The sequence below is a fragment of the Brevundimonas intermedia genome (assembly GCF_027922165.1).
GTDB lineage: Bacteria > Pseudomonadota > Alphaproteobacteria > Caulobacterales > Caulobacteraceae > Brevundimonas > Brevundimonas intermedia.
Genome location: NZ_BSFD01000002.1, coordinates 168874 through 277961 on the forward strand (window position 1 = coordinate 168874; position 109088 = coordinate 277961).

Below are 109088 nucleotides of genomic sequence, written 5' to 3' on the forward strand. Positions count from 1 at the left end.
CAACTATTCCCCGGCGCGCTCCGCTTCTCCGGCGTGCTGGCTTCGAGAACATCGATGCTGCCGTCCGCTCCCAAAGTTGCGATCCCCATGGCCGCCTGCCTTCCCACCGGGACGAGTGGCACGTCGGGGCCTCGGTGACCACTCCTGCCACCACAGCGAAGCGCAAAGCCAGCTTCGCGCCATGAGCGGACATGACAGTCACCGCGCAAAGGCGACATTCACCTGAGTTACCACGCCGAGCCGCCGCCATTTTATCGCGATCGCAATCGCGCGAAACCGGTGGAGGTGCAGACTGCGTCAGTCATGGTCAGAGACGTCGAACCCGTCTCCGGGCGCCATCGGCCGGTGCAGTTTGATCCCGGCCTTGTCCAGATAGGGCTCGTAGACGTCGTAACGCTGCCTGAGGAAATAGTCGCGAGCGTAGCCGTCATGGACCGGGACGACCGATTTTGGCTTCATCCGTTTGGCGAACGCATGGACAGTGAGCTCGGTCAGGTAAGGCGCCATCACCGGAAGGGCCAGCACCTCCACGCCCGCGAACCGATCCAGACGGCTGTCGAAACTGTCGCCCGGGTTGAGGAAAACGTCGTTGACGAGGAAGGCTGTCAGTTGCGGGCTCTCGTCCGACAGGATGGGCTCATGCGCGACCGGCTGAGCCTGCAGCCGGAACGCGCCGAAGGTCCGTTCGCCCTCCTCGAACACCGTGACCGACAGCCCCTTCTCGCCGAGCTTGTCGGCGACCTCGCCGTTGCCGACGAGTGTCGCGCCACTCGCCTGCACGATCCTGGCCAGAGCGTCAGGGTCGATGTGGTCGGGATGGCCGTGCGTCAGGACGATCGTCGAGACATCCGAAAAGACAGCAGGATCGACCCGTCCGTCGACGAACGAAAACTTGCCCGGATCGAAGAGCAGTCGATCTGCACCGATCGTCAGGCGCAGGCAGCTATGGACGAACTTGTCGATCCGCATGGCGGCCGGTCCTATTCCGACTGTCTCTGGACGACCGCGCCGATCGCCTCGGGCGTGCCCGAGGCGATGACCAGCCAACGGCGGGGTGCGCCGGCGTCGGCGGCGACCACCTGACGGATCGGGCCCACGGCGTTGACGACCGCAGACCCAGCCGGATTGGTCATGAACTTCGTCAGAGGCTCGAGCGTCCCCGATCCGTCCGCCGCATTGGCGAAGGCGAGGACATAGGGCTTGCCGGGTTGGAGGCCTGCGGCGGCGATCTGCAGCATCTGGACCTGCCCCTGCTCGAACAAGGTCGCCTGGGACCGGGTGTCGCCCTCGCCCGTCAGAACGAGTTGATGCGAGGCGCGAGCTGCGCCCAGGGGCGTGAGGTTGGCCCTGCCGTCACCCTGAGTGACCGCACGCGGCACATAGGTGACCCCTTGCGGTCCCTGACCGATCGGCACGGTGGCGATCACGCGGTTGGCCAGGGTGTCGATGACCGCCACGCCGTCGCCATTCTCCAGCCCGACGTAAATCCGCGAGCCGTCGCCGGAGGGCCACAGACCGTGCGGCAGCGACCCCACCTCGATCTCCGTCACGAGCGTGAAGGTGTCGGTGCGATAGACCTTGACCCGGTTCTCGGTCCCGACGGTCACATAGGCGAACTGGCCCGCCGCGTTGCGCACGATGTTGACGTGGTTGGTCAAGGGGCCGGTGTCGAGCGTCTGTAGGACAGCGAACGGCGGACGGGCGTTGAAAACCATGGTCTTGCCCACGTCCTTCAGCGTCATCCAGACCTGGCTTCCATCGGGCGTGGCGGCGATGTCGGGGCAGAACGGACTGGCCTGGGCCACCCGACCGACGATCTGACGGGTCGCGGTCTCGACTACCACCGTCTCGGGACTGAAGCTGGAGCAGATGTAGGCGTAGCGGCCGTCCGGCGAGAAGATGGTCATGCCCGGCCCGTTGGGCGTCTCGACCCGGGCGGTCTCCTGATAGGTCGCGGCGTCCAGCACCGAAACATAGGCCTCGCCCCGCACCGTGACCCAGACCTCGCGGCCGTCCGGCGTGAAGAAGGCCTCGTGCGGAGAGCGCCCGACATAGGTGGTATGTTTGACGGTGTTGCTGGCCGTGTCGATGAAGCTGACCGAGTTGGACCCGATCGAGACCACGGCGATCGTCTTGCCGTCCGGCGCCGCGCCGATGCCGTGGACCAGCAACTGGCCCTTGTAGAGCGGGCTGAGGTTGGCCGGAGTCGGTTCGCCGAGGGAAATCACCCCCAGCAGGCCGTTGGTCGAGGGATCGACCACCGAGACGGTGTTGGAGAACTGGTCGGCCGAATAGAACCGATCCTGGCTGCTGATCGGGATGGCGGGCGCCGCCGCCGCGCCCGGAACCTGATCGGCCAAGGCGTGTCCGGCGGACAGGCTGAGAACAAGGGCGGCGATGGCGCGGGCTGTCAGGGTCATGATCCGTGTCCGTGATGGGTCGAGGTCGCGCCGCCGGTCGGCGTCGGCGCATCAGAATGGCGGGTCAGGTAGTCGCGCATCAGGGCGATTTCCTGGGTCTGTTCAATGATGATCCCCTGGGCCAGACGCTTCATGGTCTCGTCCTGCCCGTACAGAAGCTCGACGCGCGCCATGTCGATGGCGCCCTGATGATGCGGGATCATCATGGCGGCGAAGTCCACGTCTGGGTCGCCGGTGGATTCTACCGCCATGTCGCGGTGCATCCGCTCCATCGCCTCGGCCATCGCCGCATCGAAGTCCGAGCCGGGCATCTGTGCGAAGGCCATAACTGCGGCACCGGCAGTCGCCGAGCCAAGCGCCAGGACGCCGGTTCTGATCCATCGGGAGGGTGGGGCGTGGGTCATGATCCGATCCTGCAGGCGATCGTCCCGGACGACCAACGCGATGTTCCGCTCGGAACGTTCGCCGTCGCCGAACGTTCCCTGTCGAAGTCGCCGCTTCGTGGGTTAGGATTGTCCCATGACCCTGGACCAGCTCCGCATCTTCGTCGCCGTCGCCGAGCGCCAGCACGTAACCCGCGCCGCCGAGGCCCTGAACCTGACCCAGTCGGCGGTCAGCTCGGCGGTGACGACGCTGGAGGGCCGCCACGGCGTCGCCCTGTTCGACCGCGTTGGCCGCAACATCGTCCTGAACGAGGCGGGCGCAACCTTCCTCGTCGAGGCCAAGGCGATCCTCGCCCGTGTCGAGGCGGCGCAGGACGCGCTCGACGACCTGGGCGGCCTGAAACGCGGACGACTGTCGATCCACGCCAGCCAGACCATCGCCGGCTGGTGGCTTCCCGCCCGACTGACCCGGTTTCATCAGGCTCATCCCGGCATCCGCATCGAGGTCTCGATCGGCAATACGCGCGAGGTGGCCGACGCTGTCCTGGAGGGCTGCGCTGAACTGGGTCTGGTCGAGGGCGAACTGAACGAGCCGGCGTTGAGCCGTTCGGTTCTGGATCACGACGAACTGGTGCTGGTCGTGGCGGCCGACCACCCCGCCGCCCAGGACGGCGCCGGGCCGCCGGACCTGAAGCAAATGACCTGGGTGTTGCGCGAGCCCGGCTCCGGCACCCGGTCGGCTTTTGAGACGGCCCTCAATCAGCGCGGGCTGGCCATCGACGCTCTGGACGTGGCCATGACCTTGCCCGGGAATGAGGCGGTCGCCGCCGCCGTCGAGGCCGGTGCGGGAGCGACGGTCGTGTCGCGCAATGTCGTCGCCGCGCGCCTGCGCGCCGGCATCCTCGCCGCCCTGCCCCTGACCTTGCCCGACCGCCCGTTCTGGCTCCTGCGGCACAAGCAGCGCTATCGCTCAAAGGCGGGCGAGGTGTTCCTGGCGTCCCTGACGGCGTCACGCCATTGAGCGCGTCGGCTCGTCAAGGCGGTGTCTGGCCTTCACTGGTGAATGACCGCGCGCCGCCTCACACGCATCTCGAGGGACTGAACGGATTCCTGAGAGCTCTGGATAGGGGCGTGGGCGCTCAACAAGGTACGCCGAAGTTCGACCCCCTCGACGGTGGAGACGAGGCGGAAATCCTTGTGCTTCTGGAGACACCGGCCCCGGGACCGCAAGCGGATCGCCTCGTCTCCATCGACAATCCCACGGGCACCGCGCGCAACCTGAAGCGCGCGATGGAAGCAGCGGGGCTCGACCGCCGCCGCATCGTCCTTTGGAACACGGTCCCCTGGCTTCGCTCGGGGTCCGCGCGACCGCTGACAAGACAGGAGATCGCCTCCGGCCTGGCCACGCTAGAGGGACTGGTCACCCCGCTTCATCGCCTCAGGGCCGCGGTATTGTGCGGCCGCGTCCGCGATGGCGGCTCCGACGCTGACCCGCCTGCGGCCTGAAGTGGAGCTGTGTCTCGCGCCACACCCGAGCCCGACGTTCATCAACACCGCCCCCGAGCATCGTCTTGGCCTGCAGGCCGCCTTTGCGTGGGCAGCCGCGCTGATCACCCCCTAGGGCGTTCATTCGATCAAAGCGAACAAACCTATCTAAAACATCCGTTGGAGCTGATGATCCAAGAGGCGCATCCCGGATGTCGAGGAGCGCGCCGAAGACTGGCCTCCACTCCGAAAGGAGAGCCGCCATGACCACCCTTCTCGCCGCTCCGGCCATGCGCCAAGGCCGCAGGTCCGTCGCCAGGCGCCAGGCCATCGGTCCTGAGAATGTAAAACCGCAGACGCCTTTCATTCCGCCTTCTCCCATCGCCGCGACTCAATCCGGCGAGACCTTGCACCGGGTCCAGCCTGGCGTCGGCCTTACCGGCGTTCACCCCGCAATGGTCAAGGCGGTCGCGGGTCTCTACGCCGCCATGGTGGCCGTGTTCTGGCTGGTGTTCGGTCACGGCGAGGCGATGCTCGCCCTGGGCTTCATCACCGTTCTCGGCCTGATGTTCTTCGGCCTTCTCACCGGGATGAGCCTGCTGGCCGATACGCCTGCGCCGGGCGAGCGCATCCGCTCCTTGAACGATTGCCTCGCCGGTCGCGTGATCATCGACACGGGCTGGATCAGCGGCCGCGAAGCCGCGTTGCAGATGCTGACCCTGCCCGCCTGCCTTCTGGTCACCGCCGTCGTGCTCGGCGCCGTCTATCGCTTCACCGCGGGCTGACCGCTCGTCTGGATAACCTCTCATGGCTCATGACATTCACGTTCGCGACGTCGCCTTCGGCCTTCGCCCGTTGGCGAGTCTGCAATCGCCCAGGGAGATCGTGCGGCAGTTCACGCCGAACTGGTTCGCCGCCACCATGGGAACCGGCATCCTCGCCCTGGCGCTGAACCAGCTTCCGGTCCCCATACCCGGCGTAAAAATCGTCGCCGAAGCCCTGTGGGATTTCAACATCGGCCTGTTCGCCCTGTTCACCGTTCTCTACGCGGCGCGCTGGATCTTCTTCTTCGACGGCGCGCGACGAATCTTCGGCCATTCGGTCGTGTCGATGTTCTTCGGCTGCATCCCGATGGGGCTGGCGACCATCATCAACGGCCTGATGGCCTTCGGCCTGGCGCGCTGGGGCGAAGGCGTCGTGCCGGTCGCCGAAGCCCTGTGGTGGATCGACGTGGCCCTTGCCGTCGCCTGCGGCATCGGCATCCCCTTCATGATGTTCACCCGCCAGGAGCACGCCATCGACCAGATGACGGCCGTCTGGCTGCTGCCGGTCGTGGCGGCCGAGGTCGCGGCCGTCACCGGCGGCCTGATCGCGCCGCACCTCGCGGACCCGAACGCCGCCCTGTCGGTGCTGGTAGTCAGCTATGGCCTGTGGGCCCTGTCCGTGCCGCTGGCGATGAGCATCCTGGTCATCCTCGTGCTCCGCATGGCGATCCACAAACTGCCGCACGCCGGTATGGCGGCCTCCAGCTGGCTGTCGCTGGGCCCGATCGGCACGGGCGCGCTCGGCATGCTGGTGCTCGGCCAGGCCGCGCCCGCCATCTTCACCGCCGCCGGTCTGGGCCAGTACGGCGACGCCGCGCGCGGGATCGGCCTGATCGGCGGCCTGCTGCTGTGGGCCTACGGCCTGTGGTGGGCCGCGATGGCCGTGCTGATCACCCTGCGCTACTTGCGTCAGGGCCTGCCGTTCAATCTGGGCTGGTGGGGCTACACCTTCCCACTCGGCGTCTTCTCTGTCGCGACGCTGAAGCTGGGAACCCTGCTCCCCATCCCGGCCTTCAACCTGTTCGGCATGGCCCTGGTCGCCGCACTGCTGGTGCTGTGGCTGATCGTCGGCGCCCGTACGGTGCGCGGCGCCTGGCGCGGAGACCTGTTCGTCGCCCCCTGCCTCGCCGAGGCGGCCAAGCGCGACATCCCTTGCGCACGCTGATCCGCCTCCACTCCGTCCTTTCTGGAATCACCAATGCCTCATGACCTTTTCACGCCGTCACGCCGCGTCCTCATGGCGGGCGGCGTCGGCGCCTTGATCACCGCCTGTGCGCCGCGCGCGGCCGAAGCCGACGACATGGTGCTGGGCCAGGCTGACGCGCCCGTGACCCTGATCGAATACGCCTCGACCACCTGCGGCCCCTGCGCCCGCTTCGCCATCGAGGTGCTGCCCGAACTCCGGCGGCGCTACATCGACGCCGGGCGGGTCCGGCTGATCTATCGCGAATTCATCACCGGCCCCGCCAACCTCTCCGCCGCCGGCGTTCTGCTGGCGCGGTGCGCAGGCGAAGATCGCTATTTCGAGGTCATCGACGCCCTGATGCACGGCCAGTCCGAATGGGCGAACGGCGGCGGCCCGCGCGACGCCCTCCTGAGGATCGCGGCGCGGTTCGGCATCAGCGAGGCGCGGCTTCAATCCTGCATCACCGATCCCGAGGCCATCGCGGCCCTGGAGCGCCGTGTCGCCCGTGCCCGCGACGCCGGGGTGAATGGAACGCCGACGCTCTTCGTCCAGCACCGACGTCTGGACACCGCCCTGACCCTCGAAGCCGTCTCCGCCTCGATCGACCAAGCCCTTTCTCAAACCCCGCAATCCTGAGGTTCCGATGCCCAACGCCCCCGTCAAGGTCGCCGTCTCCGGCGCCGCCGGCCAGATCGCCTACGCCCTGCTGTTCCGCCTGGCCCAGGGCGATGTGTTCGGGCCCGACACCCCGATCGATCTTCGCCTCCTCGACCTGCCTCAGGCTCAGGCGGCGCTCCAGGGCGTGGTCATGGAGCTGGACGATTGCGCCTTTCCGCTACTAACCTCCATCCAGACCACCGACGACCCCATTATCGCCTTCGACGACATCGACGCCGCCTTTCTGGTCGGGTCGCGCCCCCGCGCCAAGGGCATGGAGCGCCGCGACCTGCTGGCGGCCAACGCCGCCATCTTCAAGACCCAGGGCGCGGCCCTGAACGCGGTCGCCAAACGCTCCGTCAAGGTTCTGGTGGTTGGCAATCCGGCGAACACCAATGCCTGGGTGGCGATCCAGTCCGCGCCGGATCTGCCGCCCGGCGCCATCACCTCGATGATCCGCCTCGACCACAACCGCGCCGCCGCCCAGTTCGCGCGCCGCGCGGGCGTCCCCGTCGATGCCGTGGAGAAGCTCGCGGTCTGGGGCAATCACTCCCCGACCATGTTCGCCGACTGGAGCCATGCGACCGTGGAGGGCCAGTCTCTGGCCGGGCTCATCAACGACGAGACCTGGTATCGCGACACCCTCATCCCTGAGGTGGCCCGTCGCGGCACGGCCGTGCTGGAAGCCCGCGGCGCCTCCTCGGCGGCCTCGGCCGCCAACGCCGCCATCAACCATATGCGCGACTGGGTGCAGGGCTCGAACGGCCGTTGGGTTTCGATGGGCGTCGCCTCGATCGGCCAGTACGACATTCCCGAAGGGCTGGTCTGCGGTGTGCCGACGACCTGCCGCGACGGCGTCTATGCGCCCGTCACGGGTCTGGAGCTCGACGCCTTCACGCGCGCCGGTCTGGCCGCTTCGGTGCAGGAGTTGATCGAGGAGCGCGACGCCGCGCTCGCGGTCCTGGCGGACGCCTGATCATCCGACGCCGTCGAACATGCTCATGTAGTCGCCGTCGCCAAGGCAGGCGACGGCGTCCCTGTTTTCCAAACTTCGCCGAAGGATTCCCATGACCGACGCAGCTTCCCGGCCCTCGATCGCGACCGACGCCGGTCTCGGCGGCCTACAACTGACGATCACCGCGGGCCCCGCCCGCTTCGTGGTCGACGAACCCGTCGCCCTGGGCGGGCTGGATCTCGGTCCGACCCCTCACGAGCTGGTGCAGGCGGCGCTCGCCTCCTGTACGGCCCAGACCCTGCGCCTGTACGCCAACCGGAAAGGCTGGACCTTGGGCGCCATGTCCGTCGAGGTCTTGTTGACCCGGGACTTGGGGGCGACACCGTCGGATCAGTTCACCCGAACAATCACTCTGCCGACTGGGCTACCGGAGGAACAGAGGATCCGGTTGCTGGAGATCGCCGACAAGTGCCCAATTCATCGGATGCTCGTAGGTACAGTTTCGATCGAAACGATCTGGTGCAAGGCGACCATCTAGCTGCGAGGCGAAGGCCATCGCCACGTCCCGCCCATCCCCCTCTTTCTCAGTGTTGGTCGGGACACGAAAAGTGTGGTCCCACTAGACACAAACTTCCATTCCGCCGGAAGCGGACCTTCGGAAGGTCAGCAATGAGTCAGAAGCGGACCCCAAATACCCACGAGAGATCGAGCATCTCCGGCACCCTTCACCACCGTAGATCTACGGGTTCGCGCTATCCCAACCCGACCGCTAATGTCGCCCTGGCGTCAACCAAATCGCCAGAGGCCGCACCCGCATGCCCGCCGCCCCTCACTCCCACTCGATTGCTCTAAGCTGGGTAAAATCATGAATCAGTTGGTTTTTTCGCGGCCCACCTACTTTAACACCGGCTCGCCGCCCGACCGTTCGGCTTGGTTCTGAAAACATTAGATAAATAGACCGATGTAAAAACCGCGTGATTGCGCAATCTTTCGAGACGTATTGACAATCTCAAACTCGAATTAACAATCGATTCTTGCGCGTTCACTTGCCTCCGCTAGACTAGCATGAACAGAACCTACATCGCCATCGCTGACGCCGGCAGAGCGTAGTGCATAACCAGCATCCAGATCGCCATGGCGATCATCATCAGGTTCTCGGTCAGGGATAGGAAGCCAAGCGGCACATTGCTGTCTCCACCGACGCAGGCGCATTTCAGTTCGCGCTTGTCGATGTAGACAGCCTTGAAGACCGAGGCCGCGCCAATGCCGCCGATGAACAGGGCCACCGGGACCGACAACCAGGTCAGGACGCCCGCGACCATCAACGCGCCTGCCCCGAACTCGGCGAACGGATAGACCTTGCCGTATGGCACCCACCGCTTGGCCAGCAGGTCGTAGTTCAGGAACATGGATGAGAAGCTCTCGATGTTCTGGAGCTTCAGCATGGCGAGGGCCATCATAGACAGGGCGATAAACCACTCCCCTGCCCGCACGGTGAACGGCGTGCCAAAAATCGTCAGGCTGAGCATCGTCGCCATCACGGCGGTGGTCAGGAAGACGACGAGGACCGGCGTGTAGGTGGTCGCCTTGGGATCGCGGACCTTGAGACCGAGATAGCGGCGCAGATCGTCGTGGCCGCCGACGCGCTGGCCGTCGATGAAGACCTGAGGCGTCGTCTTGACGCCGTGCTCGGCCTTGAAGGCGTCGGTCTGCTCGCGGGTCGTGAGCCAGTGGTCCTCGACCTTGTAGCCCCGGCTCTTGAGAAGATGCCGGGCCTTGAGCCCCCACGGACAGGTGTGGTCGGGCATCACCATCCGATAGATGACAGCGGTCTTGGTCATTGCAGGCTCCTTGATCTTCAAATCTGAGCTGCAGGTCTTAAGTTCCGTACCGTGATACGGAGTCAAGCATGAACGTTCGGACTATCGCAGGGTTGGCGAGAGACGGCGGCGTCGGGGTGGAGACTGTTCGCTTTTATCAGCGTCGCGGATTGCTTCCGACGCCCGATAGGTGGTCTCGCGATGGCGCCGGCGCGGGGGTTCGACGTTATGGCGAGGAGGACGTGCGCCGGCTGAGGTTCATCCGCTCCGCACAGACGGCGGGCTTTACCCTGGAGCAGATCAAAGAGCTGTTGTCGCTCGACGCTGGCGAAGACCGCACGCGCGCCCGTGTGCTGGCGGCGGAGAGGCTGGAAGCGCTCGATCGAACCATCTCCGATCTTGAGACGGCGAGAGCGGCGTTGCGCCGACTGGCGAGCGCCTGCGCGGCGAACGACAGCGGACCGTGTCCGATCATTTCAGCCTTTCAGGGTGAAAAGGTTTGAAATCGTGCCCTGTCTTGGCGAACGGGTGGGATGGCCGGCATCCGTCCCGCCTGGAAAAACGCAATCCGACTGCGTAGCCGCGCAAGCGTGAGGACCGGAACGTCCCATAGCCAGAACTGTTCGTTGATCATCACTTTCGGAGAACGAAGATGTCGATCAAGCTGAACGCCGGTCTGGCGACCGCCGCCCTGTCCGTGCTCCTGACCGCGTGCAGTCCTGCGGGTCAGGCCGATAGAACCGAGACGGCCGATGCGGGCTCGGCGACTGAACAAAGCGCTCCGGCGGCCCAGCCGATGGCGGGGCCTGAGACGCCCTATTCCGCGTCCGAACAGCAGATGCATCAGGCCATGATGCAGGCGCACGGCGCAGACCCGCAGGAGACCTATGCCCTGAAGATGATCGAGCACCACCGGGGCGCCATCGCTATGTCGGAGGTCCTGATGCGGGAAAACCCCGATGCCGCGCTCCGCCAGATGGCCGAAAAGACGATTACCATGCAGCGCCAGGAGATCACGGAGCTGGAGCAGTGGGTCGCGCAACATCGATCCAGCGCAACAGCCCCCGCTGCGGGTTCGGTGCAGCCCGGAGCCTGATGCGGGACGATTACGCGCGGGAAATGGTCTGCCCGCGCGTATGTGCTTTTGGACGGCGTCGATCGTCGGCGTCGGTTCGCCGGCGGGAGGTCCCTCATGCACGACAAGAGCTATCGCAACCTGGCGATTGAACTCATCGTCCACTTCATCATCATGTATTTGGTGATGTTTACGATGATCGCGACGCTCGATCACTTCGACTTCAATCTCAACAACGTCTACATGACGCTGATGATGGTCGCACCAATGGCCGTCCTTATGCTGGTTCTGATGCGCGAGATGTATCCGAACAATCGTCTCAACCTCGCCATCGGGCTGACCGCGATGATCACCTTCGCGGGCAGCTTCTACGCCATGCGCACCCAGGCGGCGATCGGCGACAAGGAACTCATTCGCGGAATGATCCCCCATCACTCCGGCGCGATCCTGATGTGCGGCAAGGCCAAGTTGAGCGACCCGGAATTGGTCGCGCTTTGCGGAGAGATCGTCGAGGCTCAGAAGCGTGAAATCCGCCAGATGCAGGCCATTCAGGAGCGGCTCTGACCGCGTTCAGACGAGACTTTCCGCAGGTCGCCGAGCGGCTATTGCTCTTCGAGGCGACGTCAGGCGGATTGGCCCGCCCCCGCGAGGTTTGTCGACGGCTCCACGGAATTAGGCCGTCCAGCGTCGGTCGCCGTTGGCGAGGGGAATGTCGACGCGACGCGTAGACTAGTCGAAGGCCGGACCGGCCAAATCGTCAGGAGACACAGTATGCGTGCATTCAACCCCGTTCCCTATGTCGCCTTGGCGGCTGCGGTCGTCCTCGCCGCTGGACCAGCTGCGGCTCACGCCCGTCTCGTGAGCGCCACGCCCGCGCCGAACGCCACGGTGGGTGCGACCCGCACGTTGACTTTGACCTTCAGCGAGCGGTCTGTGCCGGCGTTCTCTGGTTTCGACGTCGTCAACTCGGCCGGCGAAAAGCTCGCGGTACGCACCTCGATCGCTGAAGACGGCAAGACCCTCACGGGGACACTGGCGCGACCGCTGACTGCTGGCGCCTATCGCATCGACTGGCGCATCGCCTCGAGCGACGGTCACCGCATGACAGGCTCGTACACCTTCACCGTGCGCTGACGCCGTGCTCGAGCTCGCGGTCGTCGCGCTACGGTGGCTCCAGTACGCCGGGGCCGTCGTCCTTCTCGGGACGCCGCTATTCCTGCTGTACACCTTCAGGCGCGGCGATGGCGTGGATCTCACCTGGTCGCGCGCGATCCTGATAGGGTCAGGTTTGGTGGTCTTCGCCAGCGCGCTCCTGGCTCTCCTCGCCCAGACGGCGGTCATGGCCGGCTCGCTGGCGGAAGCCATCAAGCCTGCGTCTCTGTCCTTCATGATCACCGGCACGGCCTTGGGTAAGGCCATGGTCGCCCGGGCCGCCCTCGCCCTCGCAGCCGTCGTCGCGGTCCTCGCCATAAAGCCGGGCAAGACGGCTTGGAGCGTCTCGCTAGGCCTTGGGCTCTTCGTGGTCGCGAGCTTCGCCTGGACAGGACACGGCGCGGCGACAGAAGGCTCCGGGGGCCTGGTCCACCTCGCCTCTGACATCGTCCATTCCGTCGGGGCAGCCCTCTGGCTTGGCGCGCTGGTGGCGCTGACGATCCTGCTGCGACGCCGCGCCGGGGTCGACGATGGGGTCCTCCACCGCGCCTTGCATGGGTTCTCGGGCCTTGGCACTCTCGCCGTAGCCCTGCTCGTGGCCACCGGTCTTGCGAACAGCTGGTTCCTCGTCGGACCGGAGCGTTTCGTGAACCTTGGCGACAGCCTTTACGCACAGCTGCTGATCGCCAAGCTGGCGCTCTTCGTGCTGATGCTGAGTCTGGCGGCGGACAACCGTTTCCGCCTCACACCCTCCCTGCGCCGGGAGCTGGAGCACACGGGACAGTCGATCTCGGCGGTTCGACGGCTGCGGCGCAGCATCGTCACGGAGACGACCCTCGGGCTCGTCGTCCTTGCCGTCGTTGCGCTTATGGGCACCCTCCCCCCGCCGGTCGCGACGTGATCCGGGCGAGCAAATGGCCCGCGGAGCCGAGCGCCGCTGCGGTCGCGGCTCCGTTCTTCGAGGCCGGAAGGTTGTCACGTCCGTCCCTCGGGGCGTCCGGGATTCCCGGCAAGCGGACAAATACGGTCTGAACGCCACGCGCTTGCGCACGGAGCCGTTCAGACCCGAGACGCGAACTACCGCGGAGCGCGCGACGACCAGTGAATGTGATGGATGCGCCAGCCGTCGGCATGGCGCTTCAGCACCATGGTTTCCGTTGTCAGACGGTCAACGGCGCGCCCGTTAAACTGACCGGTGGTGCGGCCTTCGCTGGTGATCCACGCCACATCACCGTCCGCCCAGCCCGATCTGCGGCTCACGGTAGCGTCCGAGGCGGCCGCGAAGGCGGCGTCCGACGCAAGATGGTGGGAGGCGTATTCCTCGCGCGAGCGCTCCGCTCCGCCCTCTTCAAAGATCATGACGTCGGGGGCCAGAAGCGACAGGGCGGCAGAGGTGTCGCCGGCCTTGAGCGCGGCATGGAAGGCATCGACGGTCGCGGCCGCGTCCGTCGCTTCCGCGCTGATCGACCCGGCGGTCTGGGCGTGGCCGTGGGAATGGTCCTGCGCGACGGCTGGCGTCACCGTCGAGACGGCGAGAGAGAGGGCGAGAACGAGAGGTTTGGGGGACATGATGGGCTCCGGTTTATAAATCAGGTGAGACAGGGTCAGGTCAGGTCGGCGGATTGTGACGGGCGAACACCCGGGTCGCGCCGGAGCGAAGCACCAGCAGCGTGTCGTAGGGATCCTTGTCTCCCTGCGGTGTGTCCATGCCGGGCGAACCGAGAGGCATGGCCGGCACCGCGAGGCCGAGCGCCGTCGGCCGCTCGGCAAGCAGCCTTATCAAGTCCCCCGCCGGGACATGGCCCTCTACGAAATAGCCATCGATCAATCCGGTGTGGCAGGAGCCCAGGTTGTCCGGAAGTCCCCGACTGCTGCGGACGGACTGCAGGCTCGGCAGAACGGTGATGGTGGTGGTGAAGCCGGCCTGCCGCATGTGCGTGATCCAGGCGTCGCAGCACGCACAGGTCGGCGTCTTGAAGACCGTGAGGTTTCTCGTCGACCGGCTCTGGGCGCAGGCCGTTCCGGTCAGGGCGACGCTGACGGCGGCGCCGAGAAAAAGCCTTCGGTGGAGCTGGGAGGTGGTCAAAAGGGCTCTCCTTGATCGCTGTGAATGGTGCGTCTGGCTTCGGCATCCGGCGTCCGGCCGACGGTCCGCCGTCTCAGCCAACTCCGGCTCGGTCGCTCGACCAGACCATAGATGGCGGCCGCCGCGGCGAGGGTGACCGCCAGCATGGCCGCCAGTTCAAGAAGACCCATCCGATAGTCGCCCGGCCAGCCCCCGAGAGTCTGGGCGGCATTGCGCCACACCATCAGGATCGGAATATGGACGAGGTAGAGGGCGAACGAGGCCTCACCGGCGAAGATTGTGATCGGGTGCGACAGGAAGGTCCTGACACCTGCCTTGGCGAGCAGCGCCAGGGCGAGAACGAAGGGTCCCGCCGCAGCGACGATAAGGCGATCGTCGGCGCCGATCTGCATGGCGAGCAAGAGCGCCACGGTGGCTCCGACGGCGCCCGCGATGGCTGTCCGCGGGGACGGCGCCCAGCGCGCTCCGAGATAGTAGAGGCCAATCCCGAGCAGGAACTCCGGAACAATGCGCAAGACGCCCATATTGTCTTCCGCGCGGGGCAGTACCGAGCCGAACCACTGCCGGTAGATCGCGTCCAGCAGGATGAACAGGCCAGTCGCCGCCGCCACGAGCATCCATGGCCTGTGTCGAAATCGCAGGGCGACCGCAGCGTAGGCCGGAAAGGCGAGATAGACGGCCCACTCGGCCGACAGCGACCAGGCGGGACCGTTCCACAGAACCATCCCGTCTCGCGGGAACCACGCCTGAATCAGAAAGAAGGTGGTCAGGAAATCCGCAGCGTTGAACCGCCCGGGCTCCAGGCCGACGTCCAGAAGCGGCGCGACGAGCACGAGCGCCAGCATCGCCACCAGAATGAACAGGTGCGCCGGGTAGATGCGGGCGAACCGCGCCGCGAGGAACCGCCTGTAGTTCACCGGCCGATCACCCTGCAGGTAAACATGGGTGAGGATGAAGCCCGACAGGATGAAGAAGATGTCGACCGCGAGACGAGCCCGGTTCAACAGTCCGGCCGCGCCCTCGGGCAGCGTCCATTGCAACTGGTAGTGAAACAGGACCACGCCGAGCGCGAGGAAGAACCGCACCCCCGTCAGCGGATCGAGCCGGTCCGGGAACGGACCCGCGGCCGGATCTGACCTCTCGCTCACATCGCCTCCCCCGACACGAGCGGGTCCTCCCGGTCGTTCTCTGGTATCTACGCGGCGGGCCGCTCTCCCCCTCGTGAGGGGCTGGGCGGTTCGGCGCGTATGGCAAAGGGGGCGTGACGCAGGTGCGTAATGACTGAAGAGATCGAGCGACTGATCGGGGCTGCGGCGCCTGGCGATACGGGGCGGTTGGAGGGTCTGGAAGAGGCTGTCTGGGCACGGATCGCCGTGCGCAGGGATTCGGCGTCGATGGGCCAGGTTCGGGTCGCCGCCGTAGGGCTCGCCCTCGTGCTCGGCGTGGCCAACGGTGGATTGCTGCTCCTGGCGTCGCCCAGGCCAGAGCCCTCTGAGTTGCGCATCTTTACAGTCTCCGCGGGCCTGTCGCCTCTCGATCCCCTGGATGTCCGGGGATGAGAGCGCGCTGGAAATCCGTCACCCTGACAGCCGTGCTGGCGGCGCTCGCCAGCGGTGCGGCGACCTGGGCGAGCGCGACCTTGGTCATGCGAGAGCGTCAGCCACCGAGTCTGCATAGCGTCGTTCACGAGCAGTTGGACCTGAGCGCCGAACAGGATCGTCGTCTGGACGCGATCGAAGCGCGCTTCGCCGCGCGTCGCCCCGCGCTGGAAGCAGAGGTGCGGACCGCCAACCGCGAGCTCGCCGCCGCCATCGCCGCGAGCGATGGAAACACGCCCCAGGTGCAGGCGGCGGTGGATCACTTCCACGCGGCCATGGGCGATCTGCAGAAAGCGACCATCGCACACGTCTTCGAGATGCGGTCGGTGCTCACCCCGGCGCAGGCTGAGGTCTTCGACGCCGCGGTGGTGGACGCCCTGCGTGCCGACGCCGGCTAGGCGCGGCGCGTGGAGGGCGACAGCATTGAAGCGCGTGCAGCTGGCGGGGACAGGGGCGCCTTCAGCGCCTTGATGGCGGCGACCAAGGGCGATCTCTACAGGTTCGTTCGGCGCTATGTCGGCGATGAGGCGGAAGCGCACGACCTGCTCCAGGAAACCTACACGGCCGCGTGGCTCGCGCTGCGGCGGTATGATGCGGCGCGGCCCTTCGATGTCTGGCTCCGGTCGATCGCCCTCAACAAATGCCGGGACTGGAGCCGTCGGCGTGCGGTGCGTCGGGTAGTGCGCGGCGTGATGGGCCTCGACGCCCCTGAAGCGTCGGCGGTTCGGATCGAGACGCCGTCTCCAGAAACCCAACTGGACGATCGCCGCCGGGCCGAGGCGCTTCATCGCGCACTGACCCGCCTGCCTGACGGCCTCAAGGCCCCTCTTCTGCTGGCCACGCTCGAAGGTCGCTCGCACGGCGAGATCGCGGCGATCATGGGCGTCACGACCAAGGCCGTTGAGACGCGGATCGCCCGCGCCCGCAAGCGGCTTGCCGAGGACATGGCCGTTCCCGGGGGCGCTTGACCTCATCGTGTCGCCGGACGGCGAAGGGCGGTTTATTTCGAGGTGTGGCGACCTGCCGCAAGGGCGTTGTCGCCGACGTGCGTATGTCTACCAGAAGCCGACACGCGTCCGAGGAACCCCCCGCCTATGCCCATGCCAAGTCTCGATCGCCGAATGCTTCTCAGGGGCGCCGCCGTAAGCGGCGGGCTGCTTGGCCTGCAGGGCCTTCTGCCGGCCTGGGCGCAGACCGGATCGGCGGGGCTGAGAGCGGACCTGCCGACGCTGAGCGGGCCCAACATCGACCTGATGGTCGGCCACTCGCCTTTCACGGTCGGAGGCCGGACCGGCCATGCCGTGACGATCAACGGGGTGCTTCCGGCGCCCTTGCTGCGCCTGCGCGAGGGACAGAACGTGCGACTGTCCGTGACCAACGGCCTGGATGAGGACACCTCGATCCACTGGCACGGCCTGTTGCTGCCATTCCAGATGGACGGCGTCCCGGGCATCAGCTTCCCGGGCATCAAGCCGCGGGAAACCTTCGTCTATGAGTTCCCGATCAAGCAGTCAGGCACCTTCTGGTACCACAGCCACTCCAATCTCCAGGAGGCGATGGGCCACTACGGTCCGATCGTCATCGATCCGGCGGGCGCCGATCCGGTCGGCTACGACCGCGAGCATGTGCTGGTCCTGTCGGACTGGAGCTTCATGCACCCGCACGAGATCCTGGAGAAGCTGAAGAAGAGCCCCGGCTATTTCAACCAGCAGCGCACCACCCTGGCCGGCCTCATGGACGGCAGCGACCGCATGAGCCTGGAAGAGCGGCGCATGTGGGGTGAGATGCGGATGGACCCGCGCGACATCCTGGACGTCAACGGCTCGACCTACACCTATCTGATCAACGGCCACGGCCCGCAGGAGAATTGGACCGGCCTGTTCCGACCCGGCGAGCGGGTGCGGCTGCGCATCATCAACGCCTCCGCCATGTCGATCTTCAACGTCCGCATCCCTGGCTTGCCGATGACCGTGGTGCAGGCCGACGGCGAGAACGTCCGCCCGGTCGAGACCGACGAGTTCCAGATTTCGGTCGCCGAAACCTACGACGTTATCGTCCGGCCGACCGAAGACCGGGCCTACACCATCGTGTCCGAAGCGATCGACCGGTCAGGCATGGGCCGGGCGACCCTGGCCCCGCGCCTTGGAATGACGGCCGAAGTCCCGCCGCTGCGGGAGGTGCCGAACCTTACCATGCGCGACATGGGCATGGGCGGAATGGACCATGGCGCCATGGGCGGCATGGACCACGGTAGCATGGCCGGGATGGATCATGGTGCGATGGCAGGCATGGACCATGGCGCCCCGGCGCAAGGCGCGACACCGGCGCATGACATGGGCGAAATGTCCATGTCGGGCATGAACATGCGCGATCCCGAGAACGCGCCTCCGGACATGGCGGTCGGCGTCGGCGTCGATGCGATCGCCATGGATCCGGCCAATCGCCTGGGCGAGCGGCCGATCGGTCTCAACAACGTCGACCACCGCGTTCTAGTCTACACCGACCTGGTGTCGCTGCAGCCGAACAAGGACCAGCGCCCGCCGTCGCGGACAATGGAAATACACCTGACCGGCAATATGGAGCGGTTCATGTGGGGCTTCGACGGTCGCAAGTTCAGCGAGCTGGTCGAGCCGATCCGCTTCGAGCGCGACGAGCGGGTGCGCGTGACCTTGGTCAACGACACCATGATGGCCCACCCCATTCACCTGCACGGCCACTTCTTCGAGCTGGTCACCGGTGGCCCCGCCGGACATCAACCCCTGAAGCACACGGTGAACGTCGCGCCCGGCGGCAAGGTGACGTTCGACCTGACCGCCGACGCGCCCGGCGACTGGGCCTTCCACTGCCATATGCTGATGCACATGCACGCGGGCATGTTCAACGTCGTCACGGTCCGCCCCCTGGACGGAGTCGCGTCATGAACCGTTTCGCCGTCGCCCTCGCGCCGCTGATCCTCGCCGCCAGCGCCTTTAGCGCCCAGGCGCAGGACCCACACGCGGGCCATGTCATGCCGGCGACCCCGGCGCCGCGACCCGCGCCTGAACCGGTCGTCCGGCCTCAGACGCCCCCTCCCTCGCCCGCTCAGGACCCGCATGCCGGTCATGTCATGCAGCCCGCGCCAACGCCGCCGGCGCCGGACCCTCATGCCGGTCATCCGATGCCGGCTGATCCCCAGAGCGTCGATCCGCACGCGGGTCACGACATGTCGACCATGGCGCCAACGACGCAGCCCGATCCGCACGCGGGCCACGACATGTCCGCCATGCCCTCCGCTCAAGCCGATCCCCATGCCGGTCACGACATGTCGACCATGAGCAAGGGGCCGCCGGACGTGCCGACCAGCGCCGACAATCCCGGCCGGCCTCCGGAGGATCCGCTCCCCGCCGCCGCCCTCAGCGGTCCCGCGCACGCCGCCGATCTGGTTTTCGGCGCCGAGGCGATGGCCGCCGCCCGTGAGACCTTGGTTCGCGAAAACGGGGACGTCCGCACCACGGCCGTCATCATCGACCGTCTGGAAGCCGGCTTCGGCGATGACGGCGAGTCGTATCTCTGGGACGTCCAGGGCTGGAGCGGCGGAGACATCAATCGCTTCTGGTGGAAGTCCGAAGGCGAAGGCGACTTTGGCGGCGAGCTGGGGCAGGCCGAGGTCCAGGCGCTGTACAGCCGCGCGATCTCGCCGTTCTGGGATATGCAGGCCGGCGTGCGCCAGGATTTCCGGCCCGACGGCGAGGATACGACGCACCTTGTTCTCGGCCTGCAGGGCCTCGCGCCCTACTGGTGGGAGATCGACGCGGCCGCCTTCCTCTCCACCGAAGGCGACCTGACCGCCCGCGTCGAGGCCGAATACGACCAGCGCATCACCCAGCGCCTGATCCTCCAGCCGCGCCTCGAAATCGACGCTTCGGCGAGCGACATTCCGGAGCTGGAGATCGGCTCCGGCTTGTCGTCGATCGAGGCGGGCCTGCGTCTGCGCTACGAGTTCCGCAAGGAGTTCGCCCCCTATGTCGGCGTTGAGTGGAGCCGAGCGCTCGGCGACACCGCCGACTACATCGAAGCCCGAGGCGGCGAGGCTGACGACACCCGTCTCGTCGTCGGCCTCAAGGCCTGGTTCTGACCGAAGGAGACCCCCCATGATCCGCACTCTCGTCCTCACGGCCGCCCTGGCCTTCGCCGGCGCCGCCGCCGCTCAGGATCCTCACGCCGGGCACACGATGCCGGCGCAGGCCGCTGCGCCGCAATCGGGCGTCACCACGGTTCCGGCGAACGGGGCGATGACCCATGGGTCGCCCGAACGCTTCAGCGTCACCTTCCCGCACGCGATGGTCCTGAAGACAGTGACCCTGACCGCCGAGGGACAGGCCCCGGTGGTCGTGAACGCCCCCGCCGCGCCGGCCGCCGCGACCGTCAGCGTGGCTCTTCCCCGGCTCGCCGCGGGAACCTACACGGCCGCCTGGACCGCTGAAGGTCCGGACGGCCACAAGATGTCCGGCTCTGTCAGCTTCATGGTTCACTAGGAGAACGACGATGCGAGTTTCCAACCTGCTGGCCGCCGCCGGCGCGATCCTGGCCCTGAGCGCTGGAGCGGCCCTGGCCGCCGAAGGCTGCGACTGTTGCGAGGACATGGCCGCTGACGCCGCCATGAGCTGCTGCGACAAGATGAAGTCTGACGCTTCGCCGCCCGCCGAACCCGCGCCGCCCGCGCCGGCGCCCTCGGATGCTCCGGCTCCCCAAGGTCACGCCGACCATAACTGACCGGCCGATCTGAACCGCTCCGGCAGGCGCTCCGACTGATCGGAGGTCTGCCCGGAGCGGACAGGCGTCAACTCTCGGTCTTCGCCGCGCTGAGCCGCGCCTCGCTCCCTGGGGCGCCGCCTGCCGCAATCCGGATGAAACGGACGGTCTCGGCCCGCGTCCGCGGTTCAGCGACGAAACCCGCCTCGGCGAAGGCGAGATGCTGGGGCATCGGCGCCCTCGCCGTATCCACGCGCCACCAAACCTCCAGCGACGCCGCCTTGGGCAAAATGCCCCCGGCGATCCGCTCGATGTCCCGAAAGGACAGGTCCACCTCGGCGCTCTTCTGACGTCGGAGAAAGGCTGCGAGCGGCGCGTATTTAGCCATCTGGGTGTCTTGCTCCACTGCTGCCGGGGGTCAAGCCCGGCTGGCGCGCTTGGGCTGGCCGATCTAGACTCGCCGGCGGCGGGTTCCGGGAACGATAGGCGCCGATCAAGAGCCAGGGGACGTGCAAACGTCGGCGGCGATCGGCGGCGAAACGCCGGGCTTCATCACAGAAGTTCCTGGCCCGCCCCCTCCCCTCATCCCGGGTCGATCAGACCTTGCCGGACCGCCGAGGCGACCGCTTCGATCCGGGTCCGGACCCGGAGTTTGGAGCAGGCCTTCTCAAGATAGCTGTCCACGGTGCGGGGCGACAGCGACAGAATGATTCCGATGTCGGAAGAGCTTTTCCCGCGACAGACCCATTGCAGACATTCCTGTTCGCGCGGGCTCAGGGTGACCGCGTGCGATCCACGGCCCGGATCTTCGGATACAGCTTCCATATTACACCACCGGTTGTCCGACTCCCTCCGTACACGGCGGGTTCGCGCCCGGGCAACGTCGATGAATTGCGGGTCGCCCGCAGGTTTCTTGCGGGACGGAAGCCTCCCCGCCGGTTGAACCGCAGACAGGTCGCGACTACAGCGGGGCCGTCGGGCGCCGCGAGATAGGCGCACAGCCGGAGCCGGGGTTCGTCGCTGACGGAGGCGGCGCTGCGCGCTGAAGTAACGGGCCTCGTTCGCAGAGGATTCCAACGCCCGACCCCTCCCGCTTGCGTCGGGATTCCGTTTGATTCATGCTCGCCAGGCCGACCTACGCGTCGGCAGGGGCTTGGAATCCCCTGTGCGATATCTTCTTCGACGACCCACGCGCGGCGTGGCTGTCGCTGACCGGATCACCGTGTCAGGCGTGTGAGCGCCTGCGCCCGGCTGTCCGTTCGCGCCCCGGATTCCAGCCGTCTGAATTGCGGTCGGAGAGGCAGGGTGAGCGAAGCGAAGCCATTGCAAGCGGAGGTCGGCGGCGGCCTGGACGGCCTGTACCGCCGCTACGCTGCGTGGTTGAACCGTCGCCTCCGGGCTCGGATCGGTCCGGACGATGCGGCCGACGTCGTGCAGGAAACCTATATCCGCATCGCGCCCTTCGCCGACGGCGGGATCGCCCATCCCCGCGCCTTCCTGCTCCGGGTCGCCCTCAATCTGGTGCGCGATGACGCCAAACATAGGCGCCGTCGGCCAAGCGACGCCGACCTCCAATCCCCCGAATCCGAAGGCGCGCCCCAGTTCGATCAGGTTCTGCTCGCCCAGATCATACGATCCATGCCGCAACTCTACCGCGACGTCTTCGTCTTGAGCCGCTTTGACGGTATGACGTATCCCGAGATCGCCAAGGAGCTCGAGATCAGCGTCAAGACGGTGGAGTGGCGGATGTCCAAGGCGCTCGACTACTGCGCGCTGCGGCTGGACCTTTAGGCGAAGACTGATGACGACCGAGGCTGACGCCGACATCAGACGCAAGGAGACCGCCGACTGGTTCGCGCGGCTCAACCAGCGCAAGGTCACCACGGCGGACGTGAAGGCGTTCAGCGCCTGGCGACGGGACTCCAGGAACGCCGAGAGTTTCGACCGCATGCAGGCGATGTGGGACGCGAGTCGCACCCTGGCCGACCAACCCGAGATGGCCGCGCTTTCGGCGGACGCCCGGACCCGCGCCGCCTCCCGCCGCAGGGCCCGCCCCCGCCTGCTCGGTGTTCTCGCCCCCGTCGGCGCCGTCGGCGCCGCGATCGCGGCCCTGTCCGTGGGCTGGTGGTTGTGGTCAGCGCAGCAGCCGACCCCCTATCTCACCCAGGTCGGCGAACGCCGCGTCGTTCAACTGGCCGACGGCTCGACGATCACGCTCGACACGGACTCCAGGATCGACGTTCGCCTGACCGGGGGCCGCCGGCTGGTCACCCTCGTCACGGGCCAGGCCCGGTTCGACGTTGAGGGCGACCCGGACCGGCCGTTCGTCGTCAAGGCCGGCGACACCGAGGTTACGGCCTTGGGCACGAGCTTCGACGTCCGGCGCTTCGGGACGGGCGCACGCGTGGTGCTTGTCGAGGGCCGGGTCGATGTGCGCGAGGGCGAACAGGCGGACCGGCGCTGGTCGATGCAGCCGGGACAGCAGCTGGTGACGTCCGTCCCCCGACCCCGGGTGGTCACGACCGATCTACCCGCGGCGACCAGCTGGGCGGCGGGCCGACTGACCTTCCACGAAACGCCGATCGGCGTCGCCGTGGCTGAGGTCAACCGCTACACCCGTCATCCGATCGAACTGCGCGCCGGGGACATTTCCTCCATCCGGGTGAGCGGGGTGTTCGACGCCGGCGACGTCGAGGGTTTCGTGGCGGCGCTGCGCGACCTCTATCCGCTCACCGCCGAACGGGCCGAGGACGGTCATGTGGTGCTTTCGGGCGCATCGAAAAATAATCTGACCCCGGACTTAGGGTAAGGCCCGCGACCGGTCGTCTCCTCCCGGTCCCGCATCAATGCGGATAAGAAACCGGGGGAGACACATGAGACAGGGCTTCACTTCAACGGCGCTCGCGGCGCTTCTGATGGCGTCGGCGACGCCGGTCTGCGCCCAGCAGGCCGAGTCCGCGCGTCGCTTCGACATCCCGGCAGGGCCGCTGGCGCGCACCCTCCCCGCCTTCGCTCGCCAGAGCGGTCAGCAGATCCTCTATCCGAGCGCCCTGGTGGCGGACCGGGCCTCGGCGTCACTTTCGGGCGACTATTCCGTCGAGACGGCGCTGGCGCTGCTCCTGCGCGACACCGGCCTGACCTATCGACGGAGCCGGCCCAATGTGTTCGTCCTCATCGACCCGTCGCAACGCGCCGAGGCCGAACAGCTGGAAGCCGTCCAGCTGGACGAGGTCGTCGTCACGGGCAGCCTGCTGCGCGGGGTGCTCGACGGCCCCTCGCCGGTGGTGGTCGTCAGCCGCGACCAGATTGATCGCGACGGCCACGCGACCGTCGCTCAAGCCCTGGCGGCGCTGCCGCAGAATTTCGCAGGCACCGCCAATGACGCCACCCTCAGCAACGGCGGCGACCGCAGCGGCACCAACGCCAACTACTCCAATGGGGTGAACCTGCGCGGCCTCGGCAGCGACGCGACCCTGGTGTTGGTCAACGGCCGGCGGATCGCCGGGACCGGCTCCAAGGGCGATTTCGCCGACGTCTCGTCGATTCCGACGGCCGCCGTTGAGCGGATCGACGTCCTGCTCGACGGAGCCTCGGCTCTCTACGGCGCCGACGCCGTGGGCGGGGTCATCAATGTGGTCCTGCGTGACGACTACGACGGCGCCGAGACCAGAGCGCGCTACGGCACGGCCGCCGACGGCGCCTTCTCCGATGTCCTGTTCGCCCAGACGATCGGGCGGCGATGGGGCAGCGGCAGTCTTATGGGCGTCTACGAATACCAGGACCGCGAAGCCCTGCCCGCGGCCGAACGCGATCGCGCGGGTGACGCCGATCTGCGCCGCTTCGGCGGATCGGATCGCCGACTGAACTACAGCAACCCCGGCAACATCATGGTGATCGACCCGGCGTCGGGCGCCTATGTCTCCGCCTTCGCCATCCCGGGCGGTCAGGACGGGACCAACCTGGCTCCGGGCGATTTCCTGCCGGGGCAGGAGAACCGCACCAATCAGCGGTTCGGCATGAACGTCTTTCCGCGGCAGACCCGCCATATCGCCTATCTGGCGGGACGGCAGGATCTCGGCGGCCGGCTGACCCTGTCCGGCGACGCGCGCTGGGCCCGGCGCGACTATGAGACCCGATCGTCGCCGATCGCCACGCTGCTGACCGTCAACCGCAATAACCCCTTCTTCGAATCCCCGACGGGCGCGAATTCGCACCTGATCGCCTATTCCTTCGCCGGTCAGACGCCCAACCCGGTGCAATCCGGGGAGGTCGAGACCCTGTCCGCGACGATCGGCGCCGATCTCGACCTGGGCGGCTCGTGGCGGTTGTCGAGCTATCTCGCCTACGGCGCGGAAGAAGCCGGCTTCGGGTCGTCGGGCACGCTGCAATCGACCTATCTGCGCGAGGCGCTGGGCGCCTTGGCGGACAATCCGGCCACGGGCTACAGCGCCGCCAGGGACGGCTTTCTCAATCCGTTCGGGGCGGGGAACGTCAATCCGCAGGCCGCGCTGGACTTCATCACGGGCGGCTGGACCCATCTGTGGAGCGAGAGCCGCATCACCACGGCGAACGTGATGCTGGACGGCGACCTGTTGGAGCTGCCCGGCGGCCCGTTGAAACTCGCGGTCGGGGCGGCGCTCCGGCGCGAGAATTTCGACCGCAAGGTGGACAGTTTCACCTCCGGCATCGCGCCCGTCCTGGGCGCGCTGAACGCCAGCGAGCGCGACGTGGCGGCGGTCTATGCGGAGGCGCGGATTCCCCTGTTCGGGGCCGGCAACAGCCGTCCGGGACTGGAACGGCTCGAACTGTCGCTGGCGGCCCGGTTCGAGGACTATGGCGATGTCGGTCAGACGACGAGCCCCAAGGTCGGTCTGGTCTGGGAACCCATGGCGGGCGTGCGCCTGCGGGCCAACTACGGCCGGTCCTTCCGGGCGCCGGCCCTGCGCGAGGTGAATGACGCGGCGACGGCCAGTCCCTCGATCCTGCCCCGCGGACCCAACCAGATCCTGACCATGATCCTGTATGGCGGCAATCCGGATCTGGAGCCCGAAACCGCCGACACCTGGACGGTTGGGGGCGATTTAGAGCCCGCCTCGGTTCAGGGTCTCCGGATCAGCGTCAACGCCTTCCGCACGGATTTCGAGAACCGGATCGGCCAACCGGCTCTGGAGAACATCCTCACCGCGCTGAGCGACACCACCCTGAGCCCGTTCGTTCGGATCATCGATCCGGCCACCAACGCCCAGGATCGCGCCGACATGCAGGCGATCCTCGATTTGCCGACCACCAACCTGCGTGACCTGTTCCCGGCCACCGATTACGGCGCCATCGTCGACGCCCGCTACGTCAACACCGCCAGCGTCCAGGTCCAGGGCGCCGACCTCACGGTCGCCTACGCCTTCGCGGTCGGCCCTGACGCCTTCGATCTGACCAGCAGCCTGACCTGGCTGGAGCGCTTCGACGCCCGGGCCACGCCCACCTCCCCCGTGGTCTCCCAGCTGGATCGACCGAACTATCCCGTGGGCCTGCGGGGTCGCACCCATCTCAGCTGGACGAGGGGCCCGCTCACCCTCGGCGGAGCGGTGGATCATGTCTCCGACTACGCCGACACCTCCGGGCGTCGCATCGGCTCCTGGACCACGGCCGATCTTCAGGTGCGCTATGCGCCGGAGACGGGTCCGATCGCCGGGACGGCCGTCGCCCTGACGATCCAGAACCTCTTTGACCGTGATCCGCCCTTCTACGACGCGCCCGAAGGCGTGGCCTATGACGCGGCGAACTCGGACGTCATCGGCCGCTACGTCTCGCTCCAGCTGACCCGGAGCTGGTGATGCACCGCACAGTTCTGATGCTCGGCCTTGCGGCCGGGCTCGCCTTCGCTTGTCCCGCGCTCGCCCAGTCCTCCGGCCCTTTCACCATCGACGCCCTGCTGCGTCAGGAGAGTCTCGGCGATGCGCGCGTCAGTCCGGACGGCCGCTGGATCGCGCTGGAACGCCGGGCGCGCTACGACCGCGCGCCCTCCTACAAGCTGTCCAGGGACACCGACCGCCTCCTCAGCGCCGTCCAGATCGTGGACGCGCGCTCTGGCGAGGTCGTCCGCACCCTGGAGACCCCGGACCATTCCGCCGGCTATACGGCTGGACGGTTCTCGCCCGACGGTCGCCGGCTGATCGTCTACGAGCTGACGCCGGACAGCTGGCGGCTGGGCGTCCTGTCGCTCGAGACCGGCGCGGTCCGTTGGACCGCGCTCGCGCCGGAAGACCCGCGGCTCGGGCTGACGGCGCTCTGGCGAACCGTCGACGAACTGCTCGTCGTCGTGCAGCCGGGCGGACAGCTGCCCGAGATCGCCCGCACCGGCTTCCAGGCCCAGGACCGTATCGCGACGCTCTGGGCGGCGACAGCGTCCGGCCGATCCGTCGGCGGCACCTTCATTCCGAGCGGCTCGGCCCGCGACACCCGCGAACATCGCCCACCGTTGTCGCTCCTCCGCCTGGATGTGCGTAGCGGCGCGCAGACGCCGCTCGCCGCGGGTGCGATCTTCGATCTCGCCCTGTCGCCGGACGGCGCCCGTATCGCCGTGCTGGAGGACCGCGAGGATCTGCAGCCCGATCCCGATCGCCCGGTCCTGGTCGGCGACCCGATCCGCCGACGCGCCCTGCGCCTGATCGACATCGACACCGGCGCCGAAACCCGGATCGACCCCGCTCTCGATTACGGCCCCTATCTGATGGCGTGGAGCCCCGACAGCCGTCGGCTTCTCGCCTTCGCGCGCCACGTGGGCCAAGCCGGCTTCGAGCGGTCCGGCGCCTATGTCGCGATCGGGCTGGACGGCTTGGTCTCCAGGTTCGCGGACAAGCCGGCGACGGAGCGAAGCCCGTGGGACGAACCGGTGGCGCTGGGCGGCTGGCTCGGCGACACGCCCGTGCTCCGGGTCCTGGATGACGCCGGCGTCGCCCAATGGCGCGTGCCGGGCGGTCTCGCGCCGATCCCGGCCCAGACGGGCGATCGGCTCGTCGACTGGAACGGCGAGACCCGTATCGAGCGCGGCGACCGGCTTCTGTCCCTGAACGGAGGCCCGGACGTCGCCGGCCGGATCAGCGACCTCGGCGAGGCTCGCGACGCCGGCTTCCGCGCCGCCTATGTGCGCGAGGCGACCCCCGGCCGCACCCTGATCAGCGACGGCTGCGCCAAGGCCGCGATCGACGCGGCGCCGGTCTGCGTCTCGCCGCTGGAACCGGATGAAACCCGCGTCGCCTCCAGCCCTGACGGCGCCTTCGTCGTCGCCCGTCAGGACTCCGCCGACGGATCCGCCCGTTTCCGGCTCCATCGCGCCGACGCCGGCCTGACCCTGGCGGAGATCAACCTCGATCGCGCGACCTTCGACTGGGGCGAAATCATCGAAGTTGCGCACACCGGTCCTGCCGGCCAGGCGCTGAAGAGCTGGCTGCTCCTGCCGCCGGGATTGGCGGAAGGGGTCAAGGCGCCGCTGGTCGTCGAGGTCTACCCCGGCCGCGTCTCGTCGCGTCCGCCGTCACCGCTCACGCGCCGCTCCGCCATGCTCCAGAACAATCCGGCGGTCATCGCCGGGGGCGGCTATGCGGTTCTCTATGTCAGCCTGCCGAACCCGCCGGATGGGCGCTGGTCCGGCGCGGCCCTTGCCGCGCAGATCGACGCCATCGCCGATGCGGCCGGCGCCACTGGCCGGGTCCGGGCCGACCGCTACGCCCTGCTCGGTCACAGCTACGGGGCCTTCAATGTGCTCAACGCGGCGCCCCACAGCGACCGGGTCGCGGCGTTGATCGCCTCCAACGGCTACGCCGACCTGATCAGCGCCTTCGAACTGCCGCCCTTCTTCCGCTCCGCACCCGACGAGGGCGTGCCCATCGGCCAGCTGTCCGGCTGGGCGGAGACAGGCCAGGCGGCGATCGGCGCCTTCCCGGCGGACGCCGCCCGCTATGTCGAGATGAGCCCGCTGTTCTCGGCGGCGGACCTGCGGGCGCCGGCCCTGCTGATCGAAAGCGATCTGGAGCGGCCGCGCATGGGCAAGTTGTTCGGCGTCCTCTACCGACTAAACCGGGACGCGGCTCTGCTGACCTACTATGGCGAGGGCCATGTGCTCGCCAGCCCCGGCAACCTGCGCGACCTACACGCCCACATCCTCGACTGGCTGGCGCGCTACCTCGGTCCGGCGACGCGCGATCCGACCCTCCCAGTGGCGCGCCCAGGCCTCCAGGACGGCGGCCAGCAACGGGGCGTTGGCGCCCTCGCGCCAGAGCAGGCGGGCCGGGTCGAGATCAACCTCGAGCGTCGCCCGGTCGAGGACGCCCTGGGCCGCTAGTCGTCCCTCCAGGAGGAAGGCGGCGAGCGCCGGCGCGCTGTCCCGTACGACCTGGCCGTAGAAGTGGCTCAGATCGCCCTTGTCCCGCCGTTCGGCGATCAAGGGCGGCAGGCGCTCCGAGAAGGCCAGGCGGGCCAGGCCCCGGTCCCGTTCGCCCAGGGTCAGCCGGTCGGACGGCACGCCGAGGCAGTGTTCGACGACCGGCTGACTGAGGAAGGGATTGAGCAGCGGGGCCTGGCGCGCCCTCAGACAGTCCGTCCAGAACAGCTGACAGTTCACGAACCGCTCCAGCTGCCCCCGCTTGGCGGGCGCAAGCTCGGCCGCGTCGTCGAGCCACCGGTGACGCGGCCCCGATCCGGTCTGCGTCCGGCCGCGCACCGCCAGTCGGCCGACGGTCCAGGCGGAGTGGCGGGTCCAGCGGCCCACCGCCGCCAGATAGGCCGGATTGAGGGCGCGCAAGCCCTGGCGGCGGAACCGGTCGGCGGCGACGAGGGGATCCGGGGCCTGGAAGAAGACGCTGTCGCCACCCTGTCCCGTCAACAGGCCGTCGGCGCCCAGCGCCGCCAGTCGGCCCGCGGCGTGCCGATCATAGGCCGGGTCCACCCCTTGGAGGGCGGGACGGAGTCCGGAGGCCAGAGTGGTGAAGTCCGCGTCGGAGATCGCCTCGACCGGCTTGCGAACGGTCTCGAGCGGAACGCCGCTCAGCGCCGCGGCCGCCTCCGCGTAACGACGCTCGTCGCCTTCGGCGTCGTCGCCATAGTAGTTGATGAAGACCGCGCGCTCGGCGTGCCCCGTCGCCCTCAGGCTTCCCGCCACGATGGCCGAGTCCAGTCCCCCGGAGAGTTCGGAGACCACCCGGCGACGCGAGCGCATGGTGCGGTCGATGGTGCGATCGACGACCCGCACGAGAGCGTCCGGGGCGTCGTCGGCGCCCCGACGGACGAAGTCGGCCGGCCGCCACAGGGGTTCGTCGGGAAGGTCTTGGTCCGGCCGGCTCCAGCAACCGGCGCCGACCGGCGTCAAACCTTGGAGGGGCAATCCGTCGGTCAGAAGCGAAGGCGTCGCCAGAAGGGCGCCCAGTTGTGGCCAGTCGATCGCGAGCGTGTCCGGCAAGACGGCGTCGAGCGCCGGCGGAGGACAGTCGGTCACCAAGGTGACGGGACCTCGCCGCCACCACACCACATCCACCGCTCCGGTCGGATCCCGCACCAGGTTCAGGTGGCCGTCGCGATCTCGCCAGACCATCAGATAGGCGCCCCAGCCTTCGCTCATGAGGCCCGCGCCGAGCGGGCGTCCTTCGGGGAAGCGGCCTGCGATCGCGGAAGGATGCGCGCCCTCCCCGCGCCATTCCCCGATCAGGGCATGGGCGCGATGAACCTGCGCGACGGGCCATGGGAAACGCGGTCCGGTCAGAATCCTCAGACCGAAGCCGTCGAGCCGCAGGGTCCAGCCGCTCCGCAGTAGCGCCGCCAGGGCCGCCTCGACGGCGGGATCGCGGGCGTCCGCGGCGTCGGCGACGAGGAGATAGCCGGCGTCGCCGCTCATCGCACCATGATCGGCGTGTAGGCCACGAGCCGCTCCACATCATCGTTGAGACAGACCTCGCCGACCTGCACCCAGCAATGGGCGGTGAACGGACACAGGCGCACGCCGAACACCCAGTCGGCCCGAAGCCCCTGACGCCGGAGAAAACGGACCAGCAGCGCCGACCGGACGAGGCATTCCCCCTCGATCGGCAAATAGGCCATCAGGGTCCAGAACCGCCGACCGGCCTCGATCGCGGCCATAGGGTCGTCACGAGGCTCGGCGCCGCCCAGACTGACATAAGGCGACAGGCCGGCCCCGCGCCGGGCGGCCCGCACCTCGTGCATCGCGCAGAGCCCCGGGATCAGGTCCCGCATCAGGTCCAGACGCCCTCCGGCGTGGATCACGGAACGCACCGGGCGAGCCGGCGGAACCCGGGGCTTCGGCGAAGGCTCCGCTCCGATCAACCCCGCCGCGATCAGGGCCGAGACGGGGCCGTTCATCCGGACGAGACCGCCTCCCGCGAGCCGCCGGCACAGGGCGGCGCCGTCCGGCAGGCAATGATAACCGTCGCCGCGCACGTCGAGCAGGACGGCGTCACCACCGACGCAGGCGTGGTGAACGTCCGGCGCGAAATACAGGCGCACGGCAGGGGCGGCGGCGTCGCCGCCGTCGCCCCCCGTCGGAGCCGTCGCGCTCAGGCGGTCCAACGCTCGACCGGGATCAGCTCGCGATTGCCGCTGGGCTGGTCCGCCCGCGTCTGCTCCGCGGCCCCGCCGATGCGGGCGACCGAGGGATCGACGTAGGTGTAGATCGGGTTGAGTTCCCGATTGTGCCCCGGGCCGTCGGCGCGGGTCTGCTCCATCGCGGAACCGAGCCCGACGATCTGGGTCGTGGACGCGTCGTCGTAGAAATAGAGCGGGATCAGCTCCATCTTTTCGACGCCGCCGCCGGCGCGGGTCAGTGCGCTGGCGCAGCCGAGCCCGATCAGGCCCGGAAGGGGATTGGTCTTCATGTCGTAGCCTCCTTGAACGGGGCCAAACGCCCCGCACCCTAAGCCAGCGCCCGCGAGGCTCTATATTCAAACTATATCTGTCCTATACTTTCGACAGATTGTCGCATGACTGCCACGACGGCGGTGGCGAGCGCCGATCTCTCTCGATGATGCAGATCGACCTCGCGCCGCAACGCGACGAGCGCGCCGTCCGCGACGTGGCGTTCGACACCGACGATCCAGGCCAGGTCCGGCGGCGCCAATTCGGCCGAGACGATCCGAATGGGTCGAAGCCGCAGCGTCAGGCGCCAATGGGTTTGCGCCAAGACCGCCCGCCCCGGCGACCGGACCAAGGCGGCGTAGAAGCGCTCCTCGCTCCTCTCGCCGACGCTCTGGAGCGCCACAGTCGTTCCGGCGGCGTCAAGAAGGTCGATCGCCAAATGCACCAGCCGCCGGTGGATTTCGTAGAGATCAACGATGTCGTCGGCGCTGGGACTGGGGGCGTAGTAGCCACGCCCGGGGCGATGTTCGATCAGACCTTCGCCGGCGAGCCGGGCCAGGGCCTCGCGCACGGGCGTCTGGGACAGTTCCAGTTCGGCGGCCAAGGCGGTGGCGACCAACGGCTCTCCCCAGCCGAAGCGGCCTGATCCGGCGAACGCCGCCAAGGCGGTCAGGGCGTCGTTATAGGGGTCTCGCGATCGCATCACGACCAACCCCCAGCGAGGGCGCTCAAGCCGCGACCCACGCCGAGTTCGGGTTGCGATGAGAATGCGACCATGTAATCGGCGACTTCCGCAAAGATTTCGCGTGCGACCCGCAGATATTTTGCGCAAATACACAAGGTTTATAAACCCGTTTGTTTCCCACCTTTCATTTGATGCACGGTTGCTTCATTTTTCAACCAGTAGGGGTGCGGTGCGCGCGAGTCGCGGTGCTCGGAAACGGAGTTAGAGCGACGTCATGGAGAGCGCCGACCGTCAGTCCCAGAGCGAGACCCTGTCCACCGCCCTTCGGCTGATCCGCACCCATCGTCGGCTGCGGGCGGCGGATGTCGCCAAGTCCATGAACATGGCGCTGCGCTCCTACGAGCATTTCGAGTCCGGCGGTGGACGCATCAACATCGAGCGCGTCCATCGTTTCGCCGAGGTCACGGACAGCGATCCCCACGCGATCCTCGCGGCGCTGGCGCTCGGGTCGCCCGCCTTCGCCTTGCGGTGCGCCGACAATAAGCTCGCCACCATTCTCGCGGTCGTGCTGCAGGAGTTCGACGAGGAGGCGGGCGACGCGATCGCGGAGCTGGAGTCCCTGACCATCATCAACACCTTCACCAAGGCCCTGCGCGAGCTGGCCGCGCAGTCCGTCCGCCGGGAGAGCGCGGCGGACGCCTGGCTTGAGGAACGGCGACATCGGCTCGTTTCCCCCACCGGAGACGACGGCGGCTCGGACAAGGGCGCACCGTAGATCCCGGGTGGCGGGCTTACGGACTGGTCCAAGGGTTCCATTCGGCGCCTCATGACCGGATGCGCCCGCTACCCGCCGACCCGCTTTCAGATTCCTCCACGCTCGACCGGCTTTCCGATCGGCAGAAGCAGTGCCTTGCCCTGGCCGCCGAGGGTCTGACATCGGCGGCGATCGGCGAAAGGGTCGGCCTGTCCGCCCGCACGGTCGATGAACATCTGATGGGCGCTTGCCGTGCGCTCGGGGTGCGGACGCGCGTCCAGGCCGTGGCGCGGCTCGCGGCCGCCCAGCGGCCGCCTGAACCCCGGACCTTCCTACCGTAAACGCCCGGCGGGAGGGTCGCGGGTCGCGGCGGCCGGGACTCATCGGCTTTGCTCGGGGCTCACGATGGAGCCTCCCTTGCTGGACCTCGCCCTCATCCTCAGCCTGTCCCAAGCCTGCGCCCCGCATGTGGCCCCCGAAACCCTGGCGGCCGTCGCCTATGCGGAAAGCCGCTTCAATCCGAACGCCATCGGGGTCAACCGCGGCCCCCGGCCGGCGCGGACGCCACGCGACGCCGCCGAGGCGGCGCGCGTGGCGCGCGACCTTCTGGCCCGAGGCGCGAACCTCGATCTCGGCGTCGCCCAGATCAACAGCGACAACCTCGACTGGCTCGGCCTGTCGGTCGAGGCGGCCTTCGATCCCTGCCGAAACCTCGCCGCCGCCGGTCAGGTGCTTCGCGCGGGCTATCGGCCGGCCGAGGGCGTCGATCCGCAGACGACGTTGAGGATCGCCCTCTCCCGCTACAACACCGGTCATCCCGAGCGCGGCTTCCGCAACGGCTATGTCGCCCGGGTCGAGGCGGCCGCCGTCCGCCTCGGCGTTCAGGCCTTGCGCCCCGTCCAGCCCCTTGCGACCGCGCCGCTGCCCGACCCGGTCCAGACCGCGCCAGCGGCGGACTGGGACGTCTTCGCGCGCGCCCGGACCAGCCTGGTCCTGACCTTCACCGCCACCCAGACCGGGAGTTCTGAATGACCGCCTCCATCTCCTCTCGCCGGTTCGGCGCCGTCGGCGCCATCGCCCTGGCGACCAGCCTGATTCTGGTCCAGCCGGCCTTCGCCTCCGCCAACGTCGAAGGCCTGCTTCAGAACGTCGTCGACATGCTGACCGGCAACACCGCGCGGCTGCTCGCCGTCCTGGCGGTCGTGGTCGTCGGCATTCTCTGGATGTTCGGCCTGTTCGACCTGCGGCGCGCGGCGATCGTGGTGCTCGGCATCGTGGTCGTCTTCGGCGCGGCCGAGATCGTCAATCTGATCACGGGCGGCGCCTGATGGACGACGCCCTCTCCTGGGTCGTGATCGGATCGGCCTCGGTGCTCCTGGCGCTGGTCCTGATGCTCGGCCTGAAGCTGATCTCGCCCAAGCGCTTCGCCCAGATCTTCGCCGGCCTCGCCTCCGGCGTCGCCATCGGCCTGGCCCTGTCGCGCCTGTCCGCCGGAGGCCCGCATGGCTGAAGAGCGCCTGACCGAAGACCCCTTGTTCCTGGCCTGCACCCGACCGGCCATGATCCTGGGCGTCCCCATGGAGGCCATGGGCGTGAATGTCATCCTTTCGGGCGTCGTCTTCCTGGTCGGCGGCAGCCTGCTCTATCTCCTCGTCGCGCCGGCCCTGCACCTGGTGTTCCGGGCGATCTGTCGGGCGGATCACAACGCCTTCCGGCTGCTGTTCGTCTATGTCGACACCAAGGGCCGGTCGCGCAACGCCGCCCTCTGGGGCGGCAGTTCGGCGACACCGTTGCCTCTCATCCGGCGCTACCGTCCGACGGAGCTGGCCCGTGGCTGAGGGCGGCGTCAGCGCGATGCGCCTGCGGCGCGAGGCCGACGCCCGGCCTCATCTGCCCTACGCGCGCCACGTCTCCGACGCCGTGGTGGCGCTCGACAACGGCGCCCTGATGATGGTTTTCCAGATCGACGGGGCCAGTTTCGAGACCGCGGATGCGCGCGATCTGAACGACTGGCATATCAAGCTGAACCAGGCCTGGCGCAATCTGGCCGACGATCGCCTGGCGATCTGGCACCATGTGGTGCGCCGCCCGGCCGAACTCGAGCGGTCCGCCGGCTTCCGCTCGGACTTCGCCGGCGAACTGGGCGCGCTCTACGACGATCGGGTCGCGGAGCGTCGGCTCTGGATCAATGAGCTCTTCGTCACCCTCGTCCTCCACCCCGGCCGCGAGGCGGGCGATCGCGCCGCGGCCCTGGCGCGTCGCCTGAAGGCGGCGCCGCGGGCGGACGCCGAGGTCGAGACCGCCCACCTCCAGCGGATCGAGGAAGCGGGCCGGGACCTGATCCAGTATCTCGACCGCTACGCGCCGCGCCGGCTCGGCCTGTATGAACGTGACGGTCTCTGGTTCTCCGAGCCGATGGAGGTGATGCGACTGGTTCTGACAGGTCGGCGCTCGGCGGTTCCGATCGTCTTCGGCCACCTCGGCGCGGCCGTTCATACGGTGCGTGTCATCTTCGGTCGCGAGACCCTGGAGCTGCGGGACGTCGCCGACGCTCGCTACGCCGGCGTCCTGGCGGTGAAGGAATATCCGGCGACGACCCGGCCGGGGCTGTGGGACGATCTGCTGAGCGTCCGCTTCGGCTTCGTGGCGAGCCAGTCCTTCGCGTTCCTGTCCAAGGCCGCCGCGCGGACGGTGATGGAGCGCAAGCAGAACCAGATGGTCTCCGCGCGCGACCGCGCGGCCTCTCAGATCACCGGCCTGTCGGACGCGCTCGACGACCTGGTCAGCAACCGCTTCGTGATGGGCGAGCACCAGGCTTCGATCCTCGTGCACGGCGATACGCCGGGGGCGCTGGCGGACCATTTATCCAAGGCGCGCGCCATTCTCGCCGATTCCGGTCTGGTCGTGGCCCGGGAGGATCTCGGACTGGAGGCGGCCTTCTGGTCCCAGTTCCCCGGCGCCTTCGCCCGCCGCACCCGGCCGGCCGCCATCACCTCGCGCAATTTCGCGGCCCTGGCGCCGTTCCACGCCCATCCGGTCGGCAAGGCGCGCGGCGCCCACTGGGGCGAGGCGGTCGCGGTGCTGCGCACCACGGCCGGCTCGCCGTTCTGGTTCAACTTCCACGTCGGCGATCTGGGCCACACCTTCATCTGCGGGCCGTCCGGATCGGGCAAGACGGTCGTCCAGAACTTCATGCTGGCCCAGCTCGAACGCTTCGGCGCCCAGCAGCTGTTCATCGACAAGGACCGGGGGGCCGAGATCTTCGTGCGCGCCTGCGGCGGGACCTATCTCGCCCTGCGCAACGGCGAGCCGACGGGCTTCGCCCCATTCAAGGCGCTCGACCCGACGCCGGCGAACCGCGCCTTCCTGGTTCGTCTCGTCCGCGCGCTGGTCGATCGCCCCCACGACCCCCTCACGGTTCCGGAGGCGCGCGCCATCGATCAGGGCGTCGCGGCGCTGGAGGCCCTGCCCCGCGAGCGACGCTCCATCGCCGCCCTGCGCAGCCTGCTCGGCCAGGGCGACGCCGGGGGCGTGGGCGCGCGCCTGGAGCGCTGGCAGCGCGGCGGTCCGCTGGGCTGGGTGCTCGACAATGAGGCGGACGCCCTGAGCCTGGAGGCGCGATTCGCCGGCTTCGACATCACCCAGATGCTGGACCACGACGAGGTTCGCACGCCCGCGATGTTGTATCTGTTTCATCGCATCGCCGAGCGTGTCGATGGCCGACGCCTCGTGCTCGACATCGACGAGTTCTGGAAGGTGCTGGACGATCCGGCCTTCACCGAGCTCGCCCGGGACGGTCTCAAGACCTGGCGCAAGCAGAACGCCCTGATGGTGTTCGGCACCCAGTCGCCGGCCGACGCGCTGCGCTCGCCCATCGCCCACGCCATCCTCGAGCAGTGCGCGACTAAGATCTTCCTGCCCAACGCCCACGGCCAGGCCCGGGACTACATCGACGGTTTCGGCCTGACCCGGGAGGAGTTCCGGCTCGTCCGCGAGGTGCTGACCCCGGAGTCGCACCGCTTCCTGGTCAAACAGGGTCACGACAGCGTCGTGGTCGAGCTCGACCTGCGCGGCATGGACGACGCCCTGGCCATCCTGTCCGGCCGGACCGAGACCGTCGCCCTGCTCGACCGTCTGCGCGCCGAGGCGGGCGACGACTACGCGCAATGGCGCGCCCCCTTCCATGACCAGAGGAGGTTCCTGTGAGAGCCCGAATCCTGTCCGCCGCGGCCGTCGCCGCCCTCGTTGTCGCCGGCGCTCCGGCCGCCCGGGCCCAGCAGATCGTCCACGACCCGAGGGCCCTCGCCCAGATGATCGAGGAGGCACGCACCACCCTGGATCAGTTGAAAGCGCTGCAGACCCAGGTCGAACAGGGCCAGCGGCTGTTCGACAGTCTCAACAACCTGTCCGATGTCAACGCCCTGGCCGGCGAGCTCGGCCTGCCGACCGTGCGCAATCCCCTGCCCGATATGCGGTCGATGCGGGCGGCGGCGAACGGCGACCTCGGCGCGCTCGGCGACCTGGCTGACCGCGCCAACGCCATCCGTCGCGACACCCGGCTGTACACGCCGCCGACGGGCGATCTGAGCCCGGCCGACGCCTATTACCGGGACAGTCTCGAACGCGCGGGCGCCCGCACGGCGCGCGATCTCGCCGTGGGCGAGGCGGTGGCCGGAGCCGCCGACCGGCGGCTTGAGGGTCTGGAGACGCTGCGCTCGGCCCTCGACACCGCGCTCAACGCCCGGGCGGTGATGGATCTGGAGGCGCGGCTCGCGGCGGAACAGGCTCTGATCCAGAACGAACAGGTGCGGCTGCAAGGTCTGGCCCTGACCCAGGCGGCCGAGGCCCGGCTGGAGGAGCAACGCGCCCGGGAACGGGCCGAAGCCGCCCGCACGGCGCGCATGAGCGTCTACGAGAGGGCCTTCCAGTGACGCGGATCGCCCTCCTCGCCGCCTTCGCGCTCGCCGGCTGCGGCGCGCCGGACCGAACGGCCGGGGAATTCGCGGCCGACCCTGACGCGGCGGCCCGGATCGTGGCCGCCTGCGACGCCGGCCGGACGCAAACGGAGTGCGAGGCGGCGCGCCGCGGCCTGGCCGAGGCCCGGCGTGACGCCCGGATGCGCGCCTATGAGCAGGCGTTCTGAGGACCGGCCATGAGCTTCCGCGTCTTCGAGCCCAGCTACGACTTCATCGACGAGCGGTTGAACGTCTTTCTCGGCGACCGCCTGTCCTCGGTCATCGCCGAGGTCGAAGGTCCGCTGCGGATCGCCTTGGTCCTCTATGTCGTGCTCTACGGCGTCGCCATCCTGCGCGGCGCGATCAGCGAACCGGTGATGGACTTCGCGGTCCGCTCGCTGAAGCTGGCCTTCCTCTATCTGCTGGCGACGACGGCGGCCTATTCCACCTTCGTCACCGAGCCGTTGTTCACCGGACTGCCCAACGCCCTGACCCGCGCGGTCAGCGGAGCGGATACGCCCAGCGTCGGCGCGGCCTTCGACCAGTTCTTCGCCTATGCCGCCTGGTTGGGCGAGGACATCTCGCGCGACGCGTCGGCCTTCAACCCCGGCCCTTATGTGGTGTCGGCGGCGGTCTTCCTAGTCGGCGCCTTGGCCGCGGCCCTCGGCTTCGGCGTTGTGCTGGTGGCCAAGTTGGCCCTCGCCCTGCTCGTCACCCTCGGCCCGATCTTCATCGCCTGCGCCCTCTTCGACGCGACCCGGCGCTTCTTCTTCGGCTGGCTCAGCCAGGCGGTGAACTATCTCGTCCTGTTCGCCCTGATCATCGTCATCTTCCAGCTCGTGCTGTCGCTGGTGCGCGATCAATGGGGCGCGATCCAGGGCGCCGATCCGATGATTGGCGGCCTGATCTTCATCGCCCTGTGCCTGCTGGGCGCGATCTTCTTCCTGCAGACCCCCGCCATCGCCGCCGGGATCGCCGGCGGCGCTAGCGCCGGCCTGGCCGACTTCGCCAACGCCGCCGCCCTGGGCGGAAGCGGCTCGGGCCGCGCCCAGGGTCCGCAGGAATCCAGCCGCCAACCCCCGAGGAGCGGCGGCTCCATCCGACCGAGAGGCGCCTGACATGACCTACCGCTCACTTCTGCTCGCTAGCCTGTTGCTGCTGGGAGCCTGCGCCCACCGCGGCGATCCCGCGCTGCCGACCTGCGACGGCTCCGCCCGGCGACCGGCCAACCCCCACGGATCGGTGCTGACGCCCGCGGCCGAGCGTCCCGCCAAACCCGTCGCCTCACCGGACACGGGAGGTTGCGCATGAGCGGCGTCCCCTCCTCCGAGCTGAAGCGTTATTTCGTCGAGGCGCGCCGCTGGGACCAGGACCGCCTGGCCTCGGCGCTCCGATCGCGCCGCCTGGCCTGGTCCGCCGCGGCGCTCGCCACGGGTCTGGCCGTGGTCTCGACCGGGGCCGTCGCCCTGCTGACGCCGCTCAAGTCGACCGAGCCCTTCGTGATCCGGGTCGACCAGGCCACCGGCGCGGTCGACGTCATGCGCGGCCTCTCCGCCGAGGGCGGGCCCGTCCGCTACGAGGAAGCGGTCAGCAAATACTTCCTCGGACAATACGTCCGCCAGCGGGAGGGGTATCTCGACCCGGCGGCGGAGGACGCCTTCCGGCTGGTGTCCATCCTGTCCGCGCCCGGCGAGCAACGCCGCTGGGCCGATCTGTTCCGGGGCTCCAACCCGGCCAGCCCGCAGAATCTCTACGGTCCGGACGGCGAGGCCATCGTGGCGATCCGCGCCATCGGCTTCATCAACGCCGGCGTCGCCAATGTCCGCTTCCGACGCACGGTCCGCCAGGCCCAACAGACCGTCGAGAGCGACTGGATCGCCACCATCGCCTTCACCTACACGCGCGCGCCGATGTCGGAGCCGGACCGGCTGAGGAACCCTCTCGGCTTCCAGGTGACCTCCTACCGCGCCGATCCGGAGGTCATCCGATGACACGTCCCCTGTCCGCCCTGGCGCTGATCGCCGGCCTGGTCGTCCTCGCCGCCCCGGCGATGGCGCAAACACCCCCCGACCCCCGGATCCGCGAGGTCGTCTACGACCCGGCGGCGGTCTACCGGATCGCCGGCGCCTTCCGGACGGCGACCCAGATCGTCTTCTCCCCCGAGGAGACCATCCGCCACGCCGCGATCGGCGACAGCGTCGCCTGGGAGGTGGCGGCAGAAGGCTCGGTTCTGTTCCTGAAGCCGCGCGAACGCCATCAGGCGACCAATCTGCTGGTGGTCACCGAGCGGGCCGGCGTCATCCGCCACTACGCCTTCGAACTGGTCGCGCGCGACCCTGGCGACCGCGCCGCCCTCGCCTATCAGGTGCGCTTCCGCTATCCGGCCGACGATCAGGCCCAGGCCGCCCGCGCCCTGGCCGTTCAGGCCGCGGCGGTCGAACAGCGCCTGATCGGCCTGGAGCTGGACCGCGGCGTTCTCGAAGGGCCGCGCAATCTGGCCTGGTCCGCCCAGGGCGATGCGGCCCTGCAGCCGAGCGAGGTCAGCGACAACGGCCGCGTCACCGTTCTACGCTTTCCAGGCGTGCAGGCCTTGCCGGCCCTGTTCGAGGTCGCCGAGGACGGCTCGGAGCGGCTCATCCCCTATGACGTGCGCGGCGAGTTCGTGGTCGTCCACGGGGTCGCGCGGGGCCTGCGGCTGAGGCGCGGGTCATCCGTCCTCTGCCTGTTCAACGACGCCTTCGATCCTCGCGGCAGGGGGCTGGGCACGGGCACGGCCTCGCCTGTCGTCGATCGGGCGCCCGTCGGAGATCCGTCATGACCGGGGCCGCGCCGACGCCTCCGGACGAGAGTCCGTCCCCGGCCTCGACGGCGGCGGACCGCGGCGTCTCGCCGATCGCCGGACGGTTCGGCGGGCCGCGCGGCAAGATGATCACCCTCGCCGCGCTCGCCGCCGGGTGCGGCGTCTTCCTGATCGCGAGCTGGGATCGGGGCGACCGCGACGCCGATCGTCCGACGACACGCGATGAGCCGCCGCGGCAGACCGCGCCGTTCGAGCCCGCGCGACGGGCTCCGCCGCCGCTGCTCAGCGATCCGGTCGTCGATCCGGAGGCCCCCGGGCTCGACGACGGGCCTTCCATTCCGCCGATCGAGGCCGGACCTGAAGGCGCGCCCCGTTCCGGTCCGTCGCCTGCGGAGGAACGGCGCGCCTTGGCCGAAAGCGCGCGGCGGGCTCCGGTGCTGGTCTACAGCCGGGCCGGCGGGGCCGCGGTTCCTCCGCCAGCTCCGGCGCCCGGCGCGCCCGCGGGACCGCAAACCGCCCTGGACCAGCTCCGTCAGGTCACCCCGGTCGGTCAGGCCCGCGCGGGCCGCCTTACCGACCGCAACCTGCTGATCACGGCCGGGACCAGCGTCCCCTGCGTGCTGCAGACGGCCATGGACAGCACCACGCCGGGCTATGTGACCTGCGTCCTGTCCCGCGACGCCTGGTCCGACAACGGCGCCGTGGTGTTGATGGAGCGCGGCACCCGGGTTCTCGGCGAGTATCGCGGCGGCCTCCAGCAAGGCCGGCGCCGGCTGTTCGTCCTCTGGACCCGGGCGGTGACGCCCACGGGCGTCGCCGTCGCCCTCGCCTCGCCGGCCGCCGACGCGCTCGGCCGATCCGGCTTCGACGGGGTGGTCGACACCCGCTTCTGGGATCGGTTCGGGGGTGCCCTTCTGCTGTCGATCGTCGATCACGGCGTCTACGCCGCCGTGGGCCGCGAGGACGGCGGCGCGACCGCCCGCCTCCCGTCCGACGCGGCCGGGGTCGCCCTCCAGGGCTCGGTCGACATCCCGCCGACGCTGCGCAAGGGCCAGGGCGCGGAGGTATCGATCTTCGTCGCCCAGGATCTGGATTTCTCCGGCGTCTATCAGCTGCGGTCGCGGTGATGGACGACACCTCCGTCCTCGATCACTACCTCGCGCCGCTGCGCCCCTTTCTGGAACCGGAGACGGTGACGGAGGTCGTCGTCAACCGCCCCGGCGAGGTCGGGGTCGAGGCCGACGGCGTCTGGCGCTGGGCCGAGGCGCCGGACTTGACCGAGGCCTGGCTGCGCACCCTCGCGGTCGCGGCCGCCGCCTACACCCGACAGGACGTCAGCCCCGAACAGCCGATCTGCTCGACCACCCTGCCCGGCGACATCCGTTGCCAGATCGTGCTGCCGCCGGCGGTCGCCGACGGCGGCCTGTCCTTGACCCTGAGAAAGCCGTCGCGGCGACGCCTCGGCCTGGTAGAGTTCGCGGCGGCCGGCCTGTTCGACCAGGTCGCCGACGCCCGTGCCGAGACCGCCGATCCCGTCGACGCCGAGCTGACGCGCCTGCGCCAGATTGGCGACTGGCCGGGCTTCCTCACCCTGGCCGTCACCGCTCGCCGCAACATCCTCATCTCGGGCGCCACCGGCTCGGGCAAGACCACCTTGGCCAAGGGTCTGATCGCCCTCATCCCCGATCACGAGCGTCTGCTGACGATCGAGGACACCCGCGAGTTCGTGACGCCCCACCGCAACGTCGTCCATCTGGTCTATTCCAAGGACGGCCAAGGTCTGGCCCGGATCGGCCCCAAACAGCTTCTGGAAAGCGCCCTGCGCATGCGGCCGGACCGCATCCTGCTGCAGGAGCTTCGCGACGGCACGGCCTTCTTCTACCTGCGCAACGTCAACTCGGGGCATCCCGGTTCGATCACCACCGTGCACGCGGATTCGGCCGCCCTCGCCTTCGAGCAACTGACCTTGCTGGTGCGGGAATCCGAAGGCGGGCGCGATCTGCCGCGCGAGGACATCCGCGCCCTGTTGCACCTGCTCGTCGATGTCGTCGTCCAGATGAAGAAGGTCGACGGCCGGTTCCGTGTGACGGAGATCTGGCATGACCCGCTTCGCAAGCGCCAGCCCGGCGACTAGGGGGGCGCTGATCGCCACCGCGGGCCTCGCCGCCGCCGCAGTCCTGGGCGTTCTCACCGTGACCATCGCCCTCATCGGCCTGGGTCGGTTCTCCGGCGATATCGACCCGACGCGCGTCCCCGGCTGGCTCTGGTACTACCGTCACGATCCCGAGTTGCGGCGCTGGCTGGCCGTGGGCCTGTCATGCGCGGGTCTGGTCGGCGGGATCCTGATCGTCGCCGTGCTGCTCCACCAGAGACGCCCGCTGCACGGCGCCGCCCGATGGGCGTCGGCGGCCGAACAGCGCCACGCCGGTCTGAGCTCGCGCCGCGGCGTGGTCCTGGGGCGGGCCGACGGCGCCTTCCTGATCGCCGACGGCCCCGAGCATGTGATGCTCTACGCCCCGACGCGCACCGGCAAGGGCGTCGGCGTGGTCATCCCGAACCTGCTTGCTTGGCCGGACTCGGTCGTGGTGCTGGACATCAAGCGCGAGAACTATGTCGCCACCGCCGGCTACCGCGCCGAGGCCGGCCAGACGGTCCATCTGTTCGATCCCCTGGCGTCGGACGGCCGAACCGCGCGGTTCAACCCCCTGGCCCACATCGACCGCGCCGATCCGATCCAGGTGCTGGACGAGCTTCAGCGCATGGCGGCGATGCTGTTTCCAGTCCATGACAGGGCCGATCCCTTCTGGGCCGAGGCGTCGCGCACTGGCTTCATCGGCGTGGGCGGCTATGTCGCCGCCACGCCCGATCGCCCCTTCACCCTCGGCGAGATCTTCCGCCAGCTCACCGCGGGCGACGCCCGTGCTCGGCTGCCCCGCATCGTCGCGGCGCGCGCGCGGGAGGGACGCCCTCTTCCGGGGCCCGTCGTCGCCGCCCTGACGGACTTCACCAGCTCCAGCGAGAACACCTTCGCCTCCGTGCGTCAGTCGATCACCACTCGCATGGGGCTGTGGCTCAACCCCCGGATCGACGCCGCCACCTCGGTCTCGGATTTCGACCTGCGCGACCTGCGCCGCGGCGATCTCTCCCTCTATCTGGGCGCCACGCCGGACAACATGCTGAGGATCCAGCCGCTCTATGCGCTGCTTTTTCAGCAGCTGGTCGATCTCAACAGCCGCAGCCTTCCCGCCCCCGCCGACCGTCCGACCCTCGTCCTGCTCGACGAATTCGCTCGCCTCGGCCCGGCGCCGGTGCTGGCCCACGCCTTCGCCTGGGTGGCGGGCTACGGACTGCGTCTGCTGGCCGTGCTTCAGAGTCCCTCCCAGCTCCGGGCGCTCTACGGACCCGATCTGGCAGAGGACGTGATGACCAATTGCGGCATCGAGATCGTCTTCGCGCCCAAGGAACTGAGGATCGCCCGGGAGCTCAGCGAACGGCTGGGCTATTATACGACGGACGGGCGAAGCCGCAGCCGGCCGGCCGGCCTCGCGCGCGGCCGACGCAGTACGACCGTGTCCGACCAGCGCCGGGCGCTGATGCTGCCCCAGGAGCTCATGCAGCTTCCGCAGACCGCCCTGATCGTCCTGAAGGCCGGTCTTCCGCCTGTTCGCGGCCGCAAGATCGCCTACTGGCGCGACCGGATTTTCCAGCGCCGTCTGCGTCCCGCTCCCACGCCCGCGCCGACGGTCGAAGCGCCGGTCGTCCCGCCCGCTCTCGAGGAGGATCCCATGGATTTCGACGTCATCGCCCGCGCCTTCGCCGCCGAAGGCCTTCCTCCGCCCCCGCCCGACGCGGATGAAACCGATGTGGCGGCCTGGCTCGACCGCGTCGTCGACGCCACCCCGCCGGAGCGCGAGCCATGACCCCGTCAGAGCCCGCTCCGGCGGTCAACCGCCTGCGGCCCGCGCCCGGCGCACCCGGCCGCTCCACCGCCAAGGGCGACGTTCCGGACGCGGTGCTCGACCGCTATCTGGTCGAGCGCGATCTCAGGGGCCGGGCGGAGCGGTTCTTCCGGGATCATCGTGCGCCCGCGCCGATGTTCCGCGACCGGGGTGGATCGCTCACCTCGACCCAGGCCTATCCCGACGCCGTCATCGACATGCTCAAGATCGCGCGGCACCGCGGCTGGGAGCGGATACAGGTCTCTGGCGACCCAGCCTTCCGGCGCGAGGTCTGGATACAGGCCCAGAGCCTGGGTCTGGAGGTCCACGGCCATCGGCCCAGGGACCGCGATCGCCAGGCGGCCGGAATCGACCGGGCTTCCTCCCAGAAGCCCCTCCAGGATCCGCTCGCCGAGCGGCTCGCCCGCGCGGCCGTGGTGGTGGCCCGTCTCATCCCCGATCCCGCCATCCAAGCCAAGCTGCTGGAGGCCGCCTGGGCGCGCGCCGGCCGCGCGCGTCCGACGGAACGGGACACGATGCGCGACCGCGAGCGGCGGCGCTAGCGGTCGCGCCTAGAAAGTGTTCTTCAGATACGGCGACACGGTGAAGGCCGGGAATCCGACGCCGTCCCTCATCCGGTTCATCAGGTCCCAATACATGCCCAGCGCCAGCGGATCGCGGATGTCCGCCGGAATATCGAAGCTGTAATCGCCCTCGAACCGGTCGCCACGTCGCCAGGCCCGGGCGAACTCCGGCGAGAGGTAGGCGAACAGGGCCCGGCGGATCTGGTCCAGGAACTCGCCGATGGTGCTGGCGTGATAGGAGAAGACGTCGGTGTAGAACCACTGCTGGAAGTCCGGCACCGACCGATAGACCATCCCCTCATCGACCTCATGGCCGTGCCGCGCGAGCATCGCCCTGATCTGCTTCACCCGGGCATCGAGCCGGGAGAAGTTGTGCTTGTTGGCGTCGCCGACGACCTTGAGCAGCCAGATGCGGGAGACGCGCAGGTCCACCGACAGGTCGAGTTCGGGAAGCCAGACCTTGGGACAGACGCACTCCGCGTTCAGCCAGTCCGCGAAGGCCGAGGCGGAAGCCGCCAGACCGGAGGCGTCGGCGCCCAGGGTCGGCTGACGGCCGATGCCGTCCAGATAGAACAGATAGGTTCGATCGGTCTCGCGCGCGCCTGCCGTCGAAGGCGCGAAGGCGAAGGGCAGCGCGGATGGCCGGGGCTGGGCCAGGAAATCGCCAGCAGGATGGCGAAGACCCGTTTGTGGGTTCCCGACTTGAACACCAGATTGGTCGGACGGGAGGTCATCGGATAGTCGAAGATCTCCAGATTGACCATGTCGTCGATCATGTCCCAGACCGCCTTGAGCAGGATCGCTTCCTGCTCGATCGGCGCGTAGCGCAGGGTCAACGGGCCGCCGCGGCGTTGGCGCGGTCCGCGAGCCCCGCGCAGGTCTCCATCAGCGCCTCGAAGGGCTCGGCGTCCGCCTCCAGCAGGCCGTCCTCGACCATCCGGCGGTAGTCGTCCCCGAGGGCCTCCAGCGAGGCGCCTTCAGGCTTCAGACGCAGGCCGCCCGTGACCGCCTGTCCATAGTCGATCTCCGCGCCGTCGGCGGTCTCGCGGAAGAACATCGCCTTGTGGCGCGCGACCGCCTCGGCGACCGCCCGATCCGCGATCGCGGTCTCGGCGAAGCCGGCCGCGTCCAGTCGGGACAGATCATGCCAATGCCGGGAGAAGCGATCGCCCCGCAGTCGTCCCTGCGCGCAATAGACGTGGGCGGCGGTGGCCTTCTCCCAGAAGGTCCGCTCGGCCGCCATCACCCGCGGCGTGGCGGTCGGGAAGACGACGCCTTGCAGATGGGCCGCCGCATCGCAGACCACGGGTCGCGGCGCGCTCGGCTCGCCGGTCGCCCGCGCGCCGAACTCGAGCATCACGCTGGGCGAGACATAGCCGGTGCCGGTGCTGGTCGGCGCATAGTCGACGAAGGCCTTGGCGCCCTCGATCCGCACCGTGGCGCCGACGCCGTCTGCGGCGATCCGGGCCTCCAGAAGCGGCCGCACCTCGCCCTCGACCCAGAGCGGCAACAGCCGCTGAACGTCCCGGGACCAGCGCCGCTCCTCAGCGCGAGTCCGCGGCACCGGGTCTTCGGGCGCATTGGCCAGATCGGGAAGCAGGCGACGGATGTCCCAGGTCAGATCGATGTCTTCCGAGAACCGCTGGATGACATCGTAGGCCTTGGACAGGGACGTCCCGCCCTTGAAGACCAGCCCCTCGCCCAAGGGCGCCTCGAACAGCGCGCTCAGGGCCCAGACGACCCAGACATCCTTCTCGAGCAGATGGGAGGGCCGGCCGGACGCCGACGCCGCCGCCGCGAGGGCTTCGGCCCGGTCCTCGGCCGAAAGCTGCAGGAAGGTCTCAGACATGCGCCGCCTGGCTGACCGACCGCGCCAGCCAGGTGGGCAGACGCGGTCCGACGGACACCAGTTCGCCGAAGGCGGCGGGTCCCAGCTTTCGCTTCAGGGTCTCCAGCGCCGTCGGGGCCTTCTCCGGCCCCAGCCAGGCCAGGGCGCGAACCGCTTCGCCGGCCGGACGATCAGCCAGGAGCAGCTGCCATGCCGGCGCATGTTTGAACTCCACCGTCTGCTTGCCAACGTTGAGGAGCCGGCTCTTGCCGTTGGTCAGATAGACCATGCGGATCGGCACCTGGGTGGTCAGGCCCAGGGCGTTGGCCGCCGCCGCCCCGTTGGAGGCGACGACCTCGCCGCGCTGCTCGCTCACCGCGCGCACGACCGTTTCCACCGAAGGCGTCCGCGATCCGAAGCGGCTTTCCAGCGGACGCATGTAGACGCCGCGCCCGGCGCGCACGAGCCGCCCCCGTCGCACGAGGCGCGACAGGGCCTGATCCACCGCCGCGCGGCTGCCCAGATGGAGCAGCCCCTTGGCGGCGACCGGCGCGCCCTCCGGCAGGGCCCGGACGCGCTCCATGATCTGTTCAGCAAGGACTTGCATGATCGTCTCCGTGTCAGAAATATAGTTCTGTTTCTGACACTCCGCAACCGGGCCCGTGGAGTCGCGCCGCTTCATCGGCTTCGCTCTCGCCCGGTCGAGCGATCGACGCCTGCGTCCCTCAAGGCCTGGTCGCGCGTCTTCGGCCCGGGCCGGTCCCGCACGAACCGCTCCACCACCAGGGCCAGGGTGCGATCCGCCAGCCGATCGGACCGACCCAGTCGAACCGCTTCCGCGACCAGAGCGCGCCGCATCGCCAGTTCACGCGCCTGAATTGCCTCCAGCCACGGTCCCTCCCCGCCGTCGCCCCGGAGCGCGTCGCGGTAGGCGGCGGCGAGCGTCTCGGGCAGATCGCCCTTCCCCGCCACGAACCGCTCCCGCATCTTGCGGATCGGCGTCCGCTCCGCCTTTCGGGTCACGCCGCGCGTCCGCCGCGGGGTGGCCTCCGCCTCGATGGACCGGTCGCGCAGCGCCCGGGCGAAGCCCTCGCGCCAGATCTGCAGGTCGGCCTTGCGCGGATTCAGCCGCTCGCCCTCGCGTCCCAGCCGGCGCACCGTCAGATGCACGTGCGGGTGCCGTCCCTCGTCGTGCAGGGCGAAGACATAGGGGAAGCGCTCGCCGAAGGTCTCGGCCGCGAACGCCCGGGCGGCGTCATGCAGACGCGCCGCGTCGGTGCCGGCCGGCATGCTGAGCACGATCGACAGGGAGATCGAGGCGTCGCGCCTGCGTCCCGGCTCCATCGCGAATTCCTCGGCCCAGGCGCGGGCGAGCGCATGCACCTCGGCGCGCCCGTCCAGCCGCTCCCCGTCCGGCCCGTCCAGAGCCAGGGCGCCGTTGCGGCTGATGTAGTCGAGATGCGCTTTCAGATGGCCGCCGTCCCGGGTTCGGCCCGTCACCTTGACCATCACCTCCGGCGCCCGGCGCGCGACGCGGACGAAACGCGCGGCTGGATCCTGATCCCTGTTCCGAGGCGACTGAAGCACCGCCGGCGTGATCCGCGCGCGGCGCGGATCGACCGGCGGCCGCAAGGCTTCCTCGAACCCGCGCGGCGAGCGGAAGTCGCTCACGGCCGCCCGGCCCAATAGGACAGGTTGCCGTCAAAGGCCTCGCCGAGCGCTTCCACCCAGGCCGCGATCTCAGCCTGAAAGGCGCCGAGCTGGGCCATCTCCAGATCGAGCACCTGCCCCTCCATCACCGCCGTGTTCAGGGCGCGGGCGATCTGGTTGATGTTCACGCCGATGCGCCGCAGCTCGCGCCGCACCTCGATCAGCGCCAAGGCCTCGGGACGGCTGAACTGCGGACGATCCCGCAACCGCCGCCGGATGAGCGCGACACTCCATTGGGTTCGCGACAGCCCGACGGCGGCGGCCTCGGCCTCCAGGAGACGCAGGTCGGTCTCGCCGAGGCGCAGGGTCAGCTTGCCCGACCTGGGCGCGCTGACCGCCTCCGGCGGCGCCGGAAAGGACGCCTGCGCAGCCCCCTCCATGAGCCGGCGAAGCAAGCGCGAGCGCCCGCCCTGCCCCGCCGCCGCGGCGTCGAACCGGCGGATCAGATCGGGCGAGACGCGAAGGGTGAGGCGGTCCATCGGGAGGTGGGTCTGTCAGACGTTGCCGGCGCAAAGCCTATCCTGCCCTTGACCGTCACCCCCCTCGCCCCGTAGGCCTCCGGTGCTGCACGTCCTCCCCTCGGCGACCGCTGCACGGCCGCTCGCCCGCCGTCCTGTCGGACGCCCCAGCCGGACGGATCATGAGGAGGGAAGCGGCCTCGGAGGCAGACGCCCGCGCTTTCGCGCGGGCGTCCTCCGTCAGCGGATCAGCAGCAGGGTCCGCCGTTACAGCAGGCCGCGAGAAGCTCGCAGCAGGAGGCGGCGGCCTTGACCACCGAGTCGGGCGCGGCCGCGAAGGCAGCCGAGGCCGAGGTCAGCAGCACGAGGGCCGCGAGCGAAAAAGCACGTTTCATTGTTGATCTCCATGGATCGGTTTTCTGAGAAAAGGATCGTCGGTGGAGATCAGGTTCGAGGGGGCGGGTCCTCCGCTTCCGGCTCCACCCCCGCGAGGGCGTCGGCCGGTAAACGATCGTGCACATCGGCGGAGGCCGCTACCGGGACGGCCGCGGCGGGCGTCGGAACCAGGCCATGGCAGAGCACGGCGCACAGCCGAGCGCAGCTCATCTTCACGGGATCGCAGGGGGCATCCGGACTGGAGCCGTCGGCGGGCGCCATCGGCATCGACATGGCCGCGGCCGGAGTCTCCCAGGCCGTGACCGGGCTCGACGCGAACAGCAGGGCGAACACGGCCAGAATGGCCGGCGCCCAGGCCGCAGTTGTTCGACGTCCGATCATCAAGCTCAATACGTCCAGCAAGACCCCAAGGTTACAGCGCAGGTGACGCGCGCGCCAGCCATGACCGGCGCGCGCCCCTGCATCTTTTACGTCCCCGGCGTCAGCCGCCCTCGCCGGCCGCATGAAGAAAGTCCACGGCGCGCTGGGCGTGGGCGGCGGCTGAGAAGATGAATCGCTTGTCGTCGCGCAGCACCTCGAGCCATGAGGCGACATAGGCGGCGTGATCCTCGCGCGGCTCGAGAGCCAGCCCCAGGTCGGCGCAGAGGAAGGCGGCGCCGATTTCGGCCACCAGTTCTTCCCGGGCGTAGCCGGCGTCTCCATGCCGGCGGCGTCCGAAGTCGCGGTCGAGCCGAGCGGGGTGCCTGGTCCAGTGCGTCAGCTCGTGGCCCAGCGTCGCGTAGTAGGCTTCCGGATCGCGGAAGCTTTCGAACACCGGCATCTGCACGAAGTCCGGTCCCGGCGCATAGAAGGCGCAGCCGCCGCCATGACGGACGTCGGCGCCCGTCGCGGCGAAGAACGTCTCGGCCCGGGCGATCCGTTGACCGAGGTTCAGGACCGGCGCGGGCGCCGGGGCGGACGAGGCCGGGAGACCCTCGATCTGTTCGACGTTGAAGACCGTGTAGGCCTTCAGGAACGGAATGCGTCGGGTCGTCTCCTCCCCGGCGTCGTCATCGTCGATGCGGACCAGCTGGTCGGCGTAGACGACGGTGGAACCCTTTTCGCCCTTGCGGACATGAGCGCCCAGGGCCAGCGCCTGCCGGAAGGTCATCCAGGTGGAGGACTGAAAGCCTCGGGCGGCGGCCTCGCCCCACAGCAGGACGACGTTGACGCCGCGGTAAGGCGTGCCGTCGTGCCGGAGGGGTCGGCTGACGCTTTCGGATGCGGCCCAGGGCTGGCTCCAGGGCCGGACGCCGGCTTCGAGCTGGGCGACGATCTGGTGGGTGATGCGGGTGTAGAGGTCGGGACGTGAGGGTTCGTTGGGGCGCGACATGGCGGCCTCCTCAAGACGGGATTTGAAGAAGGGGCGGCGGCGCTGTCGTCAGCGCCGCCGCGGCTCGCTCAGCGGGACCAGATCAGGCTGTGTCCGCCATCGATCTCGACCAGCGAGGCGTAGATCGGGGCCGGGAAGCTGGGATCGTCGAGCTTGACCGACAGGTAGTCGCGGTTCTGCTGGCTCGTTTTCTTCCAGGCCGCGCCGAACTCGGTCTGGCCGGAGAAGATGCGGAAATCAGGAGCCTTGTCGTCGGTCTTGTCATTGGCCCGGAGTTGGGCCGCCTTGACGTTGAGGGTCAGGGTCTTGATCGAACCGCTGTAGCTGCCGTCCGCTTGCTGGGTGAAGGAACCGATGGTGGCCATGGAAGTCTCTCCTTGCTGATCTCGGGCCACGCCTGCCGCGGCCTCGATGGCGATCGGCGGACCGGAGGCCGGGCGGCCCGCAGGCGAGCACAGGGAGCCCCGCAGCGCAGCGGAGGACCGGGAGCGCGACTTTCTTGCCTCGCGAGGAAGGCCGTCCGGCCGGGGAAGAAAGTCGCGCGAACGGTTGCGGAAGCCGGACGGGCTTCGGTCAGATCAGGCCATTGAGAGGCCGCGCAAGGCTTGGCGCGTCGCAGGAGAGACGGCTGGTCACCGCCGCTTAAACCATGCGGCCAATCGCGGCGCTCGTAGGGATCGTGCCGCCAATGCCGGTGCATCCGCTCCGCCACCAAAGACGTGCCCAGGATTCACCGCTTCCGCGTCGTCGCAGCTGACGCGCGGCATGGCGACGGGCGCGGCCACGCCTGGCATGAATCTGAGGTGTCTCCTGCTATGAAGGGAACCTGAAGCAACTCCAGCTTCGTTCCCCTTCCGAGCGTTCCGTTCGAGGGACAGTCGCGGTGTCGTAAGCCAGCCGGATGAGGCGGCCGGAGCGTGCTCATCGGGAGTCAGAACAATGCGCAACTCCATCAAAATCGCTGGCTGCGGAGACAGCCCTCGGCGTCATCGCCGGTCTCGTGGCCACGAGGGTAACCGAGAGGGCGCAGACGGCGCTCTACCAGATCAAGCCGCCGAAAGTACGGGAAGAGGAAGTGCTGGAGCGACCATGCTCTTGATGATCGACGAAGGTCTGACGCCTGTGTTCGGCTACAGTGCTCCCAATCGAGACAACCCCCTGCTCACCCAGGCTAGAGGGGTCGCCGGGCACCTTCTCTTTGGCGCCGTCAACGCGGTGGTGACCGAGGCACTGTACCGCCTCGTCCGTCCCAAGGTAGCCGCTACAGAGCGAGCGCGGAGCATACATCGATGACCAAACATTATGATCTTGTGGTGATCGGGACCGGGACCGCCGCCATGGTCGGAGCCATGCGGGTTCGCGCTGCTGGTCGCAGCGTCGCGGTTGTCGATTTTCGTCCCTTTGGAGGCACGTGCGCGCTCCGGGGCTGCGATCCAAAAAAAATGCTGATCAGCGGGGCCAACGCCGTCGATCATACATGGCGGATGCGAGGCAGGGGTGTCGCCGGCGACGCCCGAATTGCTTGGGCCGACCTCATGGCCTTCAAGCGGGGTTTCACCGATCCCGTTCCCCAAAAGCACCAAGAGCGGTACTCTGAAAGAGGCATCGACACTTTTCATGGACGGGCGCGCCTCACCGGCCGCAACAGCCTTGAGGTGGGCGAGGAAACGCTGGAGTTTTCGAACCTGCTCATCGCCGCCGGAGCCGAACCCAGGAAACTCGGCATCCCGGGGGAAGAGCATCTGGTCACCAACGAGGGCTTCCTCGAGCTGGGTGACATGCCAAAGCGCATTGTGCTGGTCGGCGGAGGCTATATCGCGGCCGAGTTCTCCCACATCGCCGCGCGGGCTGGCGCCGAAGTCGTAATCCTCCAGCGTGGCGAGCGATTGCTTCCCCAGTTCGACCCGGACGTGGTCGGTTGGCTCATGGAAAGCTTTCGCCAACTCGGCGTTGACGTGCGCCTCGAAACGACAGTCCAGGCGGTCGAGCAGACGCGCGCAGGCTTTCGGGTTCACGCCCAGACGAAGGGGAAAGCCGTCGATGTCCATGCTGATCTGGTCATTCACGCCGCCGGACGAGGACCTGCGATCGACGATCTCGGCCTTGACGCCGCCGGGGTCGAGCATGAAGGAGGCCGCCTGAAGCTCAACGAATTTCTGCAGAGCGTTTCCAATCCAGCCGTCTATGCCGCGGGCGACGCAGCCCAGGTCGGTCCGCCGCTGACCCCCGTGTCCAGCCACGACGCCAAGGTCGTGGCGGCCAACATTTTGAACGGTAACTCCGAAAGGCCGAACTATCGCGGCGTCCCGAGCGTGGCCTTCACAATCCCGCCTATCGCGGCGGTCGGGCTGACGGAGAGGGAGGCTAAGGATCAGGGTCTGCTCTACCGAGTCAAAAATCAGAAGGCCTCCGACTGGTTCACAGCACGCGCAGCGGCCGAACCCACCTTCGGCTTCAAGGTCTTGGTCGAGGAAGGGACGGAACGGGTGTTGGGCGCCCACCTCGTGGGCCCGAACGTGGACGAGGTCATCAATATTTTCGCTTTGGCGATCCGCCATGGACTGACTGCGGATGACCTCAAGACCACGATGTTCGCCTATCCGACGGGCGCATCGGATGTGGGCTACATGCTATGACGCTCAAGCGGTGTCGCGGTAGGTTCATGGCGCCATCCGCATCGCGGATTGGAGCGAAGGAGGGATCCCTTGGAGAGGCAGTCCGACACCATCCAGTTCACGGTGATCCGGGGCGACGGCGACTGGCGGGTGCTTCGCGATGGCCGACCCTCAGGGCATTTCGACTTCAGCGTCGACGCCATAGAGTCCGCGCTCGTGAAGGCGACGACGCTGATCGACAAGGGCGAGCAAGTGGAAGTCTTTGTCCAGGACGCGGCCGGCCAGTTGCGTCAGGTCGATCCGGTCGGCGGGGAAGTGCTCCACTAAGAGGACGGCGATTCCGACCTCGTCGCCTTTTAACCCGTCCACTCGAGTGCGAAATCCGGAGTGAGCGCGATCAAGCCTGTTTCGATCTGGTTCCAGGTCAGGCGGAGCGCCTTCAGATCTTCGGGCGTGAACAGGTGCGCATGGTGCGACGCCGCGCGCAGCTTCCCGGCCTGCTTCAGAAGATCGAACACCGCCTCTGGGTCGTCGAAACCAGCCTCGAAGATCGCCTGGAAATGCTCCGGATGGCTCATGATCCGCGCGTAGTGGGTGTAGTCGGCATGGTCGAAAACCTCGCCTCCCCGCTTCTTCCACTTCCCCAGCAAATCCTTGCAGTCGCACAGCGGCAGGCGCTCGTCCGCCCAGTCCTCACCGTAGGTCTCGGCCATCACGGCATCTAGAATTTCCCTCAAGGTCAGTTCGTAGCGGTGAACCAGAGTCTTGGCGCGCTTCACATGCGGCGGGGCCGAGTTGGCCTGAAGGCGGGCCTTCAGGCGACGGCGCTTCTCCGCCATCGTCAGGAGACGCCGTCTCGGCCAGTGCGCAAGCCGCAGTCCCGCCGCGTCGAGGAAACTGCGATAACCGGCCAGATTGGCGAACTGCGGCATCTCCGTGATGGAGAAGGCGCCGACCGCCTCTCGCACTCCCCGCGTCAGCCGGTCGCTCTCGGCGAACATGTCGGCCATCGCCGAGGCCCGCGCGAAGGCCTCGATCTGGGCGGGTCGCCCGATCGCCAGGGCGCTCGCGCCAAGACCACTGTCCGACAGTCGGAGGATGCGATCGACGAAACTGTCCGTCGGCGTCCTGAAGCGCTCGAGACCATCCGGCAAGGCGAAGCCGGCGGACAGTTGCGCGATCCGCTCGGCCTGCTCGATCAGGCCATTCGGAAACGCGGCGCGATAGACGCGGTCCGCGTCGGTCTGAGCCCTCATCAGGGCGCCGACGCCCTGCATCCGGTCCATGAACGGGTTACGACCCATCGCGGCCAAGGCCAGCGGGGTCTCCAGCTTCATGCGCTCGGCGATGCCGAGCACGCCGCTGGCCCGCAGCATATCGTGCTGTCGGCGGACGTCCTCAAAGGGATCGGCCATCCGTCTTGCGGCGTCCAGCGTCGCGCGCATGCTGGGCGGGATCAAATCACGCGGAAGGGTCATCGCTCGCCGCTTCGCGCAGATGGGCCAGCCGTTCCTCGCACACAGTCGTCGCCAGCGCGCGCAGCACCTCAACCCGCTGGGTCAACCAGGTCAGTTCCTCGACGCTGATCTTGTAGTGCTTGGAGTAACGAGCCTTCACATAGGCCTCGCGCAGCAGCTCGAAGCAGCGGCGCTCGAACTTGGTCTCGCGCGGCCAGGCCTCGGCCAGGCGGGCGTCGATCGCCTCGCACTTCTTGCGCAGGAAGGCGAGGTTGTGCGCCTTGCCGCTGTAGAGCGTCACAACCAGCAAAACGCAGTGGTAGAGGTGTTCAGCCGATTGATGAAGGTTGAACGCGGCGAGCTTAGGATCAGCGCCCTCGCCCATATAGAATTTCGCGCCACGAGCAAAGCTGGCCGAACTCTGCGTCCAATCTCCGAAGAACTCCTCCGCTTCCTTAAGGGCAACCTGAGCTTTCAGGTCAGCCGGCTTGCGCAGCTTGGCGCCGGGCGTGTCGAAGAGAACGATGCCCTCACGCACGATGTCGGCCCAGAAGTATCGCCCGCGGTCCAACTGCTCGTTCACGTCTTCCAGACTGTGCACGATAAGGCTCACCGGCGTGCGGATCAGGGTCTCGCCCGGCATCAGCTTGTTCTCGGCGTCATGCCAGAACTCGCCGTCGGTCAGATCCTCATGATCGACAACGATCAACAGATCGAAATCCGAGAAGTAGCGTCCGACCGGATCATGGACCCAATCGCCGCGCGCATACGATCCGTAGAGGATGATCTTGAGGATCTTGCCGTTCTTCAGCCGCTCGGCCCGACGGGTCGAGACGGTTTCGGCGAACGACTCGCGGATCACCTCGACCACCCGGCGCAGTTCCACCTGCTTGCGCGGCGGCAGATGATCGATCGAAGTCTTCATGACGCGAGTCTCGCGCAACGCGTGCATCGGGGCAAGGCGCGAAGCCTCAGTTCTGGATCAGGCGGATCAGGGTTCCGTCCGGGTCGATGAGCGCGCCGATCCGCATGCCCGACTCCTCGATCTTGGGCGCGTGCAATCGGGGTTGGCCCCAGCACGTCTCCGGCAGTCCGGTGCCAAGGCACACGGCGTAGAACGCGTCGAGATCGTCAAGCCGCAGGCAACAGCTGAGGTTGCTGGTCAGCGGATCAAGTTCCGGGTGCGGGAAGAACTCAAGCGTCAGCCCGCCCCGTTTCAGGATCATCCACCCTTCGTCGCGCCAGCCCTGCTGGAAGCCCAGTCGAGTGTAGAACTGGGACGTAGCTTCGAAATCCCGCGACGGCAGGTTGGGCGTGGCGTGATCGGTCACGGCGAACTCCGGAATGCAGCAGTGCCGCCTAAGCCTAGCCGCAACAGCCCTTTCCATCCACCTGGATCGGCGGACACGGCACGTCGGCATAGGAGCAGAACACGCAGCAATCGCCGGGTTGAGGCTTCAGCTTCACGCCGCAACCGAGGCAATCGTAAAACCAGATGCAGGCGTCGGTGGGCATGGTCTCGGTCGCGACGTGACCGCAGTGCGGGCAGGTCAGCGTCGATTCCAGAACGATGGCGGGGCTCATCGCATGGCCGCCAGTCGCGGCATGGCCCATGGTTCGATGTAGGGCTGCCAGGCCAGGGACAGGACGATCAGCAGGCTGGCGATCACCAGCAGCCAGAACGCCAGACGCGAGGGCCGGCGGCAGGATGCGTCCTTCCGACACATCCGCAGGCGACGCCAATGCAGCAGCCAGCCGGCGGCCAAGATGACGGCGGCCAGAAGCGTCAGCCAGGTTCGCGCGCCCGCGATGACCGCGGCGCCGGCGAAGGACACGCCCGCCACCGAGAGAGCCAGAGGCAGTACACAGCACGCGGCCCAGGCGAACACCGAGGCCACACCGCCGATGGCGGCCGAGGCGCTGACGGCGACCTCAGGAATATTGGGCCGGTCTTGATCGATGGCCATGGGGCCTCCCGTTCGATTTCTGCTACAGGCTACAACCCGTAGCCGCTACGGGATCAAGAGCCATGTCCGCACGAAGTTTGACGATCGGGCGCCTCGCAGAGAGCGCCGGGGTGAACTTGGAAACGGTGCGCTACTACGAGCGGATCGGCCTGATGCCCGCCCCGGCCCGCACCGAGGGCGGACACAGGAGCTATGAGCCGGAACACGCCCAACGCCTGCGCTTCATCCGCCGGTCCCGCGAACTGGGATTCGGCATCGACGCCATTCGGCGGCTGATCGCGTTGAGTGAGCCGGGCGTCCAGGCCTGCTGCGAAGTCCGCGACATGGCCCAGGACCACATCGCCAGCGTGGACGCCAAAATCGCGGATCTGGAGCGGCTCCGGACGGTGCTTAAGCAGGCCGTCGCGGACTGCAGCGAAGGCGGGCGGGTTCGGTGTCCGGTGATCGCAGAACTCGGATCGATCGCATAGGTGATGACCTGCGCACCCTGTCGAGCCGGTAGGGTCCTGGCAATCACGCGCCGATGACGCCGAGGTGCTCAAGCAGGATCATCAGACGGAGCGCGACAAGCGCGAGCCCTCCCAGAAGCTCGGCGATCTTGCCAAAACGCTGGCCGACGGCCCGGCCAATCAGCATGCCGATCGTGGTCAGCAGGAAGGTCGTGACGCCGATTGAGGCCGCGATAACCCAGATATTGGCTCCGATGAAGGCCAGGCCGACGCCAACAGCCGCCGCGTCGATGCTGGTCCCGACCGCCATGGCGATCAGCGCCCAAGGTCCGGACCGGCGTGGGGCATCCTCAGCCAGGGGACGGGTCGCTTCCCAGATCATCTTGCCGCCAACAGCGGCGAGGAGGCCGAAGGCGATCCAATGATCCACGCGTTCGACGAGGCCTGCAGCGACCATGCCGAGCCCCCAGCCAATCACCGGGGTGATGGCCTCGATACACCCGAATACCAGGCCTGCCTTCACGGCGCCGGCCAGGTTCGGTCGATGCAAAGCACCACGCCCAACGGCGGCGGCGAAGGCGTCGGTAGACATGCTGAGAGACAGAACGGCGATGGCGACAGGAGTCATGACGAGCATCCACCCGGCAACGAACAGCGCTTCCCTCCCCGGCCGGTGCGGCGGTGGGACGCGCTGGTCTCGCTAGGCGGCGGTTCCGCTGGTCGGACCGCGCGCCGAAACGCGAGTGTGTTGATCCGACCCCGGCGATCAGACGCCGGAAGCTACTCCCCAACAGGAAGCGGCCTCATAGGAGGTGTCGCGCGCCGGTGCAAGATACTATAGGGGAGTATCCATGGCGCATACCTCCACGAACAAGAAGAAGCTCGTCGCGCGGGTCCGGAGGATCTCGGGTCAGCTCAGCGCAATAGAGCGCGCCATCGAGTCTGAAGCCGGGTGTTCGCAAATCCTGCAGCAGGTCGCGGCCGCGCGGGGCGCCATGGGCGGGCTTCTGGAAGAGTTGATTGAAGACCATCTGCGCCACCACGTCGCTCATCCCGATCTGAGCGAGGACGCCCGGCAGGGCGGCGCCGACGAGTTGATCGCCATCATTCGCCGCTATTCAAAGTAAGGCCCGCGCCATGTCCGCGTCCGAGACCGACTATCTGACCCACGACCACTATTTCCTCAGCCGTTCGCACGACGACAGCGCACGGCGAACGCTGTGGGTGGTCGGCCTGACGGCCGTCATGATGGTCGGGGAGATCATCGCCGGCCTGGTCTACGGCTCGATGGCCCTGCTGGCCGACGGCTTTCACATGGCGACCCACGCCGGCGCCCTGGCCGTTGCGGCCGGCGCCTACGCCTACGCCAAGCGGCATGCCGCCAACCGGCGCTTCAGCTTCGGGACCGGCAAGGTCGGGGACCTGGCGGGGTTCGCCTCGGCGCTGGTTCTGGGCATCGTGGCGCTCGGGATCGCGGGAGAGTCCATCGGCCGCCTGATCGATCCGCGCTCGGTCGCCTTCGGCCAGGCGACGCTGGTCGCCATCCTGGGTCTCGTGGTCAATCTGGTCAGCGCCGTCCTTCTGTCCGGCGGGGGGCACCACCACGGTCGTCATGGCCACGGGCATGGCCATCACCACGACCACGATCATCACGACGACCATGATCACCAGCACGGTCATGGCGGCCATCGCGACAACAACCTGCGCGCCGCCTACATCCATGTGCTGGCCGACGCCCTGACCTCGGTGCTGGCGATCATCGCCCTGCTTGCGGGCCGCTATATGGGATGGGTCTGGCTAGACCCGCTGATGGGCATCGTCGGCGCGATCGTCATCGCCCGGTGGTCGTGGTCCCTGATGCGCGACACCGCCGCGGTGCTGCTCGACACAACGGACACCGCCATCGAGGCCGAGGTCCGCGAATTCGTCGAGGGGCCGGGCGACGCCCGGATCACCGATCTGCACGTCTGGCGCATCGGGCCGGACGCGCACTCGGCTATCGTCAGCGTGACCGGGGCTGTGGATGTCGCGACCGTTCGCGACCGGCTGAGGCCGGTCCACGAGCTCGGGCATCTGACGGTCGAGTGCCGTTGACGGCGATCGGCCTCAATGGCGTGACGGTGTGATCGAGGAGGCAGCCTCGCGGCAAGCGTTTTCGCAGCGGCGGCATTCCTCGGCGCAGATGCGGCAATGCTCGTGCATCTCGGCGTGTTTCTCACATTCGACAGCGCAATCCGCGCAGGCCTCGGCGCAAGTCTCGAGCATGCGCTGGATCAGTGTCTCGTGGCTGCCGGCGCGACGCGCGGCGAGGCCGGCCGTGGCCAGGCAGACGTCGGCGCAATCAAGATTGAGGCGGATGCACTGGGTGAGATCCTTCACCATATCCTCGGCCAGGCAGGCATCGGCGCAGATGTGGCACACCGCGGCGCAGCCGTAAGCCGCTTCGATCGCGCGAACGAGACTGTCGTTGACGCTTCCGCGCACGTCGGGATGGGTGCTGATCATTGGTTGGATTTGCATCGGAGGGCTCCTTGGTTGATCGGAGTCCAACCCAAGCGCCGCGACGGGGTTCCGAATGGCGACGCCTCCGGATATCCCGCGGATGACCATCGCCTCCTCCCTGGGGCTACGGACAGATAAGACTGCGGTGAAGCGCCAAAGAGCGGACATCAGTCCGCCGCCGAGAACTAGATGTTTCGACAAAATCGAAGTTGTCCGCACGCGGCGGCGGACCAACATACATCGTATGGCTGGCTGTCCGATCGCGAACCCGTAGTGGCGGGAATATCCGACAACCGTAGCCGTTGACTCGGAGGACCGCCGAGCGCAACCCAAGCGTTAGCAAGGGGCGATTCAGACCCGTGGAGGGAAACATGGCACGTCGGGTGTTCTTCAGTTTTCACTATCAACGCGACATCTGGCGTGTGAATCAGATTCGCAACATCGGCGAGATCGTGGGCACCGCGGCGGTCGGGTTCCATGACGCCTCGCTCTGGGAAGAAGCCAAAAAGAAGGGCGATACGGCGATCAAGAAGATGATCGACGACGCGCTGCTCAACACGTCGGTTACGGTTGTTTGCATCGGCGCGGCCTCAGCGGGCCGCAAGTACATCGACTACGAAATCAGCCAATCGATCGCGCGGGGCAACGGGATAGTGGGCATCCAGATTCACGAGCTCAAGGATAGGCTCGGAAATACGGATCTTGCCGGCGCTACCCCGGCTCTTCTTACGAGGGCCGGGGTGCCCGTCTACAAGTATGCCGATCACGCCCGGTTGGCGGCTCGGATTGAAGAGGCGGCCAAGCGGGCCGGACGGTAGGATGCCTACGTCAAGCCGAAATCGCTTTCTCAAGGATTTTCCAGCTGCCCTCCACGAAGGCGTTGGCGCAGTGTTCGTCGGCGCCGGTGTTTCGAAGGCCGCGGGATATCCGACTTGGGCGGAGCTTCTTAAGGACATCGGCGAGGAACTCGGTGTCCGCTCCAGCGACATCCAGGACCTCGCCGCACTGGCCCAGTGGCACATCAGCGAGAGCGGTGCCGCGACCGGCGTCCGCAACGTGATCCGGCAAGAGATCGGCAAAGATCGACCGGTTCCGCCGACCTTGGAGGTGCTGGCGCGCCTCCCCGTTCGGCAGATCTGGACGACGAACTACGACCGTCTGGTCGAGCGCGCCTTCGCCGTGATCAATCGGCCTGTCGATGTTGTCTCCGGGGCGGCCGACCTTTCGCTCCGCGCCCGGCCCGGCGCGGCACGGCTCTACAAGATGCATGGGTCCGTCGACCGAATGGACGACATCGTCATCTCGACCGACGACTACGAACTCTATCGGTCCAAGCGTGGGGCCTTCCTCCCCCTGCTGCAGGCGCATCTCAGCAGCATGTCCGTTCTTTTCATCGGGCTCAGCCTGACCGATCCCAATGTCCGGCACGTGCTATCCCTCATTCGTGAGAGCTTCACTGAAGCGCCGCCGGAGCACTTCGCAATCGTGAAGCCGCCCAGCCTGGCGGACTGTTCTTCCGAGGACGAGTTCAGGGCCCGCACGGCGCAGCATAAGCACTGGGCCAAGGACCTTCGCCGCTACGGACTGAGGACAATCGAGGTAGAGCATTACGACGAAATTCCCGAACTGATGCGCCAGGTAGAGCGCCGCGTCGCCGCGATGCGGGTATGGGTCAGTGGAAGCTGGCCGCTCGACGGCGACGACGGTCGCGCCGGCGATCTGTATCGCCTTTCCGAGGCGGTCGGCGGGTTGATCGCGGACACCGGGCGGGATCTGGTGAGCGGATCGGGCTTACTGGTCGGCCCAGCTGTGATTGGGGGCTTTATCGACCGTCTCCGTCAGGACGGCGGGTGGGATCTGGACCGCCGGCTGATCGTCCGACCCTTCCCTCAACCGCTGACGGATAGGGAGCCGGACCAGAAACGATGGACCGCGCTTCGCGCCGAGATGGCGCGACAGGCCGGGATTGTGATTTTCCTAGGCGGCGCAAAGCTCGAGGGCGGCTCTCAGATCGTTGCGGACGGCGTGTTGAAGGAGTTCGAGGTCGCGCGCGAGGCCGGGGCCTTCATACTGCCCATCGGTGCGACCGGAGGCGCGGCCGAGCAAATCGCGCAAGATCTGACTGGGTCCGCTATCCCATCGCAGGGCGCAAGCGCGGCCAGGCCAACCGACGAAGAGCTAGCCGTCCTGTCAAACCAGGCCACAACACCCGACAAGCTCCTGAAGCTCGTTCGAGAGATACTCCAACGGCTGGCGAAGCCACAGGACGACAACTGAGGTGACCCGGTTCGTAACAAGGGCGGAACTTCGGGGTTTCGCCGCGAACATCACTTTGACCGAACAGGCCTCCGTGCTTCGCACGGCTTCGGCGCGAAGCCCTGCCGGCTCAACTTTCCTGTCCCACTCCAGCAAGGACCAGGATCTTGTCGTGGGTGCCACGATCGTCCTGCAGAACCACGGCGCCGTGGTCTACATCGATGAAATCGACCCGGAGATGCCTCCCTACACCACGGACGAAACCGCCAATTTGCTGAAGTCTCGCATCAAGCAGAGCAGCAGGTTCGTTCTTCTGACGAGCAAGAACAGTAAGGAGTCGCGCTGGGTGCCTTGGGAGCTGGGAGTGGCTGACGGCTACAAGGGCCTCGGACAAATCGCTCTGTTTCCGTCCTCGGACGATCTGCACGACTCGACCTGGGCCTCATGGGAATATCTGGGCCTCTATCGCCGGATCGTTTGGGGCCAGATGAAGGGCAGCGACCAAGACATCTGGATGGTACTAAATCACAAAGCGAACACCGCAACGCCTCTCCGGAAATGGCTGACGGGTGGGTAGCTAGGTCGTGGGTCTAAGCTTATCAGCGCCACGCCGCCATTCATCATAGGACTTGTACGACCCCATCTCCGTGCGTCGTACTTGGTTCACGAATATGCTGGGGCTGCCGCTTAGGTTTGCGAAGTCTATCTTGGGATAAATCTCTAGATACTCTTCGCCTGTGAAGTCGAGTTCGCCCGTTGGAGGGATCAGCGGAAGGATCGCGACGTTGCCGTTATGGCCGTCGAAAAAACCGAGCTCCCACGGCATCCACCTCGACCGCCTCGAATGTCGGGAAAAGAGATAGAAGCAGGCGTCGCACTTCCTCATACGATGCCGCAACCTCTCTGCCGTAGCGCCGGTGACTGCGTTTCGGTCAAGGTTCGGATCGCTGATCCAGTCCACGTAGACGGTCTTTCCGGCCTCCTCCAGGATCCGCTTCACCCCCATGACGAGACTAGCGTCCCGAACGGAATGGGAGAGGAAAATGTCGAAGCGATCTGTCAGGGCGCTCAGCGCGGAGTCGAGAGCGAGCGCGAACGCCAGCACATGAGCGGGCTCGTCCTCTGCTACGCCAGCGCGAGCGCGGGCTTGAGCTTCAGTTAGATACATACGGTCAAGCTGAAGCGTAGACCCGCCCGTGTCCAATTGGAGATTGAGTAGGCATCGGAAGTCCGGGGTTCAGCAACTCGAAGCGGTTTGACGCCCTGCTCCCCGAAGCGCGATCTTGTTTTTGAAGGACCTGCCGCCGGGAGGCCGACAATGCAGCGGCCTTCATTGCGCTGGGTACTGCGGAGAGCGCCACAAGCGAACCAAGAGCGACGGCTCTATAGCGGATGTCAAATCCGGATCTGCGTGAGCGACACTTCCAATCCCTTCCAGCCATATTCTCTTTAGCAACGGCAGGTCATAACTTCCGCATGGCCTTGCCTTGGGACTTCAGCTCGGACCACTGTCCGGTCGTATACCACTACACCTCGATCGAGGCGGCGCGGGCGATCGTTGAAAACCGGACCTTTCGGCTCTCCGAGTATACCGCGCTGAACGACGCTTCGGAGTTTTCGTATGCTCGGGATCGACTGATCGGCCTTATGCGGGATCGACAGGTCTACACGGACCTCACGACCCGCATTTTCGTCGTGTCGGAGCTTGAGGGGCTGACCGCAAACACCGGCCTCATGATCGGGTCATTGACTCCTCGGCGCGACGATCTGGGGCAGTGGCGAAGCTACGCGGGCGATGGTGGCGGGTGCGTTCTGGGCTTGGACGCACGGCATCTCGAACACGACGCCGGCGTCGCGATCCGGACCGTGGTTTACGACGAAGCCTTGGTCGACCGAATGCTCTGTCTCGGCTTGGGCGTCGTCCAGCAACAGCTAGAGGATGATCCTGACGATCACCCGACGCTTTCGGACTATGCGCGGCGCCTGTGCGTCGACCTCTTTTCGATGAAACACCCTGGCTTCGCGGACGAGCGCGAAGTGCGGATATCGCGGATGCTAGTTCGCAATGGCGACGGCGCACTCGAGGACGTTGGTGGAAATCGGACGGGCGGAGAAAAGACACCTGCGCTTCCAGTGGGTCTTCGCGCCGGCCGTTTCGGGCCGACGCGATATGTGGATGTGCCCCTCGCCCGCCAGGATGGTTCGTCGGCGATAGTCAGCGTCGGCATGGGCCCGACCATGTCTGCGGACGCCGCCCCTGAGGCCAGCGACTTCTTCCAGTCTCACGGGCTCGAAATCTGGCGCTCCTCGCTCCCATACCGGGCTTGATATTCAGAAAGCCGCTTCTGCTGGGCCGAAAGGCCCGTTCTGGTGACGGCCCGACCCCGCGATGGCGACCTGCTAGCGCTTTATCAAGCCGAATGTCAGAGGCGTCCAAAAGTCGGCGCGGATCCGAGTGAGACGCAGGACACCTGCGGTATTCAGGCCCCGACTCCAAGCCCGGTTAGTCCAAGTCGGCCCGGCCATAGCCAGACCTCCACTTGCCTGTGAGCGCAAGGACAGGGTTGCGGCTCCGTCGAAACAGCCGACATCGCCGGCCTTGGGGTTCAACACCCGCCCCTCGAAGACATAGCTGAGGACGGCGTCCCCGGCTTCGTTCGCCGGCCTTAGTTCAACGGCCTTCAGGGTTGATATCTGATAGCGATCGTCGGCACTTTCGAGTTCGAGATAAATCCGGGCGAAGGTGGTCCGGATTTTCACCGACACGGGAACCTCGACCAAGTCCGGCAAGGGCCTAGCCAAGTCATCCACGTCGAGAGCGGGTGCGCCAGCCTGTTTGGCCGCCTCCTTAAGCCGCTCGACGACGGACCAATTCGAGGCGACCACGCCCGACCACTCCCCGTCAAGCTGCGGAGCCTTGCGTTGAAAATAGGGGACAAGCCACAGCAGCCGCCAGATCGGCGTCGCGACGAAAACCGTCACTAAAAGCGAGGTCAGGCTCATACCGCTTTGCAATGACGGGAGGATTTCGCTTCCGACCAACAAGCGCGCGCCAATGATCGCGACGCAGATCGCCAAAGCTGCCGTGAGCCAAGCCTTCCAACCCAGAACGGAATGCATTTCGCCCCCTTGCGGTCACAATCTTTAACCCTAGATGTAGGGTTCGGGCGCGCTCAGGACAACAACATGCGGTATAATGCACATCGGCTTCTTCATCAGGCGGCGAATCAACCGTGCCTGAGATGCGAACTGGTTATCACCGACGCGCAGAAGCACAAACTCCAGACCGCACAGAAGCTGGTCCGCAACGCGCTTCGTGCAGGGCTGCGGGTGGCCGGTGCCTATCTGACCCAGGACGAGGTCCCTCTGGTCAAGGCGCACGGGGTTCCGGACCCCGCCGCCCTGTCCTTTACCCCGAAGTTCCGCACCCAAGGATCTTGGGCGTACGGCACGCTGAATCAGCCCGCGAAGGCCTGTCAGCAACTCGACCTCGATGACGGCATGTATGTCCCCATGTCGATCGTCGGGCTCAACCCGGCCGTGGCCTCGAACACGCTGTTCGCGATCGTCGAACGCATCCTGGGCGCCCTCTGCGACGCCCAAGGCTGGACCCTCGACACAAGCAAAAGCATCTGCGTCCGGGTCGTGATTGATGCGGAAGCGCACCTCGACCTCAACATCTACGCCATCCCTGACGTGAAGATGGCCCTACTTGAAAAAGCCTTTCATGCGGCGGCCAATCGCGCAATGGACGGCTCCGCGTTCTCGTCCCCGCCGCCCGAAATCCGGCTCGATCCGAGCGAGATCTATGTCGCCCACCGGACTACAGGCTGGGAGCAGTCGGACCCGCTGGAACTCGAGGACTGGTTCGTCAATGCGGCGGCGCGTCATGCCAGCTGGACCGACCTAAAGCGGCTTACTCGCTATCTCAAGGCGTGGCGGGACTACCACTGGGACAGCTGTCGTTTGAGCTCTCTGGTCCTGATGGTCTGCGCTGTTGAAGCCTTGGACGAAGCCAATACCCCGCCCCAGCCTGGGCGGGACGACGACGGGCTGCTGGTGGTGGCCCGCGCCCTGTCCGCCAAGATCGCGGGCGTGGTGTGGAACCCGGTGGTTGACGACAAGGCCCTGAACGACAACTGGACCACAACCGAGCAGAACCAGTTCGAACTCAAAGCGCGCGCCCTCGCCAGTGAATTGGACGGTGCTCTCAACAACGAGACCAGCATCTTCAATGTCGTCGAGCGCTTCCGCAGGCTCTTCGGTCATCGGGTGCCGGACAACGCCGCTCTTGTGTCGCCCATCGCATCCGCAAGCCAGGTGCGCTCCACCGTTGCAGCGCAAAGCCCATCGCCCCGGGTGGGGTCCCAGACCTCCGGGTGACGCCTCTGGAGACCCGCGCTTGGGCGGCCCTCGACGCCGCCCTCAAGGCGCGAGGGTTCGCCTATGTGCAAAGCCGACGCGGGATCACCCGCTATCGCGGCGACCTCCGGTCGGGGAGGACCACCATCGCGGTCGCGGTCTGCGTGACTGATCCGGTGATGACGACGCCACCGAAGATCTATGTCGAAGACCTCGCGATCCGCAGGCGCCTTTTGGCCCACCTGAACGCCGATGACAGCCTCTGCTTCGCCGAGAAAGAGGTCGAGGAATATGATCCCTACAATGCCGGAGGGGCCATCCTTAGGGTGCTCGAGTCCGCCAAAGAGACGCTCGACCAAGTGCTCCACGCTTCCACGCTCGCCGACCGCCAAAGGGAGTTCGTCTCCTACTGGAACCCTGACACCTATCTCTATACGGACCTCCCCGCAGGGTTCTCCGGTCGCGCGCGCTGCTGCACCTGGAACAGGGTCGGCGGGCGAGACAGTTTGGTGATCACGACACCAGAACGGGTTAGCCGATGGAGCCGGGACAAGCCTGACGATGTACGGCAGGCATATGTGCTGCGCGGCAACCGCCCTTTCGACATTCGGCGAGGCGGAGGGCCGGGCAAAACCCTCGCCACGCTAAAGACTTGGATCGCGCATTTCGTCGATGAGCCGGACGCCATCGCCCACGCATTTGCGCCTGCCTTGGTGGACGAGGGGCACATCATCCTTGCGGCCGAGAACGGGGTCGTCGCCGCGTCATTCAAATGGCCCGAGTTCGCCAGGATCGCCTATGCGAAAGCGCCCCAGAATCGTCGCGCCCGATCCATATCTCACGGAGAGAACGAGATGACCCTCGATCGTGGCCTTGCCGACAGCGTCGCTCTCCCGGACTTGGTCAACGGCCGGCTCAGCGCGCCTTCTCCCCTTATCGGAAAGGCCGTCGCAGTCGTGGGCGCGGGCGCAATTGGTTCCCGAGTCTGCCTAGAGCTGGCGAGGTCCGGCGCCGGTCAATCTCAGCGCCCCATGTTGATCATCGACGGCGATCAGTTCTCGACCGCCAATTTTGGCCGCCATGTCCTGCCGGTTTCCGCGGTTCGCCTCGCCAAGGCCGGCGCTCTCGCCGCCGAAGTTCGACGGCTCCATCCCGACCTGACGGTGGAGGGCGTGGCCACCGACGTGTTCGGGGTCACAGCCCGACTCCAAGACTACGACCTCGTCATCGACGCGACTGGCTCAACACCTGTGGGCCTTCGTCTCAACGATTTGGCCGTAACGACCCGCCGCCTAGGCAAGCCCTTCCCCCCGGTGATCCACGCCGCCATCCACGGCAATGGTCTGGCGGCCCAGACCGTGCTGGTCACCCGCTCAGCCCATGCCTGTCTAAAGTGCTTGCGGCCTAACCACGGCGAACTCAAAGCCAATCCCCTCAAACCCGGCGTGACCACGGCGGTCGAGAGCGGCACCTGCGGCGATGGCGCTCATATCAACTATGCAGCCCCGGCGCCGATGCTCGCTGCCACCCTTGTCGTTCAAGCCGCCCTTGAATGGGCGGCGGCACCCGACATGCCAGGTCCTCGCGTCCGCACTCGGGTGCTGGATCTCGAGCATACGGCTCCTCCGAAGGACCGAAACTGGCCCATCGAGCCGCTTTGTCCGGCCTGCCAAGGCCCGGTGACTTGAGTTTCGGCCCCCGCAACGTCCTTGTCGAACACATGGTGTTGAGCCGCATCAAGGCCATCGCAGAAGCCGCAGCCTTTCGACACGAGGTCGGTGGGATTCTGTTGGGGAGCTATCGTGGCCGCGATCTTCATGTCATCGACGCTTCCGCTCCTCAGAACAGCGACCGTTGGTCCCCGACACGGTTCTGGCGATCTCCAGCCGGTCACCAGGCCTTTGCGGATGCAGCATGGAGACGGTCTGGCGGTCTGGTAACCCATATTGGCGAATGGCATTCCCACCCGGAACTCCGCCCGACCCCCTCGGTGATCGACCGGGCGTCCTGGCTCAAGTCGCGACGTGAGCAGCGACGCCCGCTCGCCTTCCTCATTGTCGGGACCGCCGATGTCTGCGTCTGCGCCGACGCGGAGCTCGGAACGATCCGGGCGCTTGTCCCCATCGACCAAGACGAAATGGGCGTTCTGTTTGGGCATCCCCTGAGCGATCCATCGCGACCTGTGACCGTAAGCTAATGACGAAGGCACGTCTCGATGTTCCCGAAGACTGGATTTCCCGGACGCTGGATCACGCGGTCCAGCGCTATGCGAACCGGACGGGTGAACTATTCTATTTCAGCATGAAGGGTCACCACGAGGCGGTCCGTCACGCTTACGAGGACCTCGGTGGCGAAGGTCAGTGGTGGATCCCCACCCTCAGCAACAATCTGCTCAAGGCCATCGCCCTGACGTTGAACGGCCAGTGGCAGAACGACGTGGTGGAATGGTTGTGCGAAACCCAGGCCTTCGGATCATCAGGTGCCACGGACTTCTCCAAATTCAGGAAAAGCGCGTCGCCGGAAGCGGTCAACAAGCACGTCCGCCGCCTACGGGGATGCGGCCTCTCGACATTCCCGGAATACGCCACGCTCCGGGAACTGCACCTCGTCGCTAATGCGGTGAGGCACGGTCCGGGACGTTCCCTGACCGAACTTTGGGAAGCCCATCCGGAACTGTGGGCACCCGATAGCGAGATCATCCGACTGCGCCCTTGGTACATGCCCGCGAAAGAGCCCTTGTCTCAGTTCATCGTCAGCGAGGCTGACATGAACCGATACAACGATGCGGTTTGCACCTTCTGGAACCGGGTCGCTGAGGCAGCCCTCACGGAGGGTGAAGGATCAGACTGACCTGCGTCAGCGGTCAAAATTAACAGAGTCCGCACCCCAAGATCTCGATACTCGATTTGCTTAGCTACCCGCTCCCGCAAAGCAGACCAGATCGACGACGGCTCAGAGTCACGAGCCGCCATCAAGCCATGAAAAAGCCGCGCGCCCCCAAAGGGCGCGCGGCGAGTTTTCGCTCGATCTGTGCGCTGCGGCTATTCGGCCGCGAACGCATAGGCGTCGTCGTTCGGCGCGGTGCGGGTTTCGTCGTCAGCACCCTCGCCTGCCTCCTGCGCCTCCGCAGGCACACCAGCCTGCGTCCGCAACACCGACGGCAGCCAGCCCCGACCCTCCACTAGCCGTTCCGCCGCCTCGGCCATGTCGCCCTTTCTGAACCCGGCGATCCGGCCCGCTTCCTCCGGATTGACGGCCTCGGTCACCGCCTCCAGCACCCGCGCCTTGGCCACCCGCGAGAAGTAACTGGCCGCCGTCGCCGTCCACGTCCCGGCCATGTCGAGCCCTACAGCCGTCGCCAGCGTCTCGGCCTGCGCCAAGGCGCCGGGCCGCCGGTCGTGCGGATCGCGCACCGCGTAGAGACCGACCCCGGCGCAGCAGGCCATCAGGTCCAACTGCTCCGAAGGCGGCAGCGCGGCCACCACGCCCCAGAGGTCTTCCGGGCGCTCGGGCAGGCGCGCGCCCCACGCCTCGCACCGGTCGCTGACCCGGCGTCCGGCGGGGCCGTCCTCCACCCCCGGCGCCAGCCGCTCCAGCCCGGTCGTCGTCAACCGAAGCTGCAACGGCGTCCAGACGCCGTAGCCCGGATAGAAGACCTGCAGGGCGAACGCGTGAACCACCGTCGCCAGCGCCGCATTCACATCGGCCTGCACCGCGTCGCGCAGACCCATGGTCTTGTGGGCGGTCAGGTCGATCAGCAGACGATCCGACAAGGCCGAGGGCGCCTCGTCCTCGGCGGCCTCCGCCTCCGAGCCCGGCGAATTGTCCGCACTCTCGTCCGCCGCCTCTTCCTCCTGCCACGGCGACGGCGGATCGGCGGGCACGTCCTCGGCGCGGACCAGTCCGCGCTCGAAGCGGGCGAGGCCGTCGTGACCCAGCGTCACCACGACCCCGGCCCGCGCCCTGGCCTCGTCGGCATAGGCGAAGTCCGGGCCGAAGGCCTGCAAGGCCTTGTCGATCTCCTCCAGCCGGGCGTCCACCTCGGGGGGGAACATTTCCGCCGCGTCGGTTTCAGAGACGAGGCGGTCGTATTCCTCGGACAGGGCCGCGATTTCGGCGACGTCCGCGTCCGACCGTTCGACCGCCACCGGATAGACCCGCCCGAACGCCGAAACGTCGGGGTAGTCCAGACAGGCCTCGGCCCATTTCCAGCCCTCGCGCTCGCGGGCCTCGTCGGCCAGTCCGGTCAGCTTGTCGCCGACCAGCCGGTCCAGCAGGACCACATCCTCCAGCCAGCCGCCGCCGTCCTCGGTGAACAGGTCGCGCAGCACCCCGCCCCCCTCGGCCTCGTAGGCCTCCACGCCGACGAAGCGGACGCGCCGGTCATCGACGCGGACCTTGGCCTCGGTCATGGCGCGGCGGATGGCGTAGGCCGGGGTGTGCGGCCCGATCTGCTCCAGCACCTGCCGTTGCCGCTCGCGGTCCTCGCTGACGCAGAAGGCGGTCAGTTGGTCGAGCGCCAGCGTCCCCTCCCGATAGGCCGTCATCAACTCCGGCGCCGCCGACCCGAGCCGCAGCCGCTGGCGCACCACATGGGCCGACACTCCGAACCGGGCGCCGATCTCTTCGGGTCCGTAGCCCTTCTCGGCGGCGAACCGCTGGAAGGCCTCGAACTGGTCGGCGGGGTGCATGGCCTCACGGGTCATGTTTTCGTCGAGGCTGATCTCGTGGGCGTCGTTCTCGGCGTCCACGATGACCCGCACCGGATGGGTCCGCTTGATGGCCTTGCGCTTGGCCAGCAGCCGCAGCCCCTGACGGCGCCCTTCGCCGATGGTGACGAGGTAGTTTCCGGTGGGCGCGCCCTCCCCGTCCCGCTCGATCTCGACCACGGGCGGCTGCAACACCCCCTTGGCCTTGATGGAGGCCGCGAAGGCCTCGATGGTCGCCGGGCTGTGCGGGGTCTTCCTCGCATTCTTCGGCGAGGCCTTGAGCCGGTTGAGCGGCACGGTGATCTCCGAGCCGTGCTGCGGCGCGGTCGCTTCGGTCGCGGCGGTTTCGATGGATTGAGCAGTCATGTCTGCCTCCTTGGGCAAGGGTTGCAGGCACGCGAACTGCGCGCCTGAAACCCTGCCCGTCGGCGAGACCGGGGTAGCAAGGGCCAGGGCGGACCGGCCGGAGGGGGATCGCCCGACCTGCACAAGCCTGCCCGTTATTCCGAGGATCGCGCCTTCGCCGGCGCGGAAGGTCGGGGAGACCGGCCGGTCCGGCGGCGTAGCCGCTTCACCCTGGCCCGCGCGGGGGCGGAGCCCCTAGCGCTTCCGACCGATGACGATCCGATCGCCCTTGCGCGGAATCACGCAGTGAACATACTGGGAACACGGAGAGGACATGGTCGCAACGGTCAGGAAGCCGCAAAGGACGTTGGAACGGGTCACCGACCTGTCGACCGGCGCGACCATCACCAGCGACCAGCTTCTCGCCATTGATCCCGACCGCTACCAGAAGATCCGCCGCAACGCTGCGGCCGCCCGCCGCGAAGGGGCGGCCGCCTATGTCTGCGAGCAATGCGGCCACGGCGTCTATGCGCCAAAGGAAGCGCGCACCTGCCTGCCCTACTGGCGTCACCACAAGGGTGCGCCGACGACCTGCCCCTGGTGGACAGGGGACCCCGCCACGGTCGATCAGCGCAGCGCCGCGCAGTTTCAGGGCGCGCAGGAGAGCCCTCTCCACAGCTGGCTCAAACATCAGGTCGGGGAGATTCTCGCCATCGATCCGGCGACGGAGGCCGGCTCAATCCATATCGACGAGTATCTGAGAGGCGAGACCGGCCACCGACGGCCCGACGTACGGGCGATCAACAACGGCCGAAGCCTGGCGCTGGAGATCCAGCTCTCAAGCACGCAACTGCCGATCATCGACAGTCGAGAGCATTTCTACGGGCGAGAGGGTTACCACTTGGTCTGGCTGACGTGGAAGTTCCAGCCCGTTCCTCGCCGGCTGCTTTTGACGGCGTTCCTCGACATTTTCTATTCGCACAACAAGAACCTGTTCTCACTCGATGAACAGGTCCTGGCCCAATCGCGCGAGGAAGGCCGCTTCCTCGTGCGCTGCCATTGGGAGGACGGGCGCGACTGGCGGTCCGCGATCTTCGCCCTGTCTGATCTGCAATGGCCCGCCTCAGGCTTGCCCTACGCCGTCGCGCCCTGGAACGTCGACTATCTGCGTCGATGGCGAGAGGCCGTCGTGGAAGGGCACCTTCCGTGGCAGGCCCGGCAGGACCTGCTGCAGGAGCTGGTGGAACGCGTCGCCCTCACGGGGGTGGAGCCCCGCGACCTCGACACCCTGCAGATCCCGGTGCTCGTCAGCCTGATTCTGTCGCTGGAGCTGCGGCAGCCTGTGGCGACCAAGCAGAGCAACCTGGTCGAGATGCTCAACACCTTCTTCAGCAACAGCGAGGAGCGCCACAAGTTCGCGGGGCTGATCCGGCGTGTGGCCGGAGCGACCGATCAGTTGGCGGCTCTGCAGAAGCCGAGCGTCGCGCGCAAGCTCCGGGCCTCCCTCACCTCTCCCCAGATCACCCAAGGCTCCGTGGAGGGCCGCATCGTCCACGCACTGTTCCCTGATATTCTCATGCGCTCGGCGGCCTGACGACCGGTTCCGGCGCGCGCGGCGGCGCCAACCGCGCTCTTGCGCTACGGGGCGGCCGGGCGAAGGAAGTCCTCAAGGCGCGGGGCAGGCTGGTCCAGGTCCGTGATATGGGTCTCCGACCAGAGGATGGAGGTCTCGTAGAAGGACGTGCACACCCGCTCGCCGTCCTGTTCGAACCAGTGGGTCGCTTCGGGCAGAAGGGCGTGCGGGACTGGGTGTCGGGCGTAGGGATTGTGGAACACCTCCATCTCCGCCGACCAAGGTTCATAGCCCTGGGGCCAGAGCCCGCGGTACTCCGGACTCGCGACGTCAAGACAGAAGGGCTCGCCCTCCAGAGCCCCCGGCCGCCGATCGAAGAAGCGCCCGATGCGGCTGTAACGCAGCCCCTTGGCCTCGGCTCCAGCGGACACCATCACCCGGTTGAGCTTCGAGATGGCGCAGGCGTTGGAGAAGATGACGGCGGACAGCTCGGCGTGGTCGGCGTTGGCGAACAGTCCGGCGGGAAAGGCCGACGGTCCCTGCAGGTGCGCCGCCCTGGTGGTCCGCGCCACCTTGCGCCCGCCGTCGTCGGCAACCTCCGCCCCTTCGCCGTAGAGGTAGCCGATCAGGCCTTCGCGGCTCCAGAGCATCGACGCGGGCGCATGGAAGTCCGCGACCGCCAGCATGAACGGCTTGCCGGTGACGTGCGGCATCCGATCGTAGCCGCGCTGCAGCTTGCTGCCGAGGGTCTTGGCGAACCGAACAGCCGCCGGTCCGAAGAACAGCGCGTCTCGCTCAGTTGGCGGCGCGCTTCTCGGCGCGTTGACGTGCTCGAACGGCACCTCGGGGTTGGCGGTCACCGCTTCGACCCAGGCCTCTCCGCCCAATGGGTTCTGGATATGGAAGTCCGGGGAGTCCACAGGCTGACTGACGAGAAGCCCCTGCTCGCGGAAGGCTGCGAGCAGCTGAGCCTCCCACATCCGCGTGTGGAAGTTCCGGGTCTGGCAGTCGCCCGCCCAGTTCCGGTCCGGATTGGGCAAGGCGAGATAGAGCTGGTTCAGGACCCATGCGGCGAGATGGTGCGTGGGTCGCAGGAGAACCGAGAACTGATCGCCGGGCGTCCGACCCTTGAGATCGTGTAGCGGAGGCCGTGGCGCGGTGTTGGGCGGGAGAGGCTCTGGGGGCGCGCCGATGCGCAAAAGGAGCTCGAGGCGGGCCTTGGCGTCCTCAAGGCTTGCAAAGCCGATCTCCTCCCCGGTCACCGTCCAGACGTGATCGACGCGGCGTCGCATGGCGATGATCCCGAGCGAACCGTCCTCCGTCTTCTGGGTGACGATGCCGCACACCATCCCCGCTGCGTCGCCCCACGCGCCAATGGGCGGGCGGTCGCCAAAACCGTGGCCCCGCGGCAGGGCGAGCGCGAAGACGTCGAACATCGTCTGTGGGATCAACTTCATGACCCTATATGGACGCGGTGATCCGGAGAGCGAACCCATGAGCTTTGATGACCTGATGCAACGCCCCTTCCGATGGCCGAAGGCGGACGACAGACTTTTTCAGGTCTCGGCCCGGTGGGACGGGAACGCCGTGTTGGCTGAGCATCCGCATAGCCGAATGGTGCTGATGCTGACCGGCTACAAGCGGGCGGCGGACAGTCTGGTCAAGCAGGCCGTCGAGGATACGGCCGATCGTGACACCCTCGTCTTCCCGATCATCTTCAACTACCGCCAATTCCTCGAACTCTCCCTGAAGTATCTGATCTCGACCTACGGCCGGACCGTCGGAGTTGATCCCATCTGGAAGTCTCACGACCTCACCAAACTGTGGACGCAGTTCGAGGCGGTGCTCCAGGCGTTCGGGAGCGACGACGAGGACGGCGCGACCGCTGCGGTCGGCAGGCTCGTCGCGGAGTTCGCGACCGTCGATCCCGGCTCTTTCTCGTTCCGATATCCGGTCGACACCCAGGGGCGGCCGATCGAGCTGGCCCACGGCTATATGGACCTCTCCGTCCTTGCCGATGTCATCGAGGGCGTAGACGGCTATTTCACCGGCTGCGACGGCTATCTGGACGCCTTGGCGAGCGCGGGACCCTGACCCTAGGCCACCGGCCGATCCGCGCTGACCCCCGGCGCAGGCGTCGCAGGCCTCGGCGGGTTCAACCAGGCCTGAACCGGCCGGTCGAACCCATACCGGAACGCCGCCGCCCCCATGAACGCCGCCGCCAGACCGGCGGCCCAGACGCCCCAGCGCATCCCGATGGACCAGTCCGACTGTCCGACGGCGTCGAAGACGCCGAACCAGACGATGCGGGCGACTTCATTGGTGAGAAACATCGCGAACGACATCAAGCCGAGGTGTTCGATCAGGCGCGACGAGCGCACCACGGGCAAGGCTCCAGCCGCCCAGATGATGATCGTCATCAGCAGCAGGGAGGCCAGGCCGAAGGGGCCAACGGCCTGACCGAGCGCGAGCGCACCGAAAGCGCCGAGTCCCAAGGCGCCCGCCACGGACGGACGCACGTAGACGCGCGCACCGACCACGGCGGCGGCCACGCCCAGCAGGAAGAGCGGAAGGGCGCGGAGGAATCCGAACCGCAGGGGGAGGCGATAGACCGGATCGCCCAGCCAGACGCGGCTGGCGACGTCGGCGGCGAGAAGCAGGGTGATCGCGATCGCGGCCGTGGCCCGGGGTCGGCTCCAGAGCGCCCGGCAGATCCAGGGCAGGAGCAGATAGCAGCCGATCAGAGCCGACAGCGTCCAGGTCGGCGCGTTCCAGCCGACGCCGCCCGGCACGCCATAGGCCTGCACGAGCAAGACCTGGGCGGGCAGCTGGCTCCAGTCGAACCATTGGGGATTGCTCGGTCGGACCCCGGCCAGAGCGGCGGCCGCGACCAAGGCCGCGAGACCGGCGATCACGGCCAGATGGGCCGGGAACACGCGCAGCAGCCGCTGGCGCGCGTAGGCCCCGACGTCGATCCCGCCCGAGGCCAGGCGCTCGCCGTAGATCCGGGCCAGCACATAGCCGGAGTCGATGATGAAGAAATTGGTCAGCAGGAACCCCCGGTCGAACACCGGATGGATCTGTCCGAGCGGCAGCGGGGCCGCTTCCCGGAAGTGGTAGAGGATGATCAGCGATCCCGCGGCGAACCGCAGCACGTCCAGCCACCCTCCGCGGGCGATGCGCGCGGGGCGGCGGGCCTGACCTTCCCCGTCGGAGCTTCTCGTCATTCGCGCTTCCCTGTGGCGGCGGGGCGTTCGTTGGCGTGAGGATGGTAGTGCACGTCCGCCCGCACCCCGTACAGGATGAGCGTTCCGGCGACGCAAAGCACGCCGAGCCCGCCGGCGATCATCAATCCGGCCCGGTCGCGGGGACCGAACACCAGACAGCCGCCCGTCACCAGGCTCATCATCACGCCGTAGCCGATGTAGAGCGGCGTTCCGTAGGCGCCGAGCAGGGAGAAGGCCATGCACAGGACGACGAAGGCCGCGATCAGGCTGGCGCCGACGGCGATTACGACATCAAGTACTGGCCGGGGCTTCGGCGGCCGGCGCGGGCTCGAGCCGCGGCGGCCCTTGTAGCGCCCTTGGCGCCAGCGGATGCTGCGGCTGCGGACCGTGAAGCGCTTGCCGGCCATGGGGTCAGGGCCGTTCTGAGACTGCCGGCGCGTCCTCGTGCCGCGCCAGCATGATCCGCATCCGCAAAATTTCGGCTTCCTGGGCGCGGATGATCTCCTGCGCCAGGCCGCGCACGTCATCCGCCTCGCCCTCCTCCACGGCGATCCTGGCCATGGCGATCGCGCCTTCGTGGTGGGCGATCATGCCGCGCAGGAAGTCGATGTCGGCGTCGCCGGAGTAGTCGATGTTCATTGTCTGGTGCATGCGGTCGGCGGCCTCCCGATAGGCGCGGGTCGACGGCGTATCCGAGGGCGCGCCCTCGTGGCCGGCGTGCCCATCAATCGCTCGCGCCTCGACCGGCGGCGGGGCGGAGGCGTCGGGGGCGCCTCGACGGGACAGAATGCCGAAGGCGAAGGCGGCGACGGCGAGGAAGACCGCGATCACCGAGATCCAACCGGTGCGCTTCATGGCGTTTTCCTTTGAGTTTGAAAAAGGGTTTGGATCTCGTCGCCCCTCATGGCGGCGGACCGGGCTGGGTCGTCGCTTCGGGTCATACGTGCAGACCTCCGGCGTCACCGCAGGGCTCGAGCTCGGTCTGGACGGTCGTGTGATGCAGGTCGAAGCGCTCTTCGAGCATGTCGCCGACGGCCTGTCGGACAGCATCGGCGTCGGCGCCCTCCGACAGCACGACGTGAACCGTGCAGCTCGCCTGATCCGCGCCCGAAACCCAGACGTGGAGGTCGTGAAGGCTGGCGACCCCGGGGGTGGCGAGGATGGCGACCCGCACGTCCGACAGGGCCACGCCGCGCGGGGCGCCCTCCAGCAGAATGTGGGTGGTGTCGCGCAGCAGGATCCAGGTGCGGGGCAGGACCCACAGGCCGATGGCGATCGCGACGATCGGATCGACCCAGCGCCAGTCCGTCACGGTGATGACGACGGCGGCGACGAGGACGCCGAGCGAGCCGAGCATGTCCGCCCAGACCTCGAGATAGGCGCCCTTGACGTTGAGGCTGCGATCCTTGCCGCTCGACAGGATGCGCATGGAGATCAGATTGATCACCAGGCCGGCGGCGGCGACGATCAGCATGCCGATCGAGCCGACGGGCTCGGGATCCAGAATGCGCTTGATCCCCTCGTAGAGGACGTAACCGGCGACGACGAAGAGCAGCACGGCGTTGAACGCCGCCGCCAGGATCTCGAACCGCCTGTAGCCGAAGGTGCGTTTCTCATCCGCCGGCCGCTGGCCGATCTTGATCGCCAACAGCGCGATGGCGAGGGCCGCCGCGTCGGTGAACATATGCGCGGCGTCCGACAGCAGGGCGAGGCTGTTGAACACCAGGCCGCCGATGACCTCAACGATCAGGAAGGTCCCGGTCAGCGCCAGGGCGATGGTGAGCTGCCGGGCGTTGGCCCCGGCGGTGTGGTCGTGAGCGTGCCCGTTGGAATGGTCGTGGATGGTCATGAAGCGCGTTCCTGTGGGTGGTCGGAGGCGGCGTTGGCGTCGCGGAGAATCTCGACGCCGCCCTTGATCGCGATCGCCGCGACGAGAACGCCGACGACGAGGTCGGGCCAGGCCTGGTCGAGCCAGAGGACCAGACCGCCGGCGACGAGGATGCCGCCGTTGGACGCGAAGTCGTTGAAGCTGAAGGTCTCGGCCGCCTTCATGTTGACGTCGCCGCTGTGCTGGCGGCGGATGAGCTGCAGGCAGATCAGGTTGACGACGGCGGCGACCAGGGCGAGCGCCATCATGGTCGGACCGATCGGCTCGGTTCCGGTGATCACCCGGCGCACGGCGTCGACGAGGACGCCGACGGCGAAGACCAGCAACATGATCCCCGACGCCCTTGCGGCGCCCCGTTTCCAGGTCCCTGCCCGACCGATGGCCAAAAAGCTGATCAGATAGACCGCCGCGTCCGAGGCGTTATCCAGCGCATTGGCCAGCAAGGCGCTGGAATCGGCGGACACGCCGCCGATCCCGAGCGCCGCCGCCAGGCCGGCGTTGAGGCCGAGAACCGTCAGCAGCGTCCGGCGCTGCTGACGGTCATCCTGGGGCCGGGCCATCAGTCTTCGATCCCCTCGTCCTTGCGATGACGCACCGCCTTGGCCGCGAAGGTCGGGAGGACCAGCAGGGTCAGGGCGGTGGCGGTGATCAGGCCGCCGATGACGACGGTCGCCAGCGGCTTCTGAACCTCGGCCCCCGCGCCGTGAGCGATGGCCATCGGAATGAAGCCGACGATCGCCACCATGGCGGTAGTGAGCACCGCCCGCAGGCGGCTGGACGCACCCTCGATGGCCGCGTCACGGGGCGGCAATCCCGCCTGAAGCCGCTCGCGGATCGCCTGCATGAGCACCAGGCCGTTGAGCGTCGCCACGCCGGAGACGGCGATGAAACCGACAGCCGCCGAGACGGAGAACGGCATGCCGCGCAGGAGCAGCGCCAGCGCCCCGCCCACCAGGGCGAGCGGCACGCAGGCGAACACCAGACCCGCCTCGGCGAAGGAGCCCAGCGCCATGAACAGCAATACGCCGATCAGGACGAAGACGATCGGAATGACCAGGCCCAGCCGCTGCTCGGCGCGCTTGAGGTTCTCGAACTGGCCGCCCCAGTCCAGGCGAACGCCCGGGGGGAGCTGAACCTGATCCACCGACTTCTGGGCGTCGGTGACGAAGCCGCCCAGATCGCGACCGCGCACATTGGCCTGGACGACCATGCGGCGGCTGCCGTCGTTGCGGCTGATCTGGTTCGGTCCCTCGGCGCTCTGGATGCGCGCGACCGAGGACAGGGGCACGGTCACGCCGGTCGATGAAACGATCGGCAAGGCCGCCAGCGCCGCCGGATCGTTGCGCGCGTCGTCAGGGAGACGGACCACGACGTCGAAACGCCGGTCGCCCTCGAAGATGCGGCCGGCCTCGGCGCCGCCGATCGCGGCCGAAACCGCTTCGGAGACGTCGGCCGCCGACAGGCCGTAGTTGGCCGCGGCGAACCGGTCCACGCTGATCGTCAGGGTCGGCAGGCCGGACGCCTGCTCCACCCTCACGTCGGCCGCCCCGTTCGTCTGGCGCAGGGCGTTGGCCACCTGGTCGGCGACCCGCTGCATGGTGGCGAAGTCGTCGCCATAGACCATGACCGCCAGATCGGTCCGCACCCCCGAGATCAGCTCGTTGAAGCGGAGCTCGATCGGCTGGCTGAATTCGAAGTTGTTGCCGATCTGCCGCGACGCGACTTCCTCGAAGCGGGCGATCAGCTCCTCCTTCTCCAGACCCGGGTTGGGCCAGTCCTTGCGGTCCTTCAGAACGATGACGCTGTCGGAGATGTTGGGCGGCATGGGGTCCACAGCCGCTTCGGCGGTGCCGGTCCGCGAGAACATGGTCTCCACTTCCGGCTGGGCCTTGATCGCCCGCTCGATCGCCATCTGCATGGCGAGCGACTGCTCGAGCGAGGCTGACGGAACCCGCAGCGCCTGCATGGCGATGTCGCCTTCGTCCAGGGTCGGGATGAACTCCCGGCCGAGGGTGGTGAAGGTGATGCCGCCGATGACCAGGGCGCCGAGCGCGGAGAGCAGGACGATCTTCGGACGATCGACGGCCGTGCGAATGGCCGGAGCGATCCAGCGGCGCGCGTGGCGCAGCAGGAAGGTCTCGTGCTCGTGGGCATGGCCGTGTTCGTCGACCTCGACCTTCTTGGGATCCCGCACCAAGAGCGCCGTCATCGCCGGCACGAAGGTGAAGGAGAAGATGAAGGCGCCGACCAAGGCCAGCATAACCGTCGCGCCCATCGGGATGAAGGTCTTGCCTTCGACCCCTTCCAGCATCAGCAGGGGGGTGAAGACGAGCAGGATGATCAGCTGACCGAAGGCGGCCGGCTTGACCATCTGGCGCGCCGCCGCGGCGGCGACGCCGAGACGCTCGCGCCGCGTCAGCATGCGCCCGGCCTCCGCGCGCTTCTGACTGAGCATCAGCAGGGTGTTCTCGACAACGACCACGGCGCCGTCGACAAGCAGGCCGAAGTCCAGCGCGCCGAGGCTCATCAGATTGCCGCTGATGCCGAACCGGTTCATGCCGATGACGGCGAACAGGAAGCTGATCGGGATCATCAACGCCGTGATGCTCGCCGCCCGGATGTTGCCGAGCAGCAGGAAGAGCACGACGATGACCAGGAGCGCGCCTTCGGTCAGATTGCGCGCCACCGTGGCGATGGTCGAGTTCACCAGGGCGCTTCGGTCCAGCACCGTCACGGCCTCGATGCCGGGCGGCAGGGTCTTCTGCACCTCCTCGAGCCGATCGCCGGCGGCTTGGGCCACGGTGCGGCTGTTGCCGCCCGCGATCATCAGGGCGGTGCCGAGGACCGCTTCGTGTCCGTCGCGGCTGGCGCCGCCCAGACGCGGGGCCTGGCCGACCTCGACGGTGGCGACGTCGGCGACGCGGACCACAAGGCCGCTTCGATTGACGACAGGCGCCTGGGCGAGGTCCTCGACGGTCGAGGCCAGCGCGTCCGTGCGAACGGTCAGGGCCTCGCCCGCACGCTGCACATAGCCGGCCCCGGCCTGGGTGTTGGCCCGGTCGAGCGCCTGGATGAGGTCGCCCATGCCGAGCCCGTAGGCCGACAGACGCGCCGTATCCGGACGAACCGCGTATTCCTTCACATAACCGCCGACCGTATCCACGCCGGCCAGGCCGGGCGCCGTCCGCATCTGCGGAGCGATGATCCAGTCCTGCACGGTGCGCAGATAGGTGGCGCGCTGTTGCGGGGTGGTGAGGAGATCGCCTTCAGGCGTCAGATAGGCGCCGCCGGCCTGCCAGCCGGTCTGGCCCGGCCTGGCCAGGTTGGCGCTGTTGAACGGCTTGTAGTCCACCGTCCACATCAGCACCTCGCCCAGGCCGGTGGTGATGGGCGCCAGCGCCGGTTCGACGCCTTCGGGCATCGTCTCGCGCGCCTGCGCCAGTCGTTCGGCGACCTGCTGACGGGCGAAATAGATGTCCGTCTGGTCGGTGAAGATGACGGTCACCTGGCTGAAGCCGTTGCGGCTCAGCGACCGGGTCGAGGTCAGACCGGGGATGCCGGCCATGGCGGTCTCGATCGGATAGGTGACCTGACGTTCGATCTGTTCGGGGGCCAGGGCCGGGGCGACGGTGGTCACCTGCACCTGACGGTTGGTGATGTCCGGCACGGCGTCGATCGGCAACCGTGTCAGTTCGAGGAGGCCGTAGGCCGCGACGAGCGCCGTGGCCAGGACGATGAACCATCGGAATTTGACCGACAGCTCGATGATGAATTTGAACATTCGCGCGCCCCCTTAGTGGCCGTGCTCGGCCTCGCCCTTGGCGAGTTCGGCTTTGAGGAGGAAGGCGTTGGTTCCGGCGACCCGCTCGGACCCGTCGAGGCCGCGCAGGATCTCCGTGCGTCCCCCGGCCTGGCGACCGACGAGCACGGGACGGAGCTGGAAGCCGTTCGGGACCTGGATGAAAACGACGCTGGCGCCGTCGACGGTCTGGATGGCTTCCGTCGGCACGGTCAGGCCGCCGGCGGCTTCACCCGTTACGATCGCGCCGGTGACGGCGGAGCCGGCCGGCGGCAGGGTCGCTCCCGTCGGGCGCGCCCGGATCACGGTGGCGCCGCTTTCCGCGCCCGCCCCGGCGGCGACGCCGGTGACGACGGCGTCGAAATCGCCCGCGGGGCTGGAGACCCGCAAGGTCGATCCCGCGCGGACGAGCGCCGCAAGGTGCGGCGGCGCATTGAACACGAGTTCGACGCGGGCGGGGTTGGTCACCTCGGCGATCACGCCGCCCTGCGGGACGAAGCCGCCCGGGCCGACCTGAACGCTGGTGACCACGCCGGCGATCGGGCTGTTCACGCTCAGCCGTCCGGCGGCGTTGGGCGATCCGGCCGCGCTCGACCGCGCGCGGGCCGCTCGGGCCGCCGCCTCGGCGCTGAGCAGCTGCGCCCGGGACGCCTCGACCTCTTGCCGGGCGACGACGCCCTGGTCGGCGAGGTTGCTGTTGCGCTGATAGGCCTGGCGCGCGACTTCGGACTGGGCCGCGGCCGCGTCCGCGTCGGCGCGGAAGGTGGCCGCGTCGCCGCTCACGAGGCTGGCCAGGGGCTGGCCGATCCGAACGGACTGGCCGGGCGCCACCAGCACCCGTTCCACCCGTCCGCCGACAGACGCGGCGACGGCGGCGCGGGCGTCGATCATGGGTTCGACGCGACCGGAGAGCCGGGTCTCGGCGCCCCCGCCCCGACCGACGCCGACGACGACCAGATTGGCGGCTTGGGCCTGGGCGGCGCTGAGAGCGACGAAGCCCTCGGGCGCTTCGGCCTCGCCTTCGGCGTGACCGCCCTCCTCTTCGGCGTGACTGGCTTCGCCTTCAGCCGCCGCGCCTTCGGCGGCGGGCGGATCCGACCGTCCCATGGCGAGGTAAAGACCCCCGGCCCCGAGGATGACGAGGGCGGCGACCCCGCCGATCAGCAAGGTCTTGTTGGAAGTGCGCTTGCGCATCATTGGGCTCCTTGGAAGGGGGCGCGGCCGTCCTGGCGCGCGAGATCGATTTCCGCGCGGACCCGGGCGAGGCGGGCGTCCACGGCGGCGGTTCTGGCGTTGACCAGGGCGGTACGGGTCGCGCGAAGCTCGAGCTGCGAGATCCGGCCCGCCTCGAAGCCGATCCGCGAGAGGCGGTAGGCTTCTTCGGCGGAGGTCACCCCGGCGTCGGCGGCGTTGACGCGGCTCACCGAGGCGCGGAGGCGCGCCTGTGCTGCGGCCCGGTCCGCCTGGGCTTCCTGACGGGCGGTCATCAGCCGGGCGTCGGCCGCCCTGAAGTCCGCCTGGGCGGCTTCGATGTTGCCGCCGTTCCGATCGAACAGCGGCAGGGGCAGGCTGAGGCCGAAGGTCAGCGCCGTCGCGTCTTCCGCCTCGTAGCGGCGAAGTCCGACGCTGGCGCTGACGTCCGGTCGCGACCGCGTGCGTTCGACCGCGATGCGGCTTTCTGCGGCCGAGCGCTCAGCCTCGGCCACGCGCACGGTCGGCGTCTGGTCCGTCGGCGAAAGGGCGGTCGCCGGCGCGAGGTCCAGCAAGCTGACGTCGATGGTCGTCACCGGCTCGGCGAGCATGGCCACCGCCGTGAGCCGGGCGAAGGCCGCGTCCCGTTCGGCGATGGCTTCGTCGAGACCGGCGCGCGCGGCGGCGGCTTCGCTCTCGCCCTGGATGCCGCGCAGAAGCGGCTCGCGCCCCTCCTCCACCAGCACCAAGGCCGCGCGGGCGTCGGCGAGGGTGAGGCTCAGGTTCTCCTCGGCCAAGGTCGCGCGCCGCTCGGCCGCCTCGGCGTCGGCGTAGACCAGCGCCAACCGTCCGGCGGCGTCGACCACGGCCAGATCTCGTCGGAGCGAGGCGGTCCCGGCATCGGCGCGGGCCGCGTTGATGCGAGCCGTGCGTCGACCCCAGAGCTCAAGATCCTGAGTGATCGAGAGCGTGGTCTCGGCATTGCCGTAGCCAGAGAAGGGCCCGCTCCCGAACGCGTTCTCGGCATCGAGCGCGAGGGTCGGGTTGGGGCGGACACGCGCCTGGCGCGCCCGGGCTTCGGCGGCGTCCAGAAGTGCGCCGGCTTCCGTGGTGGCCGGGGTCTGGTCCAGCCGGGCGAGGAGCTCGGCGAACGAAGGCGCAGGGTCAGCCCACGCGGGGCTGGCCAGCACAGCCGCGATAGCGGCGAGCGCGCAGCCGACCGCGAAACGCGGCGGCCGGCGATATGAGGCAGGCATGATTCATCTTCCAGAGGGAGTGACACGAGAGAGCCCGCGCGGAAGCGCGGTCGTCGTGTCAGGCTCTGGGAGGGCGTTTCAGTCCGTCTGGCGCGATGGAGCCGAAGAGATCGCTCAGGGGCAAGGCGTGGAGCGGCCGGTCGAAGGCCTGCAGAGGCAGGTCTTCGCCGACCGCCGTGCGAGCGGCGGCGGTGTGATGGCAATGGCCGTGCGAGCAGATGCCGTGGTCCTTGCCGCCGGTGTGGTCGCCTTCGGCCGGATCGTGATCAACCAGGGCGTGGGCGGCGGGCGGTTCGGGCTGGCAGGTCGCTGCGTCAGCGATGGGCGCGACGAAGAAGGCGGCGGCGACGAAGGTCACCGCCAGAATCAACTTCGCCCATGTCACCATCGACCAGGTCATCGGCGGCTGCATACTTTCGTTCGCCCGTATCGGCAATCTGTTACAAAATACGCTGCTCCGGCCGCCCCGGCCTTGCGCGACGGGAACGCGCTCCGGCCCGCCCTGCTGCGACGACCGGTCACGCCGGATCGGGCCCGGCGGATCAAGCGCCCGCTCGAGGCAGGGCGGCGGACGAGCGAGCGTTCACGCGGGTCTCGACGAGCGCCTGACGGGTGATCGACCATGCGGATTGAAGGAAGATGAAGGCCAGCAGGGCGCCGGCGGCGAGATCCGGCCAGCGCGATCCCGTCAGCCAGACCAGACCGCCCGCCGCGGCGACGCCGAGGTTGTGGGCCAGGTCGTTGCGCGTACAGAGCCAGACCGATCGAACATTGGCGTCTCCGTCCCTGAAGCGCAGCAGCAGGGTGGCGGCGACCAGGTTTGCGGCGAAGCCGAACAGACCCAGGCCCGTGATCACGAAGCCCTCCGGCGCGGCCCCGGTCATGGCCCGCCAGACCGCGAAGCCGAGGACCGACAGCCCCAGCACGACCAGGCTGGCGCTCTTGGCGAGGGCTGCGCCGGCGCGGAGGCGCACCGAGCGGCCGATAACCCAAAGGCTCACGGCGTAGGTCACGCTGTCGGCGAGGAAGTCGAGGGCGTTGGCGGCGAGCGCGGCCGACCCCTGCGCGAGACTGCCGGCCAAGACCGCGACGAAGCCGACGAGGTTGATGACGATCACGGCCACCAGCACGCGGCGATAGGCCGGCGTGGAGCCGTCAAACTTCACATCGTGTCCGCAGCAGCCGGCGGCCGGGCGGCAGGCGGTCTCGCTCGTGTCCATGAAGACTGGTCTACATCCTCTAGTCACTAGAGGATCAAGCGCCTATTTTCAGCCGATGACGCTCACTCCCGCTCCGCATCTGACCATCGGCAAGCTCTCCGCCGCGACCGGCGTGAAGGTGCCGACCATCCGCTTCTATGAGCAGGCCGGGCTCCTGCCCGAGCCGCCGCGCACCGCCAGCGACCGTCGGCTCTACGACGAACCCGCACTACGCCGGCTCGGCTTTATCCGGCACGCCCGCCAGTTGGGCTTCGACCTCGACGCTATCCGCTCGCTCCTCGACCTTGCCGATCACCCCGACCGCCCCTGCAGTGACGCGAACGCCATCGCGGAACGGCATCTGGCCGATGTCACGGAGAAGATTCGGCAGTTACAGGCGCTCCAGACTGAACTTTCACGGATGACGGCCGACTGCGCCGGCGGCCGGGTTTCAGCCTGCAAGGTCATCGAAGTCCTTCAGGACCGAGACTGCCGACATTAAGCAGACCGACATTCAGGCGTTTGGTCGGGATTGGGGCGCAACCGCTATCGACGAGAGATCGGTCGCTGCGTCGATCGGAATTCCGACCGCCTTGCGCTCGGAATAGCGATCGACCAGCTGCGCGGCGTGAGGCCGGGACAGGATGGTGAAACGGACCAGCTCCTCCATCACATCGACGATGCGCTCATAGTAGGCGGACGGCTTCATTCGCCCGGCGTCGTCGAATTCCTGGAAGGCCTTGGCCACGCTCGACTGGTTGGGAATGGTGATCATCCGCATCCAGCGGCCGAGCAGCCGCAGGGTGTTGACGGCGTTGAAGCTCTGCGACCCGCCGGAGACCTGCATGACGGCCAGGGTCCGCCCTTGGGTCGGGCGCACGCCGCCCATGCTCAGGGGCAGATGATCGATCTGCAGCTTCATCAGGCCCGAGACCTGACCGTGCCGCTCCGGGCTGCACCAGACCATGCCTTCGGACCACAGGGCATGGTCGCGCAGTTCGCGCACCGCCGGGTGGTCATCGTCGCCCGGCGCCCCCGGAAGAGGCAGGTCCGACGGGTCGAAGATGCGGGTCTCGCATCCCATCCATTGCAGCAGGCGAGCCGCCTCCTCGACGCAGAACCTCGAGTAGGACCGTTCGCGCAGCGATCCGTAGAGGAGCAGGATCCGGGGTGGTTGGTCGTGCGGCCCCAGACCGCGGGCCGGATCGGCCGAGAGATAGGCCTTGTCCAAGGCCGGCAGGTGATCCGGATCGGGAAGCGGGCGCAGGCGGGCGAAGGCCATCAGAGGTCCTTGGTCAGATAGGCTGCCGACGCCGGGCAGAGTCCAGCGAACTCGCGGGTCCGTCGGATCGCCTCCGGCGCCGTCTGGCGGTTCGCCGCCCGGTAGCCGTGTCGGGCGAAGAAGGGCTCGGCCGCCGTGGTGAGCAGATGCAGGCGTGCGCCGCCCATGTCGCCGGCGATGATCTCGGCGGCGGCCAGCACCCGGGCTCCCAGGCCCCGCGCTTTCCGGTCGGCGAGGACGACCAGCGAGCGGACCAGCAGGTCGCGCCCCTCCCCTTCCAGTCCGACATAGCCGACGACGGCGCCGTGGTGATCGGCGCTGAAGTAGCGGCCGGCGTCGGGCGCGGGCAGGCCTTCGGCCCGCAGCGCGGCGATCAGGCCGGCGTCGGTCGGTTCGATCAGATAGAGGACCACCATCACCCGGCGTCCGCCGGCGGGACCGTTTCCGGGAACCACCGCCGGCCCATCCAGAGGGCGACCGACACCAGCAGGATCAGCACCGGCACCTCCACCAGCGGGCCGATGACAGCGGCGAAGGCGACCGGCGAGGCCAGGCCGAACGCCGCGATGGCGACCGCGATGGCCAGCTCGAAATTGTTGGAGGCCGCCGTGAAGGCCAGCGCCGTGGTGCGCGGGTAGTCGGCCTCGATCAGCTTGCCCATCAGGAAGCTGACGACGAACATGACGAGGAAGTAGATCGTCAGCGGAATGGCGATGCGCAGGGCATCCAGCGGCAGGGCCACGACCTCTCCACCCTTCAGGCTGAACATGGCCACGATGGTGAAGAGCAGCGCGATCAACGTAATCGGTCCGATGCGCGGCAGGAAACGACGCTCGTACCAACCGGCGCCCTTGCGGGCGATCAGGCAGCGGCGCGTCAAAAAGCCCGCCACGAACGGAACGCCGAGATAGACGAGCACGGCTCCGGCGATGGTCCAGACGCTGACGTCCACCACACTGCCCCGCAGGCCGAACAGCGGCGGCAGAACGGTGAGGAAGAGCCAAGCATAGAGGCTGAAGAACAGGATCTGGAAGATCGAGTTGAAGGCCACGAGACCGGCCACATACTGGTTGTCGCCTCGGGCCAACTGGTTCCAGACCAGCACCATGGCGATACAGCGCGCCAAGCCGATCAGGATCACGCCGGTCATATATTCCGGCTGATCGCGCAGGAAGATCGCCGCTAGAGCGAACATCAGCACCGGACCCAGAATCCAGTTGTGGACCAGCGACAGCGCGAGGACCCGCTTGTCGGCGAACACGCGCGGCAAGGCCTCATAGCGGACCTTGGCCAGCGGCGGGTACATCATCAGGATCAGGCCGATGGCGATCGGGATGTTGGTGGTACCGACCGAGAGGCTGTCGACCCAGGCGGGCAGGCCCGGCACCATGGTTCCGAGCAGAACGCCGACGGCCATGGCGGCGAAAATCCACACCGTCAGCCAGCGATCAAGGAACGACAGGCGGCGTGGCGACCTGGCGGGCGCTTCGGTCATCGTCCCACCCGCCGGCCGTCGGCGTCGATGACGACCTCTCCGTCTTCCTTGGTGAAGGGCTTCAGGTTCTCGACCGGCAGCAGGTCCAGCACGGCCTCCGACGGGCGGCAGAGACGAACCCCCAGGGGACCGACGACGATCGGACGGTTGAGCAGGATCGGATGGGCCTCGATCGCATCGAGCAGTTGCTCATCCGTCCGGTCGGGGTTCTCGAGACCCAGCTCGGCGAAGGGCGTGCCCTTCTCCCGCAGCAGGTCACGCAGCGGCGCGCCGGTCCGCCCGGCCAGCCAAGCGACCATGGCGCGCGACGGCGGCGTCTTCAGATACTCGATTACGTGAGGCTCGATCCCGACGTGCCGGATCAGCTCCAAGGCGTTGCGAGACGTCCCGCACGCGGGGTTGTGATAGATTACGATGTCCATGGCGTCCTCACGAGCAACAGGGCGCGAGGTCTGCCAACAGCGGCTCGCACAGGTCCGCCCTGCCCCCACAGCAGTCCTTGAGCAGGAACAGGACCAGGTCGCGAAGCCGGTCCAGGTCGGCCCGATAGATGATCGACCGGCTGCGACGTTCCGACTGGATCAGCCCCGCCCGGCTTAGGACGGCCAGATGGGACGAAAGCGTGTTGGCCGGGATGGCGAGGTGATTGGAGATGTCACCGGCCGGCAGGCCCTCCGGTTCGTGACGGACCAGGAGACGAAACGCCTCCAACCGGGTCGACTGCGCCAGGGCAGCGAGAGCGAGAATCGAGGCTTCGGCTTCCATAGTTCCGCATTAGTCGAAATATGGAAGTATTCAAGCCGCTGACGCCAGGGGATGCGCAAGCCTACGGTGGAGAGGATACGGCTAGGCCTGTCGCAATCTTTCGGGTTCGATTCTCCCAGCAAAGCGGAGATTTCGATGGCCCAGGCCAGCCCACCCCTACGCCGCACGATCAAGAAACCTGAACTGCACCAGATGGTGCCGCTCGCCGACAGCACCATCTGGGAGATGGAGCGCCGGGGCGAGTTTCCGAAGCGGTTCCTTCTGACGCCCCGCTGCGTGGTCTGGGACCTGGCCGAGGTCGAGGCGTGGCTCGAGCGGCGCCGCAACCAGCCGATCCGCCGCGCCCCGCCGCCCGATGTCCGCCGACGCGTCAGCCGACCCGTCAGAACTTTGGATCGAAGCGAGGTCCCTCTCCCTCCGGCACACTGAGCACCGGCGTGAACGTCCGCCCGGCCTCCCAGGCCTCGACCGCGTCCGACCACTGCTGCGCCATATGCCGTCGCTGCATCTCGAACTCCGCCTTGTTGTAGACCCCGCGCGACGACCGCTCCTCGTGAGCCAAGCCCTTTTCGATCCAGTCCGAGTTGAACCCCATCTCGTGCAACAGGGTCGAAGCCGTCCGTCGCAGGTCGTGCACGGTGAACGGCTCCAAAGGCAGTCCCCGCTTCTTCGCCAGCGCGGCGATGGCGGAGGTCACGCGATTGAAGGTCGCCCGCGACATCGGCGCGTCCGCGTCGTAGCGCGACGGCAGGATGTATTTGGAGTTCCCCGCGCAGGTCTTCAGGGCGATCAGGATGTCGAGCATCTGGGTCGACAGATAGACGTTGTGGGGCCGGGAGCGCTTCATCCGCGCCGCCGGGATCGACCAGACGGCGTTCTCGAAATCCACTTCTGGCCAGACGCCATCCTGCAGTTCGCTCTTTCGCACCATGCTGAGCAGGATGAACTTCAGCCCGAGCCGGATGGTCGGCAGGGTCGCCACCTCTCCGAGAAGCCCCAGCATGATGCGGATCTCGCTCGGCGACAGGCTGCGGTCTCGCGGCCGGAAGGTCGCGATCGACGCCGGCCCGACGCCGTCGGCCGGATTGTCGATCTTCTCGCCGTGCAGAATCGCCCAGGCGTAGATCTGTTTGACGATGTCGCGCACATGGATCGCCGTCGCCGGCGCGCCGCGGTCCACGATGGTCTTGCAGTGCGCCCGGATGTCGTCGGGAGTGATCTCGCTAAGCAGGCGGTTTCGCCACTGCGGCAGCACCTCGCGATTGAAGATCGACCGGCGCATGTTCCGTGTGCTGTCCGCCATCGGTGCGGTGTCCATCCAACGCTGGGCGACATGCTCGAAGCTGCGCGCCTCTTTCAGACGACGCTTGGCGCGCTGCTTCTCCAGGGCGGGCGACACGCCGTCCGCGATGGTCCGCTTGATCTCGAACAGACGTTCCCGCGCCTGCGAGAGGCTCAGACCGCCCCGTCCGTAGCGCCCCAGGGTGAGCGTCTCTCGCCGACCGTTGAAGCGATAGTCGTAGCGGAACGAGATCGCTCCCCCGGGCGAGATGTAGGCGTACAAGCCGTCCCTGTCGGTACTCTTGTAAGGCTTTGATTTAGGCTTCAAATTCTTCAGAGCGGCATCGGTAAGCACGGTAAAACCTCCTCGCACCGGACAGGCCCGGAAATCGGCGGTTCGAGGTCGATATTTTCTCGCCTTTTCAGCGTCTTGCTTGAAAAGAATACCGTCAACGGCTCGCCGTGGCCCAGACGGTATGAGCCGGAATCCATGGGAGCAACGGAGCGCGATACCGTCAGACAGGTCGGCATCACGAAAAAAAGACCCTCCGAAAGGCTCCGAAGGGTCTCGACAGAATTCACTTTCGCGTCAGCAACTTACAGCCCATTTCGGAAGCGTTCTCGAAAGCTCCCGAAAGGCCCGAATTATTCCCACTCGATCGTCCCCGGCGGCTTCGACGTCACGTCATAGACCACCCGGTTGACCCCGCGGACCTCGTTGATGATGCGGGTGGCGGTCTTGGCCAGGACGTCCCATGGGAATTGGTAGAAGTCGGCGGTCATGCCGTCGGTCGAAGAGACGGCGCGCAGGGCCAGGACTTTTTCATAGGTGCGGGCGTCGCCCATGACGCCGACGGTCTTGACCGGCAGCAGGACGGCGAAGGCCTGCCAGATGCTGTCATAGAGGCCGGCCTTGCGGATCTCGTCCAGATAGATGGCGTCGGCCTGTTGCAGGGTCTCGACGGCCTCGGGCGTAATCTCGCCGGGGATGCGGATGGCCAGGCCCGGCCCCGGGAAGGGGTGACGACCGACGAAGGCGTCGCTCAGACCCAGCTCGCGACCCAGGGCGCGGACCTCGTCCTTGAACAGTTCGCGCAGGGGCTCGACGAGTTTGAGCTTCATATAGTCGGGCAAGCCCCCGACATTGTGGTGGCTCTTGATCACGTGGGCCTTGCCGCTGGACGAGGAGACGCTCTCGATCACGTCGGGGTAGAGGGTGCCCTGGGCGAGGAATTCGGCGCCCTCGATCTTGGCGGACTCGCGGTCGAACACCTCGATGAACAGGCGCCCGATCGTCTTGCGCTTGGTCTCCGGATCGGAAATCCCGGCCAGCTCGCCCAGGAATTCCTTGGACGCGTCCACATGGATCAGCGGGATATTGTAGTGCTCGCGGAACAGGGTGGTGACCTGGGTCGCCTCGTCCTTGCGCAGCAGGCCGGTATCGACGAAGACGCAGGTCAGCTGATCGCCGATGGCCTCGTGGATCAGCACGGCTGCGACCGAACTGTCGACGCCGCCCGACAGGCCGCAGATCACCTTGGCGTCGCCGACCTGTTCGCGAATCTGGGCGATCTTCTCGTCGCGATAGGCGGCCATGGTCCAGTCGCCCTTCAGCCCGGCGATGCCGTGGGTGAAGTTCTTCAGCATCTGGTGGCCGCGCGGGGTGTGCATCACCTCAGGGTGGAACTGCACGCCGTAGAAGCGGCGGGTCTCGTCGGCGATCACCGCATAGGGCGAACCGGCCGAGGAGGCGACGACGTCGAAGCCTTCGGGGATGGCGACGATCTTGTCGCCGTGGCTCATCCAGACCGTCTCCTCTTCGCCGACCGGGGCCAGGTCAGCCAGCAGGGGCGAGGCCTTCTCGACGGTGATCTCGGCGCGGCCGAACTCGCGGGTGTGGCCGCCCTCGACCTTGCCGCCCAGTTGTTCACACATGGTCATCTCGCCGTAGCAGATGCCCAGCACCGGCACCCCGGCCTCGAACACGGCCTGGGGCGCGCGGGGGCTGCCCTCTTCGTGCACGCTCTCGGGACCGCCCGACAGGATGATGGCCGCAGGGTTCATGGCGGCCAGGGCGGCCTCGGCCTTCTGGAACGGATGGATCTCGCAATAGACGCTGGCCTCGCGCAGGCGGCGCGCGATCAGCTGCGTCACCTGGCTGCCGAAGTCGACGATGAGGACCTTCTGGTGGTCTTGAGGCGTGGTCATGGCGTGATCGAATCCGGGGAGAGTTGCGCGGGGTCTTGGCCTTGTGCGGCCGGGATTTCAAGGGCGGGAACTTCAAGAGCGGCGGGGCCGTCGGCCTCCAGCACGGCGCTCAGACGGTCCAGGGCGGCCGCCAGGTTCTCGTCCACATGATGCAGGGTGGAGGTCCAGTCCTCCAGCGCCTTCAGCTCGGCGCGGCCGTCCGACACGCCGCGCAGGGCGATCAGAGGCACACCGAAGGTCTGGGCAGACCGGACCAGGGCCCAGGTCTCCATGTCCACCATCTCGGCCTCTATGGCGTCATAGGCGGCGCCGGAGACGACATTGGCGCCGGTCGACAGGGTCGCGGTCGGCACGCCGGGGATGGGGCACGGCAGGGCCAGGATCGCGGGCTGGTCCAGCAGCGGCGTCACGCCTTTGGGGAAACCCAGGGCGCTGGCGTCCATGTCGCGATAGGCGACCGACGCGGCCTGATAGACGGCGGCGTGGTCCAGCACCCGCGAGCCGCACGACCCCAGCGACACGATCAGGTCCGGCAGGTCGCCCGCCGCCTCCAACCGCGCCAGGGCGGCGGTCAGGGCGACGGCGGCCTCGACCGGGCCGACGCCGGTCATCAGGGGCTGGATGCGGGCGCGCAGATGGTCGCCGTACTCGGCGGGCGCAGCCATGACGTAAAGGACCGAAACCGCTCCGTGCCGCGCCAGCCCAGCCCCCATCAGGCGGCGCGCTGATAGACGGCGGCGAAGAAGCCGTCGGTGTCGGCCGTGGCCGGGGATAGGCGCAGACGCGCGCCGGGCGCCAGTTCGGCGAACCTGGCCCGCGCCGCCTCGGTCAGTTGCGGGGCCGACAGGACATAGGCGACGGCCACCGGGCGGAAATCGGGGTTGGCGGCCTCGAAGGCGTCGGCGCTGGCCTCGTTCTCGCGCGCCAGCATCGAACAGGTGACATAGACCAGACGCCCGCCCGGCTTCACAAGCTTGGTCGCCTGGCTCAGGATACGGACCTGAAGCGCGTGCAGCTTTTCGACCTCTTCACCCGTCAGACGCCAGGCGTCCTCCGGCCGACGCCGCCAGGTGCCCGAACCCGAGCAGGGCGCATCGACGAAGACCAGATCGGCCTGGCCGTTGACGGCTTCCAGTCCGCCGCCGTTCTGGCCAATCAGCACCAGCTCAGCCTCGACGCCCGCGCGTTGCAGGCGGGGGCGGATGTTCTCCAGCCGCTTGTTGACGACGTCGGAGGCGATCAGCTTGCCTTGCCCCGTCATGGCCTGGGCCAGACCCAGCGTCTTGCCGCCGCCGCCGGCGCAATAGTCCACGACGGTCGCGCCCGGTTCGGCGCCCGCCAGCCAGCAGACGACCTGGCTGCCTTCGTCCTGGATCTCGAACTTGCCGGCCTTGAACCCGTCCAGGGCCTGGATGTTGGGCGGCGGCTCCGACGGCACGCGCAGGCCCAGAACCGACCAGGGGGTGCGCGAAACCGCCAGACCGGCGTCACGCAGTTCGGCCTCGACCGCGTCAACCGTGGCGGCCGCATCATTGACCCGTAGGTCGATGGGCGCGCGCGGCGCCATCAGGGCGTGGGCTTCCTCGGCCCAACGGTCGCCGAAGGTGGCCTTGAAATCCTCGACCACGAACTCGGGCAGGCCCGCCGCGACCCAGCCGGGCAGCTCCCCCTGCCCCGCCGTGATCCGGCTGCGTTCCTGCTTCGACAGGGGCCGAGGGCCATAGCCGTCGCCCGCGTGCAGGGTCTCGATCTCTTCCAACGAAAGACCGTCGATGGCGTGCAGCGACCCGATCACCAGGGCCCGGCCGTCCTCGCGGCCGCCCATGATCCACGACAGTCGGCCCCGCACCCGCAGCACCTTGTAGACCCGGTCGGCGATGGCGCGCCGGTCCTTGGACCCGGCGTAGCGGTTGGCGGTCCCCCAGGCTTTCAGGACGGTTTCCGCCGGCTGGCGGCCCTGGGCGATGGAGTCCAGGACAGAGGCGGCGGCGGCGAGGCGGGCGGCTGGGGTCAATGCGGGCTTTCAGATCAAAGGAACAGGGAGGCCAGGACCATGACCAGTCCCGCGAGCGAGACCAGCCAGACCAGCGACCGGATATAGGGAACGCCAAAGGCGTAGAACGGCACATAGACCACGCGCGCCCAGAAATAGAGGGCCGCGCCCCACACGGTCAGAGCGCCGGACGCCCCGATGACATGGGCGATCAGCACCGCGCCGATGAACAGCGGCAGGGTTTCATACAGGTTGGCCTGGGCGCGCTCTAGACGGCCGGTCAGCGGTCGAACCGATGTCGGCGTCTGGTCGCGCGCCCCTGCATTCCATTTCGAGCCGAACTCGACCGTCCGCGCCCCGGCCGGCAGGAAGATCTGCACCAGCGCCAGAACCAGCGTCAGCGCCAGATAGGTCAGTTCGGTCGTCATGGCCCTTATCCCTGTCTGTAGTTCGGCGCCTCGCGCGTGATCATCACGTCGTGGACGTGGCTCTCCCGCAGCCCCGCGCCGGTGATGCGCACGAACCGGGCGCGCTCCTGGAAGTCGGCGATGGTGCCGGCGCCCACATAGCCCATAGAGGCGCGCAGCCCCCCGACCATCTGATGCAGGACCGGCGAGATCGGCCCCTTGTACGGCGTCTGGCCCTCGATACCCTCGGGCACCAGCTTCTCGGACGAGACTTCCTTCTGGAAGTAGCGGTCCGCCGAGCCGCGTGCCATGGCGCCCACCGACCCCATGCCGCGATACGACTTGTAGGACCGGCCCTGGTACAGGAAGACCTCGCCGGGGCTTTCGTCGGTGCCGGCGAACATCGAGCCCATCATGGCCACGTTCGCCCCGGCCGCGATGGCCTTGGCCAGGTCGCCCGAATATTTGATCCCGCCGTCGGCGATGACCGAGGCGCCCGTGCCGCGCGCGGCCCGTGCGGAGTCCATCACCGCCGTCAGTTGCGGCACGCCCACGCCCGCGACGATGCGGGTGGTGCAGATGGAGCCGGGGCCGATGCCGACCTTGACCGCATCCGCGCCCGCGTCGATCAGGGCCCGCGTCGCATCGTAGGTGGCGACATTGCCGGCGATGATCTGCAGCCGGTTGTTCTCGCGCTTGATCCGCTCGACCACCGCCGCCACCGAGGCCGAGTGCCCATGGGCGGTGTCGATCACCACCACGTCCACGCCCGCATCGGCCAGGGCCATGGCCCGCTCGTAGCCGGCGTCGCCGACGGTCGATGCGGCGCCGACCAGCAGACGACCCTGCTCGTCCTTGGCCGCATGGGGGAAGGCCTGGGCCTTCTCGATGTCCTTCATGGTGATCAGGCCGACGGCCCGATAATCCTCGTCCACCACGATGACCCGTTCGATCTTGCGGGTCTTCAGCAGGTCGCGCGCCTCTTCACGGCTCGCGCCCTCGCGCACCGTGATCAGGTCGCCCGTGGTCATCAGCGAGGCGGCCGTAAGGCTCAGATCGCTTTCGAACCGCATGTCCCGGTGGGTCAGCATCCCGACCAGCTTCCCAGTCGCCGGATCGACCACCGGGAAGCCGGTGATCTTCTTGGCGGCGACGATCTCGCGAACCTCGCCCAGGGTCGTCTGCGGACCGACGGTCACGGGGTTGACCACCATGCCGCTCTCATAACGCTTCACGGCGCGGACCTGATCGGCCTGCTCCTCGATGGTCATGTTGCGGTGAAGCACGCCCAGGCCGCCGGACTGGGCCATGGCGATGGCCAGGCGGCTTTCCGTCACTGTGTCCATCGCGGACGACAGCAGCGGGATGTTCAGTTTGATGTCGCGTGTCAGCTGGGTCGAGACATCGACCATCGCCGGCATGAACTCGGACGGGCCGGGTTCGAGCAAAACATCGTCGAAGGTCAGTCCTTCGCGTATCTCCATAGGGAGTCTCCGTTTTGCGGGCCGCGTATAACGGGGTGCGGGGGGCTACGGCAAGGGTCTTGCGGCTTATGGACCCAATAGATTTTATTGGTTTGCAACCGAGACGGCCAATGACCATTCTTGCAGCATGGTCGGCGTCATCCTCAGCACAGCGCGCAAACTGGCTCTGAAGATCGCCAGCTACGGCGTCATGCACCTTGTCGTCGCCATCCTGGTGGCCTTCGCCATCACGCGTGACTGGCGCATCGCCCTGGCCGTCGGCATGGTCGAACCCTTCTTCCAGACCATCGCCTATTCGATCCACGACCGCGTCTGGCACCGGATCGAACGCCGCCGTATGGCCTCCAACATCGAAGAAGCGGCCGAGGCCTTCACCGCCCGGCTCGACATCATGTCGCCGGACGAACAAACCCGCGTCCACGACCACCATGGGCATGGCCACAGCCACGCCCTGCCCCGTCCGCTGAAACAGGTGGCGGTCAAGACCGTCACCTACGGCGTCATGCATTTCACCGTCGCCGTGGCCGTCGCCTTCGCCCTGACCCAGGACATCCGCACAGCCCTGGCCATCGGCGTGATCGAACCCCTGGTCCAGACGGTCTTCTTCACCGTCCACGACCGTATCTGGTCGCGGATAGAGGAACGCCGCGCCGGCCGGCAACCGGCGACGGCTTAAGCCTCGGCGGCGCGATTGCCGCCGCCCGCCTATCGCTTGTTCAGCGCCACCAGAAAGACCTCGGCGCTATCTTTCCGGCTGGACGCCGGCTTGACGTATTTGACCGTCTCAAACTCTTCGCGCAGCCGCGCCAGAACCCCGCCGGCGTCGCCGCCCTGGAAATTCTTGGAGACGAAATTCCCGCCCGGCCGCAGGGTGCGGATGGCGAAGTCGGCGGCGATCTCGATCAGGGCGATGATCTTCAGGTGGTCGGTCTGGCGATGGCCGACCGTATTGTGCGCCATGTCCGACAGCACCAGGTCCGGCGCCCCGCCGATGGCGTCGATCAGCTGCTGATCCACGCCCGGATGGGTGAAGTCGGCCTGCAACAGGGTCGAACCGGGGATCGGCTCGATCATCAGCAGGTCCACGCCCGCCACCGCCCCGGCCCCGCGATTGACCGCCACCTGGATCCAGCCGCCCGGCGCCGCGCCCAGGTCGATGACCTTCGAGCCACGCTTGATCAGATGAAACCGGTCGTCGATCTCGATCAGCTTGAACGCCGCGCGCGAGCGCCAGCCTTCGGCCCGCGCCTTCTCGGACCATTTGTCGGACAGCTGGCGCTTGATCCACTGTTGGCTCGACATCGACTTGGTGTCGGCCGTCTTCATTTTCGTGCCCATGCCGCGTCCGGCGGCGGTTCCGCCCGTGGGCGGCCTCACCATTCGGCGACGTTCCTGCGGCTTTTCATCTTCACTCATCGTTCCCACATAGCCCCGACCGACGTTGCGGGCTATGTCCCGCCTCAAATCAACCACCAAGAGGACGACCGAAATGGCCGAAACCCTGACCTTCACCCTGGACACCGGCGACGGCGAAGCCCGCGACGTGGTCATCAAGCTGCGCTCCGACCTGGCTCCCGGCCACGTCGAACGCATCACCGAACTGGCCTCGGAAGGTTTCTATGACGGCGTCGTCTTCCACCGCGTGATCGCCGGCTTCATGGCCCAGGGCGGCGACCCGACCGGCACCGGCACCTCGGGCTCCAAGAAGCCGAACCTGAAGGCCGAGTTCTCGGCCGAGCCGCACAAGCGCGGCGTCTGCTCGATGGCCCGCACCTCGGACCCGAACAGCGCCAACTCGCAGTTCTTCATCTGCCTGGACGACGCGACCTTCCTGGACCGCCAGTACACGGTCTGGGGCGAAGTCGAATCCGGCATGGAACACGTCGACGCCCTGCCGAAGGGCGAGCCGCCGCGCGCGCCGGGCAAGATCGTCAAAGCGACGGTCAACTAACTCAACAACCTTGACGTTTCTCGCAGATCGTGTCGGTTGCATATCGATACGATCCGCGGGGGACGTGGGGTGCGCATACTGCTGGTAATTGAGCCGTCAGGCGGCGGCTCCGGGCGTCATGTCATCGACCTGGCTCAAGGCCTGATCGACGGCGGCCACAGGGTGTCGCTGATCTATTCGCCCACCCGGGCCGAGCCGCGCTTCGAAGCCGAGGCCGCCGCCCTCCCCTTGCAACATCTCGAACGCCTGCCGCTGCACCGCGCCGTCGGCCCCTGGGATATCCCCGCCCTGATCGGCCTGCGCCGTTTGATCGCACGCCTTGGACCGTTCGACATCATCCATGGCCACAGCGCCAAGGCCGGCGCCCTTGCGCGACTGGCGGCGCCCCAGTCCGCCGCCCGGATTTACACCCCCCACGCCCTGGCCACGCAGAACCCGATGAAGGTCGGCGCGACGCCCTACGGCCTGGTCGAGACCCTTCTGGCGCGGTTGGCCAGCGAGGCTGTCATCGCCGTGTCGGACGAAGAGGCCCTTCATGCCGCCCGCCGGGGCTTTCCAATCGAACGTCTGCACACGATCCCCAATGGTCTGACGGCTTGCCAGTCTGCCGACCGTCTCGCCGCCCGCCGGATCATGAGCCTGGCCGAAGACGCCTGGGTCGTCGGGTTCGTCGGCCGGCTCTGTCCCCAGAAGGATCCGGTCCGTTTCGCCCAGGCTCTCCGCCTGGCCCACGCGCGCGATCCGCGCATCATCGGCGCCATGATCGGCGAAGGCCCGCTGTCCGATGATGCTCGCGCCGCCGGAGGGGAAGCGGTCCGTCTGTTGGGCGCCCTCGACGCCCGTCCGCTGATGGCCGGGTTCGATCTATTCGCCATGACCAGCCGCTACGAAGGCTTCTCCTACGCCATGGTTGAGGCGGCGGCGGCGGGACTGCCAATTTTGACGACTGCCGTCGGCGGGGTCTCGACCTTGGCGCAGGCCGGCGCCCGCATCACCCCCCTGCCCCTTTGGGCGACGGCCCGACAATGGGCCGACGCCCTTGTCACGGCGTTCTCGCAGCCGACGCCGCCATCGGTCGCGCCCGGCCTTGTCGAACGCTTCTCTGCCGCGCGCATGACCGCCGACACAATCGCCGTCTACCGGATGGCCCATGCGCGCCGCTGGGCCGCTCGTGGCTGAGCCGTCCGTCTTCATCAATGGCCGGTTCCTGACCCAGTCGCTCAGCGGCGTCCAGCGCTATGCGCGCGAGATAGTCCGCGCCCTGGACCGCAGGCCCGGCGCCGGCGCCCGCTATGTGCTGCTGACGCCCCAAGGCGCTGACGCCTCGGACCTGGACCTGCAATCCATCCCCGTTCGTCCCGTCAGGGGCGGGCGCGGTCACCTTTGGGAGCAGACCGCCCTGGCCTGGGCCGCGCGCCATGGACAGCTGCTGTCCCTGGGCGGCGCGGGCCCGATCCTGCATCCGCGCCAGCGAGTCGTCATCCACGACGCCGCAGTCTTCCGCCACCCGGGCCATTTCCGCCGGGGCTACGCCGCCTTTCACCGGGGGCTGGGGCGTCTCCTCGCGGCCCGCGCCGCGCTGACGACCGTCTCGAAATTTTCCCGCGACGAACTGGCGTCGGTGCTGAACAGGCCCGCATCCTCAATTACAGTCGTCCCAAACGGCGCAGACCATCTGGCGCGCACCGCGCCCGACGATCGCGTCCGCTCAATGCTCGGCCTGTCGGGCCGCCCCTATTTCGTCGCCCTGGGCAATCTGGCGCCGAACAAGAACATCGCCGTCATGATCCGCGCCCTGCGCCGCCTGCCCGACCCAGACCTGCGGCTGGTCCTGATCGGCGCGAACGCTCCTGCCGTCTTCGACCGGTCCGCTCCGCCCCCCGATCCCCGCATCCACTTCGCCGGCCGACGCACCGACGCCGAGGTCGCAGCCCTGCTGCGCGGCGCCCGCGCCCTGATCTTCGCCAGCCTATATGAAGGCTTCGGCATCCCCCCGTTGGAGGCCTTCGCCCAGGATTGCCCCGTCATCGCCTCGAACATTCCAGCCGTGCGCGAGGTCTGCGGCGACGCCCCCGACTATTTCGATCCGCACGACGACGCCGCCCTGGCCGATTGCATGGCCAGGCTGTCGCGCACGGAATCGACCCCGCGCCGCCTACTCCAGGCCCGCGCCCGCTTGGCCTTCTATACCTGGGCCGGATCGGCGCGCCGGCTCGAGGCCCTGCTGGCCGAAGACCGCCTTGCCAACACCTCCCGATAGACGGCGAGATGGGCCTGAACCACTGACGCCTCAGTCCAGATCGGATTGAAAGCCGGCCCCGGATTTCGCCACAAGCCCGGCGCTTCAGTCACCGCCTGCAAGGCCCCCGCCAGCGCTCCCGCCTCACCGGGCGCCACCAGCTTCACTCGGCCTCCGCCCGCCGCCGCTTCCGGCAGGCCGCCTATGCGCGAGGCGATCACGCCCCGCCCCCGCATCAAGGCCTCGACCGCCACCCGCCCGAACGGCTCGGCCCAGATCGCCGGCGCCACGACCACATCGACGCCGCCGTAGAACACTTCCGCCTCCACCTGCCCCAGCCAGTCTATCCGCGGATCAGGAAAGCCCCGACGCAGCCGCGCGACATAGTCCGCCTCCCCCCGCCCGGCGACCCTGAGCCGCCAGTCGCCGCCCAGTCTCGTCGTCGCCTTCAGCAGAACCTCGATCCCCTTCTCCGGCTCGATCCGCCCGAGGAAGCCGAAAGCCGGCGGCCCGTCCCTCGGCTGGTCGATGCCGCGCCCTTGGCCCGCAGCATTGCCGATAACGGTCGCAGGCGTGTCGCCAAAACAGCCGGCCGCCCGATGCCGCTCCAGCACCGCCCCGCTGATCCCCACCACATGATCCACCCCCGCCGTCGCCCGCCGTCGGGGTTCGCTCAAAAGCACGCAGTCCCCGCAGCGCTGCTCGCAAACGCGCCCCCGCCGAAACAGGGCCGCCCGACTGCACAGGGTCGAATAGTCCCTCAGACTCTGCACCAGAGGCAGCCCCGCCCGCCGCGCCGCCCGATGGACCGCCCCCGCAAACCCGGTCAGCACATGGGCGTGGATCAGGTCCGGCTGCTCCATTTGCGCCACCCGCGACACGGCCGGATCCATCAAGGGACTGGCCGCCTCCAGTCCATGCCACAGGGCGCGCATCACGCCCGTGCGTCGTCGCCCGCCATAGGGCCAGTAGACATGCCGCAACGGCAGACGATGGACCCGCACCCCGTCGCGCATTTCGACGCCTCCGCCGGTCTCCACCAGCGTCGCCGCCGACACCGTCACGCCGGCCGCGACCAGTCCCCGCGCCAGCTGTTCGACGCTGCGTTCCGCCCCGCCCACATCCTGCGGCGGGTACAGGCTGTTGACCAGCAGCACCCTCATGGCGCGACCGGCCGGCGCCAGGCCAGGGCTGCGACCAGACAGATCAGAAAGACGAAGCCGGCCCCCTGGGCCAGATCCTCGCTGAACATCATCGTCAGCAAATAGACTGACAGGGGCGTAAAGGCGTCCAGCCGCGCCGCCGACCACAGGTGCAGAACAAGCGCCGCGACCGCCGCCAGAACCCCTACCGTTCGCCCCATGAACAGATAGCCGTTGTGGCTGACCGTCAGCGCCCGAAACGTCCCCAGTTCCTCCGCAGTGGACCACCCGACGCCGAGCGGCCGATCCGCCACGAAGTCCAGGGTGCGGGTCCAGGTTGCGATCCGCCCGCGCAGGTTCTCGTCGATCTGCTCCCGATCCAGACGCGCGGCCAGCCGGCTGACATCCACCTCGACCCGAGCCACTTGGATCGCAACCAGACCGCCGGCCAAAAGACAGACGGCCAACGACAGGCCCAGCGGATTGCCGGTCTCACGCCACCGACGTCCCACCGCCGCCCGCGCCAGCCAGGCCGCCCCCGCCGCGATCAATCCGCCCCGCGACAAGGTGCACAGGAACCCCACCACCGCCACGCCCGCCGCCGACAGCGCCACCGTCCGCCTTGACCACCGTCCGCTCAGGGCGGCGAAGGCGGCGGGAACGGCCAGGCCGATCATCCCCATGGCGGCGTTCGGATGCTCGGCGACGGTCGTGATCCGAACCTGGGCCACGACGGAGGTATAGGCTGCGCGCGGCGACGCCAGCCCCACGGCCTGAAGCCCGTCCCTTCCAACCAACGACAACAGCCCATAGGTCGCCAGATGACCGACCGCCCCCGCCAGAACGGCGGCGAAGAACAGTCGACGCCGCGCCGGATCCTCGGCGATCATGACCCCGACCGCCGGCGCGACCAGGATCGCCGCCAGCCAGCGAAACCAGAAGGCGACGTCCGAGACGTTCAACGTCTGCCCGATGCCGGAAACCTGGATCAGCATCGTCGCCAGCAGCATAAGGCCCGCCACCGGCCCCGCCGCCCGCGACGGACGCCCCATCCGCCGCCATTGAAGGACCGTCAGCGGCAGGGCGGCCGCCAGGGCCAGATCGCCCAGCCGCGGCGCACTGACCCAACCGGGAACCAGAAACACCGGCAGCGTCACCCCCGCGCCAAGCATCACCAGCACCCACGCCTCATAGGCCGCCCTGACGTCCGACAAGCGAACGCCCCGCCACTGCGCCGCGCGGACGATCAGCAGGCGCAATACTCGACCTCCGGATCGAACCGGACCCCGTCCAGAACCCCGGCGACCAGCACCCCCGCCTTGCGCCACTGGCCCTTCGCCGCCAACCTCAGCGCGATCCGCCCCCGCGACGCCGCATAGCGCAGGGCCGATCCCGCCCCTTCATGGCGGCGCTTGGCCAGAATGACGTTGCGCGTCAGCAGCCGATGCAACCGCTCGCGCCTTGGGTCGGTCTCGGTCTCCAGGCTCAGCCCGCCCGGCGCCGCCCGGACATGCTCGACCCGACTGGCCCCGACCAGAAACCCCGGCCGCTCCGCCGCCAGCCGCAGCGTATATTCGGTGTCGTCGCCCCAGATGAACATGGGCGCCAGCGGCAGGCCATATCTCTGCACCGCCGCCCGCGTGACCAGCAGGGAGACGAAGGTCGCCTGCCGCACAGGAGCCATCCCCCGCTCCAGCCGCTCGCCCCAGGCCGCATAGCCCAGGGGGTTGGTCCGTAGATCGATCTCGGCTGTATTGGTCAGCAGCCCATCGGGCGTCCGCACCGTCGAACACAGAAAGGCCGGCTCCACCCCCTCCGCCGCCAGTTCGGCCTCGGCCTGCAACAGTCGCTCCAAGGCGTCGGGCGCCGGCAGGACGTCGTCATCCATCAGCCACAGCCGCCCCGCTCCAACCTCCATCGCCGACCGTATCCCGGCGTTGAAGCCGCCCGCCCCGCCCGTATTGACCGACAACCTCAGCCGATCGATCCGCCCCGCCCACGCCAGGTCCAGCCATTCCGCCGTCCCGTCGTCGCTGGCGTTGTCCACCACCAGGATCCGGTCGCAGGGCCGCGTCTGGGCGGACAGATGATTCAGGCACCGCTCCAGCAGTTCCCGCCGGTTCCAGGTCACCACCACCGCCCAGACTCTGAAAGAAGCCCCGCTCACGCCGCCGCCTTCAGGATCGCCGGCGCCAGGGCCTTCTCGACCAGGCTCAGTCCCCGCCCCACCGCCTGATCCATATTGTAGTAGCGGTAGTCGGCCAGCCGCCCGGCGAACCAGACCCGCCCCTCCAGCGTCCGCGCCATGGCGCGGTACAGATCGGCCAGCGCCTGCGAGGCTTCAGTCGGGATCGGATAAAAGGGCTCGGTCCGCCCCGGCTCATGCGGGATCGGATATTCGGTCAGCAGACAGGTGGTCTCGCCCCGCTCCCCCGTCAGATGGCGAAAGTCTGTGACACGGGTGAAGTCGAACTCGTTCGGATAGTTGACCGTCCCGACCGGCAGCCCCGCCTCAGCCGCCACGACCTGTCGCTCGAACCTCAGGCTGCGATACGGCAAGGCCCCGGCGACCCGGCCGAAATAATCGTCCAGCGCCCCGCAATAGACCATTCGGTCGAACCGCGACGGCGCGACCTCTGCCATGTCCGTGTTCAGCGAGACATGGATGTTCGGGTGATCCAGCATCCGCTGGAACAGGGCCGCATAGCCGTCGCGCGGCATGGCCTGATAGCGATCGGTGAAATACCGGTCGTCGCGGCTGACCGCCACCGGCACCCGGGCGGTCACGGACGGGTCCAGCGCCTCCGGCTCCATACCCCACTGTTTGCGGCTGTACGCGGCGAAAACCTTGTCGAAAACATAGTCGCCCAGGAACTTCAGGTCCGCATCCTCTCCGGCCTGCCGCAGATCCGCGATGGTCGGCCGCGCGCCGAAGCCGAAGGCGGCGATCAATCGTTCCGACAGCCGTTCCGCCATCCCCGCCGGAAACAGCATCCGCATCGAATCCAGGTTGAACGGGATCGGGACCAGCTGTCCGTCCACATGGCCCCGCACCCGATGGAAATAGGGGCGCCACTCGGTGAACTGGCCCAGATGGTCGAAGATGCGCCGGCTGTTGGTGTGGAAGATGTGCGGCCCATAGGGATGGACCGTCCGCCCGCTCTCGTCGCGCCGGTCATGAGCGTTGCCGCCGACATGGTCGCGCCGGTCGATGACCAGCACCCTCTGGTCCAGTCCGCGCGCCAGCCGTTCCGCCACCGTCGCCCCGGTGAAGCCCGCCCCGACGATCAGCCAGTCATACCGCCGGGACATGACGCCCCCTTGCGAACAGGAAACGCCAGTGAGGCCGCAGGCAGACCAGACAGGTCAGCACCACTACCGCCTCCCCGATCAGCCGCGCCCCGGCCATGCCCTCCGCGCCCCCTGCCGGCGCCAGCACCGCCGCCGGCCCCAGGGTGGCGACGCAGCCCACCCCAACCATCAAGGCGAACCGCCCATCCATCCGCAGCGCTGTCATCAGTTGCAGCCCCAGCACCTGGCTGGCCGCCACCAGCGGCAGGATGAAGACGAGTGTCCTCAACGCCCCGACCGCGTCCTCGAACCCTTCCCCGACCAGCAACCGCACCAGCACCGGCGCCGCGATCCACAGCCCCGCCGCCAAGCCCAGAAACAGCCCCGGCGTCACGATCAGACTCCATCGCGCGGTGCGGAATGCGGTGGGCGCATCCTCGGCCAACAGGCCCGCGATCCTCGGCCCCACCAGTCCCGCCAGCGGCCGCATCAATGAGCTCGCGGCCCCCACGATCTTGTCGGCCACGGCATAGATCGCCGCCTGTCCCGGACCCGCCAGGGCCGCCACGACAAATCCCACCCCCCCGGTATAGGCCGTCACCGCCGCTCGACTGGCGAACAGGGCGCCGCCCTCGACCAGCCCGCGTCGGACAAACCCCCGCCTCGGCCATTCCAGCCGGACTCGGCGCAGCATCAGCCCCGCCCCGACGCCGACGCCCAACCAAAGACCCGCCGCCTGCACGGCCAGGGCTCCGGCCACGCCCAGCCCCGGCGACAACATCACCACGACCGCCGCCGCCAGCGTCCCCCCGACCTCGGCCAGGGCCGCCGGCGCCGGGTCGCGCAGGCCTTGAAACACCCAGACCAGGCTCGCCCCCTGCCCGACGCCCAGGGCGATCCCCGCCCCGACCACCGCCCAGTCGCCGTCCAGAACAGGATTGATCCACCCTAGCCATAGTCCCAGCCCGATCGCCGGCAGAACCAGCGCCGCCCGCAGCGCCAGCATCCGTCCAATGATCGACCCCGCTGCCTGTCGCGCCGCCGCGATATCGCGAGGCCCCGACAGCGACGCGCCATAGTCGACGACAACCGCCGCCATCGTCGCCAGGGACACGGCCGCCACATAGACGCCGAACCCCTCGACCCCGAACCGTCGCGTCAGCACCGGATAGAGCAGCAGGGGCGCCAGGAACCGCAGCCCATGGGCGCCATAGACCAGCCCGGCGTCGATCACGCCCCTGGCCGACAACAATGGCCGCCCGCCCCCGTCCATTATCGCCCCCGCGACAGCAACCTGTGCGAGCAGCTAATACACGTCGAAATCAGAACGACAAGGCGTGGCGCTCAGGCCGCCTCGTCCTTGCGCCCGTCGAAACGCACCGCCTGAAACTCGCGCCAGGTCTGGCGCATGCCTTCCACCGGCAGATTCGTCCCCAGCAAATCCAGCTGCTCCACCCAAACCGTCGCCAGTCGATCAACCGTTGACTGCCCCCAACCCGGCGGTTGCTGCAGCGCCCAATTCTGCACCGAACCCGCATTGAAGATCATCAGGAAGGCGCAGACGATGAACAGGGTCTGGCTGGTCCACCGCCGCGCCCGCGAGGCCTCCCCCTCCTCGTCCAACGGCGGCGCAGGCGGAAAGGCGAACCGGCCCAGAGCGACCAGGGCGTTCTCCCGCGTCGGCAAGTCATGGGCGTCGGCGGCGCCGATCCAATCGCTGGGCGGGTCCAGCGGCGGAAACGGCGACACCGGCGGGTGCGCCTGTGTCGGGAAGGGATCGACCGGGTCCTTGGGATCGCTCATCGTCGGATCAACGCCTCAGAACTGGAAATAGATGAAGGGCGCCACGCCCTCTGGCCGCATCGCCTCGACCAGCAATATCGCCGCCCCGATCAACACCCCGAGCGTCGGCGACGGCGCCGTCTTCAGCCGCTCGGCCAAGCCCTCAATTGCGCGCGGCGGCAGCCCATGCATGGCCAAGCCGCCGACGATCAACACCAGCACGAATGGCGTCACCAGGCTGAACGCCTCGAACCGCCCCAGTCCGACCAGCATCTGCACGGCCAGGTCAAAGGTCTCGGCCCGGAACAGAATCCACCCCAGGCAGACGACATGGAAGGTGATCAGCACCCCCAGCCAGGTCGGGATGACCTTGCGATCCTTAACCACCGCCCGCCCCAGCCGTTCGACCACCTGCGCGCCGCCGTGCAGCGCGCCCCAGGCCACGAAGGTCCAGGCCGCCCCGTGCCACAGCCCGCCCAGCAGCATGGTGATCATCACATTGAGGCACGACGACCACAGCCCCTTCCGTCCCCCGCCCAGCGGCACATACAGATAGTCGCGCAGCCAGCTGGACAGGCTGATATGCCACCGCCGCCAGAAGGCCTGCATCGAGGCCGCCCGATACGGCTGGTCGAAGTTGCGCGGGAAGGAATAGCCCAGCAGGGCCGCGATCCCGATGGCCATGTCCGAATAGGCCGAAAAGTCGCAGTAAATCTGAACCGCATAGGCATAGACCGCCGCCGCAATGTCGATCGCCCCATAGGCCGACGGATCGAAGAAGACCGGATCGACCAGCCGCGTCGCCAGCTCGGACGCGATCACCGTCTTCTTGAACAGGCCCCAGACGATCAGCAGCAGCCCATGGGTCGCCATCTCGCGCGTCAGCCGGGGCACGCGCGCGAACTGGGGCAACAGGTCCGACGCCCGCACGATGGGGCCCGCTACCAGATGGGGGAAGAAGCTCATCAGCAGCATGACGTCCAGCAGGCTCTCGGCCGGCGCCGTCTTGCCGCGATAGACGTCGACCACATAGCTGATGCCCTGGAAGGTGAAGAAGCTGATCCCCACCGGCAGCACCACCTGCAACAACGGCAGGTCACGCTCCCATCCAAATTGCGCCAACAGATCAACGGCCTGTTCGACGAAGAAGCCGTAATACTTGAAGAAACCCAGGATCACCAGATTGGCCGCCACCCCCAGGCCGACCCACAGTTTGCGCCGACCCGCCCGGTCGCTGCGCACGATCAGGGCGGCCACGCCCCAGTTCAACACGGCCGAGGCGATCAGCAGGCCGACGAACCGCCAGTCCCACTGGGCGTAGAAGAACCAGCTGGCCAGCAGCAGGAACAGTTTGCGCCGCCCGTTCTCCCGATCCAGACTCCAGCTGACCAGATAGACGAACAGGAAGAAGACCGCGAAGGCCAGGGTCGGAAACAGCATCAGTCCGCCTCCCCCTGCGCCACCGTCCAGCGGTCATAGGCCCCCATCAGATCGTCGCTCAGCACCCCGCCGATCCACTCCGCTCCGATCGAGGTGAAGTGCACCCGGTCGGGCCGCATATAGGGTTCGGACAGGGTCGCCAGCCGCTCCGCCGAACAGTCGCCCCCCATCCGTCCGTACCAGTCCCAGTAGGCGACGCCCAGCTCCGCCGCGATGCGCCGCTGCACGTCCCGCACCACCGCCAGAGCCTCCGGCGCTGATCGCCCGCCGCACGGTCCGACGGTTCCGGGCTTCAATCCCTCGGGCGCGCCGAGGATCAATACAGGCGCATCCATGGATCGGACCACCATCAGGGCCTGTCGGAGCCAGAGTTCATATTCGCGGGGGTCGAGGTTCGGAGCGAACCCCTCGTTCACTCCAAAGGCCAAGATGATCAAATCCGGCGTCCAAGCCGCGAGTTCTAGCCAGGCGATACTGCTGTCGCGCAAGGCGAGGTCCTGCATCGTCGCACCCACGACGCCCAAGTTCGACACCTGTACGCCCGCAGCCCGTCGCGTCAGTCGCACGTCGTAGAGCTTCAGACGCCCCGTCGGTCGGATATCGATTTGCGTCTGCGGCTTGTCGAATGTAGCCGTCTGGCATTCAGGTTGCGACGCCTCGTCTTCGCGGACCGCGAAACCCATCGTCTGCGTTTCGGCGCCAGCGGTAAGGGTCAGTTCGCCGTCCGCCTGCCATGCCTCGCCGCAGATTTGGACCTGATCAAACGCTCCGTTCGGCTCGGCGGTAATCGTCAGTGTTGCGCCGTCGCTGACATCGGCTTCGCC

122 protein-coding genes and 2 pseudogenes (1 of these 124 running past the window's edge) are annotated in these 109088 nt (G+C 67.9%); 60 read left to right on the top strand and 64 right to left on the bottom strand.

All coding sequences use genetic code 11. The features are described 5' to 3' along the window. Nucleotides 1-297: 297 nt before the first annotated feature. The 3 genes from PKE72_RS03355 to copM (PKE72_RS03365) are packed head-to-tail and all read right to left on the bottom strand — an operon-like array spanning nucleotide 298 to nucleotide 2824. Nucleotides 298-969 (bottom strand): MBL fold metallo-hydrolase, encoded by a 672-nt coding sequence (locus tag PKE72_RS03355; RefSeq protein WP_055808303.1) that lies wholly within the window; start codon nucleotides 967-969, stop codon nucleotides 298-300. Between the two features lie 11 nt (nucleotides 970-980). Beyond that, nucleotides 981-2420 (bottom strand): YncE family protein, encoded by a 1440-nt coding sequence (locus PKE72_RS03360; protein ID WP_055808301.1) that lies wholly within the window; start codon nucleotides 2418-2420, stop codon nucleotides 981-983. Continuing rightward, nucleotides 2417-2824, bottom strand: a complete 408-nt coding sequence (gene copM / locus PKE72_RS03365) for a CopM family metallochaperone (protein ID WP_055808492.1) — start codon at nucleotides 2822-2824, stop codon at nucleotides 2417-2419. The genes PKE72_RS03360 and copM (PKE72_RS03365) overlap by 4 nt, the downstream gene beginning before the upstream one ends. A 115-nt stretch (nucleotides 2825-2939) precedes the next feature. Between copM (PKE72_RS03365) and PKE72_RS03370 the strand changes: the two genes are divergently transcribed. From PKE72_RS03370 to PKE72_RS03400, 7 genes are all read left to right on the top strand, one after another. Beyond that, complete coding sequence (locus PKE72_RS03370; RefSeq protein ID WP_055808299.1) at nucleotides 2940-3824, top strand: LysR substrate-binding domain-containing protein; 885 nt, start codon at nucleotides 2940-2942, stop codon at nucleotides 3822-3824. A 110-nt stretch (nucleotides 3825-3934) separates the two neighbouring features. Then, nucleotides 3935-4309, top strand: a complete 375-nt coding sequence (locus PKE72_RS03375; RefSeq protein ID WP_271164058.1) for a uracil-DNA glycosylase family protein — start codon at nucleotides 3935-3937, stop codon at nucleotides 4307-4309. Nucleotides 4310-4551: 242 nt separating this feature from the next. Continuing rightward, nucleotides 4552-5073, top strand: coding sequence for a hypothetical protein (locus PKE72_RS03380; protein WP_156363211.1), 522 nt, complete (start codon nucleotides 4552-4554; stop codon nucleotides 5071-5073). Between the two features lie 22 nt (nucleotides 5074-5095). Beyond that, a complete protein-coding gene (locus PKE72_RS03385; RefSeq protein ID WP_271164059.1) occupies nucleotides 5096-6277 on the top strand; it encodes a TDT family transporter in 1182 nt (393 codons plus the stop codon). Nucleotides 6278-6310: 33 nt separating this feature from the next. Continuing rightward, nucleotides 6311-6934: a DsbA family protein gene (locus PKE72_RS03390; RefSeq protein WP_082503531.1), complete on the top strand. Its 624-nt coding sequence runs from the start codon at nucleotides 6311-6313 to the stop codon at nucleotides 6932-6934. A gap of 7 nt (nucleotides 6935-6941) precedes the next feature. Then, a complete protein-coding gene (locus tag PKE72_RS03395) occupies nucleotides 6942-7931 on the top strand; it encodes a malate dehydrogenase (RefSeq protein ID WP_066550122.1) in 990 nt (329 codons plus the stop codon). 91 nt (nucleotides 7932-8022) lie between these two features. Next, the gene (locus tag PKE72_RS03400; RefSeq protein WP_055808285.1) at nucleotides 8023-8448 is read left to right on the top strand and encodes an OsmC family protein; all 426 of its coding nucleotides are present in this window, start codon (nucleotides 8023-8025) and stop codon (nucleotides 8446-8448) included. Nucleotides 8449-8986: 538 nt separating this feature from the next. On the opposite strand, the gene PKE72_RS03405 is transcribed toward PKE72_RS03400, so the two are convergent. Further along, complete coding sequence (locus tag PKE72_RS03405) at nucleotides 8987-9751, bottom strand: glutaredoxin family protein (RefSeq protein ID WP_055808283.1); 765 nt, start codon at nucleotides 9749-9751, stop codon at nucleotides 8987-8989. Nucleotides 9752-9819: 68 nt separating this feature from the next. On the opposite strand from PKE72_RS03405, the gene PKE72_RS03410 reads away from it, so the two are divergent. The 5 genes from PKE72_RS03410 to copD all read left to right on the top strand — a co-directional run bounded on the left by PKE72_RS03410 (nucleotide 9820) and on the right by copD (nucleotide 12858). After that, entirely contained in the window at nucleotides 9820-10233 is a 414-nt protein-coding gene (locus tag PKE72_RS03410) for a MerR family transcriptional regulator (RefSeq protein ID WP_055808281.1), read from the top strand. A gap of 149 nt (nucleotides 10234-10382) precedes the next feature. Continuing rightward, on the top strand, nucleotides 10383-10826 hold the full coding sequence (locus PKE72_RS03415) for a DUF305 domain-containing protein (protein ID WP_082503530.1): 444 nt from the start codon (nucleotides 10383-10385) through the stop codon (nucleotides 10824-10826). A gap of 96 nt (nucleotides 10827-10922) precedes the next feature. Then, nucleotides 10923-11369, top strand: a complete 447-nt coding sequence (locus tag PKE72_RS03420) for a DUF305 domain-containing protein (protein ID WP_271164060.1) — start codon at nucleotides 10923-10925, stop codon at nucleotides 11367-11369. 207 nt (nucleotides 11370-11576) lie between these two features. Then, on the top strand, nucleotides 11577-11939 hold the full coding sequence (gene copC, locus PKE72_RS03425; RefSeq protein WP_219895927.1) for a copper homeostasis periplasmic binding protein CopC: 363 nt from the start codon (nucleotides 11577-11579) through the stop codon (nucleotides 11937-11939). 4 nt (nucleotides 11940-11943) lie between these two features. Next, entirely contained in the window at nucleotides 11944-12858 is a 915-nt protein-coding gene (gene copD / locus PKE72_RS03430; RefSeq protein WP_271164061.1) for a copper homeostasis membrane protein CopD, read from the top strand. Between the two features lie 176 nt (nucleotides 12859-13034). Here the strand turns inward: copD and PKE72_RS03435 are convergent, their stop codons facing one another. The 3 genes from PKE72_RS03435 to PKE72_RS03445 are packed head-to-tail and all read right to left on the bottom strand — an operon-like array spanning nucleotide 13035 to nucleotide 15191. Continuing rightward, the gene (locus tag PKE72_RS03435) at nucleotides 13035-13526 is read right to left on the bottom strand and encodes a YybH family protein (protein WP_055808273.1); all 492 of its coding nucleotides are present in this window, start codon (nucleotides 13524-13526) and stop codon (nucleotides 13035-13037) included. Nucleotides 13527-13566: 40 nt separating this feature from the next. Beyond that, nucleotides 13567-14043 (bottom strand): DUF411 domain-containing protein, encoded by a 477-nt coding sequence (locus PKE72_RS03440; protein WP_055808271.1) that lies wholly within the window; start codon nucleotides 14041-14043, stop codon nucleotides 13567-13569. After that, complete coding sequence (locus PKE72_RS03445; protein WP_200932939.1) at nucleotides 14040-15191, bottom strand: acyltransferase family protein; 1152 nt, start codon at nucleotides 15189-15191, stop codon at nucleotides 14040-14042. Before PKE72_RS03445 ends, PKE72_RS03440 begins: the two co-directional genes overlap by 4 nt. 129 nt (nucleotides 15192-15320) lie before the next feature. Between PKE72_RS03445 and PKE72_RS03450 the strand changes: the two genes are divergently transcribed. From PKE72_RS03450 to PKE72_RS03480, 7 genes are all read left to right on the top strand, one after another. After that, entirely contained in the window at nucleotides 15321-15602 is a 282-nt protein-coding gene (locus PKE72_RS03450; RefSeq protein WP_055808267.1) for a hypothetical protein, read from the top strand. Further along, nucleotides 15599-16039 carry a Spy/CpxP family protein refolding chaperone gene (locus PKE72_RS03455; protein WP_055808265.1) on the top strand — a complete coding sequence of 147 codons (441 nt, stop codon included), beginning with the start codon at nucleotides 15599-15601 and terminating at the stop codon, nucleotides 16037-16039. Before PKE72_RS03450 ends, PKE72_RS03455 begins: the two co-directional genes overlap by 4 nt. 9 nt (nucleotides 16040-16048) lie before the next feature. After that, entirely contained in the window at nucleotides 16049-16609 is a 561-nt protein-coding gene (locus tag PKE72_RS03460) for an RNA polymerase sigma factor (RefSeq protein WP_055808263.1), read from the top strand. Nucleotides 16610-16735: 126 nt separating this feature from the next. Beyond that, a complete protein-coding gene (locus PKE72_RS03465; protein ID WP_055808261.1) occupies nucleotides 16736-18562 on the top strand; it encodes a copper resistance system multicopper oxidase in 1827 nt (608 codons plus the stop codon). Then, nucleotides 18559-19755: a copper resistance protein B gene (locus tag PKE72_RS03470; RefSeq protein WP_055808258.1), complete on the top strand. Its 1197-nt coding sequence runs from the start codon at nucleotides 18559-18561 to the stop codon at nucleotides 19753-19755. The genes PKE72_RS03465 and PKE72_RS03470 overlap by 4 nt, the downstream gene beginning before the upstream one ends. Before the next feature lie 16 nt (nucleotides 19756-19771). Further along, a complete protein-coding gene (locus tag PKE72_RS03475; RefSeq protein WP_055808256.1) occupies nucleotides 19772-20155 on the top strand; it encodes a copper resistance CopC family protein in 384 nt (127 codons plus the stop codon). Nucleotides 20156-20165: 10 nt separating this feature from the next. Beyond that, nucleotides 20166-20393 (top strand): hypothetical protein, encoded by a 228-nt coding sequence (locus tag PKE72_RS03480; RefSeq protein ID WP_055808254.1) that lies wholly within the window; start codon nucleotides 20166-20168, stop codon nucleotides 20391-20393. 67 nt (nucleotides 20394-20460) lie between these two features. On the opposite strand, the gene PKE72_RS03485 is transcribed toward PKE72_RS03480, so the two are convergent. Both PKE72_RS03485 and PKE72_RS03490 read right to left on the bottom strand, forming a co-directional pair. Beyond that, nucleotides 20461-20760 (bottom strand): DUF7662 domain-containing protein, encoded by a 300-nt coding sequence (locus tag PKE72_RS03485; protein WP_055808488.1) that lies wholly within the window; start codon nucleotides 20758-20760, stop codon nucleotides 20461-20463. 194 nt (nucleotides 20761-20954) lie between these two features. Next, entirely contained in the window at nucleotides 20955-21197 is a 243-nt protein-coding gene (locus PKE72_RS03490) for a response regulator transcription factor (protein WP_082503529.1), read from the bottom strand. 480 nt (nucleotides 21198-21677) lie between these two features. Here PKE72_RS03490 and PKE72_RS03495 point away from each other — a divergent pair, with 480 nt between their 5' ends. The 4 genes from PKE72_RS03495 to PKE72_RS03510 all read left to right on the top strand — a co-directional run bounded on the left by PKE72_RS03495 (nucleotide 21678) and on the right by PKE72_RS03510 (nucleotide 28710). Continuing rightward, nucleotides 21678-22163, top strand: coding sequence for an RNA polymerase sigma factor (locus tag PKE72_RS03495; protein ID WP_055808252.1), 486 nt, complete (start codon nucleotides 21678-21680; stop codon nucleotides 22161-22163). A 10-nt stretch (nucleotides 22164-22173) separates the two neighbouring features. Next, nucleotides 22174-23181 (top strand): FecR family protein, encoded by a 1008-nt coding sequence (locus PKE72_RS03500; protein WP_055808249.1) that lies wholly within the window; start codon nucleotides 22174-22176, stop codon nucleotides 23179-23181. 64 nt (nucleotides 23182-23245) lie between these two features. Next, entirely contained in the window at nucleotides 23246-26203 is a 2958-nt protein-coding gene (locus PKE72_RS03505) for a TonB-dependent receptor (protein WP_271164062.1), read from the top strand. Next, nucleotides 26203-28710 carry a prolyl oligopeptidase family serine peptidase gene (locus PKE72_RS03510; RefSeq protein ID WP_271164063.1) on the top strand — a complete coding sequence of 836 codons (2508 nt, stop codon included), beginning with the start codon at nucleotides 26203-26205 and terminating at the stop codon, nucleotides 28708-28710. Before PKE72_RS03505 ends, PKE72_RS03510 begins: the two co-directional genes overlap by 1 nt. Here PKE72_RS03510 and PKE72_RS17470 read toward each other — a convergent pair. The 4 genes and pseudogenes from PKE72_RS17470 to PKE72_RS03530 form a co-directional block, all read right to left on the bottom strand. Beyond that, nucleotides 28711-30255: pseudogene (locus PKE72_RS17470) on the bottom strand (asparagine synthase-related protein); the annotation flags it as partial. Beyond that, the gene (locus PKE72_RS03520) at nucleotides 30252-30944 is read right to left on the bottom strand and encodes a lasso peptide biosynthesis B2 protein (RefSeq protein ID WP_055808242.1); all 693 of its coding nucleotides are present in this window, start codon (nucleotides 30942-30944) and stop codon (nucleotides 30252-30254) included. The gene PKE72_RS03520 and the pseudogene PKE72_RS17470, both read right to left, overlap by 4 nt. After that, the gene (locus PKE72_RS03525) at nucleotides 30932-31249 is read right to left on the bottom strand and encodes a hypothetical protein (RefSeq protein WP_055808240.1); all 318 of its coding nucleotides are present in this window, start codon (nucleotides 31247-31249) and stop codon (nucleotides 30932-30934) included. The genes PKE72_RS03520 and PKE72_RS03525 overlap by 13 nt, the downstream gene beginning before the upstream one ends. A gap of 71 nt (nucleotides 31250-31320) precedes the next feature. Continuing rightward, on the bottom strand, nucleotides 31321-31932 hold the full coding sequence (locus tag PKE72_RS03530; protein ID WP_055808237.1) for a GntR family transcriptional regulator: 612 nt from the start codon (nucleotides 31930-31932) through the stop codon (nucleotides 31321-31323). 256 nt (nucleotides 31933-32188) lie between these two features. Between PKE72_RS03530 and PKE72_RS03535 the strand changes: the two genes are divergently transcribed. The 16 genes from PKE72_RS03535 to PKE72_RS03610 all read left to right on the top strand — a co-directional run bounded on the left by PKE72_RS03535 (nucleotide 32189) and on the right by PKE72_RS03610 (nucleotide 44924). Then, a complete protein-coding gene (locus PKE72_RS03535) occupies nucleotides 32189-32689 on the top strand; it encodes a helix-turn-helix domain-containing protein (RefSeq protein WP_201462405.1) in 501 nt (166 codons plus the stop codon). A 59-nt stretch (nucleotides 32690-32748) separates the two neighbouring features. Continuing rightward, nucleotides 32749-33009: a helix-turn-helix domain-containing protein gene (locus PKE72_RS03540; protein ID WP_055808235.1), complete on the top strand. Its 261-nt coding sequence runs from the start codon at nucleotides 32749-32751 to the stop codon at nucleotides 33007-33009. 76 nt (nucleotides 33010-33085) lie between these two features. Then, complete coding sequence (locus PKE72_RS03545) at nucleotides 33086-33700, top strand: lytic transglycosylase domain-containing protein (RefSeq protein ID WP_055808481.1); 615 nt, start codon at nucleotides 33086-33088, stop codon at nucleotides 33698-33700. Then, nucleotides 33697-33996, top strand: coding sequence for a TrbC/VirB2 family protein (locus PKE72_RS03550; RefSeq protein WP_055808232.1), 300 nt, complete (start codon nucleotides 33697-33699; stop codon nucleotides 33994-33996). Before PKE72_RS03545 ends, PKE72_RS03550 begins: the two co-directional genes overlap by 4 nt. Continuing rightward, the gene (locus tag PKE72_RS03555) at nucleotides 33996-34178 is read left to right on the top strand and encodes a hypothetical protein (RefSeq protein ID WP_055808230.1); all 183 of its coding nucleotides are present in this window, start codon (nucleotides 33996-33998) and stop codon (nucleotides 34176-34178) included. Before PKE72_RS03550 ends, PKE72_RS03555 begins: the two co-directional genes overlap by 1 nt. Then, nucleotides 34171-34506 carry a VirB3 family type IV secretion system protein gene (locus PKE72_RS03560; RefSeq protein ID WP_055808227.1) on the top strand — a complete coding sequence of 112 codons (336 nt, stop codon included), beginning with the start codon at nucleotides 34171-34173 and terminating at the stop codon, nucleotides 34504-34506. Before PKE72_RS03555 ends, PKE72_RS03560 begins: the two co-directional genes overlap by 8 nt. Then, nucleotides 34499-36874, top strand: a complete 2376-nt coding sequence (locus PKE72_RS03565; protein WP_271164064.1) for a VirB4 family type IV secretion/conjugal transfer ATPase — start codon at nucleotides 34499-34501, stop codon at nucleotides 36872-36874. Before PKE72_RS03560 ends, PKE72_RS03565 begins: the two co-directional genes overlap by 8 nt. Then, nucleotides 36871-37599 carry a type IV secretion system protein gene (locus tag PKE72_RS03570; RefSeq protein ID WP_082503524.1) on the top strand — a complete coding sequence of 243 codons (729 nt, stop codon included), beginning with the start codon at nucleotides 36871-36873 and terminating at the stop codon, nucleotides 37597-37599. Before PKE72_RS03565 ends, PKE72_RS03570 begins: the two co-directional genes overlap by 4 nt. Then, nucleotides 37596-37811, top strand: coding sequence for an EexN family lipoprotein (locus PKE72_RS03575; protein ID WP_055808225.1), 216 nt, complete (start codon nucleotides 37596-37598; stop codon nucleotides 37809-37811). Before PKE72_RS03570 ends, PKE72_RS03575 begins: the two co-directional genes overlap by 4 nt. A gap of 9 nt (nucleotides 37812-37820) precedes the next feature. Next, entirely contained in the window at nucleotides 37821-38741 is a 921-nt protein-coding gene (locus PKE72_RS03580) for a TrbL/VirB6 family protein (protein WP_054765304.1), read from the top strand. Nucleotides 38742-38930: 189 nt separating this feature from the next. Further along, a complete protein-coding gene (locus PKE72_RS03585; RefSeq protein WP_219895930.1) occupies nucleotides 38931-39614 on the top strand; it encodes a VirB8 family type IV secretion system protein in 684 nt (227 codons plus the stop codon). Further along, a complete protein-coding gene (locus PKE72_RS03590) occupies nucleotides 39611-40441 on the top strand; it encodes a TrbG/VirB9 family P-type conjugative transfer protein (protein ID WP_055808221.1) in 831 nt (276 codons plus the stop codon). Before PKE72_RS03585 ends, PKE72_RS03590 begins: the two co-directional genes overlap by 4 nt. After that, complete coding sequence (virB10, locus tag PKE72_RS03595) at nucleotides 40438-41550, top strand: type IV secretion system protein VirB10 (protein WP_219895931.1); 1113 nt, start codon at nucleotides 40438-40440, stop codon at nucleotides 41548-41550. The genes PKE72_RS03590 and virB10 overlap by 4 nt, the downstream gene beginning before the upstream one ends. Continuing rightward, a complete protein-coding gene (gene virB11, locus PKE72_RS03600; RefSeq protein ID WP_055808219.1) occupies nucleotides 41550-42557 on the top strand; it encodes a P-type DNA transfer ATPase VirB11 in 1008 nt (335 codons plus the stop codon). Before virB10 ends, virB11 begins: the two co-directional genes overlap by 1 nt. Then, nucleotides 42523-44343, top strand: coding sequence for a type IV secretory system conjugative DNA transfer family protein (locus tag PKE72_RS03605; RefSeq protein WP_055808216.1), 1821 nt, complete (start codon nucleotides 42523-42525; stop codon nucleotides 44341-44343). The genes virB11 and PKE72_RS03605 overlap by 35 nt, the downstream gene beginning before the upstream one ends. After that, complete coding sequence (locus tag PKE72_RS03610; protein WP_055808214.1) at nucleotides 44340-44924, top strand: LPD7 domain-containing protein; 585 nt, start codon at nucleotides 44340-44342, stop codon at nucleotides 44922-44924. Before PKE72_RS03605 ends, PKE72_RS03610 begins: the two co-directional genes overlap by 4 nt. A gap of 9 nt (nucleotides 44925-44933) precedes the next feature. On the opposite strand, the gene PKE72_RS03615 is transcribed toward PKE72_RS03610, so the two are convergent. From PKE72_RS03615 to PKE72_RS03660, 10 genes are all read right to left on the bottom strand, one after another. Beyond that, nucleotides 44934-45377: a hypothetical protein gene (locus PKE72_RS03615; RefSeq protein WP_055808212.1), complete on the bottom strand. Its 444-nt coding sequence runs from the start codon at nucleotides 45375-45377 to the stop codon at nucleotides 44934-44936. A 50-nt stretch (nucleotides 45378-45427) separates the two neighbouring features. Further along, nucleotides 45428-45781, bottom strand: coding sequence for a hypothetical protein (locus PKE72_RS03620; protein ID WP_055808210.1), 354 nt, complete (start codon nucleotides 45779-45781; stop codon nucleotides 45428-45430). Next, on the bottom strand, nucleotides 45778-46794 hold the full coding sequence (locus tag PKE72_RS03625; protein WP_219895932.1) for a nucleotidyl transferase AbiEii/AbiGii toxin family protein: 1017 nt from the start codon (nucleotides 46792-46794) through the stop codon (nucleotides 45778-45780). The genes PKE72_RS03620 and PKE72_RS03625 overlap by 4 nt, the downstream gene beginning before the upstream one ends. Then, the gene (locus PKE72_RS03630) at nucleotides 46787-47380 is read right to left on the bottom strand and encodes a DUF6088 family protein (protein WP_055808472.1); all 594 of its coding nucleotides are present in this window, start codon (nucleotides 47378-47380) and stop codon (nucleotides 46787-46789) included. The genes PKE72_RS03625 and PKE72_RS03630 overlap by 8 nt, the downstream gene beginning before the upstream one ends. A 71-nt stretch (nucleotides 47381-47451) precedes the next feature. Further along, a complete protein-coding gene (locus PKE72_RS03635; protein ID WP_219895933.1) occupies nucleotides 47452-48444 on the bottom strand; it encodes a relaxase/mobilization nuclease domain-containing protein in 993 nt (330 codons plus the stop codon). Next, nucleotides 48441-48962 (bottom strand): MobC family plasmid mobilization relaxosome protein, encoded by a 522-nt coding sequence (locus tag PKE72_RS03640; protein WP_055808206.1) that lies wholly within the window; start codon nucleotides 48960-48962, stop codon nucleotides 48441-48443. The genes PKE72_RS03635 and PKE72_RS03640 overlap by 4 nt, the downstream gene beginning before the upstream one ends. A gap of 227 nt (nucleotides 48963-49189) precedes the next feature. Then, complete coding sequence (locus tag PKE72_RS03645) at nucleotides 49190-49336, bottom strand: hypothetical protein (RefSeq protein ID WP_169802110.1); 147 nt, start codon at nucleotides 49334-49336, stop codon at nucleotides 49190-49192. 49 nt (nucleotides 49337-49385) lie between these two features. Beyond that, entirely contained in the window at nucleotides 49386-49739 is a 354-nt protein-coding gene (locus tag PKE72_RS03650; protein WP_169802109.1) for a hypothetical protein, read from the bottom strand. Between the two features lie 79 nt (nucleotides 49740-49818). Further along, nucleotides 49819-50709: an ArdC family protein gene (locus PKE72_RS03655; RefSeq protein ID WP_066624883.1), complete on the bottom strand. Its 891-nt coding sequence runs from the start codon at nucleotides 50707-50709 to the stop codon at nucleotides 49819-49821. 68 nt (nucleotides 50710-50777) lie between these two features. Next, the gene (locus tag PKE72_RS03660) at nucleotides 50778-51074 is read right to left on the bottom strand and encodes a DUF736 domain-containing protein (protein ID WP_054765695.1); all 297 of its coding nucleotides are present in this window, start codon (nucleotides 51072-51074) and stop codon (nucleotides 50778-50780) included. A gap of 924 nt (nucleotides 51075-51998) precedes the next feature. Here PKE72_RS03660 and PKE72_RS03665 point away from each other — a divergent pair. Both PKE72_RS03665 and PKE72_RS03670 read left to right on the top strand, forming a co-directional pair. Beyond that, the gene (locus tag PKE72_RS03665) at nucleotides 51999-53345 is read left to right on the top strand and encodes a dihydrolipoyl dehydrogenase family protein (protein WP_184272810.1); all 1347 of its coding nucleotides are present in this window, start codon (nucleotides 51999-52001) and stop codon (nucleotides 53343-53345) included. Between the two features lie 69 nt (nucleotides 53346-53414). Then, nucleotides 53415-53651 carry a DUF2188 domain-containing protein gene (locus tag PKE72_RS03670; protein ID WP_054765692.1) on the top strand — a complete coding sequence of 79 codons (237 nt, stop codon included), beginning with the start codon at nucleotides 53415-53417 and terminating at the stop codon, nucleotides 53649-53651. 29 nt (nucleotides 53652-53680) lie between these two features. Here the strand turns inward: PKE72_RS03670 and PKE72_RS03675 are convergent, their stop codons facing one another. From PKE72_RS03675 to PKE72_RS03695, 5 genes are read right to left on the bottom strand one after another with little or no spacing between them, the layout of a single operon-like run. After that, nucleotides 53681-54802, bottom strand: coding sequence for a hypothetical protein (locus PKE72_RS03675; RefSeq protein ID WP_219895935.1), 1122 nt, complete (start codon nucleotides 54800-54802; stop codon nucleotides 53681-53683). Further along, nucleotides 54786-55706, bottom strand: a complete 921-nt coding sequence (locus tag PKE72_RS03680) for a HEPN domain-containing protein (RefSeq protein WP_066625035.1) — start codon at nucleotides 55704-55706, stop codon at nucleotides 54786-54788. Before PKE72_RS03680 ends, PKE72_RS03675 begins: the two co-directional genes overlap by 17 nt. Nucleotides 55707-55752: 46 nt before the next feature. Next, a complete protein-coding gene (locus PKE72_RS03685) occupies nucleotides 55753-56112 on the bottom strand; it encodes a bleomycin resistance protein (RefSeq protein ID WP_219895936.1) in 360 nt (119 codons plus the stop codon). Nucleotides 56113-56146: 34 nt separating this feature from the next. Next, nucleotides 56147-56365 carry a GDCCVxC domain-containing (seleno)protein gene (locus PKE72_RS03690; RefSeq protein ID WP_054765688.1) on the bottom strand — a complete coding sequence of 73 codons (219 nt, stop codon included), beginning with the start codon at nucleotides 56363-56365 and terminating at the stop codon, nucleotides 56147-56149. Further along, entirely contained in the window at nucleotides 56362-56748 is a 387-nt protein-coding gene (locus PKE72_RS03695) for an MFS transporter permease (protein WP_066624881.1), read from the bottom strand. The genes PKE72_RS03690 and PKE72_RS03695 overlap by 4 nt, the downstream gene beginning before the upstream one ends. Nucleotides 56749-56810: 62 nt before the next feature. Here PKE72_RS03695 and PKE72_RS03700 point away from each other — a divergent pair, with 62 nt between their 5' ends. Next, nucleotides 56811-57218 (top strand): MerR family transcriptional regulator, encoded by a 408-nt coding sequence (locus PKE72_RS03700; RefSeq protein ID WP_054765686.1) that lies wholly within the window; start codon nucleotides 56811-56813, stop codon nucleotides 57216-57218. 43 nt (nucleotides 57219-57261) lie between these two features. Here the strand turns inward: PKE72_RS03700 and PKE72_RS03705 are convergent, their stop codons facing one another. Continuing rightward, on the bottom strand, nucleotides 57262-57789 hold the full coding sequence (locus PKE72_RS03705) for a manganese efflux pump MntP (protein WP_271164065.1): 528 nt from the start codon (nucleotides 57787-57789) through the stop codon (nucleotides 57262-57264). Nucleotides 57790-58048: 259 nt separating this feature from the next. On the opposite strand from PKE72_RS03705, the gene PKE72_RS03710 reads away from it, so the two are divergent. Next, nucleotides 58049-58324 (top strand): metal/formaldehyde-sensitive transcriptional repressor, encoded by a 276-nt coding sequence (locus PKE72_RS03710; RefSeq protein WP_054765685.1) that lies wholly within the window; start codon nucleotides 58049-58051, stop codon nucleotides 58322-58324. Between the two features lie 10 nt (nucleotides 58325-58334). Then, nucleotides 58335-59291 (top strand): CDF family Co(II)/Ni(II) efflux transporter DmeF, encoded by a 957-nt coding sequence (dmeF, locus tag PKE72_RS03715; protein WP_054765684.1) that lies wholly within the window; start codon nucleotides 58335-58337, stop codon nucleotides 59289-59291. Nucleotides 59292-59303: 12 nt separating this feature from the next. Here the strand turns inward: dmeF and PKE72_RS03720 are convergent, their stop codons facing one another. After that, nucleotides 59304-59717 (bottom strand): four-helix bundle copper-binding protein, encoded by a 414-nt coding sequence (locus PKE72_RS03720; protein ID WP_054765683.1) that lies wholly within the window; start codon nucleotides 59715-59717, stop codon nucleotides 59304-59306. A gap of 353 nt (nucleotides 59718-60070) precedes the next feature. Here PKE72_RS03720 and PKE72_RS03725 point away from each other — a divergent pair, with 353 nt between their 5' ends. The 3 genes from PKE72_RS03725 (at nucleotide 60071) to PKE72_RS03735 (ending at nucleotide 62532) form a co-directional block, all read left to right on the top strand. After that, nucleotides 60071-60517, top strand: a complete 447-nt coding sequence (locus tag PKE72_RS03725; protein ID WP_219895937.1) for a TIR domain-containing protein — start codon at nucleotides 60071-60073, stop codon at nucleotides 60515-60517. A gap of 70 nt (nucleotides 60518-60587) precedes the next feature. Then, complete coding sequence (locus PKE72_RS03730) at nucleotides 60588-61976, top strand: SIR2 family protein (protein ID WP_224761456.1); 1389 nt, start codon at nucleotides 60588-60590, stop codon at nucleotides 61974-61976. Between the two features lie 55 nt (nucleotides 61977-62031). Next, nucleotides 62032-62532 (top strand): toll/interleukin-1 receptor domain-containing protein, encoded by a 501-nt coding sequence (locus PKE72_RS03735; protein WP_197273301.1) that lies wholly within the window; start codon nucleotides 62032-62034, stop codon nucleotides 62530-62532. On the opposite strand, the gene PKE72_RS03740 is transcribed toward PKE72_RS03735, so the two are convergent. Continuing rightward, nucleotides 62533-63060: a toll/interleukin-1 receptor domain-containing protein gene (locus tag PKE72_RS03740; protein ID WP_054765679.1), complete on the bottom strand. Its 528-nt coding sequence runs from the start codon at nucleotides 63058-63060 to the stop codon at nucleotides 62533-62535. A gap of 371 nt (nucleotides 63061-63431) precedes the next feature. On the opposite strand from PKE72_RS03740, the gene PKE72_RS03745 reads away from it, so the two are divergent. Then, nucleotides 63432-64283, top strand: coding sequence for a DUF2971 domain-containing protein (locus PKE72_RS03745; RefSeq protein ID WP_054765678.1), 852 nt, complete (start codon nucleotides 63432-63434; stop codon nucleotides 64281-64283). Nucleotides 64284-64355: 72 nt separating this feature from the next. Here PKE72_RS03745 and PKE72_RS03750 read toward each other — a convergent pair whose 3' ends face one another. Beyond that, nucleotides 64356-65075: a hypothetical protein gene (locus tag PKE72_RS03750; protein ID WP_054765677.1), complete on the bottom strand. Its 720-nt coding sequence runs from the start codon at nucleotides 65073-65075 to the stop codon at nucleotides 64356-64358. A 66-nt stretch (nucleotides 65076-65141) separates the two neighbouring features. Between PKE72_RS03750 and PKE72_RS03755 the strand changes: the two genes are divergently transcribed. The 4 genes from PKE72_RS03755 to PKE72_RS03770 are packed head-to-tail and all read left to right on the top strand — an operon-like array spanning nucleotide 65142 to nucleotide 69167. Continuing rightward, nucleotides 65142-66338 carry a CBASS cGAMP synthase gene (locus PKE72_RS03755; RefSeq protein ID WP_112862343.1) on the top strand — a complete coding sequence of 399 codons (1197 nt, stop codon included), beginning with the start codon at nucleotides 65142-65144 and terminating at the stop codon, nucleotides 66336-66338. After that, nucleotides 66335-68005, top strand: coding sequence for a ThiF family adenylyltransferase (locus PKE72_RS03760; protein WP_271164066.1), 1671 nt, complete (start codon nucleotides 66335-66337; stop codon nucleotides 68003-68005). Before PKE72_RS03755 ends, PKE72_RS03760 begins: the two co-directional genes overlap by 4 nt. Next, nucleotides 68002-68514 (top strand): Mov34/MPN/PAD-1 family protein, encoded by a 513-nt coding sequence (locus tag PKE72_RS03765; protein ID WP_219895938.1) that lies wholly within the window; start codon nucleotides 68002-68004, stop codon nucleotides 68512-68514. The genes PKE72_RS03760 and PKE72_RS03765 overlap by 4 nt, the downstream gene beginning before the upstream one ends. Continuing rightward, nucleotides 68514-69167: a hypothetical protein gene (locus tag PKE72_RS03770; RefSeq protein ID WP_219895939.1), complete on the top strand. Its 654-nt coding sequence runs from the start codon at nucleotides 68514-68516 to the stop codon at nucleotides 69165-69167. Before PKE72_RS03765 ends, PKE72_RS03770 begins: the two co-directional genes overlap by 1 nt. Before the next feature lie 191 nt (nucleotides 69168-69358). Here PKE72_RS03770 and PKE72_RS03775 read toward each other — a convergent pair whose 3' ends face one another. Continuing rightward, nucleotides 69359-71392 carry a ParB/RepB/Spo0J family partition protein gene (locus PKE72_RS03775; protein WP_271164067.1) on the bottom strand — a complete coding sequence of 678 codons (2034 nt, stop codon included), beginning with the start codon at nucleotides 71390-71392 and terminating at the stop codon, nucleotides 69359-69361. 313 nt (nucleotides 71393-71705) lie between these two features. Between PKE72_RS03775 and PKE72_RS03780 the strand changes: the two genes are divergently transcribed. Next, nucleotides 71706-72965 carry a DUF6035 family protein gene (locus PKE72_RS03780; protein WP_271164068.1) on the top strand — a complete coding sequence of 420 codons (1260 nt, stop codon included), beginning with the start codon at nucleotides 71706-71708 and terminating at the stop codon, nucleotides 72963-72965. Between the two features lie 44 nt (nucleotides 72966-73009). Here PKE72_RS03780 and PKE72_RS03785 read toward each other — a convergent pair whose 3' ends face one another. After that, nucleotides 73010-74380 carry a hypothetical protein gene (locus tag PKE72_RS03785; protein ID WP_219898431.1) on the bottom strand — a complete coding sequence of 457 codons (1371 nt, stop codon included), beginning with the start codon at nucleotides 74378-74380 and terminating at the stop codon, nucleotides 73010-73012. A 58-nt stretch (nucleotides 74381-74438) separates the two neighbouring features. Here PKE72_RS03785 and PKE72_RS03790 point away from each other — a divergent pair, with 58 nt between their 5' ends. Further along, nucleotides 74439-75038, top strand: coding sequence for a hypothetical protein (locus PKE72_RS03790; protein WP_219895942.1), 600 nt, complete (start codon nucleotides 74439-74441; stop codon nucleotides 75036-75038). Between the two features lie 2 nt (nucleotides 75039-75040). On the opposite strand, the gene PKE72_RS03795 is transcribed toward PKE72_RS03790, so the two are convergent. The 10 genes from PKE72_RS03795 to PKE72_RS03840 form a co-directional block, all read right to left on the bottom strand. Then, nucleotides 75041-76171, bottom strand: a complete 1131-nt coding sequence (locus PKE72_RS03795) for an acyltransferase family protein (protein ID WP_219895943.1) — start codon at nucleotides 76169-76171, stop codon at nucleotides 75041-75043. Continuing rightward, nucleotides 76168-76578, bottom strand: a complete 411-nt coding sequence (locus tag PKE72_RS03800) for a hypothetical protein (RefSeq protein ID WP_219895944.1) — start codon at nucleotides 76576-76578, stop codon at nucleotides 76168-76170. The genes PKE72_RS03795 and PKE72_RS03800 overlap by 4 nt, the downstream gene beginning before the upstream one ends. A gap of 4 nt (nucleotides 76579-76582) precedes the next feature. Then, nucleotides 76583-77026 carry a CopM family metallochaperone gene (gene copM / locus PKE72_RS03805; RefSeq protein ID WP_271164069.1) on the bottom strand — a complete coding sequence of 148 codons (444 nt, stop codon included), beginning with the start codon at nucleotides 77024-77026 and terminating at the stop codon, nucleotides 76583-76585. 82 nt (nucleotides 77027-77108) lie between these two features. Further along, the gene (locus PKE72_RS03810; RefSeq protein WP_271164070.1) at nucleotides 77109-78020 is read right to left on the bottom strand and encodes a cation diffusion facilitator family transporter; all 912 of its coding nucleotides are present in this window, start codon (nucleotides 78018-78020) and stop codon (nucleotides 77109-77111) included. Further along, nucleotides 78017-78619, bottom strand: a complete 603-nt coding sequence (locus PKE72_RS03815) for a cation efflux transmembrane domain-containing protein (protein ID WP_017505580.1) — start codon at nucleotides 78617-78619, stop codon at nucleotides 78017-78019. The genes PKE72_RS03810 and PKE72_RS03815 overlap by 4 nt, the downstream gene beginning before the upstream one ends. After that, entirely contained in the window at nucleotides 78619-81840 is a 3222-nt protein-coding gene (locus PKE72_RS03820; RefSeq protein WP_271164071.1) for an efflux RND transporter permease subunit, read from the bottom strand. The genes PKE72_RS03815 and PKE72_RS03820 overlap by 1 nt, the downstream gene beginning before the upstream one ends. A 12-nt stretch (nucleotides 81841-81852) precedes the next feature. After that, a complete protein-coding gene (locus PKE72_RS03825; protein WP_017505582.1) occupies nucleotides 81853-83052 on the bottom strand; it encodes an efflux RND transporter periplasmic adaptor subunit in 1200 nt (399 codons plus the stop codon). Beyond that, nucleotides 83052-84305: a TolC family protein gene (locus tag PKE72_RS03830; RefSeq protein WP_271164072.1), complete on the bottom strand. Its 1254-nt coding sequence runs from the start codon at nucleotides 84303-84305 to the stop codon at nucleotides 83052-83054. The genes PKE72_RS03825 and PKE72_RS03830 overlap by 1 nt, the downstream gene beginning before the upstream one ends. Before the next feature lie 58 nt (nucleotides 84306-84363). Then, nucleotides 84364-84717 (bottom strand): hypothetical protein, encoded by a 354-nt coding sequence (locus tag PKE72_RS03835; RefSeq protein WP_017505584.1) that lies wholly within the window; start codon nucleotides 84715-84717, stop codon nucleotides 84364-84366. A 130-nt stretch (nucleotides 84718-84847) separates the two neighbouring features. After that, nucleotides 84848-85525 (bottom strand): cation efflux transmembrane domain-containing protein, encoded by a 678-nt coding sequence (locus tag PKE72_RS03840; RefSeq protein ID WP_271164073.1) that lies wholly within the window; start codon nucleotides 85523-85525, stop codon nucleotides 84848-84850. Nucleotides 85526-85580: 55 nt separating this feature from the next. Here PKE72_RS03840 and PKE72_RS03845 point away from each other — a divergent pair, with 55 nt between their 5' ends. Next, nucleotides 85581-86006 carry a MerR family transcriptional regulator gene (locus tag PKE72_RS03845; protein WP_219895950.1) on the top strand — a complete coding sequence of 142 codons (426 nt, stop codon included), beginning with the start codon at nucleotides 85581-85583 and terminating at the stop codon, nucleotides 86004-86006. Nucleotides 86007-86018: 12 nt separating this feature from the next. Here PKE72_RS03845 and arsH read toward each other — a convergent pair whose 3' ends face one another. Genes arsH through PKE72_RS03870 form a run of 5 tightly spaced genes read right to left on the bottom strand, consistent with a single transcriptional unit; the run spans nucleotide 86019 to nucleotide 89046 of the window. Next, nucleotides 86019-86786, bottom strand: a complete 768-nt coding sequence (gene arsH / locus PKE72_RS03850) for an arsenical resistance protein ArsH (RefSeq protein WP_055808170.1) — start codon at nucleotides 86784-86786, stop codon at nucleotides 86019-86021. Next, entirely contained in the window at nucleotides 86786-87202 is a 417-nt protein-coding gene (locus PKE72_RS03855) for a GNAT family N-acetyltransferase (RefSeq protein ID WP_219895951.1), read from the bottom strand. The genes arsH and PKE72_RS03855 overlap by 1 nt, the downstream gene beginning before the upstream one ends. Beyond that, nucleotides 87202-88281: an ACR3 family arsenite efflux transporter gene (arsB, locus tag PKE72_RS03860; protein WP_271164074.1), complete on the bottom strand. Its 1080-nt coding sequence runs from the start codon at nucleotides 88279-88281 to the stop codon at nucleotides 87202-87204. The genes PKE72_RS03855 and arsB overlap by 1 nt, the downstream gene beginning before the upstream one ends. Then, nucleotides 88278-88703, bottom strand: a complete 426-nt coding sequence (gene arsC / locus PKE72_RS03865; RefSeq protein ID WP_017505589.1) for an arsenate reductase (glutaredoxin) — start codon at nucleotides 88701-88703, stop codon at nucleotides 88278-88280. Before arsC ends, arsB begins: the two co-directional genes overlap by 4 nt. Before the next feature lie 7 nt (nucleotides 88704-88710). Then, nucleotides 88711-89046 carry an ArsR/SmtB family transcription factor gene (locus PKE72_RS03870; protein WP_017505590.1) on the bottom strand — a complete coding sequence of 112 codons (336 nt, stop codon included), beginning with the start codon at nucleotides 89044-89046 and terminating at the stop codon, nucleotides 88711-88713. A 135-nt stretch (nucleotides 89047-89181) separates the two neighbouring features. Between PKE72_RS03870 and PKE72_RS03875 the strand changes: the two genes are divergently transcribed. Continuing rightward, nucleotides 89182-89475: a helix-turn-helix transcriptional regulator gene (locus PKE72_RS03875; protein WP_081600486.1), complete on the top strand. Its 294-nt coding sequence runs from the start codon at nucleotides 89182-89184 to the stop codon at nucleotides 89473-89475. On the opposite strand, the gene PKE72_RS03880 is transcribed toward PKE72_RS03875, so the two are convergent. The 6 genes from PKE72_RS03880 to guaB form a co-directional block, all read right to left on the bottom strand. Beyond that, on the bottom strand, nucleotides 89429-90682 hold the full coding sequence (locus PKE72_RS03880; RefSeq protein ID WP_055808164.1) for a tyrosine-type recombinase/integrase: 1254 nt from the start codon (nucleotides 90680-90682) through the stop codon (nucleotides 89429-89431). The two genes, PKE72_RS03875 and PKE72_RS03880, sit on opposite strands and share 47 nt — an antisense overlap. Before the next feature lie 290 nt (nucleotides 90683-90972). Further along, complete coding sequence (guaA, locus tag PKE72_RS03885) at nucleotides 90973-92535, bottom strand: glutamine-hydrolyzing GMP synthase (RefSeq protein ID WP_271164075.1); 1563 nt, start codon at nucleotides 92533-92535, stop codon at nucleotides 90973-90975. Beyond that, nucleotides 92532-93248, bottom strand: a complete 717-nt coding sequence (locus tag PKE72_RS03890; RefSeq protein ID WP_271164076.1) for a 5'-methylthioadenosine/S-adenosylhomocysteine nucleosidase — start codon at nucleotides 93246-93248, stop codon at nucleotides 92532-92534. The genes guaA and PKE72_RS03890 overlap by 4 nt, the downstream gene beginning before the upstream one ends. After that, nucleotides 93248-94549: an RsmB/NOP family class I SAM-dependent RNA methyltransferase gene (locus tag PKE72_RS03895; RefSeq protein ID WP_271164077.1), complete on the bottom strand. Its 1302-nt coding sequence runs from the start codon at nucleotides 94547-94549 to the stop codon at nucleotides 93248-93250. Before PKE72_RS03895 ends, PKE72_RS03890 begins: the two co-directional genes overlap by 1 nt. Nucleotides 94550-94563: 14 nt before the next feature. Continuing rightward, entirely contained in the window at nucleotides 94564-94956 is a 393-nt protein-coding gene (locus PKE72_RS03900) for an MAPEG family protein (protein WP_271164078.1), read from the bottom strand. Between the two features lie 5 nt (nucleotides 94957-94961). Further along, a complete protein-coding gene (guaB, locus tag PKE72_RS03905) occupies nucleotides 94962-96419 on the bottom strand; it encodes an IMP dehydrogenase (RefSeq protein ID WP_271164079.1) in 1458 nt (485 codons plus the stop codon). 127 nt (nucleotides 96420-96546) lie between these two features. Here guaB and PKE72_RS03910 point away from each other — a divergent pair, with 127 nt between their 5' ends. Further along, nucleotides 96547-97095: a DUF2061 domain-containing protein gene (locus PKE72_RS03910; RefSeq protein ID WP_271164080.1), complete on the top strand. Its 549-nt coding sequence runs from the start codon at nucleotides 96547-96549 to the stop codon at nucleotides 97093-97095. A 29-nt stretch (nucleotides 97096-97124) separates the two neighbouring features. Here PKE72_RS03910 and PKE72_RS03915 read toward each other — a convergent pair whose 3' ends face one another. Continuing rightward, complete coding sequence (locus PKE72_RS03915) at nucleotides 97125-97835, bottom strand: RlmE family RNA methyltransferase (protein ID WP_271164081.1); 711 nt, start codon at nucleotides 97833-97835, stop codon at nucleotides 97125-97127. Between the two features lie 73 nt (nucleotides 97836-97908). On the opposite strand from PKE72_RS03915, the gene PKE72_RS03920 reads away from it, so the two are divergent. The 3 genes from PKE72_RS03920 to PKE72_RS03930 all read left to right on the top strand — a co-directional run bounded on the left by PKE72_RS03920 (nucleotide 97909) and on the right by PKE72_RS03930 (nucleotide 100630). Continuing rightward, nucleotides 97909-98370, top strand: a complete 462-nt coding sequence (locus PKE72_RS03920) for a peptidylprolyl isomerase (RefSeq protein ID WP_135193159.1) — start codon at nucleotides 97909-97911, stop codon at nucleotides 98368-98370. Between the two features lie 69 nt (nucleotides 98371-98439). After that, nucleotides 98440-99549 (top strand): glycosyltransferase family 4 protein, encoded by a 1110-nt coding sequence (locus tag PKE72_RS03925; protein ID WP_271164083.1) that lies wholly within the window; start codon nucleotides 98440-98442, stop codon nucleotides 99547-99549. Beyond that, a complete protein-coding gene (locus tag PKE72_RS03930; protein ID WP_271164084.1) occupies nucleotides 99521-100630 on the top strand; it encodes a glycosyltransferase family 4 protein in 1110 nt (369 codons plus the stop codon). The genes PKE72_RS03925 and PKE72_RS03930 overlap by 29 nt, the downstream gene beginning before the upstream one ends. On the opposite strand, the gene PKE72_RS03935 is transcribed toward PKE72_RS03930, so the two are convergent. From PKE72_RS03935 to PKE72_RS03970, 8 genes and pseudogenes are all read right to left on the bottom strand, one after another. After that, the gene (locus PKE72_RS03935; RefSeq protein ID WP_271164085.1) at nucleotides 100555-101772 is read right to left on the bottom strand and encodes a glycosyltransferase; all 1218 of its coding nucleotides are present in this window, start codon (nucleotides 101770-101772) and stop codon (nucleotides 100555-100557) included. The two genes, PKE72_RS03930 and PKE72_RS03935, sit on opposite strands and share 76 nt — an antisense overlap. Continuing rightward, on the bottom strand, nucleotides 101769-103010 hold the full coding sequence (locus PKE72_RS03940) for an O-antigen ligase family protein (protein WP_271164086.1): 1242 nt from the start codon (nucleotides 103008-103010) through the stop codon (nucleotides 101769-101771). Before PKE72_RS03940 ends, PKE72_RS03935 begins: the two co-directional genes overlap by 4 nt. Continuing rightward, on the bottom strand, nucleotides 102998-103918 hold the full coding sequence (locus PKE72_RS03945; RefSeq protein WP_271164087.1) for a glycosyltransferase family 2 protein: 921 nt from the start codon (nucleotides 103916-103918) through the stop codon (nucleotides 102998-103000). The genes PKE72_RS03940 and PKE72_RS03945 overlap by 13 nt, the downstream gene beginning before the upstream one ends. Continuing rightward, nucleotides 103915-105063 carry a UDP-galactopyranose mutase gene (glf, locus tag PKE72_RS03950; protein WP_271164088.1) on the bottom strand — a complete coding sequence of 383 codons (1149 nt, stop codon included), beginning with the start codon at nucleotides 105061-105063 and terminating at the stop codon, nucleotides 103915-103917. The genes PKE72_RS03945 and glf overlap by 4 nt, the downstream gene beginning before the upstream one ends. Before the next feature lie 457 nt (nucleotides 105064-105520). Next, nucleotides 105521-106315: pseudogene (locus PKE72_RS17500) on the bottom strand (oligosaccharide flippase family protein); the annotation flags it as partial. Between the two features lie 71 nt (nucleotides 106316-106386). Further along, entirely contained in the window at nucleotides 106387-106845 is a 459-nt protein-coding gene (locus PKE72_RS03960) for a hypothetical protein (RefSeq protein WP_271164090.1), read from the bottom strand. Nucleotides 106846-106860: 15 nt separating this feature from the next. Beyond that, on the bottom strand, nucleotides 106861-108264 hold the full coding sequence (locus tag PKE72_RS03965; RefSeq protein ID WP_271164091.1) for an MBOAT family O-acyltransferase: 1404 nt from the start codon (nucleotides 108262-108264) through the stop codon (nucleotides 106861-106863). Continuing rightward, on the bottom strand, nucleotides 108264-109088 hold the 3' portion of the coding sequence (locus PKE72_RS03970) for a GDSL-type esterase/lipase family protein (RefSeq protein WP_271164092.1). 423 nt of this gene lie beyond the right edge of the window; 825 of the gene's 1248 nt are visible here — the last part of the coding sequence; its start codon lies off the right edge, out of view; its stop codon occupies nucleotides 108264-108266. The genes PKE72_RS03965 and PKE72_RS03970 overlap by 1 nt, the downstream gene beginning before the upstream one ends.

Excerpts from the sequence above, each read along its gene's own strand:
- PKE72_RS03665 (WP_184272810.1), top strand. The coding sequence starts at position 51,999 with ATGACCAAACATTATGATCTTGTGGTGATCGGGACCGGGACCGCCGCC.
- PKE72_RS03435 (WP_055808273.1), bottom strand. The coding sequence starts at position 13,526 with ATGTCCCCCAAACCTCTCGTTCTCGCCCTCTCTCTCGCCGTCTCGACG.
- PKE72_RS03410 (WP_055808281.1), top strand. The coding sequence starts at position 9,820 with ATGAACGTTCGGACTATCGCAGGGTTGGCGAGAGACGGCGGCGTCGGG.
- virB10 (WP_219895931.1), top strand. The coding sequence starts at position 40,438 with ATGACCGGGGCCGCGCCGACGCCTCCGGACGAGAGTCCGTCCCCGGCC.
- virB11 (WP_055808219.1), top strand. The coding sequence starts at position 41,550 with ATGGACGACACCTCCGTCCTCGATCACTACCTCGCGCCGCTGCGCCCC.
- PKE72_RS03780 (WP_271164068.1), top strand. The coding sequence starts at position 71,706 with ATGGTCGCAACGGTCAGGAAGCCGCAAAGGACGTTGGAACGGGTCACC.
- PKE72_RS03485 (WP_055808488.1), bottom strand. The coding sequence starts at position 20,760 with ATGGCTAAATACGCGCCGCTCGCAGCCTTTCTCCGACGTCAGAAGAGC.
- PKE72_RS03370 (WP_055808299.1), top strand. The coding sequence starts at position 2,940 with ATGACCCTGGACCAGCTCCGCATCTTCGTCGCCGTCGCCGAGCGCCAG.
- PKE72_RS03455 (WP_055808265.1), top strand. The coding sequence starts at position 15,599 with ATGAGAGCGCGCTGGAAATCCGTCACCCTGACAGCCGTGCTGGCGGCG.
- PKE72_RS03935 (WP_271164085.1), bottom strand. The coding sequence starts at position 101,772 with ATGAGGGTGCTGCTGGTCAACAGCCTGTACCCGCCGCAGGATGTGGGC.
- PKE72_RS03530 (WP_055808237.1), bottom strand. The coding sequence starts at position 31,932 with ATGCGATCGCGAGACCCCTATAACGACGCCCTGACCGCCTTGGCGGCG.
- PKE72_RS03470 (WP_055808258.1), top strand. The coding sequence starts at position 18,559 with ATGAACCGTTTCGCCGTCGCCCTCGCGCCGCTGATCCTCGCCGCCAGC.
- PKE72_RS03400 (WP_055808285.1), top strand. The coding sequence starts at position 8,023 with ATGACCGACGCAGCTTCCCGGCCCTCGATCGCGACCGACGCCGGTCTC.
- PKE72_RS03560 (WP_055808227.1), top strand. The coding sequence starts at position 34,171 with ATGGCTGAAGAGCGCCTGACCGAAGACCCCTTGTTCCTGGCCTGCACC.
- PKE72_RS03790 (WP_219895942.1), top strand. The coding sequence starts at position 74,439 with ATGAGCTTTGATGACCTGATGCAACGCCCCTTCCGATGGCCGAAGGCG.
- PKE72_RS03655 (WP_066624883.1), bottom strand. The coding sequence starts at position 50,709 with ATGTCGCGCCCCAACGAACCCTCACGTCCCGACCTCTACACCCGCATC.
- PKE72_RS03535 (WP_201462405.1), top strand. The coding sequence starts at position 32,189 with ATGGAGAGCGCCGACCGTCAGTCCCAGAGCGAGACCCTGTCCACCGCC.
- PKE72_RS03785 (WP_219898431.1), bottom strand. The coding sequence starts at position 74,380 with ATGTTCGACGTCTTCGCGCTCGCCCTGCCGCGGGGCCACGGTTTTGGC.
- PKE72_RS03380 (WP_156363211.1), top strand. The coding sequence starts at position 4,552 with ATGACCACCCTTCTCGCCGCTCCGGCCATGCGCCAAGGCCGCAGGTCC.
- arsC (WP_017505589.1), bottom strand. The coding sequence starts at position 88,703 with ATGGACATCGTAATCTATCACAACCCCGCGTGCGGGACGTCTCGCAAC.
- copM (WP_055808492.1), bottom strand. The coding sequence starts at position 2,824 with ATGACCCACGCCCCACCCTCCCGATGGATCAGAACCGGCGTCCTGGCG.
- copM (WP_271164069.1), bottom strand. The coding sequence starts at position 77,026 with ATGAAGCGCACCGGTTGGATCTCGGTGATCGCGGTCTTCCTCGCCGTC.
- PKE72_RS03890 (WP_271164076.1), bottom strand. The coding sequence starts at position 93,248 with ATGGGGGCTGGGCTGGCGCGGCACGGAGCGGTTTCGGTCCTTTACGTC.
- PKE72_RS03525 (WP_055808240.1), bottom strand. The coding sequence starts at position 31,249 with ATGAAGACCAATCCCCTTCCGGGCCTGATCGGGCTCGGCTGCGCCAGC.
- PKE72_RS03910 (WP_271164080.1), top strand. The coding sequence starts at position 96,547 with ATGGTCGGCGTCATCCTCAGCACAGCGCGCAAACTGGCTCTGAAGATC.
- PKE72_RS03930 (WP_271164084.1), top strand. The coding sequence starts at position 99,521 with ATGCGCGCCGCTGGGCCGCTCGTGGCTGAGCCGTCCGTCTTCATCAAT.
- PKE72_RS03480 (WP_055808254.1), top strand. The coding sequence starts at position 20,166 with ATGCGAGTTTCCAACCTGCTGGCCGCCGCCGGCGCGATCCTGGCCCTG.
- dmeF (WP_054765684.1), top strand. The coding sequence starts at position 58,335 with ATGTCCGCGTCCGAGACCGACTATCTGACCCACGACCACTATTTCCTC.
- guaA (WP_271164075.1), bottom strand. The coding sequence starts at position 92,535 with ATGACCACGCCTCAAGACCACCAGAAGGTCCTCATCGTCGACTTCGGC.
- PKE72_RS03835 (WP_017505584.1), bottom strand. The coding sequence starts at position 84,717 with ATGCAGCCGCCGATGACCTGGTCGATGGTGACATGGGCGAAGTTGATT.
- PKE72_RS03825 (WP_017505582.1), bottom strand. The coding sequence starts at position 83,052 with ATGCGCAAGCGCACTTCCAACAAGACCTTGCTGATCGGCGGGGTCGCC.
- PKE72_RS03390 (WP_082503531.1), top strand. The coding sequence starts at position 6,311 with ATGCCTCATGACCTTTTCACGCCGTCACGCCGCGTCCTCATGGCGGGC.
- copC (WP_219895927.1), top strand. The coding sequence starts at position 11,577 with ATGCGTGCATTCAACCCCGTTCCCTATGTCGCCTTGGCGGCTGCGGTC.
- PKE72_RS03585 (WP_219895930.1), top strand. The coding sequence starts at position 38,931 with ATGAGCGGCGTCCCCTCCTCCGAGCTGAAGCGTTATTTCGTCGAGGCG.
- PKE72_RS03795 (WP_219895943.1), bottom strand. The coding sequence starts at position 76,171 with ATGACGAGAAGCTCCGACGGGGAAGGTCAGGCCCGCCGCCCCGCGCGC.
- PKE72_RS03395 (WP_066550122.1), top strand. The coding sequence starts at position 6,942 with ATGCCCAACGCCCCCGTCAAGGTCGCCGTCTCCGGCGCCGCCGGCCAG.
- PKE72_RS03540 (WP_055808235.1), top strand. The coding sequence starts at position 32,749 with ATGCGCCCGCTACCCGCCGACCCGCTTTCAGATTCCTCCACGCTCGAC.
- PKE72_RS03695 (WP_066624881.1), bottom strand. The coding sequence starts at position 56,748 with ATGGCCATCGATCAAGACCGGCCCAATATTCCTGAGGTCGCCGTCAGC.
- arsB (WP_271164074.1), bottom strand. The coding sequence starts at position 88,281 with ATGACCGAAGCGCCCGCCAGGTCGCCACGCCGCCTGTCGTTCCTTGAT.
- PKE72_RS03555 (WP_055808230.1), top strand. The coding sequence starts at position 33,996 with ATGGACGACGCCCTCTCCTGGGTCGTGATCGGATCGGCCTCGGTGCTC.
- PKE72_RS03915 (WP_271164081.1), bottom strand. The coding sequence starts at position 97,835 with ATGAGTGAAGATGAAAAGCCGCAGGAACGTCGCCGAATGGTGAGGCCG.
- PKE72_RS03640 (WP_055808206.1), bottom strand. The coding sequence starts at position 48,962 with ATGGACCGCCTCACCCTTCGCGTCTCGCCCGATCTGATCCGCCGGTTC.
- PKE72_RS03705 (WP_271164065.1), bottom strand. The coding sequence starts at position 57,789 with ATGTCTACCGACGCCTTCGCCGCCGCCGTTGGGCGTGGTGCTTTGCAT.
- PKE72_RS03645 (WP_169802110.1), bottom strand. The coding sequence starts at position 49,336 with ATGAAACGTGCTTTTTCGCTCGCGGCCCTCGTGCTGCTGACCTCGGCC.
- PKE72_RS03845 (WP_219895950.1), top strand. The coding sequence starts at position 85,581 with ATGACGCTCACTCCCGCTCCGCATCTGACCATCGGCAAGCTCTCCGCC.
- PKE72_RS03385 (WP_271164059.1), top strand. The coding sequence starts at position 5,096 with ATGGCTCATGACATTCACGTTCGCGACGTCGCCTTCGGCCTTCGCCCG.
- PKE72_RS03965 (WP_271164091.1), bottom strand. The coding sequence starts at position 108,264 with ATGCTGTTTCCGACCCTGGCCTTCGCGGTCTTCTTCCTGTTCGTCTAT.
- PKE72_RS03750 (WP_054765677.1), bottom strand. The coding sequence starts at position 65,075 with ATGCATTCCGTTCTGGGTTGGAAGGCTTGGCTCACGGCAGCTTTGGCG.
- glf (WP_271164088.1), bottom strand. The coding sequence starts at position 105,063 with ATGTCCCGGCGGTATGACTGGCTGATCGTCGGGGCGGGCTTCACCGGG.
- PKE72_RS03510 (WP_271164063.1), top strand. The coding sequence starts at position 26,203 with ATGCACCGCACAGTTCTGATGCTCGGCCTTGCGGCCGGGCTCGCCTTC.
- PKE72_RS03920 (WP_135193159.1), top strand. The coding sequence starts at position 97,909 with ATGGCCGAAACCCTGACCTTCACCCTGGACACCGGCGACGGCGAAGCC.
- PKE72_RS03855 (WP_219895951.1), bottom strand. The coding sequence starts at position 87,202 with ATGGTGGTCCTCTATCTGATCGAACCGACCGACGCCGGCCTGATCGCC.
- PKE72_RS03830 (WP_271164072.1), bottom strand. The coding sequence starts at position 84,305 with ATGCCTGCCTCATATCGCCGGCCGCCGCGTTTCGCGGTCGGCTGCGCG.
- PKE72_RS03450 (WP_055808267.1), top strand. The coding sequence starts at position 15,321 with ATGACTGAAGAGATCGAGCGACTGATCGGGGCTGCGGCGCCTGGCGAT.
- PKE72_RS03745 (WP_054765678.1), top strand. The coding sequence starts at position 63,432 with ATGGCCTTGCCTTGGGACTTCAGCTCGGACCACTGTCCGGTCGTATAC.
- PKE72_RS03770 (WP_219895939.1), top strand. The coding sequence starts at position 68,514 with ATGACGAAGGCACGTCTCGATGTTCCCGAAGACTGGATTTCCCGGACG.
- PKE72_RS03725 (WP_219895937.1), top strand. The coding sequence starts at position 60,071 with ATGGCACGTCGGGTGTTCTTCAGTTTTCACTATCAACGCGACATCTGG.
- PKE72_RS03710 (WP_054765685.1), top strand. The coding sequence starts at position 58,049 with ATGGCGCATACCTCCACGAACAAGAAGAAGCTCGTCGCGCGGGTCCGG.
- PKE72_RS03755 (WP_112862343.1), top strand. The coding sequence starts at position 65,142 with ATGCGGTATAATGCACATCGGCTTCTTCATCAGGCGGCGAATCAACCG.
- PKE72_RS03810 (WP_271164070.1), bottom strand. The coding sequence starts at position 78,020 with ATGACCATCCACGACCATTCCAACGGGCACGCTCACGACCACACCGCC.
- PKE72_RS03405 (WP_055808283.1), bottom strand. The coding sequence starts at position 9,751 with ATGACCAAGACCGCTGTCATCTATCGGATGGTGATGCCCGACCACACC.
- PKE72_RS03675 (WP_219895935.1), bottom strand. The coding sequence starts at position 54,802 with ATGACCCTTCCGCGTGATTTGATCCCGCCCAGCATGCGCGCGACGCTG.
- PKE72_RS03420 (WP_271164060.1), top strand. The coding sequence starts at position 10,923 with ATGCACGACAAGAGCTATCGCAACCTGGCGATTGAACTCATCGTCCAC.
- PKE72_RS03360 (WP_055808301.1), bottom strand. The coding sequence starts at position 2,420 with ATGACCCTGACAGCCCGCGCCATCGCCGCCCTTGTTCTCAGCCTGTCC.
- PKE72_RS03605 (WP_055808216.1), top strand. The coding sequence starts at position 42,523 with ATGACCCGCTTCGCAAGCGCCAGCCCGGCGACTAGGGGGGCGCTGATC.
- PKE72_RS03580 (WP_054765304.1), top strand. The coding sequence starts at position 37,821 with ATGAGCTTCCGCGTCTTCGAGCCCAGCTACGACTTCATCGACGAGCGG.
- PKE72_RS03625 (WP_219895932.1), bottom strand. The coding sequence starts at position 46,794 with ATGTCTGAGACCTTCCTGCAGCTTTCGGCCGAGGACCGGGCCGAAGCC.
- PKE72_RS03800 (WP_219895944.1), bottom strand. The coding sequence starts at position 76,578 with ATGGCCGGCAAGCGCTTCACGGTCCGCAGCCGCAGCATCCGCTGGCGC.
- PKE72_RS03355 (WP_055808303.1), bottom strand. The coding sequence starts at position 969 with ATGCGGATCGACAAGTTCGTCCATAGCTGCCTGCGCCTGACGATCGGT.
- PKE72_RS03475 (WP_055808256.1), top strand. The coding sequence starts at position 19,772 with ATGATCCGCACTCTCGTCCTCACGGCCGCCCTGGCCTTCGCCGGCGCC.
- PKE72_RS03690 (WP_054765688.1), bottom strand. The coding sequence starts at position 56,365 with ATGAGCCCCGCCATCGTTCTGGAATCGACGCTGACCTGCCCGCACTGC.
- PKE72_RS03610 (WP_055808214.1), top strand. The coding sequence starts at position 44,340 with ATGACCCCGTCAGAGCCCGCTCCGGCGGTCAACCGCCTGCGGCCCGCG.
- PKE72_RS03550 (WP_055808232.1), top strand. The coding sequence starts at position 33,697 with ATGACCGCCTCCATCTCCTCTCGCCGGTTCGGCGCCGTCGGCGCCATC.
- PKE72_RS03590 (WP_055808221.1), top strand. The coding sequence starts at position 39,611 with ATGACACGTCCCCTGTCCGCCCTGGCGCTGATCGCCGGCCTGGTCGTC.
- PKE72_RS03820 (WP_271164071.1), bottom strand. The coding sequence starts at position 81,840 with ATGTTCAAATTCATCATCGAGCTGTCGGTCAAATTCCGATGGTTCATC.
- PKE72_RS03720 (WP_054765683.1), bottom strand. The coding sequence starts at position 59,717 with ATGCAAATCCAACCAATGATCAGCACCCATCCCGACGTGCGCGGAAGC.
- PKE72_RS03660 (WP_054765695.1), bottom strand. The coding sequence starts at position 51,074 with ATGGCCACCATCGGTTCCTTCACCCAGCAAGCGGACGGCAGCTACAGC.
- PKE72_RS03870 (WP_017505590.1), bottom strand. The coding sequence starts at position 89,046 with ATGGAAGCCGAAGCCTCGATTCTCGCTCTCGCTGCCCTGGCGCAGTCG.
- PKE72_RS03630 (WP_055808472.1), bottom strand. The coding sequence starts at position 47,380 with ATGCAAGTCCTTGCTGAACAGATCATGGAGCGCGTCCGGGCCCTGCCG.
- PKE72_RS03505 (WP_271164062.1), top strand. The coding sequence starts at position 23,246 with ATGAGACAGGGCTTCACTTCAACGGCGCTCGCGGCGCTTCTGATGGCG.
- PKE72_RS03960 (WP_271164090.1), bottom strand. The coding sequence starts at position 106,845 with ATGAGCGATCCCAAGGACCCGGTCGATCCCTTCCCGACACAGGCGCAC.
- PKE72_RS03875 (WP_081600486.1), top strand. The coding sequence starts at position 89,182 with ATGGCCCAGGCCAGCCCACCCCTACGCCGCACGATCAAGAAACCTGAA.
- guaB (WP_271164079.1), bottom strand. The coding sequence starts at position 96,419 with ATGGAGATACGCGAAGGACTGACCTTCGACGATGTTTTGCTCGAACCC.
- PKE72_RS03415 (WP_082503530.1), top strand. The coding sequence starts at position 10,383 with ATGTCGATCAAGCTGAACGCCGGTCTGGCGACCGCCGCCCTGTCCGTG.
- PKE72_RS03900 (WP_271164078.1), bottom strand. The coding sequence starts at position 94,956 with ATGACGACCGAACTGACCTATCTGGCGCTGACGCTGGTTCTGGCGCTG.
- PKE72_RS03700 (WP_054765686.1), top strand. The coding sequence starts at position 56,811 with ATGTCCGCACGAAGTTTGACGATCGGGCGCCTCGCAGAGAGCGCCGGG.
- PKE72_RS03840 (WP_271164073.1), bottom strand. The coding sequence starts at position 85,525 with ATGGACACGAGCGAGACCGCCTGCCGCCCGGCCGCCGGCTGCTGCGGA.
- PKE72_RS03775 (WP_271164067.1), bottom strand. The coding sequence starts at position 71,392 with ATGACTGCTCAATCCATCGAAACCGCCGCGACCGAAGCGACCGCGCCG.
- PKE72_RS03680 (WP_066625035.1), bottom strand. The coding sequence starts at position 55,706 with ATGAAGACTTCGATCGATCATCTGCCGCCGCGCAAGCAGGTGGAACTG.
- PKE72_RS03490 (WP_082503529.1), bottom strand. The coding sequence starts at position 21,197 with ATGGAAGCTGTATCCGAAGATCCGGGCCGTGGATCGCACGCGGTCACC.
- PKE72_RS03815 (WP_017505580.1), bottom strand. The coding sequence starts at position 78,619 with ATGGCCCGGCCCCAGGATGACCGTCAGCAGCGCCGGACGCTGCTGACG.
- PKE72_RS03465 (WP_055808261.1), top strand. The coding sequence starts at position 16,736 with ATGCCCATGCCAAGTCTCGATCGCCGAATGCTTCTCAGGGGCGCCGCC.
- PKE72_RS03500 (WP_055808249.1), top strand. The coding sequence starts at position 22,174 with ATGACGACCGAGGCTGACGCCGACATCAGACGCAAGGAGACCGCCGAC.
- arsH (WP_055808170.1), bottom strand. The coding sequence starts at position 86,786 with ATGGCCTTCGCCCGCCTGCGCCCGCTTCCCGATCCGGATCACCTGCCG.